This window comes from Acidobacteriota bacterium, from assembly GCA_018268895.1.
Taxonomy (GTDB): Bacteria; Acidobacteriota; Terriglobia; order Terriglobales; family Acidobacteriaceae; genus Edaphobacter.
This window is the reverse complement of the sequence record JAFDVP010000007.1, coordinates 747660-863002: the sequence shown is the minus strand read 5'-3', so window position 1 is coordinate 863002 and position 115343 is coordinate 747660. Positions and strand designations below refer to the sequence as shown.

Here is a 115343-nt window from a genome sequence, read left to right as displayed (position 1 = left end):
CGGTCCGTTGCGCTGGTTTATCACTGCGGCGGGCAGGGTGGCGTTCCCTACTCCGGGCACGAGGGTGATCAGTTGCAGCGTATTGCGGGTATTGAGGGGAAGCTCTTTGATCTGGGTGTTATCAATCTCAGTACGGATAGTCGCCGAGCTGGTATCCACTTGCACCGTCGACTCTGAGACCTGAATGGTTTCATTGGCGCTTCCTATTTGCAGGGTTGCATCCAGGCGAGCACTCTGTCCGGCTTCAAGAATGATCCCGGACCGGGTGTAGTTCTTGAACCCTGGTGCCACAACCGTCAGCTTGTAGGTTCCCACTGGCAGGGAAGGAATGACGTATTCACCGGTCGCTGCAGTGATGACGGTGCGGTCTAAACCGGTTCCAGTATTTTGGATCTCAATGGATGCATTGGGAATGACAGCTCCAGTTGGGTCGACAACCCTGCCAGATATCTGGGCATTCGTCGCCTGGGCGTTTGCTGAACTTACCCAAAGCATTGCAGTCAACGTAAACATCAATGACCATCCGGCCAGCCGGAGTTGTAGATATCGCCGATGACTAATAGCTTTCCTGTTCATGATTCAGCCTCCATTTCCATTCATCGAGAGATCGGAGATCTGCGTCTCCGAAAATACAAGAAGTTTGAAACTTTCAAAATGCCGTGATCGAGCACCCTTTGTTCCCTAAGAGGGACACCAAGAAAGCGGAGCATAAACAGGCCATACCGACTGCCAGAAAGACATAGGCAGGAGCTCAACTGGAAAGCAATGTTCATATTATTTTGAAAGGTTTCAAAATTACAGACAAAAAATAACTGGAATCTAGCATTGTTGTCAAGGCTTTTGTTTTTCCCATCCTCACGCGTACGCCAAGATGCTGAGAACACAACTGCACTCGGTCTATCGAGCAAAATGGAAGGGTTCCATTCATGAATTGAATTGTTTCAAATAAGAGGTTAGATTGGTTCCTGGGTCTCAGTCACTTTGCGACCAGGCTCCTAAAGCCTGATGGAGAAGGCGTTATGGCCAACATGCATGATATCGCCAGAATGGCAGGGGTATCTCTGGGCACGGTCTCCCATGTGCTCAACAATACCGCTAAAGTTCGAGAACCGAAGCGAACCCGTGTGCTTGAGGCTGTTCAATCGGTTGGATATCAGCCTAGCCAACTGGCACGCGGTCTACGACGCGATACAACCAACACGATCGGGATGATCATTCCCGACATCACGAATCCCTTCTTCCCCGCCGTCGTTCGAGGCGCGGAAGATGTGGCCTTCTCGAACGGATATCGTCTGATCCTCTGCAACACGGACAACGATCACTCCAAAGAGATAATTCACCTGAACGAGTTGCGAACCTACCTGCCAGCAGGCCTCATCGTAATTCCGTCGAATTTCAGTGAACTTGCGAAACAGGCGGAGTCATACCGGCAAGCCGGCACGGGAGTGGTGTGTGTCGACCGGCTTCCCAAAAACTGGAGCGGTGATAGCGTCACCGCAAATAACGAGGTAGGAGCTTACAACGCAACTCGGCATTTGCTTCAACTGGGGCACACCAGGCTAGCAACTATCACAGGGCCTCTACACCTTACCAATTCAAAGGAGCGGCTTGTAGGTTTCAAGCGCGCAATAAAGGAAGCAAAACTTCACTTGTCTCCTGAATACTCTCAGGAGACAAGTTTCGATAAGCAAGGAGGACATGCTAAAACTCTTATTTTGTTGCGTCTGATTCCGAGACCGACGGCAATCTTCGCGGGCAACGACATGATTGCATTGGGAGCCTTGCTGGCTGTCCGCGAGGCAGGCCTTCGTTGTCCCGAGGATGTATCCATCATTGGCTTCGATGACCTTGACCTGGCCGAAACCACAAATCCTTCCCTCTCGTCTGTTTCCCAGTCAGGCTACCAACTTGGTACGACTGCCGCTCGCTTATTGCTTGATCGTAGACAAGGCGACGATAGTCCTGCAAAACACGTTGTTCTTGAGACATTGCTAAAACTGAGGCACTCGGTGGCGCCTCCACCTCACATTGCTGGAAAGTTCGTCGACAATGAGGCGCCGCGGAAGTAAACGAAAGCGAACCTGAGCATGACGTGAAGAGTTTTGCCATTTGCAGTTTTAAACTCAGCATTGCCGACACCTCATAGGGTTCGGAAAGGAGTTAGCATTGGCCCTCGCGCCTGAGCAGTACGTTGCCGGGCTTACGGACTTCGGGCCGGGCCGGGCGAAGTTGTTCGGCAACAGCGCCGACGAGTATCTTCAGGTGCATCAGTTGGACAGCACGTAGGCTGATGTGACGGAAGGCTCTGGCGGAATCTGGGAGCGGCTGCACTACGACTGGTTCGATCTTCACCATGTCGTCCTTACGACGACAGACTCCAACGTGTGGGGAGGCGGCTCCGGCCATACCTACACCTTCACGCGTGGAAGAAGGGGAGAGAAAGCGATGCGCAAGATGAAATGGCGGAGGGAGAGGGATTCGAACCCCCGTTACCCGTTAAGGTAAAGCGGTTTTCAAGACCGCCTGTTTCAACCGCTCACACATCCCTCCGCATGAGCGCTGTCAATAGTTTACCTCAGGGATATTCCAAAGCTCCCGCCGGGCCCCGTTCTTCAAGCATTGACACTCGACCCTCTCCAAGGCACTTATAAAGCTACGCAGGAGAGCATATGATGTGCAGTTAGTTCATTTACTTCAATCTCATGGCCGACGACCAGCGAACCCGGCGTGCGGATAAGCCCAGTACAGGCGCTGGCGGAGTTCGCACATCTCCATCCGGCGAAACCTCCTCCTCCGAGCTGCCGACCCTCTTCAACATCGATCCCGGCAATCTCTACTCGCCGCCGCCTCGCAGTTCTTCTGTATCGTCTTCTCCACACTCAGCGCGCCTCGCCCCCGACACCATCATCGGCAACCGCTACACCATCATCGAGATGGTCGGTGTTGGAGGAATGGGCGAGGTCTACAAAGCTCGCGATCTCGCCCTGGGCCGCCTCGTCGCCTTCAAAGTCATCCGCCCTGAACTCGCCCGCGACCCCGACATCATCGAGCGCTTCAAGCAGGAGATCCTGCTCTCGAGCAACGTCACCCACCGCAACGTCATCCGCATCTACGACCTCGGCGAGGCCGACGGTCTCAAGTTCATTACGATGGAGTACATCGAGGGATGCGACCTTCGCGCCGATCTCCTCGATCGCGGCCGCTTTCCGCCTGCCGAGGCCATCACCATCGTTCGGCAGGTCGCCAAGGCGCTCGAGGCAGCGCATGCCGTCGGCGTCATCCACCGTGACCTCAAGCCGCAGAACATCATGTGCGAATCCGGCGGCCGCGTCCTTGTCATGGACTTCGGCCTCGCCCGCACCGTCGATGACAATGGCCTCACCCAGTCCGGCAATATCGTCGGGACCATGGAGTACATGTCGCCCGAGCAGGCACTCGCCTCAGAGATCGACCAGCGCTCAGACATTTTCTCGCTCGGAATCATCTTCTACGAGCTGCTCTCCGGACACTCGCCCTTCCAGGCGCAGAGCGGTATCGCAAGCCTGGTCTTGCGCACCCAGCAGGATGTCGCGCCCCTCGCCGACAGCGACCAATCCATTCCTCGACCGCTCTCAAACATCGTCTGCCGATGCCTTGCGCGCGATGTCGCTCTCCGTTACCAGAACGCGACAGGGCTTATCGCCGATCTCGACGCCTACGAAGCCGGGCAATCTCTCGCTCGTATTCCTGCTGAACCCCCATCGAAGCTCACCATCATTGGCTCCGAGCTTCGTAAATCCTGGAAGACCCTTACCGCTCTCGTCATCGTCGCGCTTCTGCTTACAGGTTATCTCTCCTACGACAAGTTTCACAACCGCTCTGCGCAGATACAGACTGCATCCGCAGGCCCTGCTCTTTCGCTCGCCGTCTTTCCACTTCGCAATGCCTCCAATATCTCCGGCATCGACTGGATGAGCGTCAGCCTCGCCGACATGATTGCAACTGCAATCGGCCAGTCCACGCAACTCCACTCTGTCTCGCCTGAACGAATCCGTCAGGTCTACGCCGACCTGCGCCTGTCGCCTCAGTCCATCATCGACGAACCCATGCTGCGGCGGCTCGCCCAGTTCACCTCTGCCGACACCGTCGTCTCCGGCCAGTACAACCGCATCGGCGACCAGATATCCATCGACGTCACAATTGAAGACCTAAAGAACAGCCATACCACGTCACTCAAAGCGCAATCGCTTGAAAAAGACCTTCCCGCTGCGATCAACACGCTTGCCGAATCCATAAGACAAAACCTCTCGCTGTCATCATCCGATCAGAAGGCTGCCGCTGCGCAATCCATCCAGCCAACCTCGACCTCTGTCGCCGCACTGCGCGACTATAACGAGGCTGTGGCGATGACGCGCGCGGGCAGGAACATCGACGCACAAGCCCTGCTTTCAGCCGCCATTGATTCCGATACCCGCTTCGCGCTCGCCTACGCTCTTCTTGCGCACGTCAAGGACGAACTCGGTTACGAGGCAGAAGCGGTGCAGGTCTCCCGCCGCGCGATGGAGCTAGCCGACTCGCAAAAACTTCCGCCGCTCGCACGGCGTCTCATCCAGGCCAACAATTTTCGCGTCACGCAGCAGAACGACAAAGCCATCGAGACCTACGAAAGCCTCGCCCGCAATCTCCCCGGCGATGAAGACCTCAAATATGTCCTCGGCTCGCTCTATATAGAGACCAGCGACTACGGCAAGGCACGCGCCCAGACCGCGAGCCTTCTCAAAGAAGATCCAAAGAGCATCCGCGGTCTCTGGCAGATGGGCGTTATCGAAATCACCAGCAACAACCCGCAGGCAGCGCTCGACCCGCTCAACCAGGCCCTTTCGCTCGCCATTCAAACCGACAATCAGGAATCCAAAGCGCTCGTCCTTCTCGCCATCGGCATCTCTTACCGGCTCCTCAACAAGCCCGCCGATGCTCTCCACAACTACGAAGACTCCATCGCCATCAACGAGCGCATCGGCCAAAAACGTGGCGTAGCGGCTGCGCTCGCTGAAATGGCGCAGGTTCAGGCATCCTCCGGTAACAATGATGGCGCCCTCGCAAGTTATCGAAAAGCTTTGGGTCTTCTGCGCGAGATCGGCATGAACAAAGAAGTCGGCGACACCCTGATGGACATGGGCTCGCTCCTCTCCGACCTCGGCCAAAGCGACCAGGCGCTACAGGCCTTTCAGGAGGCCTTGCGCGTACAGCGCGAGAGCGGCGACGAAAACTTCGAGGCCCTCTCGCTCTCCAACATCGCTTCCGTCTATGAATCGCGCGGCGACACCGGCAGCGCACTCACTTACTACCAGCAGGCGCTTCAGCTTCGCGAGAAGCTCGCCGTGCCCGGCTTCCTCGCCGACGCCCTCGCCGGCCTTGGCCGCACCTATGCCTACGATGGTCAGTACGACGATGCGCTCAAGTCCTTCGTTCGCGCCCTCGACCTCACGCGCAAGGCCAACGATCCACGCGAAGGAGCATTCGTCTCGCGCTACATGGGTCTCATCTTCGCCGACGAAGGACGCTATGGCGCCGCAGTCAAATCGATACAGGACTCCCTCAAAGCACTCAAGGATCTGGGTGACCAGAAGAGCCGCGACTACGCCTCCATACAGAATGAACTTGCCGTCACTCTCGCACGCGCCGGCAAATTTGACGAGGCGGCAACTGCGCTGGAACCCGCCCAGGCTGCTGCCCGCGACTTGAAAAACGAAGCGCTCGCCGCGCAGATTCTCAACACACAGGGCGAGATCGCCTTCTACCGCGGCAATTTTCCTGAAGCCCGCCAAATCTTCCAACGTGCTCTTCAGGCCCTTGGCCGTCGTGACGATAAACCCACCGCAGCGCGCCTGCGACTCAATCTTTCGCGCACTTCTCTCATGCAAGGCAATCGAAAGGAAGCCGACAGCGCGCTCGCTCCCTATGCCGGCAAAGCGATCTCCCTTCCCCGCACGCTTGGAATTCAGATCTCAATGACTCACGCTGAGATACTCATCGGTAGTGGCGACAATGCACGGGCACGCCAGATTCTCCTCGCCAATCTCAGCGACACCGAGAAGGCAAGCATGAAGCTGCAAGCAGCCCGCATCTACTACCTGATGAGCCTTACTTCGAAGAGCAATCTCGAAGAAGCATCCAGCTTTTGCAGCCACGCTCTCAAAGGGCTCGACGACGTCCGCATCATTGCCGGCAGCGACAAGCTTCTGCAGCGCGCCGACCTGAATGCGATCTACAGGGACTGCACCCAGACAATTACCACCAGACGCTAAATCCAGCAGCATCCAGAACCTTCACTTCACCGTTGTCTTCCAAGTCGAAGTGTTGTTTCCAGGATTTGGATCGCTGTTCGAGCTTCCCACCGTTGCCGTATTCACCAGCACTGCCCCTGCCGCAGCATTCACCCTGACCACAACCTGCACACCTATGCCATCTAACGAGAAACGCGACAGCGGCTTCAACTGGCCCGCGTTGCACACCACCGTACTCCCCGAAGCCGAGCACGACGACGCCCGCGGCGGCTCGCTGCATCCGCCAAACAGCGCGCACGAGATGCTCTCAAACCCCGCGCTGACAAAAGTCGTTCCCCTCGGGATGGCATCTTTAATCACAACGCTATCCGCGGTCTTCGGCCCAAGATTCAGCACCAGCATGTCGTAAGAAAGCTTCGCGCCGCTCTTTACGCTTCGCCTGGCAATCTGAGCAATTGCAAGATCGGCCTGCCCGGTCGCGACCACGTTATACGTCACCGAAACCGGGGTGCCCGCATTGCCCGCGGCATCCGTCACCACCACCGTCAGCGTCTTCCTGCCGGCGGATGATGTATCCAGCGGATACGTCAGCGTCCCCGTATTCAACGTGCCTGGCGCGCCATAGCTCTTCGCTCCGCACACCGCCACACCAGCGCGATCGTCCGTGCAACTGTAACTCACATTCACCTGCTGATTCAGAGTGAAGGAATCTGGCGCCCCATTGATCGTCACCGGAGCCACCGAAAAGGCCGGCCCGCTTGCCACTACCGGAGCCACCGTATCCACATTCAACGGCACGGTGTAAAAGCTCGTTGACCATCCTCCCGATCCTACGGAGGTAAACTGCAACTCCTCTGTTCCTGCGCAGTCCTGTGCGAAGTAGTGCAGCGCGTACATTCCATCCGCCGCAGCCGTCAGCGTCTGCGAGGCCGGCGCAAATACACTCGCCTGTATCGCAGGCGTCGGACAGCCCGCAGGATTCGCCAGCGTCACATCTCCCGGCACCGCAAACTTTGTAGGCGGAACCATGTTCGCCGGCGAAAGGCCATAGGTGATGCTCTTGATCGGCGAAGCCACAAAGTTCTGGTAGTTCGGCACCGTGTTCGGCAGCACAGGCGGTTCGCTGACCAGGCCTACCTTCACCGTGCGCGAGTTCACCCATCCCCCGGGATGCGCTCCCTGCACCATCACCGTCGTCAGATCTTCAGGCACCTGCGCGACCGAGATGAACGTCGAGTTCGGATGCGTTCCCGTTCCATCGAAGTCGTCTACAAAGTCGTCTGCGGCCGCTGCAAGGGCAGTAACCATCCTCAAGGCTGTTGTCTTCACCGCCGGTGCCGCACTGGCCGAACTCACCGACGTCAGGTTCGTCAGCAGGTTCTGCGGACAGCTATCCGTCAACCCGGAGGCTGGATCGAACACGCAGGGTCCACCCGTCCAGCCCTCGCCCGCCATCAGGAAACCAACGCCCTGGTGATATGTCCTGCCGTTCGGCCCTGTGATATCCGGCAGCGTAAAGGCAGGTCCCGTAAATGTATCGGAGAAGACCTCATTCTTCAGCTCCGACAAGGGACACAACGCTCCCGCCGCAGCCGATCCGGTTCCCACCTGGCAGGTCAGCGTGTACAGCTTGCAGGCAGGGCTTCCATTCAGCAATTCTCCCGTATGCACCACGCAACTCGACGTAGCAAACGAAGTCCCTGCCGCATACTGGTTCTGCCACAACAGCGGGTCCAGCGGGGAGTCGCTCGTGCTTGGAATCGTCCCCTCCGCAATCGTCAGCTTCCCGTCCGTCTGGGCCTGCGTCAGGTCATAGGTAAACCCTACCGTCTGCCCCGGCGTTGAATTGAAGTCGTAGTCCTGATTCAACTGACCTGGCGCCGGATTGTTGCTCGATATAGGATTACCCGAGATCTTCGCCGGCCCTGTCACGCCGCCCTGCGTGCAGCTCGTGACCAGGTACAACGACGCATTCGCCAGCAGAACTCCGGCATCCACCAGGTCGATCCTGATCTTCTGGTCTCCCGAGACCAGAAACCCACTCACATCCAGCGGAGCGACCCCGCCCGTCGCGGTATATCCGTCCATGTCCGCGCCAACCATTCCCGGCGCAGCATTCTGATACGTCTGGTTGAAGCAGTTCTGCGCTCCCTGCGCCGGGTCCTGCGTTCCACCCTTGCACACATTCACCGCACTAGTCGTCGCTGTACCCACGGTCACCGACACATTCATGAAGTTATCGACGAGAACCTTGCCCATACCATCGGGCGTTGACGACAGCACCGCCGTCGGGGGCCCGCTCGTCGTATTGCAGCTTAGGCTCACCGTCGCACTGTTGAACGTCGCCGGCGCAGCCCACGACGCTCCCTGCGTCGACGGGCGAACCACTGTCGATCCGAACAACTTGACGGCATTCTGACCAAAAGCGTTCTCTCCCAAACCTGCAAGGAGTGACGTAACAACCGTAGCAATCAGAACTGCCTTCTTCGCCATGATGAGCACCTGGAATCTCTTCCAAAGACCGCCGTCGAACGCCCACGCGAAGCGGACGTAGAAACGCGTAAGTTACAGCAGGGCCGGAATACTGACAACAGGGAGGGACTTCGATATTCCGCCCATAAAATCGCAGTGTCAAGTGCAATCATTTGCCTGTTTCTTTGAAAAATGGCACCCCGGTTCCCTTCAAACTCGCTGAACAGACCCAGACAATAGCGAAAACACGTGCATCGCTGCGATACTGAAAGCGTCTAATTTTCAGGACTTCGGCGCATGGCTTCCACCGCTCATCCTCCCAAACCCGCGGCCCCCCCCAAGACAAGGCTCTCCTCGTTTGAGAAGACACTCGCCAGCGCGCGTTCCACCATGATGTTCAGCGAGGTCGTCCGCCTCGCCGTCGACAGCTTCAAAGCCAGCAAGGTGCGCTTCGTGCTCACCATGGTCGGCATGATCATCGGTTCGGCCTCCATCATCCTCGTCGTCACGCTCGGCCTTACCGGCAAGCAGTACGCCCTCAACCTGCTCGCCTCCATCGGCCCCACCATGATCGAGATGCAGTACAACGGCGGCGACCGTGTAGGCCCCGACAACACCTCCACGCCCGACTTTATGACGCGCGAAGACGAAGCTGCCGTCCGTGAACAAGTCCCTGGCATCATCGCCTCCTCACCCATGCTCGAGCTTCACGACATCGTCTCCATGGGCGGAGGCATCACTAAGAACACCATGATCCTCGGCGTCTCGCCGCAGTACCGCATCGTGCGCAACCTCGCTCAGATCTCCGGCCGCTTCTTCGACGACCAGGACACCGTCACTCATGCAAAAGTCGCCGTCATGGTCGAGCCTCTGGCCCGCGCGCTCTATGGTTCCAGCTCTGCCGCCGTCGGACACACCATCAACATCACCGGCATACCCTTCACCATCATCGGCGTATTCAACATGCGCATCGACACCTTTGGCCAGTCCGAGGTCTCCGATCAAACTATCCTGATCCCCTACCCGGTCGCACGCTACTTCACCGGAACCGACACCGTGAAAGAGATCTTCTTCAGCATGGCCAACGCCGCCGACGTCACACCGGCCTCGAAGGAGATCCTCTCTGTTATCAAGAGCCGTCACCGCTCCACGTCGCAGTACACCGCCTTCACCATGCAGCAGGTGCTCCACGTCATGGCGCAGATCGCCGACATGCTCACGCTCGTGCTGACGCTCGCCGCTGCCATCACCCTCGTCGTCTCAGGTGTCGGCATTATGAACTCCATGCTTGCCAACGTGCAGGCGCGTATTCGCGAGATCGGCATCCGCAAGGCCCTCGGCGCTACCAGTCACGAGATCCGTTTGCAGTTCCTTACAGAAGCTGTCTTCTTGTCGCTCTCCGGCGGAGTCATCGGCACACTCCTCGGCCTCGCGATCCCTCTCGGCGTGCGCCTGCTCACCCCATTCCAGATTCCTGTCTCCGCCTGGTCAGCCGTCATCGCTCTTGGAACTTCCATGCTCGTCGGCATCCTCTTCGGAACGCTTCCCGCCAACCGCGCCGCCCGCCTCGACCCCGTCCAGACCCTCAAGTACGAGTAACGCTTCCAAAGCAGTCACAACGCGGGTGTATCCTGAAGCACCTCAGCGATGCGTGCCTCCGAATGGATCCAACTCGGCTCGGCTTTCATCTTCGCAGTCGCATCGTGGCTGGCTCCTCTCGTCTCACACCCGCTTCCACTACGCCGTCGATGGGCCGTAACGGGGCTCGCCGCAGTCACTGCTACAGCGATCGCTCTCGCACACCTCGCATCTTCAGCACTCGCACCCAATCAATTTGAGGTCGTTCTCGACTGCCTCACCGTCGTTCTCTTTCTTATTCCGTACTGGCAGACGGGCCAGTTCTTCCGCGAGCCAAACCATGCCATCGAGAATCGGCTGCTCGCCTTCGACCGCAGACTGCTCCCGCACATCGCCCACACCTCGGGCACCAGTCGCAACCTCATCGGCTTCATTCTGGAGATGGCCTACCTCTCCTGCTATCCCCTCGTGCCTCTCGGCGTCACCGCCATCTACGCTGCAGGACTGCGCGAGAGAATCAACGGCTTCTGGCTCGTCCTGCTCCTCGCAACGTATATCTGCTATGCCGTCACACCGTTCGTCCCCGCATACCCACCCCGCTCACTCGTCAACAACCAGCCTGCCACCGTGGCACCCGCCAACAAAGGCCGAATCTTCAATCGCTGGCTGCTGAAACACGGAAGCATTCACGCCATCTCATTCCCCAGCGCACATGTCGCTTCGGCGTTCGCCATCGCCCTCGTGCTCCTTCATTACGCTCCATATCTGGGCGCGACCTTTCTCATCATTGCCATCATGATCTCGCTGGGAGCGGTGATCGGCCGCTATCACTACGCGCTCGACGTCATCCTCGGAGCCGTCACCGCCCTCATCGTCTTCCTCGCCTGCTACCGCCATCTCTAGAGCATTTTCCTCGCAGGTGTAGTCTTCAGGGCCGAAGGCCCGTCACATAACAGCCCAGGCCGACAGGCCTGGGTACTCTAGCAGCGCAGCTACGGCTTGATCCCCACCACCATCGAATCGGGGCCCACCAGGTGTTCGACATACGTCTCACCGAACCCTGCCTCCTTCATCCATCCCTGGCAATCTGCACCCGTATAGTCGAAACCGCCCTCCGTCTCGATCAGCATGTTCAGGCTCATCATCAGCCCAAACGCATTCTTCGAGCGATCGTCGTCGATGATCGAGTCATACACCACCAGCGCCCCGCCTGAGGGCAGCGCCTCGAACGCCTTCTTAACCAGCATCTTCTTCTCTTCGAGGTTCCAGTCGTGAAGAATATGCCCCATCGTAATCACGTCAGCCTTCGGCATCGGTTCGCTGAAGAAGCTCCCCAGCTGAAACCGCACACGATCGCTTACACCATTCGCCGCAACATACTCTTCGAAGATCGGCCCGACCTCGGCCAGGTCGAACCCGATGCCCTTCAGATGCGGGTTCGCTAGCGCGATCTGTGTCGCCAGATCGCCCTGTGCCGCACCCATATCGGCGAACGTCTTGTACTTCGACCACGGAAACTTCCGCGCAATCTCCATGTTCGCTCCGTGGCTGATGCTCGACATCGCCTCCAGAAAGCCTCGCAGCCGTGCCGGATCGGCATACAGCGCCTCAAAGGTCGCCGGACCGTCCTTCCCCTCGTTCTGCTGCTGCCCCGTACGCAAGGCCTCGGTCAGGTTGTTCCAGAACCCGAACACCCGCACACTCGCCATCTCCAGGATGCCGCCCACATAGCCCGGCTTCCGCTTATCCAGAAACAGGTCGGTTTCAGCCGTATTCGAGTACGTCTCTCCGTCGCGCTTGAGAAAGCCAAGCGCAACCAGCGTATCCAGAAAATCCTTCGCCGACCGCTCATGCAGTCCGAGCCTTCCCGCCAACATGGCAAAGGGTTGTGGGCCATGGGCCAGTTCTGTAAATACGCCCATCTCAACCGCGCTCAAAAGCGTCTTCGACGCCCAGAACGCGAAGCCAGTCTGAAGAATGTTGTCTGGCGTGGGAACTTCCGCTGCCGGTACCATCTCTGCACTCATCTCGTTCTCCATTCATGGCCGTTATCTCGGTTTGTACAGAAACTGCGGGCGAATCGAAGGCGTCGCTTGATTGAAGTAAAAGCTTGTCCATTCGTTCAGTGGAACGATGCGTTCCTGTTTTGGGTAGGCGGCTGCGGCGGCATCGGCGATTGGCTTCAGCGAATCGACTTCCCAGGGATCCAGCTCATTGGGCACATCTTCCGAAAGCACCCCTGCGTATTCCTTTTGCTTAAACGAGTCGATGAGTTCCGCTCGCAGTCCCTGCCCGGCAGGTCCGCGATCGGCCCGCAACACGTCCCATATTGCCATCCAGTTTGCCAACTGCCGCTCTCCGCTCGAACCGGAGTCTGCCACATTGTGAAAGACGAATATCTCGCCGCGCATCGCATGAAGGCTCTGATCGACTTCATGCGCATAAGCGAACTGAGCTTGTGTAGGAATGAACTCTCGGGGAGCATGAAACAACTGGATCATTTGCAATCCGCACGCAACCATAAGCGTCGCCTGCAACGCATCGGACGCAGGCGACTGCAACGTGGAACCCCATGCGAGGATCGTTGAGATGCTCAATCCGAACAAGACGCAGACTCCAGCATAAAGAGGTAGATCGACGTTCGTTGAACCTCCGAGGTGCAAGCGCGACGACAGCGTCGAGATAAGAATTCCAGCCGCCGAAAATACATAAAAATACAGTTGCCTGCGATCGGGCGTCCTGTGCAGCAGTACCGGTATCGACGCTGCCATGATCAACAACAAAGCGATGCCGAGTGGAGCGATCAGATCGTGCAATATGTAGGTCGCGCCCTTCGACATCATCCATGAGTGATGCGACGGAAGGAACACAGTGTAGTAGCGGTACCACCCCAGGCTCTCCCGGTTGAACCACCATGAAGAAAGCCCTGCCGTCAGAGCGAATGTCCCAAGTCCCGCAATCATCTTCCTTGGACGGCGGAGCTCATGCGCCAATACAAAGAGAGCGATGATGGCCGCGCTTTGTTTCGTCTGGAAGGCCAGCGCAAACGCAATCGCCGACCAAATCGACAGGCCCCGTTGAGATGCATCCAGCGCGAGAAGAAGGAACAAGAGATATAGCATGTCCACGCGCCCCAGGTCGTACCATGCCCCGCTCTGGGCATAGAGCGCAGCAAACAACCCGCAGGCGAGTAGCGCGGAAAAGTTATCGCGAGTGATGCGTTTCACATAAGAGAAGATCGCGATAAGGCATCCCGTCGTTGCCAGTATGCTTACTACTCTCAGCGTGATGAGATTGACTCCCATCAAACGGCTCAGCCATGCGCTCACGTAGATGTAAACAGGCGTGTAGATCAGGGCGACATACATCCTGCCCGGCGCTGCATAAACAGGCTGATGGTTCGCTGCGCGCCGGACCATATCGAGCACCGCGCCTTCAATCCACTCCAGTTGCAATGGAAAGCGAAATCGATGGATCGCTATGTAATAAAAAAGCGCTATAAACGCCGCAGCCAGAAGTGCGACCGCCAGACGCGAAAAACGAAGTATCGTATGCGCCCACTGCCCGGCGTCGATCGGCCTCATGGAGGCACTCTACCGGACTACTCGGCTCGATACTACTAAAATCTCACGGAACTTCCCCTCTTCAGGGAAGCGCCGAAGACACAACAAAACGGCTCCGGCCTCCCGGAGTACCGGGAGGCCGGAAACATTTGCGGCACTTCTGCTACTCTGCCGAAGCAGCACCTGCGGCAACCGCTTCCTGGACCTGGTCGCCCTTGACGGTCACCTTTACGTGCGCCGTCACCTCGCGGTGCAGCTTCACGGGAACGTGGTACTCGCCCAGCGACTTCAGCGGCTCGTCCAGCGAGATCTTACGGCGGTCCACCGTGTAGCCCTTCGCCTCAAGCTCGTGTGCGATGTCGCTCGACGTGACCGAACCGAACAGGTGGTCGTTCTCACCGACCTTGCGCTCGAACACCAGTTCGACAGCCGAGAGCTGCGTCGACAGCTCTTCCGCCGTGACCTTCTCCTTGGCCGACTTGCGAATCGCCGAGCCTTTCATCTGCTCGATCACAGCCTTGTTGGCCGCCGTCGCCTCGATCGCGAGCTTCTCCGGCAGCAGGTAGTTGCGCCCGTAGCCGTCGGCGACCTTCACCACATCGCCGCGATGTCCGAGCTTATTGACGTCTTCCTTCAGAATAACTTCCATGGAACTCTCCAATTTCTTTCAAGCCGTTCGCATTCCGCGACGGCAATAAGTTAGAAGCGGGTTGCGAATGCAAGCAGGGCGATGTTGCGCGACTGCTTGATTGCCAGGCTTAGGCGGCGCTGATGGCGCGTGCACACGCCCGTCAGGCGGCGCGGAACGATCTTGCCGCGCTCGGCGACGAAGCCCTGTAGCAGGCGAACGTCGCGGTACGAGATCGCGTCGATCTTCTCCGTGCAGAACTTGCAGACCTTCTTGCGGCGAAAGAATTTGCGTCCGCCAGGGCCGCCGCCGGGACCACCCGCGGGACGCGGGGGGCGCGGGCCGCCAGGGCCTGCGGGGCGCGATGTGGGAGCAGAGTGTTGCTGCGGCTGCTGCTCAGTGGATTGCGTGCTGTTCGTCTCGTCAGCCATTGTCGATTTCCTCTCTCGTTCGTTGGTGCCGTCGTCCGCTCCAGACACGCCGTGGAGTCTCTGGACATGCTCCTCGTAAGAGGAAGCACGGAAGCGGATTCCGGCGATTGGTCCTGCGTTGTGCGGTGCCCTTTCAGCGCCGCAGAATCCTCAAGCCTTCGCGCGATGCACTTAGACCGCTGCGGCGGCTTCGTGAGCGGGAGCCTCGGCAACCGGTGCTGCGGCGCTCTCGCTGGCAACGGGCAGCGCGCTGCGCTTCACCTTGGTGTCGCGGATCGCCTTCACCTTCGCCAGACGCTTCTCTTCTTCGTCCATGCGAACGGTGATGAACTTGATCACCTGCTCGGAGACGCGCAGACGGCGCTCGATCTCGCCGACCAGCGAACCCTCGGCTGCGATCGTCATCAGAACGTAAAAGCCATCATTGAACTTGCGGACCGTGTACGCCAGCCGACGGCGTCCCATCTTTTCGGTCGACTTCACCTCACCGCCGCCGTCGGTCACGTTCTTCTCGAAGCCTTCGATCAGCTTGTCGAGGTCTGCCTCTTCCACGTCCGGACGGACGATGTACATCACTTCATAAGTACGGCTCATACAGTTCACTTCTTTCTGCGAAGTTCCGCTTCGCACCGCCCGGCCTCTTCCGCCGATTCGGTATGGAATCTACTGCGTTGTGACATCTAAAATGCCGTCATTCTGAGCGTAGCGAAGAATCCCGGTATTTCGTCTTTGCCCTTTGCTGCCGCTAGCCCGTCGATCTTCTCCACTCCAAAACCACTCAACCTTCCGGCTCCGGCCTCCGGTTGAACTCGTTCATCGCGGCGCCGACACCCTTCGTCAACACCACCTCGACCGCAACCTTCACCCGGTCGAGTACCTCATCCAGCACCGCAAGCTCCTGCTTGCGCATCGGCGTCAGCAGATAGTCCCTGCCTCCCGCCTTAATCTCTCTGCCGTCCTCCAGAGCAGGTTTCCCGACTCCGATGCGAACGCGCATCCACTCTTCCGTCCCAAGCGCACCGGAGACCGACTTCACTCCGTTGTGCCCGTTGGCCGAACCGCGCTGCGCGATCCGGAACTGGCCCAGCGGAAATGCCAGCTCGTCGTAGAGAACGATCACGTCCTCTGAGACTTGCTCGATCCCAAGCTCATCGATCAAAGCGGCCACAGAAAGCCCGCTGAGATTCATAAACGTCTCCGGCTTCGCCAGCAGAGCCTCATGTCCTGCCAACCTCGCCTTCGCCGTCATAGCCCTGCCCCGCCGGTTGCTCACCACCACACCGCAGTCGTCCGCGATGCGATCGATCGCAAGAAACCCGGCGTTGTGCGGTGTGAACTGATACTCGATCCCAGGGTTCCCAAGTCCGACGATCAGCTTCACGCGCACATTCTCCAAACCAGCAGGCGAAGAGGAGAGGAAGCCTTCTACTTCCCACTCCCTCTTCCCTGCTCCCTGCCTTACTACTTCTTCTTCGCGTCAGCCGCAGGAGCCTCGGCGGTCTCAGTCTTGCCCTTCTTCGCAACTTCAGGCTCTGCCGGAGCAGCCTCGGCCTCAGCCGGAGCCTCTTCCTTGATGATCGTGACGTGAGCAACCGTCGCATCTTCGTCGCCCAGGAACTTGATCGAACCGGAGTGGGGAAGATCGGCGATGCGAACCACGCCATGCAACTCAAGACCAGTCACGTCAACATCGATGTGGCTTGGGATGTCGCCCGGAAGGCACTCGATCTCGACTTCGCGCAGTACATGCTCAATGATTCCGCCCTGCGTCTTCACGCCCACAGGAACGCCGACGAGCTGAACGGGGACCGAGACACGCATGACCTTGTCCATCGCGATGCGCTTCAGGTCGATGTGCAGCAGCTTGCCCTTGATGGGCTCGTTCTGCCAGTCGACAATCATCGCCTTGGTCGCCTTGCCGCCCTCGATGTTGAGGTCGAAGATCGAGTTATGGCCCGACTCCGAGTGAAGGATCTTCGTGATCACCTTCGGGTCGACCGTCACGGCCACTGCATCCTGCCCCGCGCCATAGACCACCGCGGGAATCTTGCCGGCCACGCGTACGCGGCGCGCCGCATTCTTGTTGAACTTGCCCTCACGAGGAGTCGCGACTACTGCTTCAATCGTTGCTGCCATCTCACTTCATCCTTTCGGGCACGAGGTTGAGCCTCGCTCCCTTTGTTGAAAACGGTGAGCTCGCCACCGCTGATATCTATTCCCTACTACCCATTCCCTGCTTCTAGTTGAAGAGCGAGCTCACGCTCGTCTCCATATGAATGCTCTCGATCGCCCTGCCCAAAAGGCCCGCAATCGAAAGCACCTTGATCTTGTCCACCTTCTGCGCCTCGTCGGTCAGAGGGATGGTGTTCGTCACGACCACTTGCTTCAGCCGCGAGTCCCGGATGCGCTCGATCGCCGGGCCCGAGAGCACGGCGTGCGTGGCGCACGCGTAAACCTCTTTCGCGCCCTGGTCCAGCAACGCATCCGCCGTCTTCACCAGCGTCCCCGCCGTGTCGATAATGTCGTCGAGGATCAGGCACGTCCGGCCACGCACATCGCCGATCACGTTCATCACCTCGGTGACATTGATGTCCGTACGGCGCTTATCGACAATCGCCAACGGCACATCCAGCTTCTTGGCGAAGAATCTCGCCCTCTCCACACCGCCGGCATCGGGTGATACCACCGTCAGGTCCGGCAGGTTCATATCCCGGAAGTGGCTGACGAGCACCGGGCTCGCGAACAGGTGATCCACCGGGATATTGAAAAACCCTTGTATCTGTGCCGCATGCAGATCCACCAGCAACGCCCGGTTCGCACCGGCCGTAGTGAGCAGATCGGCAACCAGCTTCGACGTGATCGCAACGCGGGGCCGGTCCTTGCGGTCCTGCCTGGCATAGCCGTAGTACGGAATCACCACCGTAATCCGCCCGGCCGAGGCGCGCTTCAGCGCGTCCATCATGATCAGCAGCTCCACGAGATGCTGATCCACCGGGTAGCACGTCGGCTGCACGAGAAAGACGTCCGCACCGCGAACGTTCTCGAGCAACTGAAAGTGAACCTCTCCGTCGGAGAAGCGCTGCAAACGGCTTTCGCCCAGCGGCACTCCGACGAACTTGCAGATCTCCTCGGCCAACGCACGATTGGATGATCCGCAAAAAATCTTGAAACGCTTCGGCTCCGGCGTCTTCCCGGAGCGCTTCCGCTCCGGACTCGCCTTGCCGGCCTGTCCTGACGGCTCGCCAGAGTGACCGTGCGCCGAGTTCGTAGGCTCAGGCTGGGAGTTTTGTTCCGGCTCCTCAACCTGACCCTGAATAGGGGAAAGAACTGCAGTCGTGTCTTGTTCGCTCACGTGTGAAACCTCCAGAGGCTGGTTGACCTTGAATAGTTCCTGCTGCTTTACGTCTTACCGGAGTCTTGTTGCGACCCCGTACCGCTCAAAATCCTTGTTGCGAATCCTGAAACTGCTCTTACTAAGACTGTCCTTCCAAACTGCTCTGCTTCCCGTTCACCGGCCGCATCTTTGTTTCTTTCCGCAGGCCGCGGGATTCAAATCCAATCACCTCGCGGCATTTTTGTTGCTGCCGCTAAACCCTAAACTTCTACTCTTCGCACAAGCGAACGACTCATGGCTGGGCGACTAGGATTCGAACCTAGACAAAGTGCGTCAAAGGCACTTGACCTACCATTAGTCGATCGCCCAGTAATCGGTGGGAAGCCTCATTCGGCTGCCCGCCCAGGTCACCCTGCGAACATTCTCGTCCAGTACTCACTCCGAGGCAAGGTCTTCGTAATCAGAGCCTTGGTCCCAGCCTCCTGGACGCGATGTTGAGCCGCTCGTGCGTCCCGCTCGGACCGGTAAAGTCCAAACAGAGCCGAACCCGAACCCGAGAGCGCCGCATAAAGCGCAGCCCCGGAACCGGTACCCATCAGTTGACGCTTGATTTCACGCAAGGAGGGATAAGCAGGAAAGACGACCCGTTCAAAGTCGTTTTCAACCCCGGTGCGGACAAGCGCGAGAAGGGTATTCTCCGCCAGATCATCCACTTGACCGCCCTGAGCCTGCTCAGAGCCTCCCTGCTTGTCGGCCGTTTTTTGACCGGCAGGGTTCGAGCCACGGATGATACCGGAAGTGCCTGGCTCCGCATACAACGATGCGAAAGCGAGACTCAACTCCTTTAGTCTATCGGGATTGTTCAAGTCAGTCAATGAACCGGGCACCGCAGTCAACAAATGCCCGGGTGCCCCATCCTTCGCACCGCGAAGGGTGGGATAAACACTCCCCGACTCACCCACGGACTCGGGTGCCCCATCTTCGACGCCGGAGGCTGCTAAGGTGGGTTCGCAGGATACCTCCCGACCCTCTGTATCTCCTTGATCTTGCTCCATTAAGGACACGGCTTCAGTCGTGCCGTAAGGCTCCCCCCGAGAGGAAGGGGCTTCAGCCCCTGGGGTACCCCCCACCAACGCATCCCAGTGCCGAAACGCCTGCGGCGTGCTCACTCCCACCTCAGGAACCGCTATCACACAGAAAACAGAAGACATATCCGGCAGCGGAATCACCTGCTCCCCGCGCCCAAGCCCCAGCACCGCCCCGCCCAGCAGAAACAGCGGCACATCCGACCCCACCTCACCAGCCAGCCGTAACCGCTCACTCCCCGGCAGCGCTACCTCCAGCTCCCGCTCCAACCCGATCAACGCCGCTGCCGCATTCGCCGAACCCGCCCCCATGCCCCCCTGCACCGGCAGCCGCTTCTCTATATGGATGGCCACCTCAGCCGCCACACCCATCCGCGCAAGCGCCTTCTCGACCATCTTCCAGCAGGTGTTCTTCGCATCGGTCGGGACACGCTCGTCGTTCGTCGTCAGCGTGATCTTCGTCCCCGCCGCGCGAGCCGCCGAGACCGTCACCAGATCATGCAGATCCAGCGTCTGGTAAAGCGTAGCCAACCCATGAAAGCCATCCGGCCGAGTGGGGCCGATAGCGAGGCCGAGGTTGATCTTTGAGTAGGAGCGAACGAGCGTCGACATGCGACTTCCATTCTATTCGTCGGCCTTCCGCTATTGCTTCTTCTTCAGCGGCAGAAACTCGATCCGCACGTCCTTCTGCGCTGGCTTCGCATCAAAGTCCGCCGTCACCAGAATATGTTCCGGCGAATCCTCCGCCAGATCGATCCCAAACGCATCAGCGTAAGGAATCTTACGTAGGTTCTTTATCGTGGCGCTGCGCACAGCCCGATCCGCCGTCACCGAAACGACCTCGAACCCAAACGCCGATAACCGCGATAGTGCAGCACGCATACCGGCCTCGCCATGACGTTTCATCACGATCCCGGCAATCTCACCCCAGTGGATCGTTGAGATCGCTACACGGGCCTTTCCCGCAACATGCTTTTTGACGATCTGCTCGACTCTCTCTGCTCCGGCTTCATCGTCCAGATAACGCAAAACAGCGCTGGCATCTAGAACATATGTCACCATCGTTCGGCTCGCCGTTCCCGCTGAAGCTCAGCAGCCATCGAAGACCCGCCAGCAAACATTCCGCGAGTCTCTTCGACCAGACGCTCCGTAACAGGGCGCAGCAGAATAGCGCCATCTTCAATCGTCAACGCAACTTGGTCCCCGGGCTCAAGGCCAAGGGCATCACGCATCTTCGCCGGAATGACCAGCTGGCCTTTTGTGCTGACAGTAGTAATCAATCCATTCATGACTTACTACTATATCAAACGTAAGACGTTGGTGTATGAAGTAGGTAATTTTCAGAAGATCTGGAAGTTCACGATCACATACATCTCCACCGTCACCGGCTTGCCGTTGTCCATCGCAGGCTTGAACCGATACTGCTTCACTGCTTCGAGCGCCTTTTCGTCCAGTCCCATTCCGATCCCCTGAATCACACGAGCATGCGTCGGGTTGCCGCGCTCATCCACCCATATATAGACAGTTACGTCACCCGATACCTTCGCCTTCCGCGCCTCCTCGGAGAACTCCGGCTCAGGCTTATAAATTACAACCGGCATACTCACCGAGCCTCCCACATGCCGCAGACCACCGCCTCGATTGCCTCCGCTGCCCGGCCCCACCCCGGGCCCATCGCCCGGTCCGATCCCCGTGCCCCGGCCATCGCCCATCGACACCCCCGCCAACGGCGAGTTCGGCATTCCCACATTCGGCATCACGTTGTCCGCCAGCTTCACCTGCTGCATCACGATCGTCGGCTCCATCGCTATCTTTGGCTCAATCTTCGGCGGCTGCGACGGCGGCACGATCTGCTGGTCCGCCAGCTTTGGAAGATGTCCTTTACTCACCGGCATCTCTCCCGGCTGCCCTCCGCCACCGCCAGAACGCTCCATACTCTTCGCCGTAATCTGCAACACGGGCTCGATCAGCGGAGTCACTGTCCCGCGGACAGGATCGACATCGCGAATCTGCGCCCGCACCACAAAGCCGATCAGGAAGATCGCCATCGCATGAACCGCAACCGCATATGCCGTCGACGAATAGCTGCCGTCCACCGCCATTCGATCCGTCACAGCAACCGGACGTGACTCCAGCACCAGCGGAGGAAGCCTGCGAGGAAACAACGCCTCCCGCAGACCATTCCACAACGAAGCGAAGATGCTCTCGCTCGAAAGCCCACCCGCCAGTACAAGAACATCCGTTACCGGCGACACTGAAACACGCGCAGCCGACATCACCCTCCGCTCCAAACCCTCGGCTGGCTCAGGATTCGCGGCTTCATGCAGCACGGAGCCCAGCAACATCTCGAACTCGATCTCGTCTCTCATCGCCGCACCCCCTTCATGGCCTCGAACCTCTTCTTCAACTCCGCCTTCGCGCGCATCACCCGCGTCCTTACTGTACCCTCGGGGATTCCCATCACGGCGGCTACCTCTACCGAGGTCATCTCCTCGATCGCCGACAACACCAGAGGCCTTCGCAGATCCTCCGGCAGTGCATCGATCATCTGCCGCAGGAGCTCGCGCTCATCACCCCCTGCAGCCAGCGCCTCAGGAGACTCCCTCTTCTCCGCCACATCAAGTTCACTAACGTCCGGAACACTGCCCGTCGCCTTCAGGCGATCGAGCGCCACTCTCCAGACCGTCTTCGCGAGAAACGCCCGCTCATTCTCCATGCGCACCCAGCCGCCGGTGCGGTAGAGCTTCAGAAACGCCTCCTGCACGGCATCCTCGGCGTCATGTGCGTTTCCCAGCAGGCCGCGCGCAACGCGAAACATCGTTCGCGAATGCCGCTCCACCAGCGCCGCGAACTCCTGCTCGGAGGCAACCTCATCTTCAGTCGCCGCTGGCCGCTCGCCCTGCTCACGCTCCGTCCACTCTGCTGCCAGGTCCATGCGCTCTATCCGCTCTCACCCTCTAAGACCGGCCGCGCGGCAAAACCGTTCATTTTTTCCGTGAGAAAAATCTGATGAGAAACTGGGTGCCCGATCTTCGCGACGCGCTTCATCATCGTTAAGGCAGGTTTGCGGGGTGCCAACCAGCCCAATCCAAGCTATCCTTATCGAAATCCAACGCCTTCAACCGGCCACGAAGTCCGCTCCAGGAGCAAAGCCTTGCGCCCCACCGCCGTCCGCCTCTCCGCCTCCATCGTTGCCCTCTCCCTTGCCGCTGTCTCGGCCGTCGCTCAGCAGACCGGCCTTGAGCCAACGCGCGCCGCGCACGCGATGGTCGTCTCGATTCACCACGACGCCTCCGACGCCGGCGTTGAGGTCCTCAAGAAGGGCGGCAACGCCGTCGACGCAGCCGTGGCAGTCGGCTTTGCGCTCGCCGTCGTCTATCCCGCCGCAGGCAACATCGGCGGAGGCGGATTCATGCTCATCCGCGACAACCGCGGCAAGACGCACTTCCTCGACTACCGCGAGAAGGCCCCCGCCGCCGCCTCGCGCGACATGTACCTCGACGCCGAGGGCAATGTCGTCCCCGGCATGTCGCTGGTCGGCTTCAAGGCCTCGGGCGTCCCCGGCTCCGTCGCAGGACTTACCTATGCGCAGCAGCACTTCGGCAAACTCTCGCTCGCTGAAGACATGGCACCCGCCATCCGTCTCGCCAGCGAAGGCTTCATCCTCACCGAAGAAGAAGCCCGCAACCTGCACAGCAAGAACCTCACGCGCTTCCCCGTATCCGCAAAAATCTTCCAGCGCGACGGCGACTTCTATAACGCGGGCGACACCTTCAAGCAGCCCGAGCTGGCCGAGACGCTGCGGCGCATCGCCAAAGACCCTGCTGATTTCTACAAGGGAGCCATGGCACAGCAGATCGCCGCCTTCGAGAAGGAGAACGGCGGCAACATCACCGCCGAAGACCTTGCCGCCTACCAGGTGAAGGAGCGCAAGCCCATCACGGGCAAGTACCGCGGCTACGACCTCGTCACCGCGCCGCCGCCCTCCTCCGGCGGCATCGTGCTCGTCGAGATCCTCAACATCCTTTCCGGCTACAACCTCGCGAAGCTCGGTCCCGACCGCAGCGCGCCGCAGGTGCACATCATCGCCGAGGCCTTTCGCCGCGCCTACATGGACCGAGCCGACTATCTGGGCGATCCCGACTTCAACCAGCTTCCCTTGAAACAGATGGCGAACCCGAAGTACGCCAAGGCGTGGCGCGCGTCGATCCATCGCAACCGGCCGACGCCCAGCAAAGATCTCGTCCGCCCCGCCGGCTTCCTGCCTCCGCCTCCGCAGGCTACTCCCGTGAAGGAGTCCACGCAGACCACGCACTACTCCGTCGTCGATGCCGACGGCATGGCCGTCGCGACTACCACCACGCTCAACGGCGGCTTCGGCTCCGGAGTCACCGTCGAAGGCCTCGGCTTCCTGCTCAACAACGAGATGGACGACTTCACCTCGAAGGTCGGCGTGCCCAACGTCTACGGCCTCATTCAGAGCCCGGCCAACTCCATCGCCCCCGGCAAGCGTCCGCTCTCGGCCATGACGCCCACCATCATCACGCGCAAGGGCAAGCTCGCCTATGTGATGGGAACGCCAGGCGGCTCGACCATCATCACCACCGTCGCCAACGACATCATCAGCTCCATCGACAACGGTCTCAACATCCAGGCTGTCGCCGACGCCCCGCGCTTCCACCACCAGTACCTTCCCGATCGCCTCGACTTTGAAAAGAAGTTCAACCGCGAGGTCGTCGAACAGATGAAGGCCATGGGCTACGAGACCAACCTCAACCAGATGGCCGACGAAAAGACCTCCGGCGTCTGGGGCGACAGCGAGCTGATCGCCGTCGATCCAAAGACCGGCGAACTGCTGGGCGGACATGACTCCCGCCGCAACTACGGCAAGGCCGCAGGTTATTAATTCCTGTAGCTTTTACAGTTGGTTGCGCTATGATGCGGCGTGCTCGAATAACTCGAGTGGAGGTCTTCATGCAAGATCAGGGCCGCCGTAAATTTCTCTATACCGCAAGCGCATCGTTGGCTATACCGGCACTTACCAGGCTAAACGCCTTCGCCGCTCCCACAGCCAAACCCGCCCCGCCTGCCGACGACGTTCTCAAGCAGATGCTCGAGGGCAACAAGCGATTCGCTTCAGGAGCCTCCACACATCCTCGCCGCACGCCCGCCGACTTCAAGCCGCTCGCAGCCGGGCAAAGTCCCGTTGCCTGCGTCGTCGCCTGCGCCGACTCGCGCGTCACTCCCGAGATCCTCTTCGACCTCGGCATCGGAGAGCTCTTTATTGTGCGCGTCGCTGGCAACTACGTCGACGGCGCCGGCCCTTCCGTCAAAGGCTCCGTGGAGTACGCCGTCGCCGAGCTTGGCGTCTCGCTGGTGATGATCCTCGGGCACAGCCAGTGCGGTGCCGTGAAGGCCGCCATCCAGCACCTGCACGACAAGGATGCCCTTCCCGGCGCGATCAACGACCTCGTCAACGCCATCAAGCCCGCCGTGCTGGACTCGCAGCATCAGTCAGGCGATCCACTGGGGAATGCCATCCGCGCCAACGTGGCACGCGGCGTCGATCGGCTCAAAGGGCTCGGTCCGATCGTTGCGCCCGCGGTAGCCTCCGGCAAGATCAAGATCGCGGGCGCCGTCTACGACCTCGCCACCGGCAAAGTGAACATGGTCTGAAGCGGCAAGTATTCTTCCGTTATCGCATCTCGAACGATGACCAGAGTGAGGTTCTGGAGAATACCGGTGATGCGCGCAAATGCCCTTCAAACCTTCACCCTCGCAATCGCCGCTCATAGCCTTGCTCTGGCCTCGTTCGCGCAGAAGCCCGATCTCCGCGCCGGCGGCCCCAATCCTTCCTCCATCCCCAACCACCAGACGGCGAAGGTCGTTCTGCCCGGCTACTATCTGGCGGGCGCGCAGTTCACCGTCGACGGCTCATGCACTCTCGTCTCCTACACGGCGAGCGATCGGCAGATCGTCATGATGCTCACTGGAAACCGGCCGATCGCCGACGGCGAAGGCTACTGCAATCTTCACGTCAAGACCGCCGCCGGACATGCCGACGCGTGGATGATCGTCGACTTCACCGGCCGCGAGCAGGAGCTGATCAAGAAAAACGCCCGCGCCGCCGAGCGCGAACACACGCGGGCCTTTCTCGCCCGCAGCGGGAGCCGCTGGACCCTCCACTTCCAGGACGGATCTACCGACACTTACACATCCAAACCGGACTCCGAACCCGGCCTCGCTGCCTTCTCCGACGGCGCAGGCAACGAGGTAAAAATAGCCGTCGGCAACGACAATACCGTCACCATTCTCAGCGCTCAATGTTGGCGCACCGGCACATTATCCAGTGGGCGCGTGGCCAACGGCAGATCGAATGGAGCGTGCGCTCCGCCTGGACCCTGGACCGCGACCATGCAGTGACGCAGATCTGTAATTGCGGGTGGCTTTTGGCTCCATCCTGTATGCTTGTCCAGACAATTTCCCCAGGAGAGCACCTGCCTTGAAACGAGCCCTCACTCTCGCCTGCACCCTGCTTATGTCCTCCCTGCTTCCATCCCAGACCTTCACCAACACCCTGATGCCGCAGCCCGCGCATCTTACCGCCGCCACTGGTGCGTTCCCATGGACCACCTCCGTCACCGTCGGCGTCACGCACTTCAGCGACCAGCGCCTCGACGACGCCGTCCAGCGCGCTCTGCTCGATCTCGAGCGCAAGACCGGCGTCCCGCGCCAGCGCTCCATCACCACCAGCGCCGCCTCCACGCTCGCCATCGACGTCGACGGCGCAGGCGAAGCAGTTCAGTCCATCGACGAGGACGAATCCTACGCGCTTGCGGTCACACCTGCGGGCATCAAGCTCCACGCCGCCACCGTCGTCGGAGCCATGCGCGGCCTCACCACGCTTGAGCAACTCATTCAGTCCAACGGCAACGGCTTCATCGTCCCCGCCGTCCAGATCGAAGACTCGCCGCGCTTCCGCTGGCGCGGCCTGATGATCGACTCCGGCCGCCACTTCGAGCCCGTCGAAGTCATCAAGCGCAACCTCGATGCGATGGCCGCCGTGAAACTCAACGTCTTCCACTGGCACCTCACAGAAGACCAGGGCTTCCGCATCGAGAGCAAGCTCTACCCCAAACTGTCCGGCATGGGCTCCGACGGCCTCTTCTATACGCAGGACCAGGCGCGCGAGATCGTCGCCTACGCCCGCGCGCGCGGCATCCGCGTCGTACCTGAGTTCGACATGCCCGGCCACACACGTAGCTGGCTGGTCGGCTATCCCGAGCTCTCCAGCGACCCCGGCCCCTACACCATCCGCCGCGAGTTCGGCGTCGAAGGTGTCGCCATGGACCCGACCAAGGAGAGCACGTACCAGTTCATCGATGGCTTCCTCGGTGAGATGGCCACCATCTTCCCCGATCCCTACCTCCACCTCGGAGGCGACGAGACACCCGGCACACAGTGGAAGGCCAACCCCCGCGTCGTCGCCTTCATGAAGGAGCACAACTTCAAGAACACCGAGGAGCTCCAGACCTATTTCAGCCAGAAGGTGCTCGAGCTTGCGAAGAAGCACGGCAAGCACATGGTCGGCTGGGATGAGATCCTCAACCCCGCGCTTCCCACCGACGCCATCATCCACTCCTGGCGCGGAGCCAAGTCGCTCTACGACGCGGCAGGGCGCGGCTACCAGGGCATCCTGTCGCAGCCGTACTACCTCGACCACATGAAATCTGCCGAAGAATATTACCTCGCAGACCCGCTGCCAGCCGGCAACGGCCTCACGCCGGAGCAGGCGAGGCTCGTCCTTGGCGGCGAAGCCTGCATGTGGGGAGAGCACGTCAATGAGCTCTCCATCGACTCGCGCATCTGGCCCCGCACCGCGGCGGTAGCCGAGCGTCTCTGGTCGCCCGCTGCCACCCGCGACGTCGACGACATGTACCGCCGCCTCGGGGTCGAGTCGCTGCGCATCGAAGCCCTCGCCGGAACCACACACCTGACCCATGAAGGCGCGGCGCTGCGCGAGCTCGCCGGAACGGAAGACATCAACGCCCTCCGCGTCTTCTCCTCCGTCCTGCAACCCGTTCCCTTCGGTGACCGCTACCGCGGCCAACACACCTCGCAGCTCACGCCGCTCGACCTGCTCGTCGACGCCGTGCGCCCCGACCCGCCCTCGCGTCAACAGATAGCCGTCCTCGTCCGCGACCTGCTCAAGTCGCCGAAGGCGAACAGCGACGCGCGCAACCAACTCATCCGCGCCTTTGAGAGCTGGACTGCCGCCGCCCCTGCCGTCGAGGCACAGATGGACCGCTCACCCCTGCTCGCCGCTGCTCGCCCACGCGCCCAGCAACTTGCGCAACTAGGTAAAGCTGGCCAGCAGGCGCTCGAATACCTCGCCGGCAAGAAGGCCCCCGCAGGATGGAAGCAGTCAAGCCTCGCTGCAATCGAAGCCGCGCGTAAGCCGCAGTCGCTCGTGCGCTTCACCGTGCTCGATCCGCTGCACGACCTCGTCAACGCCGTGCAGTAACAACCTGAGCAGCTCCGGCGTCGTAGGACAACTACGGCGCCGGAACCACGCCGAGCTGCTGCATCATCCCCAGGCTGTCCATCAGGATGCGGCTGTCGGTCATCAAACCGCCTACGACCCGGTCGATCACCACGCCCTTCACCTTCACGCTCCTGCCAGTAGCCGGGACACCGAGAAAGACTCCGCGATGCGTCCCGGTCCACGTAAAGCGGCTCGCCACCTTTTCTCCCTCTTCGATCACCTCGTCGATGACCCAGTGAATATCGGGAAACGCAGAGCGCATCATGGCGATGACCTCCTTCAACCCTTCACGGCCTTGCCTTTGCCCCGGCAACGGATCCAACTCTACAAAGTCCAGCGCGACGATCTCGTCGGCAACTTCGAGCCGTCCCCGGTTAATGACCTCTTCCACAAAGCGTGCGACCACCGTATGATTCCCAGCCATCCATCCTCCAGAGCATCCCACCGTCACAACTCTACTTGAGAAAGTCCACCAGCAGCGGATTCACCTTGTCCGCATGAGTCGTCAGCAGGCCGTGCGGAGCGCCTTCGATCACCGCCAGCCTGCTGCCGCGGATCGCCTGACGCAGCGGCCGCGCCGTCCCGTCGATCGGCAGCGTCCTGTCGGCGTCGCCGTGAATGATCAGCGTCGGCACATTGATCTTCGCCACGTCCTCGCGGAAGTCTGTCCACCACGTCCTGATGCAGTTCAGCGTTCCCATCGGCGAGGCCATCGAAGCAATCTGCCAGCTATAGCGAAGGTCTTCCTCCGTCAGCCGCGAACCGAGCAGGTCGTCGGCGTTGTAGAAGTTCTCCAGGAACGACGTCAGGAAACCCAGCCGGTTCTTCTTCGCCGCGGCCTCAAGCTCGAGCCTTACACTCGCATCCACTCCTCCGGGATTCGCCTCCGACTTCAGCAGAAACGGAGGCACTGCCGAGATGAACACCGCCCGTTCAACATGCGTAGCCCCAAACCTTCCCATAAAACGAGCCACCTCGCCCCCGCCCATCGAAAAGCCCACCAGCGAAAAGCGGTTCAGGCTGAGATGCTTCGTCAGCTTGCACAGATCTTCGGCGAAGACATCGTAGTTGTAGCCCAGCAGCGTCTGACTCGACTGCCCAAAGCCGCGCCGGTCATACGTAATCACACGAAGCCCCGCATCCAGCAGCGCCGCCGTCTGCTTCTCCCACGACCGCCCGCTCAGCGGAAACCCATGGATCAGGATCACCGGCTTCCCGGTGCCATGGTCCTCAAAGTAAATATCGATGTCGCCCGCATCCCGTCCTACCGTAAGGTATGGCATCTGTTCCTCCACGCACCGCTGTCTGCTGTAACGATTGCGCAAACATACTAAGACCGGAGACGCGATGTTCCCAATAAAAATTGGGCTATAGCCCCAATTCGCTCAGGCTGGGATGGTCGTCAGGCCGACGGCCTGTGGGCCAGCGATAAAGGCGCTGCTCCTCTGTGATGGCAAGGTCGTTGATGCTGGCGTGCCTGCGTTTCATCAAGCCGTGGTCGTCAAACTCCCAGTTTTCGTTCCCGTAGCTGCGCCACCACTGCCCACTGACGTCATGGCACTCGTAAGCAAACCGCACCGCGATCCTCGCATCATCGAACGCCCACAGCTCCTTGATCAGCCGGTAGTCCAGCTCGTGCGCCCACTTGCGCGTAAGGAATGCGACGATCTCCACGCGGCCGTTCACAAACTCCGAACGGTTCCTCCATCTGCTGTCCACCGTATACGCCAGCGAGACGCGCTCGGGATCGCGCGTGTTTCACGCATCCTCCGCCATGCGAACCTTCCTGACTGCGCTCTCATGGGTAAACGGCGGAATGATCGGGGCCTGCACTACATGTGTCATCGCGAATCTCCTTACTTCGCCAGCGCTTGCGCAATCGCCTTCTCCGCCAGCGGCGACATCATCGCGTACCCCTTCGCCGTCGGGTGCACGCCATCAAGCGCAAGCTCCGCGTCGAGTCCGCCATTCGCGTTCGCCATCGCCGTATAGTAGTCCAGATACACCAGCCCCTCGCGCTGGCACATCGCCTTCAGGCGCGCATTCATGTCGCGAATCTTCTCCGCCGGCTGCACCGCGGGCTGCCACTTGTAGTGGTCCGCCGGGAGGATCGACGACACCACCATCTTTATATTGTTCGCGCGCGCCACTGCCAACATCGACATAAAGTTGTCCTCGATCATCTCCGGCGACGACGGCCCTGTATTCCCCGCAATGTCGTTCGTACCCGCAAGAACCACCACGACGGCTGGCTTCAGATGCACCACGTCCTGCTCAAACCGCACCAGCATCTGCGGTGTCGTCTGTCCGCTGATGCCGCGGCCGATATAGCCCTTGCCCGGAAAGAACTCGTCCGCGTGCTGCGCCCACGCGTCCGTAATCGAGTCGCCATAGAACACAACGCGCTTCTCTCCGTTCGCCGGAGCAGCCAGAGTGGCATTGGCCGCGCGATAGCGATCCAGTTGCGCCCAGTCGGCCAGCTTCTTTTTCATCGTGTCGATCTGCTTCTGCGCATCGGGTTGAACTGCCGCAGCGGGAGCTGCCGTCTGCGCCCACATCCCCATGCTCCCACACGCCAACGATCCCAACAAAGCCACCCGCATCCAGCTCATCCGCTATCTCCTCTTCTTCGCAAAACCGTGCAAGCCAGCATAACTCCCCAAAAGCCTACCTCGCTCGCACGTTGACGTATTTGTCATCCTGAGCGAAGCGCAGCGAAGTCGAAGGACCTGCATTTTCTATGGGTACCTCACCTTCGACGCGGTCTCACTGCGCCTAAGGTGAGTTTGCACAATGAAAAATCTCCACACGCCGCCTTGATGTACCCTTTGTTCACCATGCAGCCCGGAATCTCGACGCACGTCTTCCTTTCCCAGCGCCTCCACCCGGGCCTCCTCGACGCGCTCAAGAACAGTGGCGCAAAGACCATCGAACTCTTCGCCGCGCGTCACCACTTCGACTACACCGACCGTGCCCAGCTTCGTGAGGTCGCCCTCTGGTTCCGCGACAACGGCATCAACGCCACGCTGCATCAGCCCATTCACAACCGCGAACAATCCGAGAACTGGTCGCGCCACGTCTCCGCCACGCTCTCGCTCATCTCCCCCGAGAAGACGCGCCGCATCGACGCCATGGACGAGGTCAAACGCGCGCTCGAGTCCGCCGAGATGGTCCCCATCTCCGCCGCCACCCTTCACCTCGGCCTTAAGGACGACCCCTGGGACACCCGCGCCATTGAGAACTCGCTCACCGCCATCGAGCACCTCAAAGCCTTCGCGCATCCTCTGGGCATCAAAATTCTGCTCGAGAACCTGCAAAACGAAGTCACCACCCCCGAACACTTACTGGAGATCCTGCACATCGGCCACTTCGACAACGTCGGCATCACGCTCGACATCGGCCACGCACATCTCAGCGACACAGGCATCGACCATGCCTTCGAGCTGCTGAAGCCACGCATCCACCAACTCAATCTGCACGACAACAAGGGTATGCGCGACGAACACCTGTGGCCCGGAGCAGGCGAGATCGACTTCGCCAGCGTCTACAAGCTCGCATCAGCGCTCCCCGCTGAAGTCCCCGGCATCCTCGAGATCGCCCACGACCTCAACGAGACCGCAGAGAGTGCGACAGCCAAAGCCACCGCCGCCTTCGACCAGACCGCCCGCTCCGCTGAAGACCTTCTTCTGCCCAACCCCAGCTGAGAACCGTTAGAGCGGTCGTTTTCTCCGGTACTCTTAAATCCGGAAGGTAAAACCGCGCCATGCCCGAACTCGCCACCATCGCCTCACTCGCCGCACACGAAGGCCAGACCGTCACGCTCCGCGGATGGCTCTACAACATCCGCTCCTCGGGCAAGCTACTCTTCCCCACCTTCCGCGACGGCACCGGCACCATCCAGGGCATCGTCCCCAAAGCCGCCGTCCCCGAGCACGTCTTCGAGACCCTCAAGAACCTCCAGCTCGAATCCTCCCTCACCGTCACCGGCAAAGTCCGTGCCGACTCCCGCGCTCCCTCCGGCTACGAGCTCGACGTCGAAGACATCCACATCATCTCCCCCGTCTCCGCCGACGACCCCTTCCCCATCACCCTCAAAGAACACGGCGTCGACTTCCTCATGGAGCATCGCCACCTCTGGCTCCGCACCCCGCGCCAGTCCGCCATCCTCCGCGTCCGCGCCACCATCATGCGCGCCGCCGCCGAGTACTTCGACACCAACGGCTTCATCCGCACCGACCCACCCATCCTCACGCCCAACGCCTGCGAAGGCACCTCCGAGCTCTTCGAGATGGACTACTTCGACGACGACAAGGCCTACCTCACCCAGTCCGGCCAGCTCTACATCGAAGCCACCGCGCTCGCCCTCGGCAAGGTCTACAGCTTCGGCCCCACCTTCCGCGCCGAAAAATCCAAGACCCGCCGCCACCTCACCGAGTTCTGGATGATCGAGCCCGAAGTCGCCTATCTCGAACTCAACGGCCTGATGGACCTCGCCGAGGGCTTCATCACGCACATCGTCACCCGCGTGCTCGAGCAGCACCGCGCCGATCTCAAGGTCATCGGCCGCGACGTCGCCAAGCTCGAAGCCGTCATCGCACCCGGCACCGACGGCGAGCGCGTGCCATTTCCGCGCGTCAGCTATGAAGAGGCGCACGCCATGCTGGAGAAGGCCTTTGCCGAGTGCAAGATCGAGAATCCGCACAAGGACGGCGACGACTTCGGCAGCCCCGACGAGACCTACATCAGCTCACAATTCGACAAACCCGTGCTCGTCCACCGCTACCCCGCGGCCATCAAGGCCTTCTACATGCAGCCCGACCCGCACGACCCCACCAAGGCTCTCTGCCTCGACGTCCTCGCCCCCGAAGGCTACGGCGAGATCATCGGCGGCTCCCAACGCGTCGACAACTACGACCTCCTGAAGTCCCGCATCGAAGAACACAACCTCCCACTAGCCGCCTTCCAGTGGTACCTCGACCTGCGCAAATACGGCTCCGTCCCCCACGCCGGCTTCGGCATGGGAATCGAACGAGCCGTAGCTTGGATCTGCGGCCTCGACCACGTAAGAGAGACGATTCCGTTCGCTAGAACACTGAACCGGATTTATCCGTAATTAGGTAGTATTCTCATCAAAAATATAGTCGATAGTTTCACGAATTTCGGGAGTGGCATTCGTTATCTTGATTCGTTTATATGCGACCATGCCAATTTTCTTTACGGGTGTGGCGATAAGTGCACTCAGAAAGCTGTGTGGAGCAGTTTCGACATTCGAAAAATCGAGCAGTAAGTCCTTGCCTGATTCAAGAGCAGGAAGGAGTTTTCTGTCTCGTATGTTGATAGCTCCCTCTTTATTTTCTGCAAACTTTCCGAAGAAGTTCTCCACACTTAGTACGTAACGTTCAGCCAGTTCCTTACCTTCCCGACTTGCGATCTCTTTTGTCGCCGTCTCACGTGCCTGCGACAACATTTGATGAAGGTTGACTGGCATCTTTTTATGACTAAGTTTCAAGGTCACGAGTACAAACGTTCCTGGCCATTTCGAGCTCATCTGTCTTCCCGTAATATCACGTGGCGAGATATGCAACAGACCGTTCCCGGATACAAGATGCATGTCTGCATGCAGCTTTTGTACGATATTTGTTGACAGGTAAAGCCCAACGCCAGCGTTATTTTTCCCTGTGTAAGGATTGAGCTTTCCAAACGTGCCAGAAACTTGAGGCTTGATCGCCATTCTTAGGGCTTCCAGATCGTCTTCCATCGCTGGGTAAGCAAGCTCCAAATGGCGCTTTATACCAATGCCTAGATCTGCAATTATGAAACTAATCTCATTACGCTTTTCTACCATGTAAATTGAATGACTGACGGAAGTTGCTTTTTATTGCTATTGAACCAACGTTGACCATGTTCCATCGTGTTGTAAAGCAATTCCGATAAGACATATTGGAGAGTCTTCTCATATTCGACATTAAAGCCGCCTGCAAACTGCTCAGCCTTAGACAGTGCTTTGGCTGCATCTTCACGTTGTCGAATAGCAATGAGTGGCTTTACATTGCTTCCTTTGAATTGGGCCTTATTGTCACCTAGAACTTGCGACCACCCTACGGCACCCATCTTGCGCCACATATCACTAGGAGATGATTCCCTCGGATTCGGAGAAGGATCATTAAGTCTTATCCTAACTTGGTGACCTTTTGCTTTGAGATCCCAAACATAGAGAAGAAGCAAGCTTAGAGCTTGATAATTTGCGTATTTGCAGTGTCGTATATCAATTACGACGTCAGGATCAGTTATGTTCCAGTTAAACCAATTGAGAACTCCTGCAAAATTGTCTATATCTTTGCCTTTGAAAGTGAAAGCTGTGGGCAGCTCTAAAACTTGCATGGATGTCCTCTAGTTGCTCTTCTCAAGTTCTAAGAATACTTGAACGCCAACTCTATTCGAGCGCCGATTTGGACAGCAGCCCGTGACTATTCAACCAGTTCCGCTCGGCATACCATTACATAACCATGCGCCGGGTGCCCCATTCATGCGGTCTCATCGCATGATTGGGTCATTCGCGCATCGCGCGAACCCGAGGGAGTCTCTAGTGCCTCCGCCTCCCACTCGGCCCTAAGCTGCTCCTGATAACGCAATCCATCAACAGCCTTCTTCTTCCAAATCCCAGGAGAGCTCTCGAATCCAGCATCGTTGCTGCCGGTTTGCGTCCGCATGCAATAACCTCACATTGAGTATCAACGCTCTAACGCCATTCCACATGCTCCGCCGGAGTCATTTGTTAGAACCCAACGAACTCCTCTCCCACCGCAGAAATCCCTTGACCGCTCTCCCCGCGTAACAGCAAACTGTCCGCGGTATCTCTTCGGCTCCTCGCGCAAGAAATGAGGACTCCATGAAGTCACGACTCTCCCGCAGATTCACCGCTCTCCTGCTCTGCGCCGCACTCCTCCTCGCCCCCAAACCAGCAAAGGCCGAGATCCCCAGCGGAGGCCAGGTCGCCGGGATCGCCATCGCTCTCGTCGCCGTCGGAGCTGCCCTCGGCGTCGGTATCTACTTCCTCGTTCGCAAACCGCCACACATCACTGGTTGCGTCACTTCCGGCGCCGATGGACTCACCCTCCACAAAGAGAGCGACGCCACCACTTACCTGCTCACCGGAGACACCGCCTCCATTAAACCGGGCAACCGTATCCGCCTCTCCGGCAAAAAACACACCGGCCCATCCAGCCAGCGCACCTTCGTCGTCGAGCAGGTCGCCAAAGACTACGGTCCCTGCGCAGCCGCCGCTACGCCCTGACGAAAAATCCTGCCAAGCCCCCACGACCAGCAACCATCACAAATAGAGTGGCTTAAGCTCCAAAAACGATGCTCCACAAGGCACCGTTTACCCTCTTCGACTCAATAATTCAATAAAACGGTAGAAAATCACCGGCACCCTTCGCCGAGATCGGGGAAGGTGTCATCTTCCGCTACGAGCCGTTTGCAGGTCCTGATCCAGCATCCCTGCAAGGTCGCGGGCCAGGTCAGCTCCCTTCGGGTCGGTGTACGTTCCTAGCTGCCCCTTCAATTCGGCGTCCGCCTTGCGCGACTGGTCGACGCACGGCGTCGATGTCATATACGAGGCGGTGTAGCCGATGGTCCTCTTGCCCAGGGTCTGCTCCTGGATCACGACATGCAGCGCGCGGTCTGCATTCGTCGCCGCGTCTACCACGTCGACTCCGCTCAGCCCGCGGATCGCCTGCCGGATCTCGGCCAGCCGCAGCCCCTGCGCGTCATCGCCTGCAACCGTCACCCACACGCGAACCCGCCCGGGCTGCGCTGGAGTCGCCGGGCCGCAGAGCAGTACGTGCTTCTTCGGATCGCCGGCAACATTGTTCTTTGCTGCAGCCACCAGAGCGTCGATCTGCGCCTTCGACAGCCTGTTCAATCCGACGAGCGCGAAGCTGCTCTGTGAGACGCCAAGATACTGCTGCACGTCAGGCGTCCACGCCGAAGCCGTCGACGCGGTCTTCGTCGTAGCGCTCTTTGACCGGTGCGTCGTCTGCGCCAGCAGGAACTGGCCGCTAACAGATGCGACTGCAACAACGGAAACCAGGATGCGGTTCTTCATCAACTGACTCTCCTGCCGGGGATTCATTCACTTAGATGCTAAGGCAGCGGGAGGATTACAGTCGAAGCGCAGGAATCAAGGCTTGAAACCCACCGACTCCCACAACGGGGCCGGATCGTAGACCGCACCAGCGGATATTGTCTTAAGAATACGCCTGGTATTGCGGATATCGGCCAGTGGATCGGCGTCCAGCAGCACCAGGTCGGCTCTCTTGCCAACCTCAATCGTTCCCGCTGTTTTGTCGAGTCCCATGACCTCGGCGGGAACGCTGGTTGCAGCCTCGATCGCCTCCATCGGCGAGAACCCCGCCTGAACATACAGCTCCAGCTCGCGGTGCAGTGAGTAGCCGGGGATGTTCTGGTCCGTCCCGGCCACGATCCGCAGGCCGTCCCGATGCAGCTCGCGGACCGTCGCCAGCATGGCATCGAAGCTGGCCTTGGCCGGAGCGGCGCGCTCGCCTGAAGCTCCCGGCGAACTCAGTGCCTCCGCCAGTTGCGGCGCCACCTTCAGCACATCGGGCTCCAGCGAAGAGTAAGCAACCCATGCCGGGTGGTAGAAGTTCTCGTAGAGCGAGATCGTGTCGTCGAAGACAGTACGATGCTGCATGAACAAGGCTATCTGCTTCCGGGCATCGTCCGTGTCGAAGCTGGGCACTGCGATCGGCTTGCCCCGCTCGACATGCAGCAGGTCGCGCGCCGGATACTGAATGTGGTTGATCTGGTCGTACCCGGCCTCAACCGCCTGCGCCGTCGTCATGCCGTTGGGCACGTGACCGGTAACGGTCATGCCGAGCCTGTGTGCTTCGTTCGCAATCACCGGAACCAGCTCCGGCTTGAGACTTGAATAGATCTTGATCTGCAACGCGCCCGCAGCCTTGTATCTTCTGACCACTGCAATGGCCTGCTCTGGAGTATCGGCGACCACGGCCCCCAGCGAGATCGGCCCGCTGCCATCGACGATGCCTGCCATCAATATCTCTGGACCGATCCCTTTGCCTGACGCCACCGCATCGCGCACCGTGGTGATGAAGTCGAACTCGTTGCCGCAGTCACGCGCCGTCGTCACACCTGCCGCAAGATAGATCGGCCCCCACTCGACCTGTTCATAGTGGGCGTGCATGTCCCACAGACCGGGGATGAGGAACTTTCCTGTGCCATCAATGATGGTTGCCCCAACGGGGATAACAGGTCTAGTTGCTGTCGAAATACCGGCGATCGTTGCGCCTTCGACGAAGACCGATGCATCCTTGATCGGGGCCGCGCCTGTGCCGTCGATCAGCGTGACGTTCTGGACTACCAGATTTTTCGCGACGGGCTGCTTCGCACTCGCGGCCAGCTGAGCCAGCGCCGCCAGATTGTCCTTCGCCGCTGTCTGAATGAAGGCGCCAAGCGCAGGCTCGAACTCCTCGCGAACAGCCTCGAAGTGGTCGAACTCGGCATCGGTTGACACCAGCGCGGCGAGATTCTGGTTCTCGTCCATCCACAACGTCTCGCCGCCCCAGATAAGGCCGGAGACGACATAGCCTTCGAGCTTTGTCTTTTTACCTCCAACGGTGACCGTCAGCGCGCCCGCCGGCACAATCGATACGCTGCCCGCCGGAGGCGTAGGGATAATCGTCGGCCTGTCGCGTGCCAGCCAGAAGCGCACCAGCATCTGTTGCATCGCCACCGGCGAGTAGCCGTCGATAAGAAACGTTCCGGCGGGAGCTGCGATCTCCGCCGTCTTGTCCCCGCGAACCAGCGTGAGGCTCTGCTTCTCGGGACGGTACTCCATCGTGTCCTTCAGCACGGACAGGCGGGAGGATCGCCCGTCGAGCTTCAGCGTCAGCGGCTCCAGCGCCTCTGTCGCCGTAAACGTCGTCTTCAGCGGCACCTTTGTCCCCCGGTCGGTGAACAGGAAGTCCGACTTGAGAGTCAGCTTTCCACGGCCGCGCTCGATGCTGTAGGTCTCCTGGCCGTTGGCGTGGGCGAACTTGTGCAGAATGAACCTTCCGCTCTCCGGAGCAGTCTCGGCCGAAAGCGCAACCGAGGCGAACGACAGCAGGAGGCAGCAGAGAATGGCGCGCTTCATAGATGCTCTTGAGTATGCCAGCGAAGCCTCCATCCTGGGTATGCCCGCTTGCCTCAATTACGCGGCTTCGGAGATGATCGCATCGACGGCAATCATCGATGACGGCATCTGAGACAGCCTATCCGGTCCGTACGCTTCGCGAGCATGTCTCCGCTCTGGAGGCCGCAATGATGATCTGCCTTGCCCGCCCCAAACCGCGAGCCGTGCACCGGCTGCGCACGACGACAAGACGCATCGAGGGCCAGTTCGCCTTGCTCGGCATCGTCCGGGACGTGCCGCTGTACGACGAGCATCTCGCGAAGACGCGTCGCAGCCTCGGGAAGATTCGCCGCGCTGCAGGAAGCGTTCGCGACCTCGACGTGCAGCAGGAGTTGATCGGCAGCGTTGCATCAACCTCCCGCAGTGAATCTCTCCAACACGACGCGGCACGGCTTCGCACAGATATTGGAGAGATGCGAAAGGACCACGCCGCACGTTTGCAGAAACTCCTGCACCGGCGCGCGGCCGGGCTTACCGCACGACTGGAAAATCTGCTGGAGACGCTCGAACCCGTTGAATCCTCGGCTCTGGCCCCCGCAGAACTCGCCACACTGGCGCGCGGCTGGTTTCAGCGAAATGCGCCGGCCGCGCCCACGGGCAGCAGCGGCGACGACCCCGAGTACCTTCATGCCGTCAGAAAGACGGCGAAGCTGGCGCGGTACATCGCAGAAAACGCTCCCAGGGGAGCAGCGGTTGCGCGCGAGCTTGCCCGTTCCTTTGAGGAGCTTCAGCAGGCCGGCGGCGAATGGCACGACTGGCTGGTGCTTGCCGCACTGGCAGACAAGCGGTTGGGCACGGCGTCGCCGCTGACGAAGATCTTCGCGCAACGCTGCCGCCTTTCGCTCGCGGCCTACAAGAAGCGTGTGAGCAGGGGCGTCGCCTAGACCCTTTCCACGCTCTTTTTCGCAGTATCTCCGGTAGCGGTTGCCTTACTCGCAGCGCGTTTTGCGCGAGCCTTACGTCGCACATGGACTGCCCAGCGCTTGGTCTTATGCAGAGCGCTCTTCGCCCACAGGTAGTCCTGGGCCAGAATCAGAAGACCGGCCAGGACCAGCGGAATTCCAGGAAGAATGGGCAAAATGCAGCCCGCGACGCCCGCCATGAGCAGGAACCATCCCGTTGCCTTCCGCAGCCACCCGCCTCGCTCTGAACGTACCGGCTCCATAGCGCATTAGACGCGGCAGTCGCCCCTGTGACGCTTCAAAAAGATAGCTTCATGTGGACCCTCACTTCACCGGAGGATCGGGCGGCATCAGCGCGCCCGCCTGTACCCAACGCTCCACCGTCGCAATGTCCGCGTCGGCAAGCTTGGCCGACTTCGACGGCATGGGGCCAGGGACCTTCTTGGTTCCCTCGTGACGGATCAGCTTTACCAGCAGGCTGTTGGCGGGATCTCCCGGCACGACAACCTGCCCGCTTTCGCCTCCATGAAAGAGCCCTGCGCGCGTGGAGAGAGTGAGCCCTCCCCGGTGGTTGAGGCCGCCGTGGCAGCGATAGCAGTACTTCTTAAAGATGGGCTGGACATGGCCCGTGTAGAACTCAGGGGTTGCAGGATCGTTCGTGCTTCCGGCGATGGGCGGCGTGGGTTGATTGATTGTGTTGCATCCGAGGACAGCCACTGCCACAATGGCAGCCGCAAGGCCGCCGACAAGACTCCGCATACCTCATATTAACCGATGAGTACACGGAACCCTCTTCGCCACTTACCTCGCCCGCTGGCGGACGATAGGGTTGAAGGTGCTCTGGCGGTTCCGCGCCTCTGTTATTCAGGATGCGTCTGACTGCCCTCATCTCGGCCACACTGGCTGTCGCGCTGTTGTCTTCCGGACATACGTTGCTGGCAGGCACGCCCCACCGGGCGCATCGCGCTTCTGCGCGCAAAGCCTCCTCTTCGTCCGCGGCCCACGCCGTAAAGAAACACGCGGCGCCTGCAACGGTGCGCGTCTCCGGCAAGAAGACAAAGAAGCGTACGGGCAACGACACCGCACGTTTGCGATCGGCCTCGCGGAAGGGCCGCCATCACAACGCCGCAATGCTTGAGGCCTCCGCCCGCTCCGACCGCGGAACAAAGAATACCGAAAGGCGCAAAGCCACTTCCGACGACTTCATGAAGGCCACCGGAACTCGCGGAACAGACGCTGCGCAGACGGAGACACAGCTGGCTGCCGCGCCGCGAACGCCCTCGCCCAAGCCGCACATCGATGCCGTGGAAGAGGAAGCCGCCACACCCGTCATTCTTCCTGCGCTGTACAACAAGCGCGGCCGGTTGATCGTTCCTCCCCCGCTGCGCGGCTCGCGAGAGATTCTTGTACGGCAGAACGTCGTCGCCGATCGCGACGGTCTCGACCGCATCCAGGACGACGCCGACCTGGCACGGATGCGCGAGGCCAGGATGCTGGTTCCCATCCCGGCAAGCAACGCTCTCGATGTCGATGAGCGGCTGCCAGCCAATCGTCGCTATGCGCGTCCGTGGACGGCACAGTTTCTGGCAACGCTGGCCCGCGCCCACTATGCGCGGTTCCATACATCGCTACAGGTCAACTCCGCCGTTCGCACCGTCGAGTTTCAGCAAAAGCTGCAACGCATCAACGGAAACGCCGCTCCGGCCGAGGGCGAGACCGCATCGCCGCACCTGACCGGGCAGGCGATCGATATCGCCAAGCACGGGCTCTCGCTGACTGAGATCGCGTGGTTGCGCGGCTATCTGCTGCCGCTGTCGCAGCAGGGCAGAATCGACGTGGAAGAGGAGTTTCAGCAGGCCTGCTTCCATATCAGCGTGTATAAGAAGTACGCGCCATCGACACCGAAGCGCGAGATCGCCGGAACACGTCATGGCAGTACAACTGCTCTGGCAGCCGCGATCAACTAGACCACGGAACATTCAGCCATAAACGCAAACCAGGTGCCCTATCTTCGCCGCGCGGCGGCTAAGATAGGCAATTTTCGCGGCAGCGAAAATCCCGGCGCGCTCCGCACGATTGCCCACCTTAGGCGCGATAAAACTGCGCCGAAGATGGGGCACCCGGTTCTTGCTGGCTTTCTAAACAGTCTCGCGCGCGCCGGTCCGCCAGCTCTTGAACGCAGCATCGAGCGCGGCCATGTTGCGCACGGCATCTTCGCCGGTTGCGGCAAACGGCTCGCCGCCGCGCAGCGCCTGTGCAAAGGCCTCAAGCATCCGCGTGTAGCCGTCGCTGTTGTCGAGCGTCACCGTCTCGATGATCTCTCCCGCACGACGATGCACGATCTCCACAGGACGGTCGACCGAGAATCCGCTCTCTGCCACCAATACGCCGTCGCTCCCAGTAATCGAGATCAACGTGCGATAGGGGGCCCTGGCGTTTACTGTGACATTGGCCAGGACACCGCCTGACATCTCCATCTGCAACGAAGCGATGGCTTCCACGCCGTCCGTATCGCGGCCCTTGATCGCGAGCGTATTGACACTCAGCACGTCTGCTCCCAGCACATAACGCAGAGCGTCGATGCAGTGCACGCCGACGTCGGCAATGGGGCCGCCAGCCGCGAGTGTGGGGTCCATGATCCACTTGCGCGGCGCGCGATCGCCGGGGTAGGCGAACTCGGAGTGGACGATCTGAGGTTTGCCGATCTTGCCCGCACGAATCTGTTCCTTGATCCAGTCCAGGCTGCGGTTGTAACGGAAGTTCTGTGCGACGCCGTACAGCACGCCGGCTGCCTTCGCGGCCTCGTGCATCTCGCGCGCCTCCGCGACATTCATCGAGACGGGCTTTTCGCAAAGAACGGCCTTGCCTGCGCGGATGACCTTGAGGGTATCGTCGCGGTGCATGGCATCGGGTGACGTGATGAAGACGACATCGACCTCGGGAGAGTTGCACAGGTCCTCCGGCAAGGCGAAGCAGTGCTCGATGTGGTGGTCGGCGCAGTTCTGCCGCGCGGCGTTCTGGTCGCGCCGCCACATGCCGGTCAGTTTGACGCGGCTGGAACGCGAGAAGGCGGGAAGAAGGCGTCTTACAGCGTGGTTGCCAAAGCCGAGGATGCCAAAACGTACAGGCGCAGTCATGCGCAATCTCCTTTGTATGCAGTTTTGTGGGCTGGCCGCATACAACTCAGCGGGGCGATTGTCAGCCTGAGCGAGGGTCTCCGGAGACCTCGCCGGTCTCCGGTACATCTGCATTGCCTGGGAGAGTGTTGCAGGTCAGTGCGCTTCGTTCTTGAATATCTGTTCGGCTAAGAAGTTTTCGACCTTCGACTGATCGCGCAGCATCTCGAAGTAAGCGCTCTTGAGCAACTGCGAGCGCGCCTCACGAAGCTGCTGGCGGATGGCCTGCTGCACACGAGGATCGCTGAGTTCGCGCTGCCCCGCGGGCTCGCGCGAGATGAGCTTGTAGATGGCGTAGCCGACGGGCTTCTTTGACTGCCCATCCAGCAGGGGAAGAATGTCGGTGATCTGACCGTTCTTCAACTTGATAACCGCGTTGTAGATCGCAGGGTCTGCCTTCATCTGCGACTCGGAGACGAACCCGATGTCTCCACCGCTGGAAGCTGTCTCCGGACGCTCGGAGAAGTTCATCGCCAATGCGCCGAAGTCCTCCCCGCTGTCCAGCCGGTTTTTGAGCGCTTGAATCTTCTTCTTCGCTTCTGTGTCGTTGGTAGCCTTGCTGTTCTGAAGGTTTCCGGGCTGCTCGGAGGGAACGCTGGTCACCTGGATCTGCGCAAGGTGATACTGCGTCTCGATCAGGTTGAACTCGGCCTTGTGCGCGTTGTAGTAGTTCGCAACGTCGGCGTCCGTGACCGTGATCTTCGAGTCGATCTCCTTGGAGAGCAGCTTGTTGATCGTGAGCGAGCGGCGGATGTCGTGCTTCACGTCGTCGAGGGTGTGGTTGCTGGCCTTCAGCTTCTCGTTGAACTGGTCCTCGGTGTAGGGGGCCTTCATCTCGGCGACCTTTGCGTCCACCTCTTCGTTGGTGGCGGTCAGGTTCATTTTGGCCGCGCGCTGCTCGATGATCTCTTCGTCGATCAGGTTTCTGAGCACACTCAGGCGCAGGGAGTCGGACTGCTCTTTCGTCAGTTGCTGTTGCTGCTGTTGCTGCTGTTCGCCCAACTGCGACTGGTAGGCCTTGTCCATCTCCGCCTTCATGATCGCCTTGCCGTTTACCGTGGCGACGACGTCGGCGTTGCGGGCGTGGTTGCAGCCGGCCAAAGCGGCCGCCACAACCAGCAACGCCGCAGGGCGCGAGGCGCGGCGCACCTGAAGCGAACTCTTTCTCGCGGTCAATTCCATGGTCACTCGAATGTTCTCCTTCATCAACGACTGCCGACCACTCATTACTGCTGGCCGCCCGCAGGTTTCGCCGGCGGATTTGCCCCGCCAGGCGCAGGAGCGGCTTGAGGTTCAGCAGGCGGGGCCACCGGCGGTGGCGGCGTCTGACCGGCTGCTACAAGCGCCCTGTCGATCATACGGTACACATACTCGATCGGGATCGCGCCGTCGATCCGTTCTCCATTAATAAAGAGCGCCGGGGTAGCATCCACCCCAAGTTGCGATCCCTCTTTGATAGACGCCTTCACCGCGGTATCGTCCTGCTTCTCAATGCAGAGGTTCAGTGCCTGCTCGTTCACCTTCTGCCGTTTGCCCTCCTCTTTGGCAAAAAGGTCGAGGTTCTCATTGGCTTTGGCCAGGCTCTTCTCCGTTCCACCGATGTCGGCCAGGTGATCGTGCACGTGATCGACAAAATTCCAATAGCCGGGGGCACTCTGCGCCGCCAGACAGTTGGCGTCGATCGCCGCGCGTACCGCCCACGGGTGTTGATCCAGAGGAAAGTCGCGGTAGACGATGCGGACCTGGTCCTTGTACCGGTCAAGCAGCGCCGGGAAGAGCTGGGCGTGCATCTTGGCACAGAACGGGCACTCAAGATCGTCGAAGCCGACGATGACCACAGGCGCATTGGGCGGGCCGCCGCGCGAAGGACGTCCAGCGTCGCTCACCAGCGTCCTGGGGTCCTTGCTGATATCGAACTTCGAGAACTGTGCCAGCGTCTTGCCGTCGGTGGACAGCAGAAACGTCATCGGCTTCGAGGTCTTGCCTTCGGCCGAGAAGAGCACCGTGATCTCGTCGTAACCCGGTACGTCGCTGTGCGTCCTCTGCCCGATGACGATGTCGTAGCTGGGAGGGAGGCTGGTCTTGGAGCGGATAAGTATCTCTACCCGGCGCTCCAGTTCAGGAGACAGCTTGCCTCCGGCGGGCGGCTGAGCATGGCAGCCGGCCGCAGCCAGCATCAGGACAAAGACAAGGGGACGGAACGAACGGACAGCATTCAGCACAATACTGGATTATCTCATGCAAAGGGCATGAGAGAAGGCCGGTTGGGCTTTGCCGAAGGAGCTTGCGGCCGGGGACTGGGAGGTGGAAGCGCCTCATTCGGAGATCGTCGCCGCATCGAAAAACTACTGAGATTCTTCGCTACGCTCGGATGCGATGAAGAGGGCGTACCTTCCTGGTACGTGCTCGAAGCACAGCACACTGCATCTTGATACGTCTCCAGCTTCTTGCCATTACGCTCAAATCCTGTTCAGCGTCTCCGGATCCATCTGGCCGGAAAAATATTCGCTCAACACGATCTCAAAGATCGACTCCTTCTCCGCGACCCTCGCGAACAGCGTCATGCTCGAGTGAAACTTCAGGTCATCGGGATAGCCGAAGACCTGCTCCGCCGTCTTCCCCGCAAGCGCGGCGACGATCCCTGCCGCCTCGCGCAGCCGCCGCCCCAGCACCTCGTGCGCAAGATACTCCCGCGCCTCCTCGAGCGACGAGATGGCGAACCGCACCGACATCTCGCTCGCGCCCAGCCCGCGAATCTGCGGAAAGATGAACCACATCCAGTGGCTCCGCTTGCGTCCTGCGCGAAGCTCCGCGCACGCCTGCTCGTAGACATCCTCCTGCGCGCTGAGGAATCGCGCAAGATCGTACTGGTCTTCCTTGCCTTGCTTGCCTTCAGTCGAAGCCATCGCCCGGCTCCTTCCCCGCTCCGCTACTTCTCGCTCGACGGCGGCGCGATGCCCTTCAAACGCAGGTACAGCGCCAGCGTCGCGTACTGCTCATTGTCGTGCGAGACCGTCCCCCACAGCAGGCCCACGCGCGAACGCTTGCCCTGGCCCAGCGTAAACAGGTCCTGAAGATTGCCCGGAACGGCTGTCGCGAAGGCCTTGTCGCACTCGGCGAACGATGCCTTCAGCGCGGCGACGATCGCCGCCCTGTCCGCAGTCTCGGCGGGCACCTTCGTCAGCTTGTCGGCCGGAGTGCCGTTCACCGCGCCGCAGCTCCGCAGCTGCGCCTCGCTGATGTGGTTGACGACGCGCGCATACGTGCGAACATCCGCGACCGGCTTATAGCTGTAGTCGGATGCAGGCATCTTATCGGCCGACTTCAGGATGTTCTCCTTCACGCCAGCGTAGCTGTGCTGCACCTCCGCCACAGCGCCCACCGGAGCCTGGGCCACGGCAACACCCGAGATCATCAGACCAGCCACCGCACACACCATCTTCATCCGCATCGTCTCTCCTCAGATACAACGAAACCAGACTACCGCACGGGACCCGCCTCATGCGCAGCCATCATGCCGCCGTGGCTTCCTTCGCCAGCCTGCGTGGCTTGCGAAGGATGAGGTAGACGCTCACCAGCACCAGCGCGGCCCCGGCAAACATTCGCGGCGTAATCGCCTCGCCCGCAACGAAGTAGCCCAGCGCCACCGCCACCACGGGGTTCACATACGCGTAGCTCGCGACCGTGCTCGCCGGCATCCTGCCCAGCAGAAACACATACGCCGTAAACGCCAGCACCGAGCCGCACGAGATCAGGTATCCGATCGCCAACCCCGCGCGCAGCGACACATGCGGCCACGGATGCATCTCGCCAAAAACCGCCGACAGCACCAGCAGCACCGCGCCGCCGATCATCATCGCGCCGCCCGACGTCACCGCGCGCGATTCCGGCAGATCCATCCGTCTGCTGAGCACTGTTCCCAGACACCACCCCGCCGTACCCACCAGGATCGCGACCGACGGCACGATCGCCAGCCGCTGGTGCGCGTCCGGCAACAGCAGCACGCCCACGCCGCAGAAGCCCAGCACCACCGCGCCCACCTGGCTCCAGCGGAACGGCAGCATACGGAACACGAATATCTCGAACGCAATCGTCATAAGCGGGACCGTCGCGGACAACACAGCCGCTATGCCCGACGGAACGAACTTCTCCGCCCAGAACAGCAATCCATAGTCCACCACAAACATCAGCACGCCCATCCACGCCATGCTGCGCCACTGCCGCGCCGTGGGACGCGCCGCGCCCCGGAACCACTGCCAGCCCAGCACCACCGCGCCCGCGATCAGCATCCGCGTCCCCGCCGCAAACAGCGGAGGCACCTCGTGCACCGCGATCCGTATCGCAAAAAACGTCGTTCCCCATAAAAGGTAGATCGCGGCAAATGCCAGCAAGACGCGGAGATCGACCCCTGTACGCATCTGTGCACTTTCGTTGCTGATCTGGGTCTCTGTCATAGATGGTTGCCACTTTTGGATGACTGCCGGTCCCCCGTCGACGCGATAAAAGACGACACCGGGGAGCCGTCGCACGATCGGCTATCCTATAAGAGACAAGTCTCCGGGAAGCGGCGTTCAAAATCCAGCCGCGCCCGAACGAAGGATCTTCCCTTGCCATTGAACTGCGGAATCGTCGGCCTGCCCAACGTGGGCAAGTCCACCATCTTCAACGCCCTCACCTCGGCCAAGGCCCAGGCGGCGAACTATCCCTTCTGCACCATCGAGCCCAACACCGGCACCGTCGTCGTTCCCGACGCCCGGCTCGACCAGATCACAAAGCTCGTCGTGCCCAATCGCACCGTGCCCACCACGATGGAGTTCATTGACATCGCCGGTCTCGTCGAAGGCGCCAGCAAGGGCGAAGGACTCGGCAACCAGTTCCTCGGCCACATCCGCGCCACCGACGCCATCTGCCACGTCGTCCGCTGCTTCGACGACCCCGAGGTCGTCCACGTCGCAGGCGGAGTCAACCCGCTGCACGACATCGACATCATCAACACCGAGCTTCTGCTCGCCGACCTCGACACCGTCGACAAGCGCGCCCAGCGCGTCGAAAAGCTGGCGCGCAACACGCAGGACGCAAAGATCAAGTCCGAAGCCTCCGCCGTTGCCAAGCTCAAGGCCGTGCTCGAGGCAGGCAAGCCCGCCCGCACCGCCGACCTGACCGACGACGAGCGCATCGCCGCGCGCGAGCTCTTCCTCATCACCATGAAGCCGCAGCTCTACGTCGCCAACGTCGACGAAGCCGGCCTCACTACAGGCAACGCCTACACCGAGGCCGTCGAGAAACGCGCTGCCGAAGAGGGCGCACAGGTCGTGCGCATCTGTGGCGCGCTCGAGAGCGAGATCGCCCAGCTCGACCCCGCCGAGCGCACCGAGTTCCTCGAATCCGTCGGCCTCCACGAGCCAGGCCTCAACCGCCTGATCCACTCCGCCTACCGCCTGCTCGACCTCATCACCTACTTCACCTCAGGCGTGCAGGAGGTCCGCGCATGGACCATCAAGCGCGGCACCAAAGCCCCCGGCGCAGCAGGCGTCATCCACTCCGACTTCGAGCGCGGCTTCATCAAGGCCGACTGCTACGCTTGCGACGACCTCTTCAAGTACGGCAGCGAACAAGCCGTCAAAGAAAAGGGCCTCCTGCGCTCAGAAGGCAAGGAGTACATCGTCAAAGACGGCGATATTCTCTTCTTCAAGTTCAACGTCTGAGCGGCACCCGTAGCCGCCTGATACTACGGCGCGGCGCTCTCTTACTTATGGCTTCCCGCAGATCCTGAACTCGATCCGCCACTGCTGCCACCACCGCCCGTACTCGCCGGAGCGCCACCTCCGCCACTCCAATGGCCACCGCCACCGGCGTTCGTGCCACCACCACCGGCGTTGCCGCCACCACCGCTCCATGTATGACCACCACCGCCTGCGGAGGCGCCTGCATTACCGCCGCCGTTCCAGGTGTGCCCACCCGTCGACGCAGCTCCGCCCGCATTGGAACCGTTCCATGTATGGCCGCTTGCACCAGCACCAGCCCCTGCATTGTTCCAGCTATGCGAACCATTCGCGCCTGCCGGTGCAGCGTTTGTTCCGCCCTGCTTCCAGGCAAGGCCATTCGCGGTGCTGAGTTGCGCGGGCTGGCCCTGGCGTCCCTGCCATCCCGAGGACGCACCGTTCTGTCCCGGGGTATGGTCGCTGCGGAGTGAACCTGCCGCAAACTGTCCCTGACTGTGCTGAGGCTGCATCGCTCCCGTAGCAGCCTGCTGCCGTGCCCACATCGCCTGCCGCGCTTCATCCGGCATCGATCCACGATGGAAGGCCAGCGGGCCGTGATACACCTGGCCATCGTTCCAGCGCGACGGCGAGCCAGCCGGCGCTACATACACATCCCGGTTCGAGAACCCATGATGCGCGACATCCTGCGAGATCCCGCCAAGTTTGCCCATCGACCCGCGAGGTACTCCCAGCCCGGCTGAATCGTTGCGGAAGACAAACTTCCCTCCGGCCTCAGGCCTGGAGATCACCAGCGGCTGCTGGTTCACTGCTACTAACGAGTCTCTTGCGACCAAAGGCGGTCGCGGAAGCAGACCACCCGGCAGACGCCCCGGGCCCCGAACCGGTAGATGCCCGCTGCCCACATTGTTGACGCCTACAAACGTTCCTCCCGGTTGCCAACCCCAGCCGAACGAAGGGATATACGTCCACGTGCCCGAATGGAACGGCAGCCAGCCCCAGGGATACGGCGACACCCATGAGTAGATACCGCCGGGATAGAGTGCCCACAGGCCATTGCCGTAAGGGCTCCAACCCGCGCCTACAAAGTACGGCTGCCAGAAGAGTCCACCGCCGACATTCACAAACGAGCCGTAGTAGTTCAGGTCACCGACGCCATACCCATTCCCCAGCAGCGAGTTCGCCTTCGCGTAGCGCTCGTGGTATTTCTGGGCGTCCTGGTCCCAGCCGTCAAACGGCCCCTCTTCCACCTTCTTAGCCAACTCAACCTGCACGCTATTGCCGGCAATGTCGAAAGAGAGCGTCTGCTTCTTCCCCACCATCAAAGGAGATCCGCTCTCTCCCTCCACGGCAGCGTTTCCGGAGAAGACCGCGATCGCCGCCTTCGTTCCATCCAACTCCATGCGAAGGTGCGTGGAAGGCGAAACATCGATCTTCCTGGTTCCACCAATCACCAGTGCGAACTCGTCGCTCTTTGCATTGTCGCGGCTCACGTATACGGTTCCGCGATCGACACGAACGATGGTTGCCCGAGCGCCCGAGGCCCGCAATACCAGTTGAGGAAAGGCCACCGCGGTGTCTGGTCCCAGCCGCAGGGTGCTGCCGTCCTCAAACTCCACCTCGGCATAGCTGTCGTCCTTTGAGGTGCCCAGCGCCATATTTTCGGCGATCGGCATGTTCTGCATGGAAATCTCTACGCCATGCCCGGTGCCGCGGTCCATCCCCACTTTGCCCTGGACCTGGCTCAACCGCACGATCCTTACGTGCGTATCTCCGGGCAGCCGCGTCACCAGGGTATCTGCAACAGCCTTTACCGGCATGGCCTGAGCGGGCGAAGCGGCCTGTGCAACCGCCTTGTCTGCCACCGGAGATAGCTGTGTTTGTGCAACGGAATCAGCGTTCTGGGCAGCAACGCTTCCTGCCGCCGCCAAAGCCACAGCCAACAGACTCAACTCAGCCAGCTTTTTCATGATGTTTGCCTTCTGAGCGCCACATCTTCTCTAAGATGCCGTCCCCAGCAAAACAGAGCGGAATGTCGACGGATAAAAGTATTCGAGGTCGATGATCTCGTGGACCAGCTCTTCGGCATGTTCCCTGTCGCCGCCCCGAAGCACCGCCGCCACCCTGGCCTGCTTGTCGTAAAGCTGCGAGAGATCGACATCGCTCACGGCATAGAGCAACGCTGTGCGCAGCCGCACCAGCTTCTCCTCCGAGGTATTCGCTTTCTTTTCATACCCCGCGCGCTCATCGGGCCCGACGGGGGCATGGCTCAGCTTCGTATATCCCGCATTCGTTGCCAGCAGGTACGGAACCGCCTGCAGAATGCCGCCATAGTAGATATCCAGCGCCATCTCGGGATGCCCTTCAGGGTATGCTCCCTTCCGCGCCTCCTCCACCACCTGCTCTCCGCGCCGCCGCAGGGTGTCGAGCGCAGCCGTTATCCTGTCGCCCAACCCGCGATACCAGCAGTCGTCGATCATCATCGCAGCCATCTCGGCGGTGGCGCATGCCGGACGCGCGGCAGCCTTGGCCAGCACCGCCCGGCAGACGGCTTCGTTGTTCAGCAGCTGCTCTGCAATTGCCTCCACCATCAGTACGCCTGCAACGTCGTATCCGGTGGCTCTGCCTTCCAGAAGCTCCGTGCCTGCCATCTGCTGCGCGGCACGTAGCAGGAAGCCCGCTCTCTCCTCGGCCACATCGGGAACCTGCGCCAGTCCCTGCTGAAAGCCCTGTACCAGCCAGTTCGCCCACTCTTCGGTGCCGACGTCGGCGACCTGCGATTTCAGTTCCTCGACTGTTGCCTGGTTGCTCCCATTCACCGGGATAGCGTGCAGCAACTCCAGTATCTGGTTCAGAAGCGTCACCGACTGGCCCCCGGGAACATCGACGACGAGCCTGGGATCCACGCCGGTGGGCAGAGCTCCGTCGGGATGCCATTGACCGCTGCGGTCCGGCGTCACCTCAATCAGATCCTTCGATCCGGCAAAGCGATACCAGTGTCCCGGCTCCTTCAACTCGGCAGGCAGCGTCTCCATCAACACCTGCCGCCTCCACGAGAGCTCAGCCTCTTCCGTGGCTGTCGCCACATATAGACGCAGCAACGTCTGATACCTGTGCGCTGGAGACTCCTCGTAGGCGCCCACGGTTACTGTGCTCCCCCGGCGATCACCTTCAGCCCCTCGGTCTTTACCCTCTGCGCCACACGGTCGCTCACCCCGGCGTCAGCTTCCTTGGAGAGCACAGCCGCCATCGACAGCGCCACGGCCTGCGCGATCTGGTTGATCTGCTCCTGGGTCAACGCGCTCTGTTTCAGGGCTGCGGCTGCGCCCTGCTGCGCGGATTCCAGGTCCTGGTCCGACACAGCTTTTTCCTTCTTCCCCAGCCCCTTAAAGACTCCGCTGAAGAACGACGCCAGTGCCGTGCCCAGTGGCTCCCCGGCCTTCTTGCCAAGCACCTCTCCCGTCTTCTCCACCACACCCTTGAAGAAGGCGTACAGGAACGTCCCGCTCATGGCCAGCAGCGCGGCTTCCGCGACAAAGTGCTTTTCACCGGCAGGGGTAAACTCGGCCACGTCAGGGCCAATCTCCCTCGCAACTGCGGCACGGGCGCGTTCGAGGTCGCTTGTCATGGCGGGAAGTCTACCACCGCGCTGCGTGACCTCTCAGGAATTCTTTTCAATCACCGCTTCAGGGCGCTGCGCATACTCCGCCCAGGAGCCGTCGTACAGCCGCACCTTCTGCGCGCCTGCGATCTCCAGCCCCAGGGCGACGACCGCAGCCGTGACTCCCGACCCGCAGGTGGTTGTGACCGGCTCGTCCAACCGCACGCCCTTCGCGGTAAAGATATGCTTCAGCTCGCCGGAAGGCTTCAGGCGCCCATCGCTCACAAGCTCTGTAAACGGCACGCTCGTCGCTCCCGGCATGTGGCCGGAGCTTAGCCCAGCCCGCGGCTCGGGAGCCGTTCCGGCAAACCGCCCCGCCGAGCGCGCGTCCAGAACCTGCCCATGTCCCGCGATCGTCTGCTGCACCTCGGCAAAGTCCTTCACCATGGCGCGGTCCAGCTTCGCTGTAAAACGCGACGCCGCGCGCTTTACCTCGCCGGACTCCACTGGCTGCCCCGCCTCCTCCCACGCCTTCAGACCGCCGTCCAGCAGATAGACCTCCTTCGCTCCGTACGCCTTCAACATCCACCGTGCCCGTGGAGCGGAAAAGACCCCCTCCTGCTCGTAGACGACGATCGTCGTCCCGTCACCCACTCCCAGCCGGGACATGTTGCGGGAGAACTCCTCATCGCCCTGCAACATATGCGGCAGCGCCGTCGCATGGTCCGACAGCTCGTCGATATCGAAGAACACCGCGCCGGGAATATGCCGCTCGACATACCTTCCATATGTATCGACCACGGGAGTCACGCCCACCGGTGGGAGTGTCGCATCCAGAACAACAACATTCGCGTCGTTCAAACGCTCGGCAAGCCACGAGACGGTGACAAGAGGATTCATGAATTCAGCATACTAACGTGCCGCCGCCTGAGCCAAAAACGAAGGCCATCCATTTAAGGATGGCCCTTCGTCGAGATAACCAAGGAAGTTTACTGACAACCAGTAAATGCCAGCGTCGAAGCCGTTGCCGTTGCTCCAGCCACCGGAGTCACCGCGTTCGACTTCAGTTCGCTGACGGAGCAATCCAGCGTACCTCCCGACGACGGCACAAACGCAAACCCGTCGACGACATACGACGCTGGAAGCGCAACCTGTGTCACCGTAATCCCGCCAGCGGCAAACGCCCCGGCAAAGACCGGCCCTGCACTCGTCGCCAGGCTATAGGTCGCGCAGTCCGTTCCAGTCGGGCAGCTATTGCCCGCCGCGGTCGAAAGCGCCAGCGTATCGCTCGACTGGCCTGCGGTTGGAAGCAGAGGCACTGTCACCGTCAGCGTGCTCGAAACCGGTTCCAGCAGGCTCAGTTGCGCATCGATGACCGTTCCAGCGGCAGGGGTCGCAGTGTTCTGCGAGGTCACCGTCCCCTGGATCGTTGCAGGTCCCACTGAGACGACCGGCAGCGCATGCAGCGCCACAGCCGACATCGCCGAACCTGTCTGAACCCCCGTAACCACCGTCGGCGAGTACACCACACCCGTGCTGCTAACTCCTACGATCACAACGTCATACGTCCCCGAAGGCAGTGGGCAGAAGACGAACTGACCGCTCGCATTCGTCAGCGTGCTCATAAAGATCCTGTCCACACCGGTCGCGTCCTTCTGCTCCAGGGCCACAACCACCTGCCCGTTAATCTGCTTTCCGGTAGCAGAATCAACCACCGTCCCGTTGATCGACGAAGAGGTCGTGCTGACCTCGCCGGCATGAAGCACCGGCTTCAGCCGATACTTCCCGTTCCCCTGCCTCACGATCGAGACACAGGTGTTGAAGTCGATATCCAGGTCTTTCGTCTGTCCGGCGGCGATATTAAAGCCTCCGTTGGCGATCTGGCCCGAAGGAATCTTGAGTCCGGTCTTGGCCTCGCTCGAAAGCTCCAGCGTGCTCACCACGCCATCGTTCGTCACCACGCAGTTCGCCGAGCCCTGGCAAGCATTGTTCATCAACTGGGAACCGGTCGAGTTGTCCGCCAGTATCACGCGGATCTGTTGATAGTTTCCCGCCTGTAACTGCTGCGCATCGCCCAGCGTCGCCAGAAAGCACTGGTTGTTCGCCAGCCCAAGAAGGTCCACCTGCTGCGGGGCCTTCGCCAGTGCAGGAGTCAGATCGACCCATCCCGCATCGTTGTCCCCGGCCGAAGCGCTCACATGCGCTTTGACATCCGTAATCGTGACATACACATGAGAGAACGGTCCGCTCGGGGCCATGCACGTCGCCGGATCGCTTATCCTCACTGTCACGTTCGCCATCGACGTGCCGGTAGAAGAAGTCGTTCCCTTGCCGCAGCCAATAAAAATGGCGCCCGTCAGCGCCAGCATCAAAAACATCCCTGAAAGAAAAACATTCAAACCGAACCGTTTCTTCGGCTCGCAACAATTCTCTCTACTGCTTCCGTCATTCAACATGGCCCTTATTTCCTTATGGGGGGAGGTACCTGCCCAGTGATCGGGCAGGGGTCAAACCACCATACTTAGATGTCAGCATTCCATGGGGAAGTTGTTCTGGGGAGTGGGTTAGAGAAATCCAGCTTCACGAGAAATGGCCTGACACTTGCTGCCGACATCAGGGCTTCAACTTTCCTGGAGAGCCGCGGAAAATCTTTTCTCACGCCAGAGAACCCTCTAAGACTTCCTGGCGTCCCATAAGCATCAGGTCTCGCTCAGGGCATTGAATCCAGACGCGATCTGATCTCTCCTCGGTCTGGCACGGCGCTTGCAACGAACTGCATATGCCCGCCCGCTGGCGAGGATAGGAGGCAGCTTATGGCAGCCATCACAACATTTACCTGTGTTTGCGGGGTTGAGAAGAGGACCTCGAACCACTGGATTCTAGCCCGGGTCACTTCCGACTCAGTCACCTTTCTGCCCTGGGACTGGAACCTTGCACTCACTGACGACATCATCGTCCTCTGCGGAGAAGGCTGCGCCGCCGCTCTCCTCAGCCGCTCACTCGGCGAGTGGAAGCACCTTCCAGCCAACGTTCCTCTGGCGATGGCAAACATGACCATGCCGCAGCATCAGCATTAGCAGGCGGTTCTACGCCTCCTATGGATAGCTCGTCACCTTCGGCGTAACGCGGCCCGGAGCGACATGCGTCGGCCCGCCCTTGTCGTTGATCACGTTGTCGATCGAGCCGAGGTTGTCGAGCGCCACCGTAATCATGTGCTCGAACCGTACCCCAGGCGTCTTCGGAACCTCGATCGCCCGCGTCAGCCTCACATCCGGATGCCGGAAGACGCTGTACACCCCCAGCCCATACGCCGCATGGCCGGTCACGTTGTCCGCCACCTTGTATGACGCAAAGCCGTCCGCGCCTGGAGCGCTCTTCCACCCCGCCTGGTCGGGGACGTCGTACGGTATCTCCGACTGGTAGAAGTACGTCCTTCCGCCGTTGCCCTTCCACAGGACCTGGTACTGCTGGTAGTGCTCGACGAACAGCCCATACGCCGTCACATCGTCGCCCGCGACGACAATGCCATTCGCGCCCGTGTTGCTTGTCCAGCCGACTCCCTTGCCATGATCGGCGCGCCATATCCACGTGTGGTCGACGATCATGTCGCTCGAGTTCACCGCGAGCGACACCTTCGCCTTGCCCACGTCCGCCCCGCCCACGCGGAAGAACACATCCGCCAGCAGCGTTGGGTTCTTCCCGTGCCGCGCCTTCGAGCCTTCAGCCCCAACCTCCAGCAGCACCGGCGACTCCGTCTCGCCCGCGTCGAAGAGCAGACTCTCCACCGTCACGCCGTCGACGTCGGCCACCGTCATCGCAGCCGTTCCCTTCACCGGCTTCAGCGTCGCAAACCCCAGACCCATCACGATCGTCCCCGGCTTCGTCACCTTGATCGCATCCGTCAGCTCGTAGATCCCCGGCGTCAGCAGCAGGTTCTTGCCCTTCGCCAGTTGCGCGTTGATCGCCTCTGCTGAATCGCTCGGCTTTGCAACGTAGAACTTTGCCAGCGAGATGGTCTTTCCTGGCGTCTCGCCCCCACGCCACGTCACGCCAACGCTATTCGTTCGCAGGGAAGGCACGCGCACGCCGTAACCGCCCTTCGCATCGACCACAAGGAACGGCTTCTCCCGCACCACCGGCGTCGTGGCCACCTTCGTATAAGGAGGCTGCGGCCACTCGCCCTCCGGCATCTTCGGCACGCCGACGAAGACCATGTTCCAGTTCGAGCCCTTCCAGCTTCCCCACTCGCTGTTGCGCGAGATCCACTGCTGCTGCGTACCCGAGTTCACATTGCCGTCCACCACCGTGTCCGACATCCAGCCGCCGCTCGACCAGCCGTGCTTCTGGTTCAGCACAATGTCGCCCTTCACATGCATGCGCCGGAACGGGGCCGCCTGTGAGACCGCCCACTGCATCAGGCCCTCCGCCGGGCCGCCAACCGGGGTCACCGAGAACCCCTCCATCGCCCGCCAGAACGTCGTCGTCGCATTGTCGTTCTTAAACGCGGCATCGCTGTGCACGTTGCCCGTAATGTGAACAGCATCGGGAGTCGCACCCAACCCCAGCACCTGCGTGTAGAAACCTACCGGAACATCGACCTTGTACTCACCCGGCAGAAACAGCAGCGCATAACGTTCGTTGCCGAACTCGGCACGATGCTCCGCCTCGTACACCTTGTCGATCGCAGCCTGCATCTCCGCCGCAGGCGTCTTCGGCGTAAACACCAGGACATTCGGCCCCAGGCCGGGCTTGCTTTGGGCCGCAGCAAAGCCGCAGCACGCCACGACAAATACTCCACCAAGCAGGGCGGCAACCCGTCGCCGCCCGCACAAGGACTCTTTCATCAACGAACTCTTCCGATCTTTCACAGTGACAACCACAATACCTCAATGCGCTCTTAATGGATAAGTAAAACGTTTGTCTTCATTTGACGAACATGACGCTTCCACGAAAACAAATCGACACGATGGACATCCTGCATTCAGACCATCGTCGCGCCTGCCTTGGTATGATCGGTGAGATTTGAGGATGCGATGAGACCTTGCTGCCGCTTTCTTTCGCTGCTCCTGTTGTTGCTCCTGTCCGCGTCTGCATGGGATCGCGCACAGGAGCCGGCGTCATCCGCAGCGAACACCTTTCACAATCCTCTGCTGGAGACAGGACCCGACCCGTGGGTGATTGCCTACAAAGGCGATTACTTCTTCATGAGCACGACGGGCCGCAACCTGACCGTGTGGAAGACGCGCGACATCACCGATCTTGCTCACGCGGAGAAGAAGGTGGTCTGGACACCTCCCGCCGACGGCCCTTACTCCAAGGAGATATGGGCGCCGGAGCTGCACCGGCTGGACGGCAAGTGGTACATCTACTTTGCGGCGGATGCGGGCAGGAACGATTCGCACCGCATCTACGTTGTCGAGAACAGCGCGGACGATCCGCTTGAAGGCGCGTGGACCTTCAAGGGGAAGATCGGCGATGCGACGGACAAGTGGGCCATCGACGCCTCGGTCTTTGAGGACGGCGGCCAGAGGTACATGGTGTGGTCGGGCTGGGAGGGCGACGCCGATGGCGAGCAGCGCATCTATCTCGCGCACATGAAGAACCCATGGACCATCGATTCGAAACGCGTTGAGCTGTCACACCCGCAGTATCCGTGGGAGGAGGTTGGCGACCTGCTGAACCGTCCCGCGATGCCGCATCTGAACGTCAACGAAGGGCCGGAGATATTGAAGCACGCGGGAGACATCTTTCTGGTGTACTCGGCCTCGGCGTGCTGGACGGACTATTATGCGCTTGGCCTTGTGCGGGCGAAGTCTGGCGCGAACCTGATGGACCCGGCCTCGTGGAAAAAATACGATCACGCCTTCTTCAAGCAGAACCGCACGGGAGGCGTCTTCGGTCCGGGCCACAACGGGTTCTTCAAATCGCCCGACGGCAAACAGGACTGGATCATCTATCACGCCAATGCGCAGACAGGACAGGGGTGCGGCAAATTCCGCTCGCCACGCATTCAGCCGTTCACCTGGAACGCCGACGGGACGCCGGACTTCGGAGAGCCGGTTCCGGCGGGGACGGCAATGCAAAAACCTTCGGGGCAGTAAGGCGCTCCGGCTCGCTGCTGTTGTAAGGTTATGCGCCGCGGCGGACTACGAGCCCGATTCCCTCGGTAAGGCGGCTGTTGATCTCTTCGAGCCGTTGATGCGGCACGCCAAGCTGCAGCAGGGTGCGCCGGGCCTGAAGCCAGGTCTCGCACCGTACAGGCGACTGGTCGGTGCTTGTGTAGAGGTCGTAGCCGCGCCGTGTCTGGCGCACCACAAGTTTGGCATTGCGGTCGAGCGTGGAGGTGGCGGCCGCCATCCGTATCCGTGAGTATTCTCCGCTGGTTGTCAAAAAGCCCTCCTTTTGAAGGCTGCAAAGGTTCAGGCTAAAGAGGCCATTCGAGCTTTCAAATCCCTCTCTTGGGTGAGGGAATTTCCTTTCCTAACTTTGCACATCTCTTGCATATGGATACGGCGTACATTGGCTTGGTTAACAAATACATCCACGCACCATAACCCTGGGAGGAGATATGAAGATCCCGTCGGCCAATCGAGTTGTTGCTTCGGCCTTTGTACTTGCAGTGGCTCTTGTTGTTACGCCTGCCGCGAAGGCAGACCAATTTGCTTTTTCGTTCAGCGGAGGCGGCCTTAGCGGATCCGGCCTCTTCAATGTGTCGTCGACCCCGGTTCCGGGCGTGGCGGGCGCTTACCAGATCACCAGCATTACGGGCACCTTCTCCGATGCAAATGCCGGTATCTCGAACGCCGCAATCACCGGATTGCAGACGACATCGCTGCCCAGCGGCATCGATGCAAACGGTAAGTTTGTACCTCCGGGCGCACAGTCTGACGGGTTCCCTTTCTCGTTCGACAACCTGTTCTACACGGGCGGCAACTCGCCTGCGGTCTGCCCTCCTCCGGGACCGGGTGACCCTAACCCCCCGTACCCGTTCGGCGGCGGCTATCTCGATATCTACGGCCTGTACTTCAACGTCGCGGGCGGCTACAGCGTCGACCTGTGGAGTAACGGCGTGATCCCGGACATCGGCCTGACCTACGGTGTGGGCGATGCGAAGGACGGAAAGACGCTGAACACCTTCGGCGAACCGTTCTCCGGCACCAGCGTCACATTAGCGGTAGCTCCGACTCCTGAGCCGAGTTCGTTGTTGCTGCTGGGTACGGGCGCTCTTGGTTTTGCAGGCTCGCTTGCACGGAAACTCCGGCGGCGGTAGACGGAGGCGGGGAGTCCAGGACCTCCCCGCCGCGTCTTTTTCGTAAATCAACGATTCATATTGGCTTGTAAAGGTCAGGAGGCCTGCGCCGCCGCATTCATGGCGGCCTTCGCCTTCACCATCTCCCGGTCGAGCCTGGTTGCGTTGCCCTCCGGGTCGAAGGGGTGGGCGAAGTCGAAGCTGACGGCGGTGGGGCCGTTGACGCGGAGATGCTCGAGCCGGGCGTTGCCTTCCTTCCAATCGATGGAGTGGTCCGCCGCGACCCACCAGGCGACGTAGATGGGGAGGTCGTGCTTTTCGAACCAATCTCGACGCTTGGTCAGTGCCTCTCCGTGAGGCCCGTGGTAGGTGAAGGCGGCCACCGACTCGAGGTCGTGCCAGAGGCTGAGGGTCGTCGCGATGTAGTCGTTCGATGGAGGAGCAGGGTAGCAGGCGGGAAGCTCGATCTCGCCCCAGGAGTGGAGCCACGTTCCCACGTCGCGAATGGAGCGGGCGTGAAATCCGTCGCTGGTGTCGGCCGCTCGATAGACGTTCGGGACGCGGTCGACGAATCCCTGAACCTGCGCGTGACCAGCCGGCTCACGCATAACTCCCACGGTCATAAATGCCAACTTGAAAGGCATGGCGAGGAATGTAACAAGGTGCCACGGCGTTGTCACGGCATTTTGCGATGGAGCGAGTTCCGTTGATTGAACCGGTATAGACTGGGACTCAATAGTGATTGTCAGCAAACATAGGCTGACGGACCGAGACGCTTGCAGCTCATCCGCGCTTCAGAGACAACTGGAACCATCTGATCCGCCGTACCGAAGTATCGGAGGCATCCATGCGTTCTGAAGCTATTTTTCGTGCAAAGAAGACTCTCTCGAACAGCTATCAACTCTGCCAGACGGCGGCGAAGGCCACCCGCCGGATGCACGTCGCGTCGCAAAATCCTCAGGACACCATTAATAGCGCGTTCGAGAAGATCGCTGCCGATTCGCCGGTGGCGCCGGTCAAGCGTGCTGTTGTGTCGTAGCGAAGTTCGAGCCTTCTCGAACGATCCGAACCTGCGCGGTGAGGTACGATATCCAGTAGGAATAAGTCGTACCGCGCTGGAGGGACATTGCCTACGATTGAAAAGATCAGCATTGCGCTGCCTGCTGAGATGCTTTCACTGGTGCACGATGCTGTTGAGGCCGGCGAGTATGCCTCGACCAGCGAGGTGATGAGGGATGCTCTGCGCGAGTGGACGCTTCGCCGGACGACGAAGAAGCAGGGCATCGCCGACCTGCGCAAGCTGTGGGCAGAGGCAGTCAAAGAGAAACGACCCGGAGTCTCAGCCGATGCAGTTCTCGACCGGCTGGAGCGCAAGTACGCAGTAAAGCCCAGGAAGAAACGCCAGGGCAAAGGAATATAGATGCGGTTGGAGTTCTCGCCCTGGGTCGAAGGCGACCTCGACGCCATTGCAGGTTACATCGCGCTGGATAGTCCAAGACATGCCGCTGCATTTTTGCAGGAGATTCGCGCCGAGTTGCGCGTGGTCGCGAGGAATCCGCTGTTCTACCGGCTGCGGCCGGAGATCGGCAAAGATGCCCGCGTCGCTGTTGTGGGGCAGTATGTCATTCTGTTCCGCGTGATGGAGAAGACCGTGCGCGTGGAGCGGATTGTGTATGGCGGAAGGGATTTGCCGGAGTTGTTGAAGGAGTAGGGTTCGAGCTTCGCTCGAATAATCCCATATCTGGCGATGAGACCGCCAGATACGGGGCACCCGGCACCCATCATTTATGATGCGGCAATGCGAGTCAGAGTGATTGTGTTTCTGTTTCTGGTGGGGCTGCTGCCGCTACACGCACAGTTTTCAAACTTTCCTCAAGTGCAAGGCGAACGCGTCGATGCAGAGACGGCGTTAAGCCGCGCGCTTAAGACGTCTTCGGTGACGGAAGGAGGCAAGCCGTTCCATGCGGTGTTAGTGATCGGAGCTCCGGAATCGTCCTACTCAGGCAGATTGGAGGTGTGGTGGGCGGCGGCAAAGAAGTATAAGACCATCGTTACATCGCCTGCGTTCAGTCAGACCCGAATCGTCAATGGCGGCCAGGTGATGGAAACCAACTCAGGTGATTATTACCCGCGGTGGCTCGAGAATTTCGTCGACGCAATCATCGATCCGGTTCCGATGCTTGCGAACTTTCAGGGGCGCGGCGGTGCGGTAATGCTCGGTCCACAGATTACGAATAGTTGTCTGCGGCGCGACGACCGGCCCGGCGGAATCACAGATCAGATGACATGGGGAATGCTCTGTTTTACAGGGTCGGAGCCTCGCCTGGAGTCGGTGTTGACGATGAACTATTCCGTTCGCTTTGAAGATTGGAAGTCTTTCGGCAAGCAGAAGATCGCTCGTACTTACAAGACCTCTGTGCTGGACTACAAAGAGATCGTTGCTCACCTGACGACACTGGAAGAGTTGCGAGATGTTTCGGAGGAGATGTTTGCGGTTACGGCTCCCACTCCTCAGGAGCAGCAGATCAGGACGGCCTTCGTTTCGACGCTGAAGGAGGAGAGTCTGATTGAAGATGCTCCAAAGATCGATTGGCCGCCGGTGCGCGAAGGCAAGACCGAAGGGTACATGATCGTGTATGCGCGTACCGATCGCACTGGCCAGGTGCGTGAGACGGCAAAGCATAACTCGGATCAGCCCGGGCTTGAGAGCTTCGGAATGGAGCAGGCGCTGCGCTATAAATTCAAGCCGCTGCTCGTGGGCGGTGTTGCGGTTCAGATGGAGATGCCGCTGGTGCTGCACTTTACCTCTAAGATCGCAGACCCGCTCCCCACACTCCGTGGTCAGGAGTTGGTGAAACAGATTAGCGGCTGTGAGGCGATACTGGTGACGAAGCTTCCTCCTGAAGGCAGCGCTACACCGACGCACATCTCAGTGAATGAGGAAGGAAAACTTACAGGAGAAGGTTACGGCCCCAAAGTTGATCCCGGTCTTCCGGCGGTCCTAGTTACGGGGTCGCTTTTTTACTGCCACTTCGCCCCGTTAGTGCGGAATGGTGCCGTGACTTACTATCACGGTGACCTGCTGGTTAACCACTGATCATCGTGGCAACACGAGCAAAAAGCAGATTCCTCCGCTTCGGTCGGAATGACAACTTTTTTACGCCAACGAAAGAGGCCGCGATTGCTCGCGGCCTCTTCTTACTGCAGTTGAATTGTTCCAGCCCTTAGACCTCTTTCACTCCATCGACAAACGCCTTCAGCTTGCGGCTGCGGCTGGGGTGGCGGAGTTTGCGTAGGGCTTTGGCTTCGATCTGGCGGATGCGTTCGCGGGTGACCTGGAAGGACTGGCCAACCTCTTCGAGCGTGTGTTCGCTGCCGTCTTCGAGGCCGAAGCGCATCTTGATGACGCGCTCTTCGCGCGGCGTCAGGGTGCGGAGGACCTGCGAGGTGTACTCCTTGAGGTTGACGCTGATGACCGCGTCGCTGGGCGAGACGGCCATGCGGTCTTCGATGAAGTCTCCGAGGTGCGAGTCTTCCTCTTCTCCGATGGGGGTCTCGAGCGAGATGGGCTCCTGCGCGATCTTGAGGACCTTGCGGACCTTCGCGACGGGGATGTCCATGCGTCGGGCGATCTCTTCGGACGACGCTTCGCGGCCAAGCTCCTGCACCAGTTGACGCGAGGTGCGGATGAGCTTGTTGATGGTCTCGATCATGTGCACCGGGATGCGGATGGTGCGTGCCTGGTCGGCGATGGCGCGGGTGATGGCCTGGCGGATCCACCACGTCGCGTAGGTCGAGAATTTGTAACCGCGACGGTACTCGAACTTGTCGACCGCCTTCATCAGGCCGATGTTGCCCTCCTGGATGAGGTCGAGGAACTGGAGGCCGCGGTTGGTGTACTTCTTGGCGATGGAGACGACGAGGCGCAGGTTGGCTTCGATCAGCTCGCGCTTGGCCTTCTCGGCGTCCATGTCGCCCTGGATCATCTCGCGCTGTGTGCGCTTGAGGTCGGCGATGGAGATGCCGGCGTCCTTTTCGAGGTGCTCGAGGTCGGTGCGGCAGTTCTTCTGCTGGCGCCGGTACTCCTTGCGCAGCTCCTCGGACTTGGAGGCCTCGTGCTTGGTCTCGAGCGTCTTGATCTGGCGCTCGAGGGTGCGCATGGAGTCGACGGTCTTGTTGACCTTGTCGAGCAGGCGCTTCTTCTCGGAGTTGGTGTACTTCAACTCGCGGACGATGCGGTTGATGTAGACGTGCTCGCGGCCAATCAGCCAGCGGTGCTTGCGCGCGTCCTTTGCCTTGGCCTTGGCGTCCTTGCCCTGCGGCGCGGCGAGCTTCTCTTCGAGCGCAACAATCTTCTTCTGGTGCTTGATGATGACGTCGATGCGGCCGACGGTCTGCTTGACGCGCGCCTGCAGGATCTCTTCGGTCAGCTCCTCTTCGTCGAAGGTGACGACTTCCTTGATGTTGCGGACGCCACGGCGAAGGTCTTCGCCGAGGCCGGTGATCTCACGGATGACGATCGGCGAGCGGCTGATGGCCTTCATCACGCGGAGCTGGCCGCGTTCTATTCTTTTCGCAATTTCGACTTCGCCCTCGCGGGTGAGCAGAGGCACGGTTCCCATCTCGCGCAGGTACATGCGGACGGGGTCGTTGGTCTTCTCGAGGGTGCCGGGGGAGAGGTCGAGCTCTACGTCCTCGGACTCTTCGCCGGACTCGGAGTCGTACTTGTCGCGGTCGCGGTCAAACTTATCTCCCGAGAGCACATCGATGCCCTGGGTGTTGATGGTGGTGAGCAGGTCGTCGAGATCGTCGGGAGATGTGATATCGCCAGGCAGAAGGTCGTTGACCTCGCCGTAAGTCAGATATCCCTTTTCCTTCCCTGCCTCAATGAGCTTGTCTTCATTATCGTCTTCGTAATTATCTAGTTGTTCGGCCACGAGGGTGCGCACTCCTGCTAATAATCTTTTGGTGGGATGCCGCTCAGGCGAAGACGCGTGGTCTACGGGCGGAGCTCTCCCGGGGTTGTTTCCGTGGTGTCAGGGAGCAGGTAGCGGTTTAGACCGCTTTGGCCAGCCGGATGACCTATCTCATGAGGTCAGGGCATTCAAGGGCACACTTCCCCGGTTCACAGGATACCACGGAATTTAGACGGTTTTAGTGACCAAAAAGATTCGGCGGAGGAGTGCGGAGAGATTCTCCTTTTGCGCCGTTCTGGTGGCTGGGACAGCGCCGAAGGTGGATGTCGGTGCCATTGGCGCCGTAGTCGTGGCCGCAGTGGGTGCAGCGCAGGTGATAGATGGTCTGGCCGGGAAAGGTCTCGGAGGGGAAACCGGTGCGGCGGATGACGGTCTGGCCGTGGGGATTGGTGTATCCGGGGTCTGTTGTTCGGTGGCGAGGCATGACTAACGAGATTGTAAATGCTTATGAAAATGGGAGTTATCAGCACGCCAAGCCAAAGAAACCAACAGTCTTTGCGATTCTGCGCATAAAGGGGTTTATGAATCGGCGAGTCTCTTCAAAACGTCCCGATTTTTGTACATGACGCGATTCATGGCCTCGAGCGTTTTGGGTTCGATTGCTGAGAGATGGATGCCATTCGGTTTTACGGTTACGTAGAGGGTGTCTCCGACTTCGACGTTGGGGTGCTTCAGGCTTTCAGGCGGGAGAATGATTCCCAGTCCGTCGCCTACGCCTATTACTTCGACTGTTGTCATCTTCACTCTCCGCTGAAACGAACAAACCGCATATCCTTCGACTGCACCTCTCGCGGTGAGACCGCGAGAGGCTTCGCTCAGGATGGCACATTTTTATCCTCTAGCGTTGTTCGTGGAGAGCTGGGGGTTTGGGTGCGAGCGGTTATTTCCGGCAGGCCGGGTTGTTGGCTTTGGCGACTCCCAGAAAGGTGATGGTGGCAGGGGCCAGGATTATGGTGCCTGCGGGGGTTGGGGTTCCGGCGATGGCGGGAAGGTCGCCCTTGCTGTCGAGCGTGAGGTCGACTCCATTGAGTGAGACCTGCGTGCTCAAGAGGTTGTCGGACGAGAGGACGTAGCGCTCGGAGGCCTGGGGCAGAGTGATCTCGTGCGCGGCGTTGCGGTCGGCGTTGATGGCGAGGATGGCGACTCCGCCGGACTGGTTTCGCAGGCAGTGGGCATAGATATAGACGGGCGGCGATGCGGGGTTGGCGGCTGAGTCCGGGCTGAGGACGGTGGCGCCCATGAGTTTGTGCCAGAGCAGGGCGGACCAGTAGTTGGGGCGTGGATTGAGGGTGTCTTCGTCGAGCAGGCCGTAGTCGCTGGAGGCCAGCGTGTTGTGCATGACGACCTGGACACTGCGGCGGGCGAGCAGTCCGAGCTGGTTGAGGTAGCGGAAGCTATCGATGAAGGTCGAAGCCCAGGGGTCGCCTCCGCAGGCGGTCTCGGCGGTCTCGGTGAGCCAGAGGGGCCTGCCGGGGAGGTATTGATCGCGGAGTTTGGAGTAGAACTCCTCGTCGCGGAGGGTGCGGGAGAGCCAGTCGTCGGTGAGGGCGGTCTCGGGGGTGTTTTTGGCGATACCCCCCTCGGCTCCCATGCGGGCACAGCGCTGGGAGACTGCGCCGTAGAAGTGGTAGGAGAACGCATTGAGGCCCGGGCCGGAGGCTGCGAGCATGTCGGCGGAGTGGATCATCGTCTTTGCCATGGGGCCAACGAACAGTCCAGCCTCACCGATGGAGCCCGGGCCGAGGAGGGTCATGTGCGGCGCGGCCTTCGAGATATAGGCGTGGAAGGCTTTGAAGTCGCGCCCATAAGCCTGGGCGTCGTAGCCCTTGGGTGCGCCGCCGATGGAGGCGAAGGTGGGCTCGTTGAACATTTCGGCGGCGGCGATGGAGCCGCCGTTGGCTCTGGTGTAGCTGAGCACCTTCTTCGCTTCGACGGGAGTCCAGACGCCGCTGGCGTCGCGGACGCCGGTGCTGACGGCGAAGGAGGTGACGATCTTTGCATCCACGGCCCTGGAGAAGTCGAGGACGCCCTTCCACTGCTTGCGGGTGAGAACGCTGTTGAAGCCGGCTGGCGGCTTCTCAGGCACGGGCGAGGAGGAGTCGTGGAAGTAGGTGGAGTTGGCCCAGGTTCCCGAGACGCGGACATACGACGGCCCGAGCGCTGCGGCGAGCCTGCGCAGCTTCGCGTTGTAGAGGTCGATGGGCGGGCGGTAGCGGTAGAGCGACGGATCCATGCCTGCGGGGACGGATGCCTTTGAGGCGTCGTCTGCCTGCGGCTTGCCCTGCTGCTTGTATGGCGCCCAGAAGCGGCCGCCGGTGACCTCGACCATCTCGATGTTGTAGGCCTGAAAGCGCGGATCGACGGCGCCTGCGCGCGGCATGGTAGCAGGCGAGACGGTTGGGGATTGAGCGCACAGGTGGCGCGGGGCAGGGCCAAAGAGGAGTGGAGTGAGCATGGCCGCGGCAATGCCCTTGATCTCGATGGAGGATTTCATTCAAACTCCGTATTTTATGACCGGCGAACCGCATCTCGAATTGGTGGCAGCCAAATTAGCCGATCGGCGGGAGATTGCGCAAGCGGGAAAACATGCAGCTCAGCTTTCGAGGTCGGGCTTTGAACGCGCGATGCGGGCCAGCAATGCCGCCGGCCTAAGCGATGCCGGATAGTGGAGCAAGCTGGCCAGAAAGTTTTTGAAGGTGTCGTGGGAGATACGAAGCGACGCGGGAAGAACGTAAAAGTTCATGATCGTCTCGGAGATGAGCAGCGAAGCGGCGGCGCCGTAGAGTCCGTAGACCTTTGCGAACAGATAGGTGAAGGCGATGGTGATGCTGGTCCCGGCGATATAGTAAGCCGCGAGCTTCTGGTGCTGGTTGGTTGCCGAGAGCAGCACCGAGCTGGTGGACCAGAGGGAATAGAAGACGACGACCACCAGCAGCACGGCGAGCAACGGGCGGCTGGGAGGGACGTGCCCGCGCGTCCAGTGCGTGAGAAACCAGGGCCCGACCGTGATCATCGTCAGGACGATGGCGATGGCGATGGCAAGCGCCATCTGGCAGGCGCGGCGGTGCAGGGCCCGCGTGAGGGGAATGTTGTGCTGGCCGAAGGAAGCGGAGAGCTCTGGCGAGAAGGTGTTGTTGACCATCTGCACCATCTGCAGCGCAACGCGGGAGACGGTGCGCGCCGTGCCGAAGACGACGACGGCGACAGGGCCGAGAGCGTATCCGACGGCCATCAGCGTTCCCTGCAGGTTGATGGCGTTGCCGACGGGAAAGGCCATGAAGGCGAAGGCGGGAGCGGCGAGGCGGCGTATCTCGGCGAAGCTGGCATGACTCCAGCCGAAACGTATCCAGGGGATATCGCGGCGCACCATGAAGCAGAGCAGGATGGTGAAGAAGGCATTGGCCAGGGCATAGGCCAGCGCAGCCGCGCGGGGTCCGCCATGAAAGAAGACGGGCAGGATCATGAAGCCGAAGGCCACCAGCGAGTACGCGTTCTTCATGAAGGTGCCGTAGGAGTAGCGTCCGATGCTGCGGTAGGAGGCCTGCAACAGCGTCTCAAGCTGGCCAAGCAGGACGGAGCAGCCGAGGTAAAAGATGATCCACTTGGTGTCGGTAGCGTCGATCTCGTGCAGACGAAGCAGCTTCGCGGCCGGGAAGAAGTAGAGCGCCGCCGCGAGCAGCGCGATACCGGCGGCGCAGATGATGGTGATCAACCACCAGCAGCTTTGAAAGGCACGCAGGGCGCCGTCGCGGTCGTCGCGCGCCATCATCATGGTCATCTCGTTACCGGCCACGTCGCCGAAGCCCATGCTGGAGACGTTGAGGTAGGCGGGCACGGCGGTGACGATCATCCACTCTCCGTAGAGAGGCACGCTCCAGTATTTAAGGAAGACGGGGACCTGGATGAGCTGGATGATGACAGTGGCGAGCTTGCCGGTCCAGTTGACGAGGAAGCCGACGGCGAGCCGGCGCTTGGTGGAGGAGTCCATCAGTTGTCCTGTGCCCCCGGATGTGAGGGTGAGGAGTCTGCCCGCATGGGTTGATTGTAACAACGCGGGGAGAGGTTCGAGCTTCGCTCGAATGCCCACACATGCCGCGATAAGGCCGCGTCATGTATGGGGCACCCGGCGGTTCAGGTTGACAAAATCCGGGTGCCCCCGACGGTTTTATCGTCGCTAAGGTGGGTTTGCAGGGACATTCGGTGAGTCGAAACGGATCGCGCGTCGCGCGATTGCCCACCTTAGCCGCTGCGCGGCGAAGATGGGGCACCCGGCTTTAATGGTGGTATATGGCTGCGATCAGTGTTCGCGGAGTCTGCGGTCGAGCTGCATGCGTTCGTGGATGAGTGTGGCGACCATGGTGTTGTCGCCGCGACGTTCGGCCTCGGCGATCTGTGCGCGGAGCTCGCGCTGGCGGCGCTGCATGTGGCGATGCTCGAGGGTGTGCAGCGCGTCTTCGACCTGGTCTGGGAGCGAGGCTGTGCCGGTGTCGTCGGGACCGTGGGAGTGCTCGAGAGCGCGGGCCAACATGACACGCGTGGGTTGGTCGGGCGCGGCGTCGAGAGGATTTTCGGGCGCGGGCGCGTTGGCCAGCGTTTCGATGACCGAGGCCGAGGGCAGGCCGTCGTAGAACTCCGGGTGCTCGGCGAGGCGTGATGCGGCGAGTTGGCGCGCGGGATCATATTCGCCGAGGACGAGGGCGCGCAGGAGGATGCGCTCAGTCTCGCTGGCGGGATCGTGCTGGTGCGAGCGCACGCTCTCGCTACGCTGGGCGGCGGCCTGGCGCAGCTCCTGGCGCAGAATGGCGGAGTCGATGCCGAGCTTCTGCGCGGCATCGGCGGCGAACTCGTCGCGCTGGAGCGCGTTGGGCATGCGACGGATGTGCGGCAGGAGGAAGTTCATCGCCTTCACCTTGGCATCGGCGGTGCGCGCAGGGTGCAGCGTGCGGGCACGGTCGATGAGGTAGTCGGGGTGACGCTTCGCTGTCCGCAACGCGGCCATGTAGGCCTCGAGGCCGTGTTCGCGTACGAAGCGGTCGGGATCGAGGCCGCCTTCGAGCGTGACGATCTTCACCTCGAAGCCCTCTTCGGTGAGCAGCGCGATGGACTTTTCCGCGGCGTTCGCGCCTGCGGTGTCGGGGTCGAAGTTCACCACAACGCGCTTCGTGAAGCGCGAGAGCAGGCGCACCTGGGCCTCGGTAAATGCTGTGCCCGACGTCGCGAGCACGTTGCGGATGCCGGCCATGTAGACGGAGATGCAGTCCATCTGTCCCTCGACGAGCAGTGCGAAGTCGTGCGCGCGCATGTCGGCCTTGGCCTTGTCGAGATTGAAGAGGACCTGTCCTTTCGTATAGAGCGCGGTCTCGGGCGAGTTGAGGTACTTGGCGATGTCGCGGCCCTTCTCGTCCTGCGAGTCGAGCGCGCGGGCGGTGAAGGCGATGGTCTTGCCCTGCTCGTTGGCGATGGGGAAGGTGACGCGCTTGCGAAAGCGGGCGTACATCTGCCCCTGCGAGCCGTCGGCCTGCTCCCTGGATGAGAAAAGCCCGCTGGCGCGGAGGACGTCTTCGGGGAAGTGCTGCGCGAGGGCGTTGCGCATGTGGTTGAAGTCGTCGGGCGCATAGCCGATGCGGAACTTTGCCACTGTCTCGGTGGTGATGCCGCGGCCGGTCATGTACTCGCGGGCGCGCGCGGCCTCGGGTGTCTTGAGTGCGGCTTCAAAGTATTGTGTCGCGGCCTCGTGGATGTCGATGAGCTGACGCCGCAGGCCCGCGTCGCGCGCCTCCTCGGGCGAGTTGAACTCGCGCTTGGGCAGAGGAATGCCGGCCTTCTGCGCGACGGCGCGAACGGCCTCGGGGAAGCTGAGGTTCTCGAGCTTCTGGACGAAGGTGAAGACGTCGCCTTTTTCGTGGCAGCCGAAGCAGTAGAAGTAGCCGTGCGTGGCATTGACGGAGAAGGAGCCGGTCTTTTCTTTGTGAAAAGGACAAAGCCCGGTGTAGTTCTGCGCACCGGTCTTGCGCAGCTTGACGTACTCGCCGACGATGCGGACGATGTCGGCCTGCTGCTTTACGAGTTGGGCGAAGTTGTCGGACACGGCGAGTGCTGGGTTGAGTTTAAATGATGCGCGGGATTTGATCGTACATCCCACCTTCGCGATGAAACCGCGAAAGATGGGGCACCCGGTGCCGATAGGCGCTGCTCTATCCCGGCCGGGGAATGACGGCGTCCGGTGACGGCGGCGCAATTGCAGGCACCGATTGGGAAGGCCTTAAAACAGTCTCTCCGCTCGTCTCAGATTTCCAGCAGTGCCGATATTGGCCAGGGTGAAGTTGAAGCGGTACGCATTTTCGTTACGGGCTGAGCCAAGCTCGTACTTGCGATACTCCACGCTGAAGCCGCAGCAGTCCCAGTTGTATTGCACCTGCAAGGCCCCGTACTGCACCTCGCCGCGGTTCAGGTCGAGGCCGGTATTGGCAGCTATCCCCAGACCGCGCTTGGCGGGGCCGCCATAACCGAGAAGGACTCTCAACTGCGTGAAATCCGAAACGTTGGACGAAAAGCCCGCCGTATTGAAGCGGCCCGGGGCGTTCAATCTTGCATAGCTGAGGCCGGAGAAGACATTGCCCTCGTGGAAGTTCACCAGCACATTGTTCGACGTGAACTTCTTTGCGCCCGTATCGAGGTCGAAGTCCCATTCGACATCGAACTTGTCCGACGTCTTCCAGCGCAGCCGTGAGACGAGGGGAGAGATTTCCCGCGGCTCGGTGAGAAAGGCGATTCCCGACAGCGCCAGCGTGGTCTCAAAGATATTGCGGCGGCCCGTCACGACGGCATGGCCGAAGTTCTGGTCGAGGAAGTACTTCTGCGTGAGCCGCCAACTGAGCAGTTCGCGGCTGCCGCAGGGCGCCGGCGCAGCCGTGTAACCGGCATCGGCAGCAGCGCTGCCGGGCGCGCCTCCCATCACTCCCGCGGCGGCGGCCCCGGTCCACGCATCGCTTCCCGCGGCATTGCCGGAGAGCTTCTCATCGCATGGCTGGTCCTTCTTTTGCCGCAGAAAGAACCGTTGGGTAACGCCGTAGCGGACCTCGTTGGTATTGCTGACGATGTCGGTGTCGTCGAAGCGCAGGATCCGCTGGAAGTTGTCCACCCCGCGCACCAGCCTGTAGGTGGCCGCAGGCTCAATGGTGTGCCTTACCTCGGAGCCGAAGAGGCGCTTCACCAGCGGCGACGAGAAGGTCCGCTCAAGAACAGGGGTACGTCCCTCCACCTCGACCTCGACATCGGCGCGATTGACAGCCTCGCCCTCCTCGACAGGGGGCAGCAGGGGGGTGTTTGCCTTGCTGCGACTGTAAATCGTCTCGCGCACTGCGACGGCCGAGCGCAGATGCCAACCCCAGCCGCTGAGCGGAAGCGAGAGCTGGGGATGCAGGTCAAAACGGTGAGTAAGGCCCGAGGTCGAAAAGTTCGGCTGAACGCGCTTCAAGCCCGTCAACGAACTATCGACGTTCCAGCGGAGCCACGTGTTGCCGAGCTGGTGTTCCGTCGAGAACAGATCGAGGGCCGGCGCATGAAAGATGCGCACCTGCTGCTCGGAGACGGTCGGCGTTCCCGCACGTTTCAGGCCCTGGTAGCGGTCGGAGCGCAGGTCCCAGGCAAACCCGTTGGACTCATGGACGGCATAGCCGATCGAGAGAATGTCGCTCGATACGGCCTGGTTGAAGTTCTCGGTAAACGCCTCGCGGTAGGGGTAGGAGCTGAGATACTCCATGTCGGCGACGAAGCGCGTCTTGCCGTTGAGGTCGTATCGGCCCGAGAAGACGACGTCCTGCCCGCCCTGGTTCACCATCTGGCCGCCCGAAAGGAAGCCGCGGTCGAGCAGCCCGCTGTAGTGGGCGAGGGCAAAGTTGTTCCCCAGCCCGCGATAACGGAACGTCGCCGACTGCGCCCACCCGCGTTTGGAGAAATACTCCGCGCCCGCTGTCATGTCGGCGCTGCGGCCGAGCACCAGGTAGTACTGCTCGCCCAGCACCAGGCCCTTGGTCGAGGACTGGCCGATGACCGGAACCATAAACCCGCTCTGCCGGTTGTCGCCGCCTACGGGATGCGTGACATACGGCAGGTAGACCAGTGGAATATCGAGCACGCGGAAGACGCTGTTGCGCGCCGTGGCCTGCGTGCTGGTAACGCTGAACTTGCCGGCAAAGAGCTGCCAGTCAGGGTGCGGAAGCTCGCACGAGGTGACCGAGCCGCCATAGACGTCGTACTCCTGCGGGCCGGTCTTGACGACGATCTTGCCCTCGAAGAGAAACGGCTGGCCGTTATCGTAGACCGGCCTTCTGCCCGCCCTCAGGCCGACGGAGCCGGTGACGTCGAAGAAGCGGCCCGTCTGCGTCTTCAGGTTCATGGAGCCGTGACTGGCGGAGATCATCTCGCTGTTCTCGCCCCCGGTCACCTTCAGATGGCCGCTGGCGTTCAGCTCGCCGCTCTCGCTGTCGTAGTCGATATGGTCGGCCTCGACACGGCGGTCTTTATAGGTAATGACGACGTCGCGGTCGAGCGTGTAGCGGCTTCCCGTCTTCGCCTGCGGCCCGGAGCTTTCGATGACGACGGTGGTTCCATCATCGGCGGCCGGCAGCATGATGGCGTCGGGATAGCTTTGCGGCACATTGGCCTCGGGTGCCGGAGGAATGGTCTGCGATACTGAAGAGGCAGGTGCCTGATTTGACACCTCCTGGGCCGCTAACTGTGGATGAATTGCCGCGCCCAGCGTGATAGTTATCAGAAGATAAACCATGCGTCGATTCAGCCTTCGTCTGGCTTTGCGAACGCTGGATTCTTCAGCATTTTTCAAGACGCAACCGCCTGAGCGGTACACCCCCCGGGCCCTTGCGTCGAGACTTGTAGAACTTGCCGCCACTCTTTGAGGCTAACTGAATTTGACCCACAGCGGGTTCGAGGTTTTCCAGGGGAACCATGAGCGCAGAGCGAAAGTTACAGCCGCAGGATGCACCCTCCGGAGAGCCGTCTCCGCTGGAGCCCTTTGCGCTGAAACAGCAGGTTGCAGAACGGCTGGCCGCGCACCGCAACCGCAAAGGCCATCACACTGCGGCAGACCTCGCGCAACCCACCGCTACGCCTGCGCGCGAACGGACGGCGCGCATCGCCGCCGCCGTCGCCGAGCGTTACGCGCACTCCAAGAGCTACCGCGCTTTCCTTGCCGAAGAGGCTGAGCGCGCGATTCGTCAGGCCGAGGCCGCAGCGGAGATAGCCGCGCTGAACGCGCAGGCCGTGGCCCAGGCGCAGTACGATCTGCTGGAAGAGCTCAGCCAATATGCCGCCGAGCCGCAGTCCACACCGGCGCTTGCTCCCACCCCAGCCGAACCCCGGCAAGAGGCCATCAAAGCGCGCCCCGTACCGGCCACCCAGCTCGACCTGCCCCCTGTTCAGCAGGCCGCATCGTTGACGGTCCGGCTGGCGGAGGACATTCGCAGGCCCGAGATCGACCCCTCGGCCATCCATCGGTCGCTAAGAACATCGGCCCGCGAAGCCATCGACGCCGTGGCCGACGCCGTTGAGCCGATCGACCCCGAAGAGACTTTGTCGCTGGACGAAGAGATCGCCTTCCGTCAGCACCCTGTCTTCGACCCGGTCGAGCCGACGGTCGACATCCCGGCCAACCTGATCGAATTTCCGCGCCAGCTCGTCGCTCCCCGCAAAGCCCGGCCGCGTCTGGCCGAAGGCCCCTTGCGCGAGGAGAGCGAGGCGCACCCCGACCCCTCGCAGCTTCGCATCTTCGAGGTCGAGGCCGAGCAGATCTCTCCTGACCTTGCAGCCGAATCCGAGGCCCCGGAGTGGAGCTCGATCCTGCTGGACGCGCAGCCTCGCGGAGGAGTTGAAGAGGGTCTGGCCCACTACGAGCCGGCGCAGCAGAGCTATGCGGAACCTCACATCGCGCAACACCTGCATCGTGCAACCGGCTCGGAGCACCTCTACGCGGCCCCATTCCAGGCAGCCCCGCTGAACCTGCGCGTCATGTCGGCCGCGGTGGATGCCTGCGCCATACTGGCTGCCTCGATGATCTTCCTCGCAGGACTCGTCCTGACGGCCTCGCACCTCTCGCCCGGCGGGCTGCATATGAGTCTGACGCAGGCAGCCCTGTGCGCGTTTGTCACAGTAACTGCACTTAGCTTTGGGTATCAGTACCTCTTCTTCACCTTCTCGGACGCAACGCCTGGAATGCGGTACGCGCGCATCGGACTGTGCAGCTTCTCCGACGAGAACCCCACCCGCGCGGCGATGCGGAAACGTATCCTTGCTCTTGCCCTGTCGACGGCCCCGCTGGGGCTTGGCCTGTGGTGGTCGCTGCTGGATAATGACGGCCTGGCCTGGCACGACCGCATGTCGCGCATGTATCAGCGCAGCTACTGAACGATGGTTGGGATCGATGGGACGGGCTTTCAGAGGGTGCTGAAAAAGTGCCTCAATGAGCAGAATGCGTACCTCAAGGGGCTAAAGCCCCTTTGATATGCGGCCGTATCGGCACGGCTGAAGCCGTGCCCATAAGCAAAGCCTAATTTTCAGCACCATCTTCAACCCTGACCATTCCCGAGATTTGCTCACCCGGCGCGAAGCCCCAGGTTTGAGCACGAGAAAGCCCGGCCAGACATCGGTCTGACCGGGCCTGTTGCGTTCTCGCCTGAAGGCTAGAACGTCGTGCTGACCGTCAAGCGAAGCGTCTTTCTCGGCTCGCGCAGCGTGTAGTCCGACCCATAGAACTGGATCGCCTGGAGATAGCTGTACTGGCCTGCTCCGGAGTTCGGAAAGAAGCTGCGGAAGGTTGCGCTGTCCGTCGCCAGGGCCTGCGGTACGTCCTTGTAGAGACGGAGCGGGTTGTAGGCGTAGTAGATACGGAACGGTGCGTTGACGATCGGCAGGATGACCTGCAACTCCGCGCCGTTCGACATACGCGGTACGTAGTTTGTTCCCGGAACGGTGCGAAGCGGGTTGGGGAACGCGATCTGCTTGCCGCCGTAGCAGGCGCCGTTGATGAACGTCGGGCAGCCATAGAGCGGGCTCGAGATCTCCTGCTGTCCGGAGACGCTCTGCCGAAGCTGGTCGGGATGCACGTCGAAGGTCATGTTGAAGTCGGTGAAGAAGGCAAACGTGACCTGGTTGATGATCGGGATACGGTACTCGAGGTTCGCCGTAACGCTGGTGTCGCCGCCGATCGAGACCAAGCGGTAGACCGGCAGCGGAATCTGCACGTTGCCGAGCAACGGGTTCGAGGGATCGCGCGGGACTGTCGTGCCGTCGGGGTTGGTGAGGTTGAACAGCAACCGATTCGGGATGAAGGTATACGGCGACGACGAACGCACGTCGAAGCCGCGGATTTCAGACTCGCCGCCCGCGTAGATACGGTTCGTCGGGGGGGCCACCTCGCCCGCGAATCCGGTGATGTGCGAGACCTGCGCGCGGTAAGCCAGGACGTTGTGACCGTCGCGGTTCACCTTCAGACCCTTCATCGGGTAGAACTGGCGATAGGTCACGACCGGCTGGATGTACTTGATGTTGCCGCCGGCGCCGGCGATCTGCAAGGCAGCGTTCAGGTCGCGCCCCGAGTGCGGGCCCACGGCACGGTCGATGCTCGAGTAGCTGAAGCTCGGAGTAATGGTCGAGGAGATGATGCCGTTGAGCTGGTTCTGTCCCTGCACGCCCGAGCGGAAGGCCAGCGTCTGGAAGACGTTGCGCGTGTTGTCGTTGAACGTGGTCACCGACGAGCGCGACAGCGCATACGAGACGCCCACGCGGGTGACGCCCGTGCGAGCAAAGAGGTGGCGCAGCGGCGAGCTGACCGAGAGGGTGAAACCCGTCGATGCCTGGTTGTAGTTCGTCAGCAGCGACTGCTGCGCCGTCGTCAGGTTCTGGCTGGCGCCCTGCGCAATCTGATAGCTCTTGGCCGGGTTGAAGTCGTACTTGGTGGTGAAGACCTGAAGGCCCAGCGAGATCGGCTTGTTCCGAAGGTAGGGCTCCGTGAAGCCGAAGCTGAGGTTGCGCGACAGGTCGCCGATGTTGGCCTGCACGGAGAGCGTCTCACCGAGACCGAGGAAGTTGTTGGTCTCATAGTTGAGGCCGATGAACGTACCGGAAAGTCCGCTGATACCGCCGTTCAGGCCGATTGAGTTCTTGCCCTTTTCCTTGAGCTTAAGAAGGAGGTCGACCGTGTTGTCTTCGGCGTTCTGGCGGCTCTCGGAGTCCTGCTCGGCCTTGAGAGGCTCGAAGTAGTTCAACTGGTTGAGCCGCATGATCGACAGGTCCCAGAGCTGGGAGTTGTAGACCTGGCCTTCGTCGAGCAGAAGCTCGCGGCGGATGACCTTGTCGCGGGTGATCGAGTTGCCCGAGAACTCGATACGCGACACATAGAAGGGCTTGCCTTCGTCAATGTCGATGTCGAGATAGATCAGCTTCTTGGCCTCGTCGATGCGGGGCACCGGGGTGCCGACCATGTTGATAAAACCGCCCTGCCCGTAGGCCTTGCGGAGCTGCTCAATGCCCTTGCCGAACTGCGTGGCATTGAACCACTCACCGTCCTTCTCGGCGAACTGGGCGCGGAGTGCCTTGGTGTTGGGGTAGGCCTTGTTGCCGGTAAAGGTGATCCCGCCCAGACGGTAACGGGCACCTTCTTCCACCGGCATCAGGATGTCGATGCGCTTGCCGGTCGATGGCCGCAGGGTGAACGGGTTCAGGCCGCCCGCGTCGCGGACCCGCGTCGAGGGTTCGCTGGTGAGCGCCTTGAAGTAACCGCGATCGCGATAGGCCTGGCGGACGCGCTCGGTGTCCTCATCGAGCTTGGTGGCGTCGAAGGTGCGGGCAAACAGGTTCTCAAGAATGATGGAGTGCGGGATGCCGATCGGCTTCAGGTTCTTCATCGCCGCTCGCAGCGTGCGGTCGGGAACTTCCACGTTGCCGTCGAACTGGATATGGCCGACCTTCACGGTCGGGCCTTCCTTAACGTTGAAGGTCAACGCAACGGCGGCCGGGGGAATGGTTTTCACCTCAACCCTGATCGTCGCAAACTGGTGGCCGTGCGCCGCCAGCAGCTCCTTCAGGACATTCTGGGCGCGGGCGATCTTGGTGGGATCGTACTGGCTCTCGACCGAGAGGCCGACCTTGGCCTTCTTGAGCGCGTCCATAATGTCGGACTGCGAGACGGCGTTGATGCCCTTGTAGTTGATCTCGCGGATGGTCGGCTTCTCGCGGACATAGACGACAAGCTGGACGCACTTGTCGCCGTCGACACGCTCGATACGGACGTCGTCGAAGTAGCCGGTGTTCCACAGCGAATTGAAGTCGCGCTCGACGACCTGGGCATCGTACAGGTCGCCCTGGTGCGAGAACAGGCGCGCCAGCACAGACTCCTTTGGAATCCTGCGGTTGCCGACAACCTGGGGCTGGCAAAGCGTCTGTGATCCACCAGCTTGCTGGGCATGGAGCGACGGAACCATCGCCGCAGCGAATGCCAGAAACGACACGGCGGAGACGATGCGGGAGCAACTGGAGCGAGTGCACACAGGCCTGGTCCTGCACTTCAGGGAGCTTCCGCTCTCTCGATCTACGGTAAAGATACGCACACCCTCACTGCTTGAAAAATCACGCCCCGCCGGTTCCTGAAGGGGAGTCTTGATTATATGGGAGCGCACGGGCGGTTAGCGAGTTCGCCCGCAGGATACGTCACACAAAAGACAAGTTATCGGACGCTGCGACTTCTGAAACGTTTGGGAGATCGGCTGCATTTCCACCCATTGCCCTCGAAATGCAATGCTTCCCCATGGCGGTACTCAGACCCCGCCACCCAGGACCCTGGCGAAGACAGGGCTGTCGACATTGCCACCCCCAAGAAAGGTCCCCACACGCTGCCCCCCGTGCAGCCGGTCTTTTAATAACCCAGCCAGCCCCACGGCCCCCGCCCCTTCAGCGACGTTATGGGTGTCAGCAAACAGGATGCGCATTGCCTGCTCCACCTCGTCATCATCCACTTCAAGGATGCGGTCGGCCCCTCCACGCACCACTTCGAGCGCGGCGTTGGTGGGTTTGCGGCAGGCGACGCCGTCAGCGATGCGCGTCGAAACCGCATGTTCGACGACGTGACCGGCGGCAAACGAGAGCGCGAAGGCAGGGGCGGAACGTGAGACAACCCCAACTACCCTCGTCCGCAGCCCAAGCGCATTGCGCACCGCAATCGTCCCTGCGATGCCCGACCCCATACCGATGGCGACGTAGACTGTGTCGAGCGTGGGGACGGCAGTGAGGAATTCCAGCGCTGAGGTGGCCACTCCCGTCACCAGCAGAGGGTGGTAGCTCGGCACCCAGTGCCATCCATTCTCGCGCTCCAGCTTCACAGCATGTTCGAGCGCCGCCTGAAAATCGTCTCCGGCCTCGACCAGCTCCGCTCCCAGCTCCCGCATGGCGCGGTTCTTCTCTCTGCTGTTGCCGCGAGGCACAACGATCACGGCGCGAATCCCCATGCGCGTCGCCGCCAGGGCGACCGACTGGCCGTGATTGCCGCGCGTCGCGGTGACGACGGTCTTCACCTCGGCCTGTTCGCGCCTGAGCCAATCCATATAGACAAGCCCGCCGCGAATCTTGAACGCTCCTACCGGCGAATGGTTCTCATGCTTCACCCATACCTCAGCCCCGGCGCGCGCGCTGAGCAGCGGCCAGGTGTACTGCGGGGTTGCGGGCATCGTCTTATAGATCAAATCGGCGGCTCTGCGAATCGCATCGAGGCCTGGCAGACCGGTCTCCATTGCACGGCTCCATTAGTATTTCGTTGGTTACAGGAATCCGATGACGCGAAGCAGCCCGAGGCTTCGGAAACTCTCCTCAGGCTTTGCGCACTTCGACCAGAACGGAGTAGAAGGTCGCTCCGCCTCCCATGTCCGTCAGTCGCTCACTGGTCAGCGCGTTGATGTTCGCGCCGCCCTGGGTGAGCTTGTTCCACTCCAGCCGCGCGGAGACGACACCCTGACCGACCTGGCCGTTGACGTGGGCGCGCAGCCTGATCCTTCCCCGGCCGTTGAAGATCTCCACCTCATCGCCGCTCGCAATGCCACGCGGTGCGGCGTCGGAGGCGTGCATCTCGAGGATGCCCGCGGTCTTCGCTTCCATCCGCTGGTGCACGGGGATGTTCGCGAAGGTCGAGTTCATGTAGTTGTCGGCCTTGCGCCCCAGAAATTCGAGAGGGTACTCAGCCGCATGGGCGCGCGATTCTGTCGGCGCTTTGAAGACCGGCACGGGCACCAGCTCGCCCCGGCCGCTGGGCGTGCGGAACCAGTCGGCGGTCGAGAACGGCAGCGTGTCGCCGTTGGCATCTTCAGGCATCGCAATGCGGATGCGCCCCTCGCGCTCGAGCGTCTCGCGTGTGATGCCCTTGAACCACGGCGAGCCTTCGCCAAGGGTCTGGTCGATCAGATCGTCCTCGCGGTCGTCGAAGCAGCTTTCCGAGAAGCCCATCCTGCGGCCAAGCTCGCCGAAGAGGCGGACGTTGTTGCGCGCCTCGCCCAGCGGCTCGATGGCCTGCTGCGAGAGCTGAGCATACTGATGCCCATAGGCCCCCTGCACGTCCTTCGTCTCCAGAAAGGTGGTCGCCGGAAGGACGATGTCCGCGTAGTCGGCCGTGTCGGTGAAGAACTGCTCGTGCACGACGGTGAACAGGTCGTCGCGTCGCATCCCGCGCAGAACATCGTTCTGGTTGGGAGCGACAGCCGCCGGATTGGAGTTGTAGACGAAGAGCGCCTTCACCGGAGGCCCGCCGACACCTGCATCGGGCGTAGTCAGAGCTTCGCCCAACTGGTTCATGTTCACCATACGCGCTGCGCGGCCAAGCGGACTTGCCTGCATCAGCTCTGGCATCTGCAATGCGGCAGAGCGGAAGGGAAACGCCCCGGAGGTGGAGAGCTGCACCCCGCCGCCCTTGTACTGCCATGCGCCTGTCAGCAACGGAAGCATCGCGACGGCGCGGACTGAGCCGCCGCCGTTCTCGCTGCGCTGGATGCCATAGTTCAGGCGGATCGCCGCCGGCCTTCTGCCGTTCCGGCCAGCCGTAGCATACTCCCGCGCCAGCCGCTCGATCGCCGCCGCGTCGATACCGGTGACCTTCGCGACCGCCGCGGGCGAGTGCTCCGACTTCAGCGCATGGGTCTTCAGTTCTTCAAAGCCGTGAACGCAGCGCGCGATGTACTCGCTGTCCTCCAGGCCATCGCGCACGATGACGTGCATCATGCCGAGCGCAAGCGCCGCGTCGGTGCCCGGGTTGATGACGAGGTGCTCATCAGCGAGCGCTGCTGTGCGCGTCTTGTATGGGTCAATGACGACCAGCCGCGCGCCGTGTCTGCGGGCCTCTTCGATAAAGGGCCACAGGTGAATATTGTTGCCGTGAATGTTTGCGCCCCAGGCGATGATGAGGCCTGCGTGCACGAAGTCCTCAGGAGCCGGGCCCAGGCGGATGCCGTAGACGCTGGTCAGCGCCGCGCCACCCGCCGAGGAGCAGATCGTCCGGTCGAGCTGCGAGGCCCCCAGCCGGTGGAAGAACCGGCGGTCCATCGAGCCGTAACCGAGCTGCCCGATGGTGCCGGCGTAGCTGTAAGGCAGGATGCTCTCCGGCCCATGCTCGGCGGCGATCCGCTTGAGACGCGCCGCGATCTCGTCCAGCGCCTCGTCCCAGGTGATGCGCTCGAAGGCCTCAGCCTCCTTCCCCTTTGGAAGCGGCCCCTTGGCAACTCCCGCTCTGCGCCGCATGGGATAGAGCAGGCGATCGGGCGAGTACACGCGGTCGAGATACTTCGCCACCTTGCCGCACAGAAAACCGCGCGTCACCGGGTGCGAGGGATCGCCCTGCATCCTGATGGCGCGGCCCGTAAGGTTTTCGACCGTGACCAGCACACCGCAGGAGTCCGGGCAGTCGTGCGAGCAGACCGCGCGGACAACATGAGTCGATCGAGAGTTCTCGCCCATGCCTCCATTCTAGTCCCGCGCCTCAACCTGCGATATCCTCGCCCCATGAACGAAACGACGTTCCCCACGACGAGGCTCGAGGCCTTCTCCGACGGCGTTCTGGCGGTCATCATCACCATCATGGTGCTGGAGCTGAAGGTCCCGCACGAGAATGGCCTCGCCGGCCTGCTCTCGCTCGCGCCCATTCTCTTCGTCTATCTGCTCTCCTTCTCTTTCACCGGGATTTACTGGGTGAACCACCATCACCTCATCCGCCGCGTCGAAGAGTGCGACCACCGCGTGCTCTACGCGAACCTGGGATTTCTCTTTGCGGCGTCGCTGCTCCCCTTCTTCACTGCATACGTGATCGAGAAGCACTCCGACTCCTTCTCCGTGGCCATCTACGCCGCGTCGATGATCTTCACGGGATTCATGTTCTTCCTGCTGCGGATCTCCGTTGCGCGGCTGCTGAAGAAGAGCGAAACACTTTCGCCGGAAGACGTAGCAACCAAGCGCAAACATATCGTCAGTCTCGCTCTCTACATAGCCGCTGTTCCGCTGGCGCACTTCCACCCTTATGTCGCCCTCGGCGCCATCACGCTGGTCACCGTCATCTGGATCATTCCCACCGCAAGACCCACCTGCGACCGGAGCGCCTGAACCTCCAGCCATGCGATCGGCATTTGCTACAGTGGACGCAGTTGCTCCGAGGTGACCCCGTGTCCTTTCGTCTTCGCATCGCTCTGCCGCTGATCGCGCTGGCTCTCGCTACTCTTCCCATGGCCGCGCAGCAGGGACTGACGACCGTGCCGCAACAGCAGCTCGACGTCATCAAGGTGCTGCTCGCGCAGGAGGCCGCCTGGAACCGCGGCGACATCGAGACTTTCTCCGAGAGCTACAAGAACTCGCCCGACACGCTCTTCATCACCAACACCGTCAACCGCGGGTTCGCCGGAATGGTGGAGGCCTACAAGCGCGACTACCCCAACAAGGCCATCATGGGAACGCTCGGCTTCTCGGAGCTTGAGGTGCATCCGCTCGACGAGCGCTTCGCAGTCGTCATCGGCAAATACCACCTGGAACGCGGAAAGAAGGAGGGCGGCAACGCCGACGGCATCTTCTCGCTCGTGCTCGAGAAGACCGACAAGGGATGGAAGATCATCGTCGACCACACTACGGGGTAAACGCTCTGCCACGGCAAATAAGGATATGTGCCGTCATAAGCAAATACAGGGATTCTTCGCTGTTGGCTGTACCTTCCAAACAAAAGGGCCGCTCGAAGCCTACCTTCGAGCGGCCCTTTCCATAATTTAAAGCCTCAGACCGTCATCACTTCTTTTTCCTTCGCTTTGAACAGGTCTTCGACGCGCTTGATCTCGGCGTCTGTCAACTGCTGCACCTCTTCGCTGGCGCGCTTCTCGTCATCGGCGGAGATCAGCTTGTCCTTTGCGGCCTTTTTGATCTGATCGTTGCCATCGCGGCGGATGTTGCGGATCGCCGTCTTGTGGTCCTCGAGCGTCTTCTGAAGCTGCTTGACGACCTCTTTGCGGCGCTCCTCGGTCATCGGGGGCACAGGCACACGCACCACCGTTCCGTCAGACATGGGATTCAATCCCGTGCCCGAGGTACGGATCGCCTTCTCGATGACCGAGACCATCGCCTTGTCGTAGGGCTGCACCAGGATCAGCGTCGGCTCCGGTGTGCTCACCTGACCGAGCTGGGCCACGGGCGTGTCGGTGCCGTAGTAGTCGACCTTCACCTGGTCGAGCATGTGCACGTTGGCGCGGCCGGTGCGCGCCGCGGCGAGATGCGCGCGAAAGTCCTCCACCGACTTCTCCATCTTCGACTTCAACTCCTGGTGGGTTCCCTTCAACGCTGCTATGCCTGCCATCGCCGATGCCATAATGCCGTCCTCGTGCGCGGTTGCGCCAACGACGATTCTATCGAAAAACTGCGGCGAAGTGAGTCGCGGGGCATGAGCTTATGGCTTCTTCGGCTCCGGCGCAGGAGGATTCCCCCCAAGCCGCAGGTTCACGGCCTTCTGCAGCATGTCGAACCAGAACGGCGCTCCCTGCGAGATCGCCAGCACGGTCGCCACAATGCCGAGGAGCTTCCACAGCCACCAGCTCCAGTCGCCCAGGTCAACCAGGCGCGGATCGGTGTTCGAGAGCGCGACCCGGTACGGCGACGCCGTGGGATGCACCAGGTCCGGCCAGCACCGCGCATCGAGCCCCGCGGCCTGCACCGTCGTCTGTACCGCCGCACTCTGGCCTGGCGGATGTGCCACCTTCGTATCGACGAAGCACCACCCCAGCGGCACCCCGGGCAACTGCTCGCGCAGCAGGTTCATACGGCGGATCGACTGGTCCAGCTCCGCCTGGTCGTCGCCCGTCGCCTGGTCTTTCGGCGTCGACTTGACGTACTCGGTCGCCTCCGCCGCCACCGCGTCGCGCAGCGCCTGGTCGTTCCAGAACCGCTTGCTCAGCGAGATGGAGTCGGCGTTCAGCATCAGGCACAGCAGAATGCCGAAGACCCAGATCCACGCATGAGACTTGCGCTTGTACCAGCCGGAGACACGGTCCATGGAGTCGTTGAACCAGCTCTCGATGCGCTGCCGCTGTTCGGTCGCGTTCGTCGAACCGCGCAAAAGCGACGCCAGGAGCTTCTCCGTCTGCGCAAACTTGTTCGTCTGCGCGTTCGCCGAAGCGCTGCCATCGAGCCTCATGCCGTGATCGTCGGCCACCTGCAGGATCGCCAGCGCCAACGTGGTGGATGGGATGTACGCCGGCCGCTCGAGCCTGCCCATGAAGTTGGGGCTGCACAGTCCCTTGATGAGCGGCAGGTTGTAGAGCTCGTCCCGGAAGCCATCGCTCAGCAACAGCCCCGCCAGGCCGCGCTCCAGCGTGGTAGCCCGCCAGCGCAAAAGGTTCGCCACGATCTCCTGAATCGCCGAGCAGGCCGCGCTCAGCATCAGAAACAGGAACGCCATGCTGATGGCAAAGCCCACAATGGTCGTAATCATTGGCCACGCTCCACGAAGAGATCAGGGCCCGGCTACCGCGTAAACGACACGATCACTCTACTCGATCTTCAGACGCAGACCAAAATCGCCCGCCCCAGCGCTCCCGTCACCTGATCCTGCGCCGCCAGCGCCACGACGCGCTGCACACCGCCGATCTGCTGAAGGTGTCTCGAAAAATCCCATGCCAGGTCCCGCGCCTTGCAGATGTTCCAGAAGGCAAGCAGACGCCCGATCTTTCCCGTGTCCTGCGCAATCTGGCCGAGCACTCCTGTGGCAAGTACGTTGAGAGCGTGCGGCATCACCGTCGCCAGCAACTGGTTTACCGACTCATAGTCGTCATGTTGCGGGCTGGAGTCGCCGGGGTTGACTCCACGCTGCTTGTCGATCGCAATCAAAGCCAGCGCCAGATCGTGATTGATGTGCGCATTCATTCCCGCCAGCGCGAACTGAATGCGGTCGATGCCGCCGCGAAAGCGCGCCTGCATCAGCGCATCCCACGCATGAGGAGCGCCGGATGCGCCGCTGATCCATGCCGCCACCGCATCGAAGTAGAGCCCCGCGAAGACCACATCGAGGCCATCGAGCCACGCTGCATCCTTCCATCCTCCTGCTGGTGGACGAAGATCGACTTCCTCGGTGACCATCATGTAAAGACGGTTGAACCACTTCAGCCCATCGTTGTCCGGAAGGCAGGCATCGATCTGCTGCATCTTCTCGAGAACATCGGAGACGCTCCCCGGCTTTGCTCCGGTCACGATCCCATACAAGGCCTTGTCCGCCTGCGCAACCCCCATCCCACCCTCCAGGTATCGCGAAAGTATAGACCATCGACTTCCTGCCGCTGCTCTAACGGCGTTAGCATCGAAGGTGTGCGTGTGGCTCAGACGGCCGAGTCTCCGAAGTTTTCTTTGAAACGACGCCTATGCCGATACCCGCTTTCCATCGCCTGCTTCGCGCCGCGAGCCTCGCGCTGACCGTTACGCTCTCGCCGCTCTCATCGGCGCAGACGCTCGCCCGCCCCGGCTGGGCCGGCTCCGGCATGAGCGCGGCCCCGTGGTGGAAGCACGCCGTCATCTATCGCGCCGACCCGCGTGGGTTCGGCGGGCTGCACAGCCTCGCATCTCACCTCGACTACATCCACTCCATCGGAGTCGACGCGCTTCTGCTGACTCCTCTCGGCACCGACGCAAAGCAGCCGATCGACCCCGCGCTCGGCACCCTCGACGATCTCGATGCGATCGTTCGGCGCGCAAGCGAGTACAACATTCGCGTCCTCGTCGAACTCGACGCTCACACGCCCGACCTTGCCGCGACCACGCGGCTGTGGCTCACGCATGGCATCGCAGGCTTTCACGCCACCGGAGCCTCCGCAGAGCAGCTCGCCGAGATCAGAAGATCGTTCGGCAGCTTCGCCGGACAGCGCATCCTCATTGGCGACTCCACACCCGACGACGCCCCGCCGCCGCGCGGAGCCGATGCTCCGCAACTGATCGCCGATGGCCGCGCCGGAACGCAGCCGCAGTTCACCGCCGCAGCCGTGCGCGCCGCGCTCGAAGCCACGGAGCAGTTGCTGGACAAGGGATCGAGCGTCCCCCTGCTCTTCTCCGACGGCCCATCTCTCAAGCGCAGCATCGACCGCTACAGCGACGGCACACACCCCGTCGAGATCGCCCGCGCCGTGGCGACCATGCTGTTGACGACACGCGCGGGCGCGATGCTCTACTACGGCCAGGAGCTCGGCCTCACGGATGGCGCGTCACCAGCCATCTCCTTCGACCAGATGAAGAAGGGTGAGCAGCCCGCGGCGATGAGCGTTGCCGCCGGGAACGCCGATCCCTCCTCGCTGCTGAACTGGTACCGCCAGCTCAGCGCGCTTGCTCACAGCAACCGCACCATCGGCGCCGGCGCAACCATCATGCTCAACCACGACGACCAGAACGTCCTCGCCTGGGTGCGCAAACCACCGACCGTCTCGCTCGCAACACCGGCAATCGTCGTCATCGAAAACCTCTCGGCGCAGCCAGTCACCGTCTCGCTCAAGGCCGACATGCAGCGGCTGCATCTCAAAGGCAGCTTCCTGCGCACAGTGATGCGCTCCGACAACGCCATGGGAGGCATGCACCTCGACGGCATGACGCTGCCGCCCTTCGGCGTCTTCATCGGCGAGCTGCGCTACTAGCGCCGTTTCGGTAAAACAAATGAGGTGTCATCCTGAGCGAGCGTAGCGAGTCGAAGGATCTGCGGTTTGCTTGGGCAGGCAGCATCTTCCATCAGACATCCTACGAAGAAACGCAGGTCCTTCGACTCCATTTGCCGCAAAAACGCGGCAAACTCCGCTCAGGATGACACTTTAAAGACGGACGCGCTTTCAGGGCAGGACTGACACCGAAGTGCGGTCGCTGATCACAACCGCTCCGCCTCAGCCAGAACCTCAGCCAGGTGCTTCGGCCGCGCGCTGGTGTTCTGCGTAATCTGTTCGCAGCAACTGAAGCCGTCGGAGACGATGATGGCCTCGCGGTTGTTGCGCACCGCCGGCAGCAGTACGCGCTCGCCCAGCTTCTGCGAGACCTCGTACTTGTCTTCCTCGAAGCCGAACGGCCCCGCCATGCCGCAGCAGCCGGAGTCCAGCAGCTCCACCTCCGCGCCGGTCGCGCGCAGCACCTTCACTTCGTCCGCCATGCCCGGCCCCGCCTTGTGGTGACAGTGCCCATGCACGACGATCTTGCCGTCGATCTTCGGCGGCTCGTACTCCGGCGCATAGCGGACAAGAAACTCGCTCAGCAGAAAGATCTGCGAACGCAGCTTCTGCGCGCGAGGATCGCTGGGGAAGAGATTGACCAGCTCATCGCGAAAGACCGACGCGCAGCTCGGCTCCAGCACAACCACCGGCGTTCCCGCCTCGATCTCCGCCGTCAGCGCGTCAAGCACCGTCGCCAAGTACTGCTTCGCCTTGTCCAGCAGGCCGAAGTCGTACAACGGCCGCCCGCAGCACAGGTGGCGGTTTGGCACCGTAACGCGGAAGCCCGCCGACGTCAGCACCTGGTGCGCCGCCCGCATCGTCGCCGGATGAAAATAGTTGTTGAAGGTGTCCGCCCACAGAAACACCTTCGGCGCATCGGCGGCAAGCGGTTCGCGACGATCGCCACGTCGGCGCCGCGCATCGCGCGCCATCCTGCGGTCGGGCGTAAACGGCTTTGCGAACTTTGGAAACGTGCGGCTGGGATGAATGTGCAGCACCTTCTTCATCAGGTGCGAGATCCCCGGCGTGCTGTTGAGCGCATTCACCAGCCCCGGCGCAAACGAGGCCAGCCGCGCCCAGCGGTCGATCATCCCGAACGCATAGTGCGCCAGCGGTCGCGAATGGTGCTCATAGTGGTGCGACAGAAACTCCGACTTGTACGTCGCCATATCCACCGAGACCGGGCACTCGCTCTTGCACGCCTTGCACGAGAGACACAGATCGAGCGACTCGCGCACCTGCTCGTTGGCCCAGTCGTCCGGCAGCACCTCGCGCTGCATCAGCTCCCACAGCAGGTGCGCCCGCCCGCGCGTGGAGTGCTGTTCCTCGCCCGTCGCCATGTAGCTCGGGCACATCGTTCCCGCATCGGCCTTGCGACACGCTCCCACGCCCACGCAGCGCAGCGTCGCCTTCGCAAACGATCCCTGGTCCTCGGCAAAGCTGAAGTGCGTCTTCGGCTCCCACGGTTTGTAGTCCGCGCCCAGCCGCAGGTCTTCGTGGATCTCGTGCGGATCGATCAGCTTGTTCGGGTTCATGCGGTTGGCGGGATCGAACAGCCGCTTGAACTCGCGCAGACCTTCCATCAGATCGGGGCCCAACATCTTCGGCAGCAGCGCGCCGCGCGCCTGTCCGTCGCCGTGCTCGCCCGAGAGCGACCCGCCGTGCGCCAGCGCAATGTCGGCCGCCTTGTCCATGAACTCGCGAAAGGCGAGGATGCCCTTCTCCGTCTCGAGATCAAAGCTCAGCCGCATGTGCACGCAGCCCTGACCGAAGTGCCCATACATCGGGCTGTGATAGTCGTACTCCTGCATCAGCGCGTAGATCGAGCGCAGGTACGAGGCGAGCTGCGTCGGGTCGACCGCCGCATCCTCCCAGCCCTCCCAGCCCGTGCGCTTGCCCGGAACGAACGCCGTTGCGCCAAGCCCGGATTCGCGGATCGCCCACACGCGGTGCGCTTCATCGTTGTTGTAAATCCGCGCCGTCGTAATGCCTGCGAGCGCCTGTGCAGCCGTGCGGGCGCGATCGTCCGCCTCCTGCTGCGTCGCTCCACCGAACTCCGTAAGCAGGAAGCCACGCCCCTCGGGCAGGAGCGGAATATCGTTCAGCGCCTTCTGCTTGCTGCGCAGCGAATCGAGCAGCAGCCCATCCATGCCCTCAAGGCCAATCGGTTTGAACGTTAGTACCAGGGGCACATGGTCGGCGGCGATAAAGACATCTTCAAAGCCAATGCCCACCAGCGTGCGGAACTGCGGACTCTCGACAAGGTTCAGCGTCGCGCCAAGGATGATGACGCACGTTCCCTCGCTCCCCACCAAAGCTCGCGCAACGTTGAAGCGGTTCTCCGGCAGCAGTTCATCGAGGTTGTAACCCGACACGCGCCGCGGAATATTCGGGAACTTCTCGCGCACCAGATCGGCGTAGCTATCGCGGATCTTCTTCAACCCTGCATGAAGCTCGCCCTCTCGCCCGCCCGCAGCAATCTTCCGCGCAAGATCTTCATCGCTGTTCGCGCCCACCGTCAGGCGCGTTCCGTCGTACAGCAGAATGTCGAGCGAGTGGATGTTGTCCACCGTCTTGCCGCCCATCAGCGCATGAACGCCGCAGGAGTTGTTGCCGATCATGCCGCCGATCGTGCACCGGCTGTGCGTCGCCGGATCGGGAGCATAGGTCAGCGCGAACTTCTCCGCCGCCTCCCGCACACGGTCGAGCACGATGCCTGGTTGGACGTGCACCGTGCGCGTCACCGGGTCCACCGCGCCCATCCTGTTCATGTATTTGGAAAAGTCGAAGACCACCGCCGCGTTGGTCCCCTGGCCCGCCAGCGACGTTCCGCCGCCGCGCGAGAGCACCGGCGCGCCGAACTCGCGGCACACCGCCACCGCCGCAATCACGTCGTCTTCGTCCAGCGGAATGACCAGCCCAATGGGAATATGCCGGTAGTTCGAGGCGTCGGTCGCATACAACGCGCGCGAGGCGGCGTCGAAGCGGACCTCGCCGCGCACCTTCTGGCGCAGAGCCTGTTCAAGCGACGAGGCGGAAGGAAAACTTTCGTGGGCACGTGCATGCGAGCTGGGAAGCAGCACAAACGGAGACGATGCGGAGACAGTGGTCGTAGACAACGGTGCGTTCTCTTTCCTTTTACTCCATGCTACTTCGCATTGGCCGTCTTCGCACCCGCTGTCATCCCGGCGCCGGCAGCCATCTTGAAGATCGCGTGCGCGTTCGAGCTGTCAAAGCTCAGGTCCAGCGACTGCCGGCCTCCCTTCTCCGGCATCCGCAGCCGCGTGATGAACTCGTAGAACGATCCCGGCACCTCGCGTTCAATCGTGGTGCCATCGGCGCATTTGAAACGCCGCATCACCCGCGCAGCCTGAAACGCCGTCTGCCGCACCCGCCCCGACTGCGATGTCTCCACCGCCTCCTTGACCGGCTGCTTCAACTCCTTCAGCTCCGCCGAGAGCTTATCGACGTCGGCCACGCGGTCCGTCGCATGGTTGAGGGCATTGCCCTCCGTCGCGATCCACGCCATCTCCGGCGACTCCGCCAATAGCTTCTGGTAATCCGCCAGCGCAGGCTCGGCGTGCTGGCGGTCGAAGACCGCGACCAGCACCGGGAGCAGCTTCGTCGCCTCCTTCAGCGAGAGCGACCGCTCCGTCTCCATCGTCTTCAACAGCTCCGCGGCCTCCGGCGTCACCGGGTCGGTCGAAGTGGAGGTCACTCGCCCAACCGCAATCTGGAACCCCGGCGAAAACCTCTCCGGATGCAGCTCGCTAATGAAGAACTGCGCAATGTCCTCCGGGTAGTCCGCCTGCGCGTGCGAGCGGCCTGTCATGCGCAAACGCTCCAGCGGATACACGCCATTCAACGCATAGCCCAGCGGCCGCAGCACGCGCGTGATCGCCTCCTGCCCAGCCGGCAGTGTGCCCATCTTCCTGAACGCAACCGTGCGCACGGCCCCATGGTCGTGCATGATGGTCCGTCCCTGCGCCACGCAGCGGTCCACATACAACGCCGCCGCGGGAACACGCTCCAGCAGATCTTCAAACAGCAACATGTTCAAGGCCTGCGCCAGCACAGCGCGCGAGACACACGGCCCGCCATCGGCCTTGAGATCGGGGTGGATGACCAGCACGCGGAAGAGACGGCTGCTCCGCTCAGGCCCCGATACAGTCTCCAGAAGATGCCGCAAGATCCCGGTATCCGATCTCATCCGCCGACTCCTTGACGTGAAAGCGCCGCGCCCGCGCCACACCGGCGAGGCGGGCATACATCATCGTCAAAGAGATGCGCTTCTGTAAATGGTATTAATGCGAAGGCGTGGGCGGAATCGCACCTGCTCTACGCAGAACCCACGTATCGCGTAGCAGATAGCAAGCACGGGCCCGTCTTCTCGACGCGGACCACACGCCGCAGGCCGCGCACCGAGTTGCCCAGAAAAACGGCATCCGCCCCATCGAGGTCCTTCGGCAATAGAACACGCTCCTCAGCCGTAGGATCGGTCGCCAGAATATGCCGCCGCAGCACCCCCGGCAGCACTCCGCAAGCCAGCGGCGGAGTCAGCAACCGGCCTCCGCTGCGCACAAACAACGTGCTGATCGCGCCCTCGGTCAGCTCGCCGCGCTCGTTCACGAACAGCACCTCGTCGAAGCCCGCCTCACGCGCCCGCGCCAGCTCCCGGTCATACATCTCTCGCCTTGTCGTCTTGTGACGAACAAAGACATCGCCGGAGTTCACCCTCGACGATGAGAGACGGACAACAATCTCCGCCGGACCTTCTTCCAGCGGCGAATGCGACAACGTCAACCCGCCCGGCGCGCCCAGCAGCAGACGCACACGCGAGCGAACGCCGCGCAGCAGGTCCTTCACCATCGCCGCCAGCCGCGCCTCGACCTCTTGCCGCTCGAAGACAAAGTCGAAGTACGCCGCCGACGCCGCAAGCCTGTCCAGATGCAGCGTGAGCCGCACGATACCGCCGCCATCGAAGAGCATCGTCTCGATCAGCTCGAACGCCACACTCCGCGACTGAAGAAAGCTCGCCTTGAGCTGACACTCGCGATACTCCGCCTCCGGCGCGGAGTCCGCGACGATGCCGCCACCAACTCCCATACGCGCCACGCCGTCCTCAACCACCAGCGTCCGAATCGCCACGCTGAACGCGGCCTCGCCCGTCGGCGCTATGTGCCCGATTGCCCCCGTGTAGACGCCACGCGGCCCGCGTTCCAGCTCGCGGATGATCTCCATCGTGCGAATCTTCGGCGCCCCGGTAATCGACCCCGAAGGAAACAACGCGCCGAATATCTCATGCCAGCCAGGACCAACCCGCATCCGCCCGGAGATCGTCGACGTCATCTGCAGCAGTGTGCGATAGCGCTCCACCGCGAACAGCTCCTCAACCTGCACCGACCCCATGCGGCAGATGCGCCCCAGGTCGTTGCGCAGCAGGTCGACGATCATGATGTGCTCGGCGCGGTTCTTCTCGTCCGCCGCAAGCCGCGCCGCCTGCCGCGCGTCGCCGTCGCTGTCGAGCCCGCGCGGCATCGTCCCCTTCATCGGTCTGGCCACAATGCGCCCGCCCGCCGCCACACGAAAGAACAGCTCCGGCGAGTGCGAAAGAATGTGCCGCTCCCCAACATGCAGCAACGCGCTGTACGCCACAGGCTGCGCCGCTGCCAGAGCCGCAAACGTCGTCGCCGGCGAGTGCGGCAGCCGCACCGTCACCGCATCGGTGAAATTCACCTGGTACGTATCGCCCGCTTCGATATAGCGCTTGATGCGTTCGATCGTGCGCGTGTACTCGGCCTCTGCAATATCGAGCCGCAGATCGCGCGGAGCAGCATCGCCGAGCGCACTCGCCGAAGCCTGCTCCACGGTAACCTCAGCAGGCGCATCCCCCGCAAACGCGCCAGCAGCATGATCGAAGACAAACGGTTTCCTGTAGACACCAAACCACGCCAGCGGCAGCGAATCCTCTCCACGAGCGGCAGCGACACGACCACATCTCATCACAAAGTGCTCGCCACACTCATAGCCGATGTAACCTGCAACGTGCATTCCATCGGCAAGCGCACACTCTATCCGCTCGAACATCGCCGGAATCTCATCCAGCGCATTTGCAACGATCGTCTCAACGGGGTCGAGAAAAAGATAGCTATGTGCGTTGTCCGCATCGAACCGCGAGGTCTCCAGCAGCACGACGTCGCGCGAGCTTGCCGCCAGCGCGCGAAGGTACTCAGGAAGTTTGGTCCATGCTGACAAGGCGAACTCCGGTGAGTTCGATTCTATTGGACGCCAAATAGAATCGGGTGCCGGCAGGCGAATGGAATCGGGTGCCCCATCTTCGACGCCCGAAGGGCGGCTAAGGTGGGACATTCTAGCAAAGCTCGAACCGCTTTTATCAGGCTGCGGGTTCGCTGTGCTCGAAGTAAAGATACTTGCGCCACGCCGCGTCGGCGCTGCCGATCATGCGCATAATATGCCGCGACGTATGCAGCGAGAACGGCCGCGGCTCGCGTTTCAGCTTCATGTCGGTCAGCTCATGAAGCATCTGGTTGCCCTTCCTGCGGTTGCAGTTGTGGCAGCAGGCAACAAGATTCTCCCACGTTGAAAGGCCACCGCGTGAGCGCGGAATAACGTGGTCCAGCGTCAGCTCTGCCGCCGTCAAAACCACCTCGCAGTATTGGCAGCAGTTGCGGTCGCGCAGCAGAATGTTCTTCCTCGAAAGCGCCCGCGTCTGGTGCGGTATCCTGCGATACTCCAGCAGCCGGATCACGCTAGGCATCGCCATCTGTATCCTGGCCGCGTGCAACTGCTGCCCCTGCTCCTCTTCCGTCCTCGCGACGCCCTTCAACACCAGCACCAGCGCGCGGCGAGCGCCGCAGATATTGATCGGCTCATACGATGCGTTCAGCACCAGCACGGGAGTCTGCATCACCGGCTGCCGAAAGACCCCGGCCCGCACCTCCACTTCGGTCAGCGCCACACGCGAGGCATGGCCCGGCAGATGCCCGGCGTGCCGCTTCCCGCTCAATCCCTGCTTCCGCATCTTGCCCGATTGCATCTCGACTCGTCCTCCGTCCAAATACGTTCAGCACTGCGCTCAGCTCTCGATCTCTGCACTCATCCTGCGTCCCAGACTGCGACGTTCGCAGCCTGTGCATCCCAACTCGCCACCATCTCCCGCTGCGCGCGAGCGACTGTAGCAACCCAGACCTTCTCCGCTCCCGCCTGGCGCAACATGCGAGCGCACTCGCGAGCCGTCGCACCGGTGGTATAGATGTCGTCGACCAGCAGGACTTCACACCCCGCTACCGCCGCCGGATCGGCAACCAAAAACGCGCCGCGAAGATTCCTCCGCCGCCCACTGGCCGTCAGTCCAAACTGGCTCTCCGTATCGCGCACACGCCGCAGCGCGCTATGCGCCGTCCGCGTCTTCACCGTACTGTCACGCCGCAACTCGGCCAGGGCCTCATCGGCGATCAGCACCGACTGGTTATAGCCCCGCTGTCTCTGCTTGGCCGGGAACAGCGGCACTGCAATCACAACCAGCTCGCGCCCCATCGTAGCGCTATCGTCCATCGAAGCAATCACGCGCGCCAGCAGCTTGCCCAGCGGCTTTGCGGCCGAACGAACGCCTTCATACTTCAGCAGATGAATCAGCTCCCTCATGCGGTCTTCATAAAGACCCCACGCCGCGGCGCGTTCAAACTGCGGGGGAGCCAGCCTGCACGGCGAACACAAAAGGGCCCGGGCGCCAAACTGCCGCTCATAGTGCAGGCCGTCGATATCCAATGCCTCGCCGCAGCGAACGCACAGCGCCGCCGACTGTGCTTGCAGCCCATCGATACATTCATCACATAACGGGGAAGCCCCGGTCCTGAGCAATGGCCCCCCACAGGCACTGCAATCACCGGGAAAGAAAGCTGTTACCAGATCGTCGAATACTGCACGAGCCACGCGGCCCGGACTCTTCAGCACGCGGGAGACAGCGCGCCATTCCTCCACCCCGCCAGGCGGGCCACCGGGAGGAGCCCCGGTTCCACTCTCGAGCGAATTGTCATTCCAGCGTTGGCTGAAGACTCACCTCACTCGTGGTGCAGGCCATTTTCCGCACCATTGCAGGCAGTATAGTCCTTCGCCTCGGCCCCAAGTCAAGATTGACCGCACCACGCAAGGTGCATCGCGCCTCCACCTTGTGCTACACCTGAAGCCATGCTCCGTGTGCTCACCTGGTGCGCCAAGTGCCTCTTCCTCTACATCATCGTGGCCGTGCTCGCCATCAAGCTCGCCTGGATCTTCGTGCTCCCCGTCTGGGCCGTCGCCACCAAGATGCACTGGACCACGCAGACCCGTTTCGTCTACCTGCTCAACTACTTCCTTCCCATCTTCGCCGCCTCGGGATTCATCCTCGGCCTCGTCCCCTTCGGCAGACTTCGCAATGCCGTCACCGAGCTTGCTCCCGGCGCCTCCCGCTTCGTTGAACCTGACGCCGTACCCGCCATCCTCTGGGCCTGGGTACCCGTCACCGTTGCCTTCCTCATCCGTTTTTTCACCTGGCAGTCACGGAACTCGAGTGTACTCGGCAGTAACAATACCGCAGGTCGTTTCGACCGCTTCTTCGGTACGTTCAACACGCAGGCCCCGGCCCTGCTCGACCCGAAGTGGGCGCAGGACCGCTTCCTCTTCACCGGCCCCATGCTCTTCCTGATGGCGTGTGCCGTCGGCGTCCTTCTCCGCCACACGCTCTTCGGCTCGTCCCGGCGGCCATCGCTACCCTCTACCGATTCTGTTTCTGTCGAGTAAACCGACAAGTCTCGCGCTGTTACACTCATGCAGCCGAAGCGCGAAACATTTTGCGGAGACACGTCATGGCAACAACATCCAAGCCTACCTTCACCCCCTTCGTCCCGGCCACAGAGTCGCGCCCCGAGTTCACCGCCCGCGCCCTCATCCTCGGAGCTCTCTTCGGCATCCTCTTCGGAGCGGTCACCGTCTACGTCGGTCTCCGCGCCGGACTCACCGTCGCCGCCTCGATCCCGATCTCTGTCCTCTCCATCTCGATCCTCCGCGCCTTCGGCCGCGCCTCGATCCTCGAGAACAACATCGTTCAGACTACCGGCAACGCCGGTCAGTCCATCGCATCGGGAGTCATCTTCACGCTTCCCGCGCTGATCTTCCTCGGCTTCGACCTCGAGTCCACGCGCATCTTCGCCCTCGCTCTCTTCGGCGGCTGGCTCGGTGTCCTCTTCATGATCCCGCTGCGCCGCCAGCTCATCGTCGAAGAACACGGCACTCTCACCTATCCCGAAGGCACCGCCTGCGCCGACGTCCTGATGGCAGGCGAGCGCGGCGGCAGCTTCGCCTCGCGCGTCTTCCTCGGCCTCGGACTCGGCGGCCTCTACACCCTCTTCCAGAACGAGAACCTCTTCGGCCTCTTCCCCGGCACGCCCGACCGCTCCTTCGACATCGGCGAGCAGCACCTGCTCAAAGGCGGAGCCATCCGCGCCGACGTCACCGCCGAGTACCTCGGCGTCGGCTACATCATCGGCATGCGCGTCGCCGCCGTCATGCTCGCCGGCGGAGTCTTCTCCTGGCTCGTGCTGATGCCTGCCATCTACTTCTTCGGCTCGCACCTCACCACGCCGCTCTATCCCGGCACCACGCTCATCAAAGACATGTCACCCTCCGACCTCTGGCGCACCTACGTCCGCCCCATGGGTGCAGGAGCGGTGGCGTGCAGCGGACTCATCACCCTCCTCCGCACCGCGCCGACGATCTTCGCCGCGCTCGCGGAGGGCTTCCGATCTATTGGCAAGAAAAATAGCACCACCAATAATTTGTCATCCCGAGCGGAGCGCAGCGAAGCCGAGGGACCTGCATTAAGTGCCGCAGCAGACATCTCAGGACAACCACCCCGCACCGAACACGACCTCCCATGGTCCGTCGTCATCGGAGGCTCCGTCCTCCTCGTCATCCTGCTCTGGTTCTTCCTCCAGTTCAAACCCGTCCCCGGAGCACAGGTCGGAGCGCTCGCCAACTTCGCCGCAGCCATCCTCGTCGTCATCTTCGGCTTCCTCTTCGTCACCGTCTCGGCGAGGATCGTCGGCATCGTCGGCTCCAGCGCATCGCCTGTCTCCGGCATGACCATCGCGACACTGATGGCGACAGCCGCTATCTTCCTCGTCAAGGGTTGGACGGCTCCTGCCTTCGGCGCTCTCGCCATCACCATCGGAGGCATCGTCTGCATCGCCGCCTCGAACGCAGGCGACACCGCGCAAGACCTCAAGACCGGCTACCTCATCGGCGCGACCCCATGGAAACAACAGCTCGCCATCATGATCGGCGTCATCATCTCGGTCTTCTCCATCGGCACCACGCTCAACCTGATGAATAAGGGGTTGGAATCGTTCCAACGTATGCCTCACCCAATCTCAATGTCGCTCTCGGCACTCCCCGACGGTGTGCAGAACCAAGGCAACTTTACTCGCGAGCGTGTCAGCATCATGGATAGTTCCTCATCACATACGGAACTCGATAACGCCAGAAGCTACATCCTATTGAATGCCATCGGCTCAAATACGCTGGCTGATGGCAAATACCTCTACAACCCTGTCACCAGCCAAATCGAGGTGCAATGGACGCAGGGCATCGGCAGCGAAAAAGCCGCAGCACCACAGGGCCGCCTGATGGCCACCGTCATCAATGGCATCCTCAGCCGTAAGCTGCCATGGTCGCTCGTGCTGCTCGGCGTAGCACTCGTCATCATGGTCGAGCTGCTCGGCATCCGCTCACTTACTCTAGCCGTGGGAGCGTATCTCTCCATAGGCACCACGCTGGCCATCTTCGTCGGCGGAGTGATGCGCTGGATGGTCGACCGCGCCATGGAAAAACAGCGGGAAAAGGAAGCCGCAGCAGAACACGCCGTCTTCATCGAACGATGGATCGCTACCCGTGACGAATGGCTAAAAAATCTGCCCGGCGAACGGATCGTCATCGCTCGAACCACAAATGGCCCTCTGGTGTTTGGGGTTCCACACGATTTCCTCGAGGCACATCCCGAAATGATCCCTTTCCCCGGCTTTGACCCCGAGAACCCTGAGCATTTCAACAAATCCACCGGCTTGCCCAACAACATCACTCTACGCAGTCCTGAGGTCGAATCCGAGATCTCCTCCGGCTCGCTCTTCGCCTCCGGCCTCATCGCCGCCGGAGGAATTGTCGGCCTCATTGGCGTGGCCATCAAAGCCATTGAGGGAATTTCGGAGCAACGAGGTGGTCACTGGCAGTTCAACCGCTTCCCCGAGACCAATTTCCTCCACCACGACTGGGTCTCGGTCGTCATGTTCGCTCTGCTTGCCTACTCGCTCTACTACTTCGCCCGCAAGCCGCTGGACACCGAAAAATAGCGCTAGCCCTTCACCGGCAGCGTCTTCACGAACTCCAGTGCCGCCTTCAACAGCCGCTTGCGCATGGCATCGCTTGCATAAACTTCGGCGGACGCTCTCACCCATCCGCTCATCGGCCTTCCGTTCATGACCATCGGCACGACGCCTTCGATCGCAAGCGCCCATGCGTCGTTGCCCTTGCCCAGCCGCACCAGCATCCCGCCGCCCTTGCGCGCCGCGCAGAGCAGGTTGCCGTTCCACAACCACGCCAGGCCGCCAAACATCGCCTTCTGTGTAATCTCCAGACGGCCACCCAACTCGTCATCCAACAATGCTTCAAGCGCCTTGTCTCTTGCCATCGTCTCCCTCTCGTTGAAACGCGTTGCTAAAGAATGGCCTTCTGCAACGGCAGGCAAAACGTAAACACCGAGCCCTGCTCCGGCTGGCTCGTCACCTCAATCGTACCGCCATGCGCTTCGACAATCGCCTTTGCGATTGCAAGCCCCATTCCCGTTCCCTTGACACGGTAACGCTGACCCTGGCCGCGATAGAACTTGTCGAAGATCATCATCCGCTCGAAGTCGTCGACACCAACGCCGCGGTCCGCCACGCTCGTACAGAGTCTGTTCTTCGATATCTCCGCGCTCACAAAAACTGGGCTGCCCTCGGGCGAATACTTCGCCGCATTCTCCAGCAAATGTTGCAGCACCTTCACGATGCGGTCGAGGTCCATCTCAACGACTGGCAGCGAATCCGCGATCCTCACGTCGACAGGGTGCGTCTTCAGCGCAGCGCCGACGGCCTCCATCGCAATATCCACCGCCTCGCGCATCGTATGCGGCCGCAGGTCAAGGGCAAACTCGTGGGCATCCAGCTCGGCCATCTCCATCGCCTGACCTACCAGACGGTCCAGCCGCGCCGCCTCCTCTTCAATCACCTCCATCATCTCGTCGCGCTGCGCTTCGTTGAGCGGGTCCGACTGAAGACTCGTAATCGCCGCCGTAATCGAGGTCAGCGGCGTGCGCAGCTCATGCGCGACAGAGTCCAGCAGCGCGTTGCGCAGCCGTTCGCTTTCGCGCGCGGCCTCGAGCTTCGTCAGCGTCTCCACCGCGCCCGCGCGCTCAATCGCAACCGCAGCCAGGCCGCACACCGCGTCCAGCGCCTCGGAGGACACGCGCGCACCGGTCACTCCAATGGCGCCGATGGGCCGCGTGCCCAGAAGGATCGGCACCAGCGTCACGTCGCGTGCCTCTTCTCGGCGATGGTCACGCGAGAAGGCAGTGTCCCGCAGCTCCGCGGCCGAGACATCCATGTAGTTCGGGCTCGACCGGTACACCCTGTCCCTTTCGCGCAGATAGACCGCCGCACCCGCAAGGCTGAGCGCGCCCGCGATCATCGCTGGCAGCGCACCTACCAGGTCGATCACATTTCCCGTCACCATCATCTGCTGGCTGAACTCGTACAGCCGCTCAGCCTCGCGCTGCCGCCGCTGGGCGATCTTCGCCTGACGTCGCGCGCGCTCCGCAAGCTGGCTGGCGACGATGCCCGTGACCAGGAACGTTCCCAGCGCCACCCAGTTGCGTCCATCGCGGATCGTAAACGTCAGCACCGGAGGCAGAAAGAAGAAATTGAATGCTGCCGAGCACAGGAACGACAGATACACCGCATGTCGCAGACCCCAGTTCGCCGAGACCAGAAGAATCACGATCAGCAGCGTGAAGGCCACCGTCAACTCGTTGACGTGCGGCCAGCGAAAGTACACGGCTACAATGACAGCGACGGCCGCCGTCGAAACGCTATACCGCATCAGGGACCACTGAACCGATCGACGCACGAAGACCATCTTATGCCAACACGTGAAAACATCACCGCCCCAGCAAAGACTCCCGAGGAGTGGCTCGAGTCGGTTGCGCCGGAAAAAACTCGCGGGACCTTCAAGCTCTTCCTCGGCTACGCGCCCGGCGTGGGCAAGACGTACAACATGCTCTCAGAGGCGATCCGCCGCCACGAACGCGGCGAAGACATCGTCATCGGCGTCGTCGAAAGCCACGGCCGCCCGCGCACCGCCGAGCTTGCCGCGCAGCTCGAAACCGTGCCCCGAAAGAAGATCGACTACAAGGGTGTCGTCTTCGAGGAGATGGACCTCGACTCCATCCTCGCCCGCAAGCCGCAGATCGTCCTCATCGATGAACTCGCGCACACCAACATCGAAGGCTCCAGGCACCACAAGCGTTACGAGGACGTCCTCGGCATCCTCGCCGCCAACATCGACGTGCTGGCCACCATGAACGTGCAGCACATCGAAAGCGTCGCCCCGACGGTGCAGAGCGTCACCGGCATCGCCATCCGCGAGACCGTGCCTGACTGGTTCCTTCAGCGCGCCGACGAGATCGTGATGGCCGACCTCACACCTGAGGCGCTGCAAACCCGTATGCGCCGCGGCGACATCTACGGCACCGACCGCGCCGAAAAGGCGCTCGCCAACTTCTTCCGCCGCGGCAACCTCATCGCGCTTCGGGAACTGGCATTGCAGCACGTCACCCGCGCCGTCGACCGCACGCTGACCGCGTACATGGATGCCAAGCGCATCCGCGAGAATTGGGCCGTGCGCGAGCGCGTGCTCGTCTGCATCAGCTCCAACTCCACCTCGCAGTCGCTCATCGCCCGAGGAGCGCGAGTCGCCGAAGGTGTAGGCGGCGAGCTGTTCGTTCTGCACGTCGAGACCGAGAACGAGCCGGACGAGCAGAACACGCTGCAAACGAATCTGCAATTCGCCCGCAACCTCGATGCGCAGGTCTTCGTCGTCAAAGGCAAAAACATCGCCCGCACCGCCGCCGCATTCGTGCGCAAAAAACGCATCACCCACGTCATCTTCGGACGCACCGCCGTTAGCGGTCTGCGCAAGTATCTTTACTACTGGGCCATCCAGCACTTCCTCAGCGAGTCGCCCAACGTCGACGTCCACATCGTCACCCAGCACACGGAGCGTGAATGACGGAAGCAAAGGTTCTCATCGTCGACGACGAGCAGCAGATCACCCGCGTCCTTCGTACCGCGCTCTCGACGCAAGGCTACGATCTTCGCATCGCGCACAACGGCGTCCAGGCGCTGGAGATCGCGCACCAATGGAAGCCCGACCTCGTCATCACCGACCTCGCCATGCCCGAGATGGATGGCGTGGAGCTGTGCCGCGAGCTGCGCTCCGTCTCGCAGGTCCCCATCATCGTGCTCTCCGTGCGCAACCAGGACCGCATGAAGATCGAGGCACTCGACGCCGGCGCCGACGACTACGTCACCAAGCCCTTCTCCATCCAGGAGCTTCAGGCCCGTGCGCGCGCGCAGCTTCGCCGCTCCACCGCAGCCTCCTCCGGCGAAAAGCCTGTCATCGCGCTCGGAGACTTCACCATCGACCTGCCACAACACCGCGTCGTCGTTCGCGGACAGGAGGTCCACCTCACGCCTAAGCAGTTCGACCTCCTCCTCGTTCTCGCGCGCCATCCAGGTCAGGTGCTCACGCACCGAGCGCTGCTGCACGCCGTTTGGGGAACCAACGCCGACCAGCCCGAGTATCTTCGCGTCAACATCGGCCAGCTCCGCAAGAAGATCGAGGCCACCGACGAGCCGCGCTACATCCTCACCGAACCGTGGATCGGCTACCGCTTCCGCCCGACAGGCGACAACGAACTTTGACGCAAGGCTTCCGAGAAAAATCCCATGACAAAAGATGACATCCTGCTGATCTACGAATACGACCGATGGGCCAATAGCAGAACGTTTGCGGCGGCTGCAAAGCTCAGCCACGAACAGTTCACACGCGACCTGGGTGGCAGCTTTCGTTCCGTGCGCGACACGCTCGTCCACATTCTCGGCGGCGAATGGATCTGGCTGACGTATTGGAGCAGCTCACCTGAAAACTCCGCGGACCTGATGGATATCCGAACACGCCGCGATGCTCTTTTTCTGCCGGAGACCATGGCCACATTTGCCGCCGTTGAGGCGAAGTGGAGAGAGGTCGAGCAACAGCAACTCGATTTCCTCGACCGGCTGACCGGGAACGAGCTTACGAAACTTCTTCCATTTCGCTCGACCAGCATTCCTCTGGTTCACCTGATGCAACACATGGCAAACCATTCGACGTATCACCGCGGACAGATCGCGCTGATGATGCGGCAGCTTGGCGCGGAACCACTCGCGACAGACTTTCATCTCTTCTGTACCGAAACGCACACCTAGCGTTTTGCCGGAGACTGGGCTCCCCCGTCCGCAGTCTTTATGACTTCTTTACGAAATCCCTACCCACTCTTTACGCCGCCGGAATTCACATAGACCCTGGCGCACGAGATCGTGCGACAGACAGGAGTGGAAACATGTGGGACATCGGATGCCTGTGCGCAACCGTAGCGTTCTTCCTTATCGCGATAACGTACGTCGCAGGCTGCCATCGTCTGACAGGAAAGGAAGTCCGCTGATGGGTCAGATCCTTCTTCTCGCCGCCATCGTCACGGCTCTTCTGGGCTATCTCGTCTACGCGCTCCTGCGCCCGGAAAAGTTCTAGAACCTCCAACCCACGGAAAGCCCTCACACACGAACATGACCGCCAACGGCTGGTTTCAAATCTGTCTCTTCTTCCTTCTCATCCTTGCCTGCGCGAAACCGCTCGGCACGTACATGGCGCGTGTCTTCGAGCGGCAGCGCACCTTCGCCGATCCCATCTTCCGCCCCATCGAGCGACTCCTTTACCGCATCGCCAGCATCGACGAGAACCGTGAGATGCGGTGGACTGAGTACGGCATCGCGATGCTCGTCTTCTCGCTCGTCACCATGCTCGTCACCTATGCGGTCGAGAGGCTGCAGCACATCCTGCCGCTCAACCCGCAGCACCTGGCGGCGGTCGCACCCGATCTCGCGCTCAATACCGCGGCGTCGTTCACCACCAACACCAACTGGCAGTCTTACGTGCCCGAAACGACGATGAGCTATCTCACGCAGATGCTCACGCTCGCGTATCACAACTTCTTCTCCGCTGCGGTCGGCATCGCGCTGGCCATCGCGCTGGTACGCGGCATCTCGCGCCGCGAGTCGAAGACGCTCGGCAACTTCTGGGTCGACACCACGCGCGCCTCCTTGTGGGTTCTGCTGCCCACCTGCCTCATCTACGCTCTTCTGCTGGTCTCGCAGGGCGTCATCCAGAACCTTCGCCCCTACGACACCGCGACCCTCGTTCAGCCGCAATCTGTAACCTCTACCGGCACAGATGGTAAAACGACGACAACGCAGACCATCACCACGCAGACGATCGCCCAGGGGCCAGTCGCTTCGCAGGAAGCCATCAAGATGCTCGGCACCAATGGCGGCGGCTTTTTCAATACCAACTCGGCGCACCCCTTTGAAAACCCCACGCCATTCTCGAATCTGCTGGAGATGCTCTCCATCTTCGTCATCCCCGCCGCACTTACCGTCACACTCGGACGCATGACGCGCTCTCCGGCACACGGCTGGGCTGTCTTCGCTGCCATGTCCGTGCTCTTCGCCGCAGGAGTAGGCGTTGCTTACTACGCGGAGGCGCAGCCCAATCCGCTGCTGCACTCCGCCGCGCTGCACATCGACCAACATGCTTCGCCACTACAGGCAGGCGGAAACATGGAAGGCAAAGAGGTCCGCTTCGGCATCGCCAACTCCGCGCTCTTCGCCACGGTCACAACGGACGCCAGCTGCGGCGCAGTCAACGGCATGCACGACTCCTTTATGCCCCTCGGCGGCCTGGTGCCGATGGTCAACATCATGCTCGGCGAAGTGATCTTCGGCGGTGTCGGAGCCGGACTTTATGGCATGTTGATCTTCGTCATCCTCGCCGTCTTCATCGCCGGACTCATGGTGGGCCGCACGCCCGAGTACCTCGGGAAAAAGATCGAGGCCTACGACGTGAAGATGGCCATGCTCTACGTGCTCATCTTCCCACTGTCGATCCTCGGGCTCTCCGCCGCCGCGCTGATGATGCCGAACCTCGGCCTCTCGTCGCTCGCCAACGCAGGCCCGCACGGACTCTCGGAGATCCTCTACGCCTACACCTCGGCCACCGGAAACAACGGCTCCGCCTTCGCGGGCCTCAACGCGAACACGCGCTGGTACAACCTGTCTCTGGCTACGGCCATGCTCGTCGGCCGCTTTCTGATGATCGTTCCCATGCTAGCCGTCGCCGGTTCGCTCGCGCAGAAGAAGCTCATTCCGCCCTCACCTGGAACATTTCCCGTGCACACGCCGCTCTTCACCGTGCTGCTCGTCGGAGTTGTCCTCATCGTCGGCGCGCTCACCTTCTTCCCTGCGCTCTCGCTTGGTCCCATCCTCGAGCACCTGCTGATGAACGCAGGCAAAACCTTCTAGCCAACGAAAGAAAATCATCATGGCACATACGCAAAAACGTTCCCTCTGGGACAGCAAGATCGTTCGCCGCGCCTTTATCGACGCCTTCGTCAAGCTCGACCCGCGCAAGATGATGAAGAACCCCGTCATGTTCGTGGTCGAGATCGGCAGCGTCGTCACGACGGCCTATCTACTGCGCGACGCGCTCGCACACAACAACACCCTCGGCTTCGATCTGCAGATTACGCTCTGGCTCTGGTTCACGGTGCTCTTCGCCAACTTCGCCGAGGCCATGGCCGAAGGCCGCGGCAAGGCCCAGGCCGACGCTCTGCGCCGCGCAAAGTCAGAGACCACCGCCGTGCGTCTCCGCCTCGATGGAGGCACAGAGAACGTCCCCAGTTCCGACCTCCGCTCCGGCGACTGCTGCATCGTCGTCGCTGGCCACATGATCCCCGGCGACGGCGAGATCATCGAAGGCGTTGCCTCTGTCGATGAGTCCGCCATCACCGGAGAGTCCGCGCCCGTCATCCGCGAGGCAGGCGGCGACCGCTCCGCCGTCACGGGAGGCACGCGCGTTCTCTCCGACCAGATCAAGCTCCGCATCACCTCGAACCCCGGCGAGACCTTCCTCGACCGCATGATCGCCCTGGTCGAAGGAGCCGAGCGGCAGAAGACGCCGAACGAGATCGCGCTCAACATCCTTCTCGCGGGACTCACCATCATCTTTCTGCTCGCCGTCGTCACCTTGCAGCCCATCGCCATCTACTCGACCGCGCCGCAGACCGTCTTCGTTCTCATCTCGCTGCTCGTCTGCCTCATTCCTACGACCATCGGCGGTCTGCTCTCGGCCATCGGCATCGCAGGCATGGACCGCCTCGTGCAGCACAACGTCCTCGCCATGTCGGGCCGCGCGGTCGAGGCCGCGGGCGACGTCAACACGCTGCTGCTCGACAAGACCGGCACCATCACACTCGGCAACCGCCAGGCTGCGGAGTTCATCCCCGCTCCCGGCGTCAGCAAAGACCAACTCGCCGACGCCGCGCAGCTCTCCTCGCTCCCCGACGAGACCCCCGAGGGCCGCAGCATCGTCGTCCTTGCCAAGGAACTCTACGGTCTGCGCGGGCGCGAGCTCCACGAGCTCAACGCCGAGTTCGTTCCCTTCTCCGCCACCACGCGCATGTCGGGGGTCAACTTCGATGGCCGCGTCATCCGCAAAGGCTCGACCGACGCCATCGCAAGGTTCCTTCAGGAGAACGGCGGCAAGCTCCCCGGCGAAGTCCGCACTGCCGTCGAGCTGGTCGCGCGCTCCGGTGGAACTCCGCTCGTCGTCGCCGAGAACCGCCAGGCACTCGGCGTCATTCATCTCAAAGACGTCGTCAAGGGCGGCATGAAGGAGCGCTTCGCGCAGCTTCGCGCCATGGGCATCAAGACCATCATGATCACCGGCGACAACCCGCTCACCGCCGCCGCCATCGCGCGCGAGGCCGGTGTCGACGACTTCCTCGCCGAAGCCAAGCCCAAGGACAAGATGGACCTCATCAAGCGCGAGCAGGCCGAAGGCAAGCTCGTCGCCATGACCGGGGACGGTACCAACGACGCACCTGCGCTCGCACAGGCCGACGTAGGCGTCGCCATGAACACCGGCACGCAGGCAGCGAAGGAGGCCGGCAACATGGTCGACCTCGACTCCAACCCAACCAAGCTGATCGAGATCGTTGAGATCGGCAAGCAACTGCTGATGACGCGCGGCGCGCTCACTACATTTTCAATCGCCAACGACGTGGCGAAGTACTTCGCCATCATTCCGGCCATGTTCGCGGCGACCTTCCCCGTGCTCGGCGCGCTCAACATCATGCACCTCCGGACGCCGCAGTCGGCCATCCTCTCGGCGGTCATCTTCAACGCAATCGTCATCATCGGCCTCATCCCGCTCGCGCTGCGCGGCGTCGGCTACAAGGCCATGTCTGCCGAAGCGCTGTTGCGCCGCAACCTTATCCTCTACGGCCTGGGCGGAATCGTCGCACCGTTCGTTGGAATCAAGCTCATCGACATGCTCATCACCGCAGTCCACCTGGCGTAAGGAAGTTCATCATGATCAATTCGCGTCAATCCTTCTCTCAAATCGCCCGCCATTCTGGGCGCAGCGAAGAATCTCAGTATTTCGCCGCCACCGCTTCAGAACCCCTTGCACAATCGCAGACCAGCCGTCTTGCGACAGACACAACCGAAAGAACCCCCATGCGCCGCCACATCGCCACCGCCGTCCTCTACACCATCGCAACGACGGTTCTCTTCGGCCTCATCTACCCACTCGCCGTCACCGGGGCTGCGCAACTTCTCTTCCACAACAAAGCCAACGGCCAGCTCCTCTACAAAGACGGGCGGCTCATTGGCTCGCGCCTCATCGGCCAGACGTTCTCCGGGCCCGCGTACTTCCACTCGCGCCCATCTTCCGCAGGCAATGGCTACGACGCCGCGAACTCCTCCGGCTCGAACTATGCGCCGACGAACAAGAAGCTGATCGACCGCGTCACCGCCGATGCCACCGCACTCCAGCAGGACAATCCCGGCACGCCAGTTCCCATTGATCTGGTCACGGCATCCGGCTCCGGGCTCGATCCGCACATCACGCCCGCGGCGGCCGAGTTCCAGGTCGCCCGCATCGCCCGCGAGCGTCACCTCACCGAAGACGCTGTGCGCCAGCTTGTTGCCCGCCACACCGAAGGCCGCCAGTTCGGCGTCCTCGGCGAGCCGCGCGTCAATGTGCTGGAGCTGAACCTCGACCTGGATCGAACAGCGCCCCCGGCGAAATAGGGTCTTCTGGCGTCACGCCGTCTTTATCGGCGGGCCGACGAGCGTCATGTCGTAGCGTTGAAAGAGCGCCGGATCCATCATGTTGACCTTGCCGTGAGCGATCTCCTGGAAGAACTGCTCCATCTTACCCGCGGGAGTAAAGGCGATGAGCATCTTCCCCGGCGTCGCCCCTGCTCCGGTGAAGGCGTGTGGAATCTTACGCGGAGCGAGCACAGAGTCGCCCGCTTTGAGCTGCACCCGTTTCTCCCCGACCTGAAAGAGGACCTCTCCCTCCATGACATAGAACCATTCATCCTGCGAGTGATGAAAGTGCAACGGAGGACCCCCTGCCAGAAGATTGGAGTGCTCGATCATGAAGAGATTCCCGCTCGTCTCCCGTGGTGAAGTTTTGAAACTGAACCGGCTGTAGCCAAGCGTGTAAGATTTGCCTGCGATGTCCTGCCCAGCCGGAACAACATGGGCCTCTTTGAGCGGTGCGCCCGATGGCTCCGTCGCCAATGCGAAGGGCTGTGAAAGCGTAAGGGGAAATGCCGAGGCAGCAGACTTGAGAAAGTTGCGACGCTTCATGAGTAGGGTCTCCTGACGTGCTGGCCCGATTCCGCGCAAGTATACACAAACGCTACTGGCTCGACGTCACTGGCTCTGATTGCCCGTCCGCATCAGGGCGATCCCGGCGGATAATGATTTTCTCTGACGATTCAATATTGTCATAAATGAAAATTTATTTTGGTCCGACCAATTTTCTGCTAGCATTTCGTCCCTATGGACAACATCAACCCCGCCCGTCGCGAACTCCTCAAGTTTGGCAGCATGGGACTGGCCGCCGCTGCGGTCACCGCCGCGCCATCTGCCTTTGCCACCACGCCCAAAGCATCTGCTGCATTCCCTTCCGGTGCCATCTTCGACATCCGCACCTATGGCGCGGTTGGCGACGGCAAAACCGTCTGTTCCCCCGCAATCAACAAGGCAATCGAGGCCGCGGCAGCCGTCGGTGGAGGCACCGTCTACTTCCCCGCAGGCACCTGGATCACCTTCTCCATCCGCCTCAAAAGTCACGTCAACCTGCATCTTTCGCAGGGCGCGACCATCCTCGCTGCCGACTCGCCCAAGCCTGGCGAGACAACCGGCTACAACGGCGGAACCTACGACGCCGCCGAGCCTAACGACCCCTGGACACCCTACCAGGACTACGGCCACAATCACTGGCACAACTCCCTCATCTGGGGCGAGAGCATCAACGATGTCTCCATCACCGGCCCCGGTCTCATCTGGGGCAAGGGCCTCAGCCGCGGGACCCGAAGCAGCGCCGTCGCCGGTGCTCCAGGTTTTCTCGCCGAGCAGGCTGGCGTAGGCAACAAAGCCATTGCGCTTAAGAACTGCCGCAACGTCCTCTTCCGCGACTTCTCCCTTTTGAAGGGCGGACACTTCGGCTTTCTGCTCACCGGCGTCGACAACCTGACCATCGACAACATCACCATCGACACCGACCGCGACGGCATCGACATCGACTGCTGCCGCAACGTCCGCGTCTCCAACTGCTTCGTCAACTCGCCATGGGACGACGGCATCTGCCCGAAGTCCAGCTACGCTCTCGGCTACGCCCGCGCCACCGAGAACCTGACCATCACCAACTGCTACGTCTCCGGCTGCTACGAACTGGGCGCCTTCCTCGACGGCACCTTCAAGAAGTTCGCGCCCGGCTTCCGCGTCCCACGCAACGGACGCATCAAATGTGGAACCGAGTCCAACGGCGGCTTCAAGAACATCACCATCTCCAACTGCGTCGTGGAAGGCTGCCGCGGCCTCGCGCTCGAAAGCGTGGACGGCGCGCTCTGCGAAGACATCGCCATCTCCAACATCACCATGCGCGATGTCGTCAGCGCACCCTTCTTCTTTCGCCTCGGAGCGCGTCTCCGCGGGCCGAAGGAGACCACTAAAACCGGGACCCTGCGTCGCGTTCTCGTCGACAACGTCTCGAGCTTCAACACGGTCTCGCACATCTCATCCATCATCAGCGGCATTCCGGACTACCCCATTCAGGACCTCAAACTCTCCAACATCTACATCCAGCACCAGGGCGGAGGCACGGCCGAGCATGCGAAGATCGTCATCCCCGAAGCCATCGACGCCTACCCCGACCCCCAGAGGTTTGGCACCGACACTCCCTCCCAGGGCTTCTTCCTGCGGCACATCGACAATCTCGAGATGAGTCACGTCGAAGTCGCTCCGGCCACCGTCGACGCGCGACCCAGCTTCTACCTCGATGGGATCAACCGCGTCGACTTCATCGCCGTCACCGCGCCCACAACACCGCCGGCCTTCGCTCTACACAAAGTGACCGACCTGCGCATCGCCATCAGCCGCGCTGCGAAGGACACACAGTTGGCCACAGCCGATAACCAGTCTCTTTAGAAGGTATGTGTCGCGCCTTCAGCGCTCTGGTTGATCGTCGGCCTATAAACCTGGGCCTTCGGCCTAGACTGGTATGTTGGCAGGCCTTCGGCCCTGAAAGCAAGAACTACACCTATAAGGGAAATGCCCTAGAAGTGCCACCCTGTTACTTAGCATTTTTCACTCATGTGTAGTCCAAAGGCCAAAGGCTCGACAGATATCAGCCTGGGCCGAAGGCCCAGGTAAGCGATGCCAATCAAAGCTCCGAGCGCTGAAGGCGCGACATAAATCCACGCCGAATGAACCATGCCTCAAGGAAAATTGCCCTAACGCAAAGCAGGGGAGGATATCTTCCGCAGCACGAAGTACATCATCTCCTGCACAGCCCCGGCAGGCGTGTGATGGCTGACCCTATGCGACTCGACCAGCTCAAGCCTCGCTCCGGTTGCCTTCTTCAGCGCGGCCTCGTCATACCGGACAACCTCAAGACCGCTGCATCGCAGCGGGCCATCGGGAGCAAACGTCGCCAGCACCAGCACGCCATCGGGTCGTAGAATCCGCGCAACCTGCCTGAAGTACGCCGCCTGCTCTCCAGCGCCCGTCAAAAAGTGAAAGACCGCGCGATCGTGGCACAGGCCGTACCGGTTTTCTTCCAGCGCCGCGTCGAGAAAGTCCGCTGCGATCCACTTCACCTTCTGCGCAGCGTCTCCCAGGCGAAGCCGCGACACGGCCAGCGCGTCCCCGGCGATGTCCAGCACGGAGACGTCGTTGTATCCGGCAGCCAGCAGGTCATCTGCCAGCGTAGAGGCCCCGCCGCCAATATCCAGAATCGCCGCATGCTTCGACGCCGCAAAGCGCGCAATCAGGTCGAGCGACGCCTCCAGGTGAGCGCGATACCAGCTCACCTGTGTCGCCTGTTTTTCGCGGTAGATCTTCTCCCAGTGCGCGTGGCGGTCCATCGAATGGGCCCTCGTCTCTGCCGTATATCCTATCTTGCGAACATTTATCCGATAAACACGTAAACATGCTTGTGCTGAAGTACGCTCCATGTTTTCATCTGTCTACGACCCTCAGGAGTTCCCGATGCCCTATCACGTCACACGCGAAGGCCAGACCTATGGCCCTTACTCTCTTGAAGACCTGCAACGCTATGTCGCCAGCGGCAATGTTTTGCTCACCGACCTTGCGAAGGCAGACGACGCTGCGGAGTGGGTCCCGGTCGCGCAGATACTCGGCGTCACAACTCCGCCTGCCACCCCACCCGCGGCACCCGGATACGTACCCGCGCCAGTCAATCCCTACCTGAACCCGGGGGCCTCAACCTACCCCGATCCGCCCAATCTGCACTGGGCGCTCGTACTCGTCATTGCCATCTGCACCTGCGGCGTCTTCGCCATCATCTGGGACTTCGTTCAGGTGTTGTGGGTGCGCCGCATCGAACCGCAGACCAGAGCATTCACCTACTTCCTCTTCTACGTGGTGCTCTCATTCATCAACGGAGGCCTCTCCGCCGGAGCCAGCGCCGCAGTCATGTCGGGACACACACCCCACCGCCACCCGGCTTCATTCGTCATCGCGCTTGGGGTCTTCGTGCTGGTCATCCTCTATCGCTTCAGCATGAAGAACTCGATCGAGCAGTTCTATAATACCGTCGAACCCCTCGGCCTGCGCCTTGGCCCGGTCATGACCTTCTTCTTCGGCGGACTCTACTTCCAGTACCACTTCAACCGCATCAACCAGATCAAGCAGGCAGCACGCTACCGCGGAATCTAGCCATGACGCACCCGCCACGCAGCCGCCTCGTTCTGTTCTCACAAGCGGCTGCTCCTTTAGCGCTGCTGGCGCTCGCGGCTGTCATCCTGCTGCGCTTCCCGCCGGAACAGTACGGCTTCTATCCACAGTGTCCCATCCATCGCTTCGCTGGAGTTCTCTGTCCCGGCTGCGGAACCACACGCGCACTCGCAGCTCTTCTTCACGGCGAGCTCGGCGATGCTCTCCGCCTGAACGCGCTTACGGTACTGCTGCTTCCCGTCGCTGGCGGCTATGCCGCCACATGCTACGCGCGCATGATCGCGAACAAACCGTTCCGCCTCCCGCAGCCACCACCGTCTGCGATCTACGGGACACTGGCGGCAGCAACCATCTTCACCATCGTCCGCAACCTTTGATTCCGCAAAGCGGGCGCCCCATCTTCGGCGCGGCTTTATCGCGACTAAGGTGGGCATTCGAGCGAAAGCTCGAACTTGCAAAAACAAAACGGCCCCGGCAAAAGCCGAGGCCGTTCGCACATCTGTTTGTCTTACGCTTCCACGGCGACTGGCTCGGACGCAGGCTGGGCGGAACCGCCCTTGAGGTCCGTGCCGCCCGGCTTGCGAATGTCGATGCCACCCTTGAAGAATGCGCCATCTTCGATCGAGATGCGCGCTGCAATCACATCGCCCGTCAGCGAACCTTCGCTGCGGATGTCGACGCGATCGCTCGCCTGGCAGTTGCCGCGAACCTTACCCAGCACAACAACCTCGCGTGCCACGATGTTGGCAGCCACCTGGCCATTGCGGCCAACGGTGACGCGGTTCCCTGGAAGGTTGATCGCGCCTTCCACCTTGCCGTCGATATACAACGACTCTGATCCAGTCACCTCGCCCTTGACGACCAGCGACTTTCCAATCGTCGCCTGCTCGCCCGAGCTCGGTGCTGCGGTTCCCGTGCCCACCGGCGAAGCAGCGCGCGGAGCTTCATAGCTCGGCGCCGGGGGAGTCGGCCGCGACGGTTCTGGAGTTGAGGGGCTATTGCTTCCCGGCTGATTCGGTTTCCACATATTCGTAAATATCCTTTCCTTCACTCACTGGAGATGACCCCTCGTGCGGGCTCCATCAACGTACTGCCACACTTTGGCTGAACGCTTGTTTTCACGATACTACTCCGCGGCACATCACGGATTACGCAAGATTCACAATCTATTCCACAGCCCTTGAACCTACTTCAACACTCCCGGAATCTCTTTCCCACATCCCTGAACTTTCTTCCACACGTAACCCCTTTTGTTCCATTCCACGAAAGTGACAGCCTGGGTCTCCCTTTATTCGCCGGCTCTCGGATAGCATGGCAGCACTTGGTTCCTCTGGTTGCGGAAACCTTCGCAACTACCGATCAACAACGGCCGGCCTTCGCAGAGAAACAACTACGGGCCGGCCTTTCCATTCCTCATCCTGAGCTGGCCCCACGTGAGATCCCGCACCCTCCTCCTTCTGCTGAGCATCTTCGTCTCCAACGCTGCAACCACATTCGCCGCCGCACCCAAAGTCCACACCGTCTCGCTCGGGGCCGTCCGCCGCGTACCCTACACCCAGCCCGACGCTACCGCTGAAGCGAAGTACGACGAGACCTCCACCATCAAAGTGCGTCCGCTCTTCGTCGACGACCGCCAGAAAGACTGGACCACCGGCGAGGCCCACGACATCACCGACCGCACCTTCGCCATCCGCCGCGCCCTGCGTATCAACGACGCTCTGCCGACTGATCCCGCGCCGCGCTGGATCTGGCAGCCCGGCCCCTGGATTACCGTCGACCGCATCACTGGACACATCACCGCGCTGCATCTTCCCTCATTCGACCCCGTCGTCTCCAACGCCGTCTGGTTCCGCGACTACGCCGCCTACTGCGGCACCGGCAGCACCGCCAAAGGTGGAGGCAGCCTTTACGTCATCGTCGCGCAACTGGGAGCGCGACGCCCCGTCGTGCAAAAAATCATCGGAAGGTGGCCCGAGCCCAACCACTTCATTCCCGTCTGCCAGCCCGCAACGTGGGAGCGCCTTCCGCTGCGCGTCACCATCCAACCCACCGGCGGCGAGGCCACGACCTACAGCGTCGTCGGAACCTCCTCCATCGTCGAAGAAGGCGACAACGACGACAACAATTAGCTGTCGTCATAAATTCTTTATCTCCCCGGTGTAGCATCGAATTCAAATCACCCAGGAGAAGACAAACACGATGAAGGTCATGCGTCTGGCAGACACGCAGCCCACGCAGTTGGTCGAAGCCTCTCTCCCGCAACCTCAACCCAGCCCCGGCGAGGTTCTTGTCCGTGTCTCGGCGGCTGGCATCATACGCACCGAACTCCAGTGGTATCCCACGACGCATACCAAAACCGGCGACAAGCGCGCAGGTGCGGTTCCCGCGCACGAGTTCTCCGGCACCGTCGCCGCCGTGGGCGAAAGTGTGACCGACTTCACCATCGGCCAGGCCGTCTTCGGCATGAACGACTGGTTCGAAGAGGGCGCGCTCGCCGAATACTGCCTCGCACTCGCCACCTCCATCGCCCCCGCCCCCACCACGCTCTCTCCCGTCGAAGCGGCCACCGTTCCCATCAGCGCTCTCACGGCATGGCAGGGGCTCTTCCACCGCGGACATCTTCATCCCGGCGACCGTGTCCTCATCCACGGCGGCGCGGGCGGCGTCGGACTCTTCGCGGTGCAGATCGCGCACCTTTACGGAGCGCACGTCATCGCCACCGCTTCGCCGCGCAACTTCGACTTCATCCGCCAGCTCGGCGCCGACGAGATCATCGACTCGCGCGCAACCCCATTCGAAGAAGCCATCACGCAGCCCGTCGAGATCGTCTTCGACACCGTCGGCGGCGACACGCTGCTGCGCTCGCTTCCGTTCCTCAGCCCCGGTCACTATGCCGTCACGATTACATCCGACCACGAGGCCGCCGAAGATCCCCGCATCAAGGAAGCCTTCTTCATCGTCGAACCCAACCAGCGTCAGCTAATGGAGATCGCCGGCCTCATCGACACCAGCAAGCTGAAGACATACGTCGATGCCGTCGTCCCCTTCTCCGACGCCAACATCGCTTATACCGGAACTCCGGCGGACCGGCGCGGGCACGGAAAGCTCGTCGTCGCCGTCGAGCCAGGCGTTCGCTAGGATGCGCCACCTTCAGCTAAGGCGCAACAAATTCCGGGTGCCCCATCCTTCGCGCTTTTGCGAAGGGTGGGAATAATCGCTACTTCCCAAGCAAAGGCTTCAGCAAAGCCTCCAGCCCATTCCATGCGATCTGCACTCCAATGCACAACAGGATGAACGCAATCACGCGCAGGATTCCATGCGTCGTCGACGGCGAGATCTTTCCTGTAATCTGCGGTGCATACGCATAGCATACGTAGACCAGCAGGCTCAGCAGCACGACCGCCAGCATCAACCCTGCACGGGCAAGCACCGTCTGCGGCAGCGTCGTGCCCTCCATCGTATGCGCGCTCAGCGTCAGCATGACGACCAGGCATCCCGGCCCCGCCGTAATCGGAAACATCAGCGGATAAAACGTCTTCCCCGACCACCTGTCCTGACCGTCGCCGCGCACCGCCGTCTTGACCTCGCTCTCCTTGTCCTTGTCCGCGTCCGGCTTGTTCAGCACTCCCCAGCCAATCGCGGCCACCACCACGCCTCCCGATAGTTGAACGATCGGCAACGAAATCCCAAAGAACGACAGCAGGAACGACCCGACCAGCTCAATCACCGCGAAGAACAACACCATATTGATGGCGATCTGCCGGGCCAGCGACTTGTAAACCGCAGGCGGCTGCAATCCCACCAGGCCCAGGAACACCAGCGCCGAGCCCAGCGGATTGACCACAGGCAGCAACGCGCTGAACCCCAGGGCAAAGTGCCTCCATAAATCGCCCACATCGCCTCCACGAGCAGCCGGCCTCACCTGCAAACGGCCCTCTGCAACAATATCGCACTGCGCCGTATCATCAAGCCATGGAGCCCCTCGACGACCTCCTTCGCCAGGCAGAGATTGCGCACGGCCACCTCTGCGCCGGGCAGATTCTGGGCGTGCGCCTCGCCATGCTCGGCTGCCAGCGCCTCGGCATCGCCGAGCCCCGCACCACCGGCCGCAAGCGCCTCGTCACCTTCGTCGAGATCGACCGCTGTGCAACAGACGCGATTGCGGTCGTCACCGGCTGCCGTCTCGGCAAGCGCGCGCTCAAGTTCCGCGACTGGGGAAAGATGGCCGCCACCTTCGTCGACCTGAACGCTCCGCTCGATGCTCTCGAAGACGGCACGCCCACCTATAAAGCCATCCGTGTCGCCGCGCTCGAAAGCTCCAAACAGCGCGCCCGCGAGCTCTACCCCCACATCGAAAATAAGAACCAGCAGCAGATGCTCGCCTACCGCGAGCTGCCCGACGCCGAACTTTTCAGCGAGCAGTGGGTCCGCGTGCCGCTCCACCCCCGTGAGATGCCAGGCTACAAGTCCCCGCGCATCGTCTGCGAGCAGTGCGGCGAAGGCATCAACTACGACCGCGAGCGCCAATTACAAGCCGGTGTCACACGAACGCTGTGTCAAGCCTGCGCCTCGCCCGAAACCCGCTACTACCAGACTCTGTAGACACCCTCAGCCATTACA

At 61.4% G+C, this 115343-nt stretch carries 102 protein-coding genes, 2 tRNA genes and 2 pseudogenes (1 of these 106 only partly in view); 41 read left to right on the top strand and 65 right to left on the bottom strand.

Features of this window, described 5'->3' with window-relative positions:
- On the bottom strand, positions 1–576 hold the 5' end (the start) of the coding sequence (locus JSS95_11315; GenBank protein MBS1800404.1) for a TonB-dependent receptor. It extends 2787 nt beyond the left edge of the window; only the first 576 of its 3363 coding nucleotides appear in the window; its start codon is at positions 574–576; its stop codon lies beyond the left edge, outside the window.
- A gap of 452 nt (positions 577–1028) precedes the next feature.
- On the opposite strand from JSS95_11315, the gene JSS95_11310 reads away from it, so the two are divergent.
- Together JSS95_11310 and JSS95_11305 are read left to right on the top strand one after the other, a co-directional pair.
- Positions 1029–2069: a LacI family DNA-binding transcriptional regulator gene (locus JSS95_11310; protein MBS1800403.1), complete on the top strand. Its 1041-nt coding sequence runs from the start codon at positions 1029–1031 to the stop codon at positions 2067–2069.
- Between the two features lie 73 nt (positions 2070–2142).
- Positions 2143–2424 (top strand): annotated as a pseudogene (locus tag JSS95_11305) (hypothetical protein).
- A gap of 36 nt (positions 2425–2460) precedes the next feature.
- On the opposite strand, the gene JSS95_11300 reads toward JSS95_11305, so the two are convergent.
- Positions 2461–2550, bottom strand: a tRNA-Ser gene (locus tag JSS95_11300).
- A gap of 152 nt (positions 2551–2702) precedes the next feature.
- Between JSS95_11300 and JSS95_11295 the strand changes: the two genes are divergently transcribed.
- Positions 2703–6287, top strand: coding sequence for a tetratricopeptide repeat protein (locus JSS95_11295; protein ID MBS1800402.1), 3585 nt, complete (start codon positions 2703–2705; stop codon positions 6285–6287).
- Between the two features lie 21 nt (positions 6288–6308).
- On the opposite strand, the gene JSS95_11290 is transcribed toward JSS95_11295, so the two are convergent.
- Positions 6309–8759, bottom strand: a complete 2451-nt coding sequence (locus JSS95_11290) for a hypothetical protein (GenBank protein MBS1800401.1) — start codon at positions 8757–8759, stop codon at positions 6309–6311.
- 276 nt (positions 8760–9035) lie between these two features.
- Here JSS95_11290 and JSS95_11285 point away from each other — a divergent pair, with 276 nt between their 5' ends.
- A complete protein-coding gene (locus JSS95_11285; protein MBS1800400.1) occupies positions 9036–10337 on the top strand; it encodes an ABC transporter permease in 1302 nt (433 codons plus the stop codon).
- Between the two features lie 48 nt (positions 10338–10385).
- Positions 10386–11219: a phosphatase PAP2 family protein gene (locus JSS95_11280; protein ID MBS1800399.1), complete on the top strand. Its 834-nt coding sequence runs from the start codon at positions 10386–10388 to the stop codon at positions 11217–11219.
- Between the two features lie 89 nt (positions 11220–11308).
- Here JSS95_11280 and JSS95_11275 read toward each other — a convergent pair whose 3' ends face one another.
- From JSS95_11275 to JSS95_11210, 14 genes are all read right to left on the bottom strand, one after another.
- The gene (locus tag JSS95_11275; protein ID MBS1800398.1) at positions 11309–12331 is read right to left on the bottom strand and encodes a methyltransferase; all 1023 of its coding nucleotides are present in this window, start codon (positions 12329–12331) and stop codon (positions 11309–11311) included.
- Between the two features lie 33 nt (positions 12332–12364).
- Positions 12365–13900, bottom strand: coding sequence for a DUF2029 domain-containing protein (locus JSS95_11270; protein MBS1800397.1), 1536 nt, complete (start codon positions 13898–13900; stop codon positions 12365–12367).
- Positions 13901–14042: 142 nt separating this feature from the next.
- Positions 14043–14528 (bottom strand): 50S ribosomal protein L9, encoded by a 486-nt coding sequence (locus tag JSS95_11265; protein ID MBS1800396.1) that lies wholly within the window; start codon positions 14526–14528, stop codon positions 14043–14045.
- A gap of 50 nt (positions 14529–14578) precedes the next feature.
- Positions 14579–14938 carry a 30S ribosomal protein S18 gene (locus JSS95_11260; GenBank protein MBS1800395.1) on the bottom strand — a complete coding sequence of 120 codons (360 nt, stop codon included), beginning with the start codon at positions 14936–14938 and terminating at the stop codon, positions 14579–14581.
- Between the two features lie 171 nt (positions 14939–15109).
- Positions 15110–15532, bottom strand: coding sequence for a 30S ribosomal protein S6 (gene rpsF, locus JSS95_11255; GenBank protein ID MBS1800394.1), 423 nt, complete (start codon positions 15530–15532; stop codon positions 15110–15112).
- A gap of 184 nt (positions 15533–15716) precedes the next feature.
- The gene (locus tag JSS95_11250) at positions 15717–16319 is read right to left on the bottom strand and encodes an aminoacyl-tRNA hydrolase (protein MBS1800393.1); all 603 of its coding nucleotides are present in this window, start codon (positions 16317–16319) and stop codon (positions 15717–15719) included.
- Between the two features lie 80 nt (positions 16320–16399).
- A complete protein-coding gene (locus JSS95_11245; GenBank protein MBS1800392.1) occupies positions 16400–17074 on the bottom strand; it encodes a 50S ribosomal protein L25 in 675 nt (224 codons plus the stop codon).
- 103 nt (positions 17075–17177) lie between these two features.
- Positions 17178–18254, bottom strand: coding sequence for a ribose-phosphate pyrophosphokinase (locus JSS95_11240; protein ID MBS1800391.1), 1077 nt, complete (start codon positions 18252–18254; stop codon positions 17178–17180).
- Positions 18255–18567: 313 nt separating this feature from the next.
- Positions 18568–18641, bottom strand: a tRNA-Gln gene (locus tag JSS95_11235).
- 38 nt (positions 18642–18679) lie between these two features.
- Entirely contained in the window at positions 18680–19483 is an 804-nt protein-coding gene (locus JSS95_11230) for a hypothetical protein (protein MBS1800390.1), read from the bottom strand.
- Between the two features lie 516 nt (positions 19484–19999).
- Positions 20000–20419, bottom strand: a complete 420-nt coding sequence (locus JSS95_11225; GenBank protein ID MBS1800389.1) for a PIN domain-containing protein — start codon at positions 20417–20419, stop codon at positions 20000–20002.
- Positions 20413–20646, bottom strand: coding sequence for an AbrB/MazE/SpoVT family DNA-binding domain-containing protein (locus JSS95_11220; GenBank protein ID MBS1800388.1), 234 nt, complete (start codon positions 20644–20646; stop codon positions 20413–20415). The genes JSS95_11225 and JSS95_11220 overlap by 7 nt, the downstream gene beginning before the upstream one ends.
- Positions 20647–20697: 51 nt before the next feature.
- A complete protein-coding gene (locus JSS95_11215) occupies positions 20698–21726 on the bottom strand; it encodes a TonB family protein (GenBank protein MBS1800387.1) in 1029 nt (342 codons plus the stop codon).
- Positions 21723–22292, bottom strand: a complete 570-nt coding sequence (locus JSS95_11210) for an RNA polymerase sigma factor (protein MBS1800386.1) — start codon at positions 22290–22292, stop codon at positions 21723–21725. The genes JSS95_11215 and JSS95_11210 overlap by 4 nt, the downstream gene beginning before the upstream one ends.
- A gap of 330 nt (positions 22293–22622) precedes the next feature.
- Between JSS95_11210 and ggt the strand changes: the two genes are divergently transcribed.
- The 4 genes from ggt to JSS95_11190 all read left to right on the top strand — a co-directional run bounded on the left by ggt (position 22623) and on the right by JSS95_11190 (position 27881).
- A complete protein-coding gene (gene ggt / locus JSS95_11205) occupies positions 22623–24263 on the top strand; it encodes a gamma-glutamyltransferase (protein ID MBS1800385.1) in 1641 nt (546 codons plus the stop codon).
- A gap of 68 nt (positions 24264–24331) precedes the next feature.
- Entirely contained in the window at positions 24332–25033 is a 702-nt protein-coding gene (locus JSS95_11200) for a carbonic anhydrase (GenBank protein ID MBS1800384.1), read from the top strand.
- Between the two features lie 69 nt (positions 25034–25102).
- A complete protein-coding gene (locus tag JSS95_11195; protein ID MBS1800383.1) occupies positions 25103–25780 on the top strand; it encodes a hypothetical protein in 678 nt (225 codons plus the stop codon).
- A gap of 115 nt (positions 25781–25895) precedes the next feature.
- Complete coding sequence (locus tag JSS95_11190; GenBank protein ID MBS1800382.1) at positions 25896–27881, top strand: family 20 glycosylhydrolase; 1986 nt, start codon at positions 25896–25898, stop codon at positions 27879–27881.
- 31 nt (positions 27882–27912) lie between these two features.
- Here the strand turns inward: JSS95_11190 and JSS95_11185 are convergent, their stop codons facing one another.
- From JSS95_11185 to JSS95_11170, 4 genes and pseudogenes are all read right to left on the bottom strand, one after another.
- Complete coding sequence (locus JSS95_11185) at positions 27913–28326, bottom strand: ester cyclase (protein MBS1800381.1); 414 nt, start codon at positions 28324–28326, stop codon at positions 27913–27915.
- A gap of 31 nt (positions 28327–28357) precedes the next feature.
- Complete coding sequence (locus tag JSS95_11180; protein ID MBS1800380.1) at positions 28358–29185, bottom strand: alpha/beta hydrolase; 828 nt, start codon at positions 29183–29185, stop codon at positions 28358–28360.
- An 85-nt stretch (positions 29186–29270) separates the two neighbouring features.
- Positions 29271–29747: pseudogene (locus JSS95_11175) on the bottom strand (nuclear transport factor 2 family protein).
- Positions 29748–29758: 11 nt separating this feature from the next.
- On the bottom strand, positions 29759–30505 hold the full coding sequence (locus JSS95_11170) for an SGNH/GDSL hydrolase family protein (protein MBS1800379.1): 747 nt from the start codon (positions 30503–30505) through the stop codon (positions 29759–29761).
- A gap of 234 nt (positions 30506–30739) precedes the next feature.
- Between JSS95_11170 and JSS95_11165 the strand changes: the two genes are divergently transcribed.
- Together JSS95_11165 and asnS are read left to right on the top strand one after the other, a co-directional pair.
- Positions 30740–31606, top strand: a complete 867-nt coding sequence (locus tag JSS95_11165) for a sugar phosphate isomerase/epimerase (protein ID MBS1800378.1) — start codon at positions 30740–30742, stop codon at positions 31604–31606.
- A 59-nt stretch (positions 31607–31665) separates the two neighbouring features.
- On the top strand, positions 31666–33015 hold the full coding sequence (gene asnS / locus JSS95_11160; GenBank protein MBS1800377.1) for an asparagine--tRNA ligase: 1350 nt from the start codon (positions 31666–31668) through the stop codon (positions 33013–33015).
- Here the strand turns inward: asnS and JSS95_11155 are convergent, their stop codons facing one another.
- Both JSS95_11155 and JSS95_11150 read right to left on the bottom strand, forming a co-directional pair.
- Positions 33016–33660, bottom strand: a complete 645-nt coding sequence (locus tag JSS95_11155; protein MBS1800376.1) for an STAS-like domain-containing protein — start codon at positions 33658–33660, stop codon at positions 33016–33018.
- An 80-nt stretch (positions 33661–33740) separates the two neighbouring features.
- Entirely contained in the window at positions 33741–34283 is a 543-nt protein-coding gene (locus tag JSS95_11150; GenBank protein ID MBS1800375.1) for a hypothetical protein, read from the bottom strand.
- A 508-nt stretch (positions 34284–34791) separates the two neighbouring features.
- On the opposite strand from JSS95_11150, the gene JSS95_11145 reads away from it, so the two are divergent.
- Positions 34792–35196, top strand: a complete 405-nt coding sequence (locus JSS95_11145; protein ID MBS1800374.1) for a hypothetical protein — start codon at positions 34792–34794, stop codon at positions 35194–35196.
- Between the two features lie 162 nt (positions 35197–35358).
- Here the strand turns inward: JSS95_11145 and JSS95_11140 are convergent, their stop codons facing one another.
- The gene (locus tag JSS95_11140; protein MBS1800373.1) at positions 35359–36009 is read right to left on the bottom strand and encodes a hypothetical protein; all 651 of its coding nucleotides are present in this window, start codon (positions 36007–36009) and stop codon (positions 35359–35361) included.
- A 75-nt stretch (positions 36010–36084) separates the two neighbouring features.
- Positions 36085–38079, bottom strand: a complete 1995-nt coding sequence (locus tag JSS95_11135) for an amidohydrolase family protein (GenBank protein MBS1800372.1) — start codon at positions 38077–38079, stop codon at positions 36085–36087.
- Positions 38080–38177: 98 nt separating this feature from the next.
- On the opposite strand from JSS95_11135, the gene JSS95_11130 reads away from it, so the two are divergent.
- On the top strand, positions 38178–39002 hold the full coding sequence (locus JSS95_11130; protein MBS1800371.1) for a CHAD domain-containing protein: 825 nt from the start codon (positions 38178–38180) through the stop codon (positions 39000–39002).
- Here the strand turns inward: JSS95_11130 and JSS95_11125 are convergent.
- Both JSS95_11125 and JSS95_11120 read right to left on the bottom strand, forming a co-directional pair.
- On the bottom strand, positions 38999–39220 hold the full coding sequence (locus JSS95_11125; GenBank protein MBS1800370.1) for a hypothetical protein: 222 nt from the start codon (positions 39218–39220) through the stop codon (positions 38999–39001). The genes JSS95_11130 and JSS95_11125 overlap by 4 nt on opposite strands.
- Before the next feature lie 124 nt (positions 39221–39344).
- On the bottom strand, positions 39345–39779 hold the full coding sequence (locus tag JSS95_11120) for a cytochrome C (GenBank protein MBS1800369.1): 435 nt from the start codon (positions 39777–39779) through the stop codon (positions 39345–39347).
- A gap of 110 nt (positions 39780–39889) precedes the next feature.
- Between JSS95_11120 and JSS95_11115 the strand changes: the two genes are divergently transcribed.
- Entirely contained in the window at positions 39890–40987 is a 1098-nt protein-coding gene (locus tag JSS95_11115; GenBank protein ID MBS1800368.1) for a hypothetical protein, read from the top strand.
- 171 nt (positions 40988–41158) lie between these two features.
- Here the strand turns inward: JSS95_11115 and JSS95_11110 are convergent, their stop codons facing one another.
- The 6 genes from JSS95_11110 to JSS95_11085 form a co-directional block, all read right to left on the bottom strand.
- Positions 41159–42157, bottom strand: coding sequence for a Gfo/Idh/MocA family oxidoreductase (locus JSS95_11110; GenBank protein MBS1800367.1), 999 nt, complete (start codon positions 42155–42157; stop codon positions 41159–41161).
- 135 nt (positions 42158–42292) lie between these two features.
- Positions 42293–43378, bottom strand: a complete 1086-nt coding sequence (locus JSS95_11105; GenBank protein MBS1800366.1) for a SurA N-terminal domain-containing protein — start codon at positions 43376–43378, stop codon at positions 42293–42295.
- Between the two features lie 44 nt (positions 43379–43422).
- Entirely contained in the window at positions 43423–44373 is a 951-nt protein-coding gene (locus JSS95_11100; protein MBS1800365.1) for a thioredoxin domain-containing protein, read from the bottom strand.
- A gap of 282 nt (positions 44374–44655) precedes the next feature.
- Positions 44656–45102 (bottom strand): DUF1810 domain-containing protein, encoded by a 447-nt coding sequence (locus JSS95_11095; protein MBS1800364.1) that lies wholly within the window; start codon positions 45100–45102, stop codon positions 44656–44658.
- Positions 45103–45125: 23 nt separating this feature from the next.
- Complete coding sequence (locus JSS95_11090) at positions 45126–45647, bottom strand: DinB family protein (GenBank protein MBS1800363.1); 522 nt, start codon at positions 45645–45647, stop codon at positions 45126–45128.
- Between the two features lie 61 nt (positions 45648–45708).
- On the bottom strand, positions 45709–46650 hold the full coding sequence (locus tag JSS95_11085) for an EamA family transporter (protein ID MBS1800362.1): 942 nt from the start codon (positions 46648–46650) through the stop codon (positions 45709–45711).
- A gap of 153 nt (positions 46651–46803) precedes the next feature.
- On the opposite strand from JSS95_11085, the gene ychF reads away from it, so the two are divergent.
- Complete coding sequence (gene ychF, locus JSS95_11080; protein MBS1800361.1) at positions 46804–47901, top strand: redox-regulated ATPase YchF; 1098 nt, start codon at positions 46804–46806, stop codon at positions 47899–47901.
- 41 nt (positions 47902–47942) lie between these two features.
- On the opposite strand, the gene JSS95_11075 is transcribed toward ychF, so the two are convergent.
- The 5 genes from JSS95_11075 to JSS95_11055 all read right to left on the bottom strand — a co-directional run bounded on the left by JSS95_11075 (position 47943) and on the right by JSS95_11055 (position 53817).
- Complete coding sequence (locus JSS95_11075) at positions 47943–49886, bottom strand: FecR domain-containing protein (GenBank protein ID MBS1800360.1); 1944 nt, start codon at positions 49884–49886, stop codon at positions 47943–47945.
- 30 nt (positions 49887–49916) lie between these two features.
- Positions 49917–51059, bottom strand: coding sequence for a hypothetical protein (locus JSS95_11070; protein ID MBS1800359.1), 1143 nt, complete (start codon positions 51057–51059; stop codon positions 49917–49919).
- 2 nt (positions 51060–51061) lie between these two features.
- The gene (locus JSS95_11065; GenBank protein MBS1800358.1) at positions 51062–51544 is read right to left on the bottom strand and encodes a hypothetical protein; all 483 of its coding nucleotides are present in this window, start codon (positions 51542–51544) and stop codon (positions 51062–51064) included.
- Positions 51545–51577: 33 nt separating this feature from the next.
- On the bottom strand, positions 51578–52417 hold the full coding sequence (gene sseA / locus JSS95_11060; protein MBS1800357.1) for a 3-mercaptopyruvate sulfurtransferase: 840 nt from the start codon (positions 52415–52417) through the stop codon (positions 51578–51580).
- A gap of 89 nt (positions 52418–52506) precedes the next feature.
- Positions 52507–53817, bottom strand: coding sequence for a DUF4382 domain-containing protein (locus tag JSS95_11055; protein ID MBS1800356.1), 1311 nt, complete (start codon positions 53815–53817; stop codon positions 52507–52509).
- 513 nt (positions 53818–54330) lie between these two features.
- On the opposite strand from JSS95_11055, the gene JSS95_11050 reads away from it, so the two are divergent.
- On the top strand, positions 54331–54594 hold the full coding sequence (locus JSS95_11050; protein ID MBS1800355.1) for a hypothetical protein: 264 nt from the start codon (positions 54331–54333) through the stop codon (positions 54592–54594).
- 18 nt (positions 54595–54612) lie between these two features.
- On the opposite strand, the gene JSS95_11045 is transcribed toward JSS95_11050, so the two are convergent.
- Positions 54613–56361, bottom strand: a complete 1749-nt coding sequence (locus JSS95_11045; protein MBS1800354.1) for a coagulation factor 5/8 type domain-containing protein — start codon at positions 56359–56361, stop codon at positions 54613–54615.
- 189 nt (positions 56362–56550) lie between these two features.
- Between JSS95_11045 and JSS95_11040 the strand changes: the two genes are divergently transcribed.
- Complete coding sequence (locus JSS95_11040; protein MBS1800353.1) at positions 56551–57618, top strand: glycoside hydrolase family 43 protein; 1068 nt, start codon at positions 56551–56553, stop codon at positions 57616–57618.
- Positions 57619–57646: 28 nt separating this feature from the next.
- Here the strand turns inward: JSS95_11040 and JSS95_11035 are convergent, their stop codons facing one another.
- Positions 57647–57907 (bottom strand): hypothetical protein, encoded by a 261-nt coding sequence (locus tag JSS95_11035; GenBank protein MBS1800352.1) that lies wholly within the window; start codon positions 57905–57907, stop codon positions 57647–57649.
- 178 nt (positions 57908–58085) lie between these two features.
- Between JSS95_11035 and JSS95_11030 the strand changes: the two genes are divergently transcribed.
- A complete protein-coding gene (locus tag JSS95_11030) occupies positions 58086–58787 on the top strand; it encodes a PEP-CTERM sorting domain-containing protein (protein MBS1800351.1) in 702 nt (233 codons plus the stop codon).
- A gap of 74 nt (positions 58788–58861) precedes the next feature.
- Here JSS95_11030 and JSS95_11025 read toward each other — a convergent pair whose 3' ends face one another.
- Positions 58862–59374 carry a DUF3291 domain-containing protein gene (locus JSS95_11025; GenBank protein MBS1800350.1) on the bottom strand — a complete coding sequence of 171 codons (513 nt, stop codon included), beginning with the start codon at positions 59372–59374 and terminating at the stop codon, positions 58862–58864.
- A gap of 239 nt (positions 59375–59613) precedes the next feature.
- Between JSS95_11025 and JSS95_11020 the strand changes: the two genes are divergently transcribed.
- From JSS95_11020 to JSS95_11005, 4 genes are all read left to right on the top strand, one after another.
- Positions 59614–59805, top strand: coding sequence for a hypothetical protein (locus JSS95_11020; GenBank protein MBS1800349.1), 192 nt, complete (start codon positions 59614–59616; stop codon positions 59803–59805).
- A gap of 87 nt (positions 59806–59892) precedes the next feature.
- The gene (locus tag JSS95_11015) at positions 59893–60186 is read left to right on the top strand and encodes a type II toxin-antitoxin system ParD family antitoxin (GenBank protein ID MBS1800348.1); all 294 of its coding nucleotides are present in this window, start codon (positions 59893–59895) and stop codon (positions 60184–60186) included.
- On the top strand, positions 60187–60477 hold the full coding sequence (locus JSS95_11010) for a type II toxin-antitoxin system RelE/ParE family toxin (GenBank protein MBS1800347.1): 291 nt from the start codon (positions 60187–60189) through the stop codon (positions 60475–60477).
- Between the two features lie 87 nt (positions 60478–60564).
- The gene (locus tag JSS95_11005) at positions 60565–61863 is read left to right on the top strand and encodes a hypothetical protein (protein MBS1800346.1); all 1299 of its coding nucleotides are present in this window, start codon (positions 60565–60567) and stop codon (positions 61861–61863) included.
- Positions 61864–61990: 127 nt separating this feature from the next.
- On the opposite strand, the gene rpoD is transcribed toward JSS95_11005, so the two are convergent.
- From rpoD to JSS95_10970, 7 genes are all read right to left on the bottom strand, one after another.
- On the bottom strand, positions 61991–63703 hold the full coding sequence (gene rpoD / locus JSS95_11000) for an RNA polymerase sigma factor RpoD (protein MBS1800345.1): 1713 nt from the start codon (positions 63701–63703) through the stop codon (positions 61991–61993).
- 217 nt (positions 63704–63920) lie between these two features.
- Positions 63921–64166: a hypothetical protein gene (locus tag JSS95_10995; protein ID MBS1800344.1), complete on the bottom strand. Its 246-nt coding sequence runs from the start codon at positions 64164–64166 to the stop codon at positions 63921–63923.
- A 95-nt stretch (positions 64167–64261) separates the two neighbouring features.
- Positions 64262–64480 carry an AbrB/MazE/SpoVT family DNA-binding domain-containing protein gene (locus JSS95_10990; protein ID MBS1800343.1) on the bottom strand — a complete coding sequence of 73 codons (219 nt, stop codon included), beginning with the start codon at positions 64478–64480 and terminating at the stop codon, positions 64262–64264.
- Between the two features lie 142 nt (positions 64481–64622).
- Complete coding sequence (locus tag JSS95_10985) at positions 64623–66197, bottom strand: hypothetical protein (protein ID MBS1800342.1); 1575 nt, start codon at positions 66195–66197, stop codon at positions 64623–64625.
- A 138-nt stretch (positions 66198–66335) separates the two neighbouring features.
- A complete protein-coding gene (locus tag JSS95_10980; protein MBS1800341.1) occupies positions 66336–67730 on the bottom strand; it encodes a lipopolysaccharide biosynthesis protein in 1395 nt (464 codons plus the stop codon).
- A gap of 309 nt (positions 67731–68039) precedes the next feature.
- Positions 68040–69830, bottom strand: a complete 1791-nt coding sequence (gene dnaG, locus JSS95_10975) for a DNA primase (protein MBS1800340.1) — start codon at positions 69828–69830, stop codon at positions 68040–68042.
- Positions 69831–70004: 174 nt separating this feature from the next.
- Entirely contained in the window at positions 70005–72530 is a 2526-nt protein-coding gene (locus JSS95_10970; protein MBS1800339.1) for an LPS-assembly protein LptD, read from the bottom strand.
- 179 nt (positions 72531–72709) lie between these two features.
- On the opposite strand from JSS95_10970, the gene JSS95_10965 reads away from it, so the two are divergent.
- On the top strand, positions 72710–74164 hold the full coding sequence (locus JSS95_10965) for an RDD family protein (GenBank protein MBS1800338.1): 1455 nt from the start codon (positions 72710–72712) through the stop codon (positions 74162–74164).
- Positions 74165–74439: 275 nt separating this feature from the next.
- On the opposite strand, the gene bamA is transcribed toward JSS95_10965, so the two are convergent.
- The 3 genes from bamA to JSS95_10950 form a co-directional block, all read right to left on the bottom strand.
- Positions 74440–77364, bottom strand: a complete 2925-nt coding sequence (gene bamA, locus JSS95_10960) for an outer membrane protein assembly factor BamA (GenBank protein ID MBS1800337.1) — start codon at positions 77362–77364, stop codon at positions 74440–74442.
- A 207-nt stretch (positions 77365–77571) separates the two neighbouring features.
- Complete coding sequence (locus JSS95_10955) at positions 77572–78540, bottom strand: threonine dehydratase (protein MBS1800336.1); 969 nt, start codon at positions 78538–78540, stop codon at positions 77572–77574.
- A gap of 76 nt (positions 78541–78616) precedes the next feature.
- Positions 78617–80746, bottom strand: coding sequence for a molybdopterin-dependent oxidoreductase (locus JSS95_10950; protein MBS1800335.1), 2130 nt, complete (start codon positions 80744–80746; stop codon positions 78617–78619).
- A 45-nt stretch (positions 80747–80791) separates the two neighbouring features.
- On the opposite strand from JSS95_10950, the gene JSS95_10945 reads away from it, so the two are divergent.
- Positions 80792–81385 (top strand): DUF1211 domain-containing protein, encoded by a 594-nt coding sequence (locus JSS95_10945; GenBank protein MBS1800334.1) that lies wholly within the window; start codon positions 80792–80794, stop codon positions 81383–81385.
- Between the two features lie 119 nt (positions 81386–81504).
- Positions 81505–81909, top strand: coding sequence for a nuclear transport factor 2 family protein (locus tag JSS95_10940; protein ID MBS1800333.1), 405 nt, complete (start codon positions 81505–81507; stop codon positions 81907–81909).
- A 134-nt stretch (positions 81910–82043) separates the two neighbouring features.
- On the opposite strand, the gene frr is transcribed toward JSS95_10940, so the two are convergent.
- From frr to JSS95_10925, 3 genes are all read right to left on the bottom strand, one after another.
- Positions 82044–82628: a ribosome recycling factor gene (frr, locus tag JSS95_10935; protein MBS1800332.1), complete on the bottom strand. Its 585-nt coding sequence runs from the start codon at positions 82626–82628 to the stop codon at positions 82044–82046.
- A 78-nt stretch (positions 82629–82706) separates the two neighbouring features.
- Positions 82707–83747 carry a hypothetical protein gene (locus JSS95_10930; GenBank protein ID MBS1800331.1) on the bottom strand — a complete coding sequence of 347 codons (1041 nt, stop codon included), beginning with the start codon at positions 83745–83747 and terminating at the stop codon, positions 82707–82709.
- Positions 83748–83815: 68 nt separating this feature from the next.
- Positions 83816–84541, bottom strand: coding sequence for a hypothetical protein (locus JSS95_10925; GenBank protein MBS1800330.1), 726 nt, complete (start codon positions 84539–84541; stop codon positions 83816–83818).
- A gap of 128 nt (positions 84542–84669) precedes the next feature.
- On the opposite strand from JSS95_10925, the gene JSS95_10920 reads away from it, so the two are divergent.
- Positions 84670–85926, top strand: coding sequence for a hypothetical protein (locus tag JSS95_10920; protein MBS1800329.1), 1257 nt, complete (start codon positions 84670–84672; stop codon positions 85924–85926).
- Positions 85927–86150: 224 nt separating this feature from the next.
- Here JSS95_10920 and JSS95_10915 read toward each other — a convergent pair whose 3' ends face one another.
- The 5 genes from JSS95_10915 to JSS95_10895 all read right to left on the bottom strand — a co-directional run bounded on the left by JSS95_10915 (position 86151) and on the right by JSS95_10895 (position 93939).
- Positions 86151–89105 (bottom strand): FAD-binding oxidoreductase, encoded by a 2955-nt coding sequence (locus tag JSS95_10915; GenBank protein ID MBS1800328.1) that lies wholly within the window; start codon positions 89103–89105, stop codon positions 86151–86153.
- A gap of 29 nt (positions 89106–89134) precedes the next feature.
- Positions 89135–90196, bottom strand: a complete 1062-nt coding sequence (locus tag JSS95_10910; protein ID MBS1800327.1) for a DUF1338 domain-containing protein — start codon at positions 90194–90196, stop codon at positions 89135–89137.
- 128 nt (positions 90197–90324) lie between these two features.
- The gene (gene pabB, locus JSS95_10905; GenBank protein MBS1800326.1) at positions 90325–92241 is read right to left on the bottom strand and encodes an aminodeoxychorismate synthase component I; all 1917 of its coding nucleotides are present in this window, start codon (positions 92239–92241) and stop codon (positions 90325–90327) included.
- Between the two features lie 139 nt (positions 92242–92380).
- A complete protein-coding gene (locus JSS95_10900; protein ID MBS1800325.1) occupies positions 92381–93043 on the bottom strand; it encodes an HNH endonuclease in 663 nt (220 codons plus the stop codon).
- Positions 93044–93102: 59 nt separating this feature from the next.
- The gene (locus JSS95_10895; protein ID MBS1800324.1) at positions 93103–93939 is read right to left on the bottom strand and encodes a ComF family protein; all 837 of its coding nucleotides are present in this window, start codon (positions 93937–93939) and stop codon (positions 93103–93105) included.
- 255 nt (positions 93940–94194) lie between these two features.
- Here JSS95_10895 and JSS95_10890 point away from each other — a divergent pair, with 255 nt between their 5' ends.
- Positions 94195–94785, top strand: a complete 591-nt coding sequence (locus JSS95_10890; GenBank protein MBS1800323.1) for a hypothetical protein — start codon at positions 94195–94197, stop codon at positions 94783–94785.
- 65 nt (positions 94786–94850) lie between these two features.
- Positions 94851–97388: an oligopeptide transporter, OPT family gene (locus JSS95_10885; protein ID MBS1800322.1), complete on the top strand. Its 2538-nt coding sequence runs from the start codon at positions 94851–94853 to the stop codon at positions 97386–97388.
- Positions 97389–97390: 2 nt separating this feature from the next.
- Here JSS95_10885 and JSS95_10880 read toward each other — a convergent pair whose 3' ends face one another.
- Both JSS95_10880 and JSS95_10875 read right to left on the bottom strand, forming a co-directional pair.
- Positions 97391–97726, bottom strand: a complete 336-nt coding sequence (locus tag JSS95_10880) for a TfoX/Sxy family protein (protein MBS1800321.1) — start codon at positions 97724–97726, stop codon at positions 97391–97393.
- A gap of 26 nt (positions 97727–97752) precedes the next feature.
- Positions 97753–99201 (bottom strand): DUF4118 domain-containing protein, encoded by a 1449-nt coding sequence (locus JSS95_10875; GenBank protein MBS1800320.1) that lies wholly within the window; start codon positions 99199–99201, stop codon positions 97753–97755.
- A 12-nt stretch (positions 99202–99213) separates the two neighbouring features.
- On the opposite strand from JSS95_10875, the gene JSS95_10870 reads away from it, so the two are divergent.
- The 7 genes from JSS95_10870 (at position 99214) to kdpC (ending at position 106541) form a co-directional block, all read left to right on the top strand.
- Positions 99214–100362 (top strand): histidine kinase, encoded by a 1149-nt coding sequence (locus tag JSS95_10870; GenBank protein ID MBS1800319.1) that lies wholly within the window; start codon positions 99214–99216, stop codon positions 100360–100362.
- Entirely contained in the window at positions 100359–101057 is a 699-nt protein-coding gene (locus JSS95_10865; GenBank protein ID MBS1800318.1) for a response regulator transcription factor, read from the top strand. The genes JSS95_10870 and JSS95_10865 overlap by 4 nt, the downstream gene beginning before the upstream one ends.
- A 24-nt stretch (positions 101058–101081) precedes the next feature.
- Positions 101082–101600: a DinB family protein gene (locus JSS95_10860; protein ID MBS1800317.1), complete on the top strand. Its 519-nt coding sequence runs from the start codon at positions 101082–101084 to the stop codon at positions 101598–101600.
- Between the two features lie 148 nt (positions 101601–101748).
- Positions 101749–101922, top strand: coding sequence for a K(+)-transporting ATPase subunit F (gene kdpF / locus JSS95_10855; protein MBS1800316.1), 174 nt, complete (start codon positions 101749–101751; stop codon positions 101920–101922).
- Between the two features lie 35 nt (positions 101923–101957).
- Positions 101958–103748, top strand: a complete 1791-nt coding sequence (kdpA, locus tag JSS95_10850; protein MBS1800315.1) for a potassium-transporting ATPase subunit KdpA — start codon at positions 101958–101960, stop codon at positions 103746–103748.
- Between the two features lie 19 nt (positions 103749–103767).
- Complete coding sequence (kdpB, locus tag JSS95_10845) at positions 103768–105807, top strand: potassium-transporting ATPase subunit KdpB (protein ID MBS1800314.1); 2040 nt, start codon at positions 103768–103770, stop codon at positions 105805–105807.
- A 158-nt stretch (positions 105808–105965) separates the two neighbouring features.
- Positions 105966–106541, top strand: a complete 576-nt coding sequence (gene kdpC / locus JSS95_10840; GenBank protein ID MBS1800313.1) for a potassium-transporting ATPase subunit KdpC — start codon at positions 105966–105968, stop codon at positions 106539–106541.
- Positions 106542–106553: 12 nt separating this feature from the next.
- On the opposite strand, the gene JSS95_10835 is transcribed toward kdpC, so the two are convergent.
- Positions 106554–107108 carry a cupin domain-containing protein gene (locus JSS95_10835; protein MBS1800312.1) on the bottom strand — a complete coding sequence of 185 codons (555 nt, stop codon included), beginning with the start codon at positions 107106–107108 and terminating at the stop codon, positions 106554–106556.
- A gap of 195 nt (positions 107109–107303) precedes the next feature.
- On the opposite strand from JSS95_10835, the gene JSS95_10830 reads away from it, so the two are divergent.
- The gene (locus JSS95_10830; protein ID MBS1800311.1) at positions 107304–108953 is read left to right on the top strand and encodes a glycoside hydrolase family 28 protein; all 1650 of its coding nucleotides are present in this window, start codon (positions 107304–107306) and stop codon (positions 108951–108953) included.
- Positions 108954–109258: 305 nt separating this feature from the next.
- On the opposite strand, the gene JSS95_10825 is transcribed toward JSS95_10830, so the two are convergent.
- Positions 109259–109891 (bottom strand): class I SAM-dependent methyltransferase, encoded by a 633-nt coding sequence (locus tag JSS95_10825; GenBank protein MBS1800310.1) that lies wholly within the window; start codon positions 109889–109891, stop codon positions 109259–109261.
- 124 nt (positions 109892–110015) lie between these two features.
- Between JSS95_10825 and JSS95_10820 the strand changes: the two genes are divergently transcribed.
- Together JSS95_10820 and JSS95_10815 are read left to right on the top strand one after the other, a co-directional pair.
- A complete protein-coding gene (locus JSS95_10820) occupies positions 110016–110705 on the top strand; it encodes a DUF4339 domain-containing protein (protein ID MBS1800309.1) in 690 nt (229 codons plus the stop codon).
- Positions 110706–110707: 2 nt separating this feature from the next.
- A complete protein-coding gene (locus tag JSS95_10815) occupies positions 110708–111100 on the top strand; it encodes a DUF2752 domain-containing protein (GenBank protein ID MBS1800308.1) in 393 nt (130 codons plus the stop codon).
- Positions 111101–111231: 131 nt separating this feature from the next.
- On the opposite strand, the gene JSS95_10810 is transcribed toward JSS95_10815, so the two are convergent.
- Positions 111232–111750 carry a polymer-forming cytoskeletal protein gene (locus JSS95_10810; GenBank protein ID MBS1800307.1) on the bottom strand — a complete coding sequence of 173 codons (519 nt, stop codon included), beginning with the start codon at positions 111748–111750 and terminating at the stop codon, positions 111232–111234.
- Positions 111751–112183: 433 nt separating this feature from the next.
- Here JSS95_10810 and JSS95_10805 point away from each other — a divergent pair, with 433 nt between their 5' ends.
- Positions 112184–112852, top strand: coding sequence for a hypothetical protein (locus JSS95_10805; protein MBS1800306.1), 669 nt, complete (start codon positions 112184–112186; stop codon positions 112850–112852).
- A 70-nt stretch (positions 112853–112922) separates the two neighbouring features.
- Positions 112923–113861, top strand: coding sequence for an NADP-dependent oxidoreductase (locus JSS95_10800; protein MBS1800305.1), 939 nt, complete (start codon positions 112923–112925; stop codon positions 113859–113861).
- Between the two features lie 79 nt (positions 113862–113940).
- On the opposite strand, the gene JSS95_10795 is transcribed toward JSS95_10800, so the two are convergent.
- Positions 113941–114618: a MarC family protein gene (locus tag JSS95_10795; protein ID MBS1800304.1), complete on the bottom strand. Its 678-nt coding sequence runs from the start codon at positions 114616–114618 to the stop codon at positions 113941–113943.
- A gap of 77 nt (positions 114619–114695) precedes the next feature.
- Here JSS95_10795 and JSS95_10790 point away from each other — a divergent pair, with 77 nt between their 5' ends.
- The gene (locus JSS95_10790) at positions 114696–115325 is read left to right on the top strand and encodes a formylmethanofuran dehydrogenase (protein ID MBS1800303.1); all 630 of its coding nucleotides are present in this window, start codon (positions 114696–114698) and stop codon (positions 115323–115325) included.
- Positions 115326–115343: the final 18 nt, after the last annotated feature.

Excerpts from the sequence above, each read along its gene's own strand:
- kdpB (MBS1800314.1), top strand. The coding sequence starts at position 103,768 with ATGGCACATACGCAAAAACGTTCCCTCTGGGACAGCAAGATCGTTCGC.
- JSS95_11095 (MBS1800364.1), bottom strand. The coding sequence starts at position 45,102 with ATGGCTTCGACTGAAGGCAAGCAAGGCAAGGAAGACCAGTACGATCTT.
- JSS95_10885 (MBS1800322.1), top strand. The coding sequence starts at position 94,851 with ATGGCAACAACATCCAAGCCTACCTTCACCCCCTTCGTCCCGGCCACA.
- JSS95_11290 (MBS1800401.1), bottom strand. The coding sequence starts at position 8,759 with ATGGCGAAGAAGGCAGTTCTGATTGCTACGGTTGTTACGTCACTCCTT.
- JSS95_11230 (MBS1800390.1), bottom strand. The coding sequence starts at position 19,483 with ATGTCTTCTGTTTTCTGTGTGATAGCGGTTCCTGAGGTGGGAGTGAGC.
- JSS95_10930 (MBS1800331.1), bottom strand. The coding sequence starts at position 83,747 with ATGATTACGACCATTGTGGGCTTTGCCATCAGCATGGCGTTCCTGTTT.
- JSS95_10980 (MBS1800341.1), bottom strand. The coding sequence starts at position 67,730 with ATGGACTCCTCCACCAAGCGCCGGCTCGCCGTCGGCTTCCTCGTCAAC.
- JSS95_11195 (MBS1800383.1), top strand. The coding sequence starts at position 25,103 with ATGCGCGCAAATGCCCTTCAAACCTTCACCCTCGCAATCGCCGCTCAT.
- JSS95_11275 (MBS1800398.1), bottom strand. The coding sequence starts at position 12,331 with ATGGTACCGGCAGCGGAAGTTCCCACGCCAGACAACATTCTTCAGACT.
- JSS95_11185 (MBS1800381.1), bottom strand. The coding sequence starts at position 28,326 with ATGGCTGGGAATCATACGGTGGTCGCACGCTTTGTGGAAGAGGTCATT.
- JSS95_10925 (MBS1800330.1), bottom strand. The coding sequence starts at position 84,541 with ATGGGGGTTGCGCAGGCGGACAAGGCCTTGTATGGGATCGTGACCGGA.
- JSS95_11310 (MBS1800403.1), top strand. The coding sequence starts at position 1,029 with ATGCATGATATCGCCAGAATGGCAGGGGTATCTCTGGGCACGGTCTCC.
- JSS95_11050 (MBS1800355.1), top strand. The coding sequence starts at position 54,331 with ATGGCAGCCATCACAACATTTACCTGTGTTTGCGGGGTTGAGAAGAGG.
- JSS95_11025 (MBS1800350.1), bottom strand. The coding sequence starts at position 59,374 with ATGCGTGAGCCGGCTGGTCACGCGCAGGTTCAGGGATTCGTCGACCGC.
- JSS95_10945 (MBS1800334.1), top strand. The coding sequence starts at position 80,792 with ATGAACGAAACGACGTTCCCCACGACGAGGCTCGAGGCCTTCTCCGAC.
- JSS95_11125 (MBS1800370.1), bottom strand. The coding sequence starts at position 39,220 with ATGGCGGGCGTCGCGGGCTGCATTTTGCCCATTCTTCCTGGAATTCCG.
- rpsF (MBS1800394.1), bottom strand. The coding sequence starts at position 15,532 with ATGAGCCGTACTTATGAAGTGATGTACATCGTCCGTCCGGACGTGGAA.
- JSS95_11085 (MBS1800362.1), bottom strand. The coding sequence starts at position 46,650 with ATGACAGAGACCCAGATCAGCAACGAAAGTGCACAGATGCGTACAGGG.
- JSS95_10865 (MBS1800318.1), top strand. The coding sequence starts at position 100,359 with ATGACGGAAGCAAAGGTTCTCATCGTCGACGACGAGCAGCAGATCACC.
- JSS95_11040 (MBS1800353.1), top strand. The coding sequence starts at position 56,551 with ATGAGACCTTGCTGCCGCTTTCTTTCGCTGCTCCTGTTGTTGCTCCTG.
- JSS95_10955 (MBS1800336.1), bottom strand. The coding sequence starts at position 78,540 with ATGGAGACCGGTCTGCCAGGCCTCGATGCGATTCGCAGAGCCGCCGAT.
- JSS95_11135 (MBS1800372.1), bottom strand. The coding sequence starts at position 38,079 with ATGAAGCGCGCCATTCTCTGCTGCCTCCTGCTGTCGTTCGCCTCGGTT.
- JSS95_10870 (MBS1800319.1), top strand. The coding sequence starts at position 99,214 with ATGCCAACACGTGAAAACATCACCGCCCCAGCAAAGACTCCCGAGGAG.
- JSS95_11190 (MBS1800382.1), top strand. The coding sequence starts at position 25,896 with ATGTCCTCCCTGCTTCCATCCCAGACCTTCACCAACACCCTGATGCCG.
- JSS95_11265 (MBS1800396.1), bottom strand. The coding sequence starts at position 14,528 with ATGGAAGTTATTCTGAAGGAAGACGTCAATAAGCTCGGACATCGCGGC.
- JSS95_11140 (MBS1800373.1), bottom strand. The coding sequence starts at position 36,009 with ATGAAGAACCGCATCCTGGTTTCCGTTGTTGCAGTCGCATCTGTTAGC.
- JSS95_11260 (MBS1800395.1), bottom strand. The coding sequence starts at position 14,938 with ATGGCTGACGAGACGAACAGCACGCAATCCACTGAGCAGCAGCCGCAG.
- JSS95_11065 (MBS1800358.1), bottom strand. The coding sequence starts at position 51,544 with ATGACAAGCGACCTCGAACGCGCCCGTGCCGCAGTTGCGAGGGAGATT.
- JSS95_10940 (MBS1800333.1), top strand. The coding sequence starts at position 81,505 with ATGGCCGCGCAGCAGGGACTGACGACCGTGCCGCAACAGCAGCTCGAC.
- JSS95_11245 (MBS1800392.1), bottom strand. The coding sequence starts at position 17,074 with ATGGCAGCAACGATTGAAGCAGTAGTCGCGACTCCTCGTGAGGGCAAG.
- JSS95_10825 (MBS1800310.1), bottom strand. The coding sequence starts at position 109,891 with ATGGACCGCCACGCGCACTGGGAGAAGATCTACCGCGAAAAACAGGCG.
- JSS95_10860 (MBS1800317.1), top strand. The coding sequence starts at position 101,082 with ATGACAAAAGATGACATCCTGCTGATCTACGAATACGACCGATGGGCC.
- JSS95_10790 (MBS1800303.1), top strand. The coding sequence starts at position 114,696 with ATGGAGCCCCTCGACGACCTCCTTCGCCAGGCAGAGATTGCGCACGGC.
- JSS95_10890 (MBS1800323.1), top strand. The coding sequence starts at position 94,195 with ATGCTCCGTGTGCTCACCTGGTGCGCCAAGTGCCTCTTCCTCTACATC.
- sseA (MBS1800357.1), bottom strand. The coding sequence starts at position 52,417 with ATGAATCCTCTTGTCACCGTCTCGTGGCTTGCCGAGCGTTTGAACGAC.
- JSS95_11295 (MBS1800402.1), top strand. The coding sequence starts at position 2,703 with ATGGCCGACGACCAGCGAACCCGGCGTGCGGATAAGCCCAGTACAGGC.
- asnS (MBS1800377.1), top strand. The coding sequence starts at position 31,666 with ATGCCCGAACTCGCCACCATCGCCTCACTCGCCGCACACGAAGGCCAG.
- JSS95_10920 (MBS1800329.1), top strand. The coding sequence starts at position 84,670 with ATGCCGATACCCGCTTTCCATCGCCTGCTTCGCGCCGCGAGCCTCGCG.
- JSS95_11150 (MBS1800375.1), bottom strand. The coding sequence starts at position 34,283 with ATGCAAGTTTTAGAGCTGCCCACAGCTTTCACTTTCAAAGGCAAAGAT.
- JSS95_11200 (MBS1800384.1), top strand. The coding sequence starts at position 24,332 with ATGCAAGATCAGGGCCGCCGTAAATTTCTCTATACCGCAAGCGCATCG.
- JSS95_11165 (MBS1800378.1), top strand. The coding sequence starts at position 30,740 with ATGCAGCCCGGAATCTCGACGCACGTCTTCCTTTCCCAGCGCCTCCAC.
- kdpF (MBS1800316.1), top strand. The coding sequence starts at position 101,749 with ATGCCTGTGCGCAACCGTAGCGTTCTTCCTTATCGCGATAACGTACGT.
- JSS95_10880 (MBS1800321.1), bottom strand. The coding sequence starts at position 97,726 with ATGGCAAGAGACAAGGCGCTTGAAGCATTGTTGGATGACGAGTTGGGT.
- JSS95_11270 (MBS1800397.1), bottom strand. The coding sequence starts at position 13,900 with ATGAGGCCGATCGACGCCGGGCAGTGGGCGCATACGATACTTCGTTTT.
- JSS95_11215 (MBS1800387.1), bottom strand. The coding sequence starts at position 21,726 with ATGAGAGACGAGATCGAGTTCGAGATGTTGCTGGGCTCCGTGCTGCAT.
- JSS95_11090 (MBS1800363.1), bottom strand. The coding sequence starts at position 45,647 with ATGCGGATGAAGATGGTGTGTGCGGTGGCTGGTCTGATGATCTCGGGT.
- JSS95_11180 (MBS1800380.1), bottom strand. The coding sequence starts at position 29,185 with ATGCCATACCTTACGGTAGGACGGGATGCGGGCGACATCGATATTTAC.
- frr (MBS1800332.1), bottom strand. The coding sequence starts at position 82,628 with ATGGCATCGGCGATGGCAGGCATAGCAGCGTTGAAGGGAACCCACCAG.
- kdpC (MBS1800313.1), top strand. The coding sequence starts at position 105,966 with ATGCGCCGCCACATCGCCACCGCCGTCCTCTACACCATCGCAACGACG.
- JSS95_10820 (MBS1800309.1), top strand. The coding sequence starts at position 110,016 with ATGCCCTATCACGTCACACGCGAAGGCCAGACCTATGGCCCTTACTCT.
- JSS95_11100 (MBS1800365.1), bottom strand. The coding sequence starts at position 44,373 with ATGCTGGCTGCGGCCGGCTGCCATGCTCAGCCGCCCGCCGGAGGCAAG.
- JSS95_10815 (MBS1800308.1), top strand. The coding sequence starts at position 110,708 with ATGACGCACCCGCCACGCAGCCGCCTCGTTCTGTTCTCACAAGCGGCT.
- JSS95_11210 (MBS1800386.1), bottom strand. The coding sequence starts at position 22,292 with ATGGACCTGGCAGCAGAGTGGACGGAGCGTGAGCAGGGCGAGCGGCCA.
- JSS95_10995 (MBS1800344.1), bottom strand. The coding sequence starts at position 64,166 with ATGCCTCGCCACCGAACAACAGACCCCGGATACACCAATCCCCACGGC.
- JSS95_11220 (MBS1800388.1), bottom strand. The coding sequence starts at position 20,646 with ATGAATGGATTGATTACTACTGTCAGCACAAAAGGCCAGCTGGTCATT.
- JSS95_11075 (MBS1800360.1), bottom strand. The coding sequence starts at position 49,886 with ATGAAAAAGCTGGCTGAGTTGAGTCTGTTGGCTGTGGCTTTGGCGGCG.
- JSS95_11045 (MBS1800354.1), bottom strand. The coding sequence starts at position 56,361 with ATGAAAGAGTCCTTGTGCGGGCGGCGACGGGTTGCCGCCCTGCTTGGT.
- JSS95_10910 (MBS1800327.1), bottom strand. The coding sequence starts at position 90,196 with ATGAGATCGGATACCGGGATCTTGCGGCATCTTCTGGAGACTGTATCG.
- JSS95_11105 (MBS1800366.1), bottom strand. The coding sequence starts at position 43,378 with ATGGAATTGACCGCGAGAAAGAGTTCGCTTCAGGTGCGCCGCGCCTCG.
- JSS95_11115 (MBS1800368.1), top strand. The coding sequence starts at position 39,890 with ATGCGTCTGACTGCCCTCATCTCGGCCACACTGGCTGTCGCGCTGTTG.
- JSS95_11110 (MBS1800367.1), bottom strand. The coding sequence starts at position 42,157 with ATGACTGCGCCTGTACGTTTTGGCATCCTCGGCTTTGGCAACCACGCT.
- JSS95_10810 (MBS1800307.1), bottom strand. The coding sequence starts at position 111,750 with ATGTGGAAACCGAATCAGCCGGGAAGCAATAGCCCCTCAACTCCAGAA.
- JSS95_11030 (MBS1800351.1), top strand. The coding sequence starts at position 58,086 with ATGAAGATCCCGTCGGCCAATCGAGTTGTTGCTTCGGCCTTTGTACTT.
- JSS95_10965 (MBS1800338.1), top strand. The coding sequence starts at position 72,710 with ATGAGCGCAGAGCGAAAGTTACAGCCGCAGGATGCACCCTCCGGAGAG.
- ggt (MBS1800385.1), top strand. The coding sequence starts at position 22,623 with ATGGTCGTCTCGATTCACCACGACGCCTCCGACGCCGGCGTTGAGGTC.
- JSS95_11055 (MBS1800356.1), bottom strand. The coding sequence starts at position 53,817 with ATGGCGAACGTGACAGTGAGGATAAGCGATCCGGCGACGTGCATGGCC.
- JSS95_10900 (MBS1800325.1), bottom strand. The coding sequence starts at position 93,043 with ATGCAATCGGGCAAGATGCGGAAGCAGGGATTGAGCGGGAAGCGGCAC.
- JSS95_11225 (MBS1800389.1), bottom strand. The coding sequence starts at position 20,419 with ATGGTGACATATGTTCTAGATGCCAGCGCTGTTTTGCGTTATCTGGAC.
- JSS95_11120 (MBS1800369.1), bottom strand. The coding sequence starts at position 39,779 with ATGCGGAGTCTTGTCGGCGGCCTTGCGGCTGCCATTGTGGCAGTGGCT.
- kdpA (MBS1800315.1), top strand. The coding sequence starts at position 101,958 with ATGACCGCCAACGGCTGGTTTCAAATCTGTCTCTTCTTCCTTCTCATC.
- JSS95_11020 (MBS1800349.1), top strand. The coding sequence starts at position 59,614 with ATGCGTTCTGAAGCTATTTTTCGTGCAAAGAAGACTCTCTCGAACAGC.
- JSS95_10835 (MBS1800312.1), bottom strand. The coding sequence starts at position 107,108 with ATGAAGCGTCGCAACTTTCTCAAGTCTGCTGCCTCGGCATTTCCCCTT.
- JSS95_10830 (MBS1800311.1), top strand. The coding sequence starts at position 107,304 with ATGGACAACATCAACCCCGCCCGTCGCGAACTCCTCAAGTTTGGCAGC.
- JSS95_10970 (MBS1800339.1), bottom strand. The coding sequence starts at position 72,530 with ATGGTTTATCTTCTGATAACTATCACGCTGGGCGCGGCAATTCATCCA.
- JSS95_10800 (MBS1800305.1), top strand. The coding sequence starts at position 112,923 with ATGAAGGTCATGCGTCTGGCAGACACGCAGCCCACGCAGTTGGTCGAA.
- JSS95_11170 (MBS1800379.1), bottom strand. The coding sequence starts at position 30,505 with ATGCGGGTGGCTTTGTTGGGATCGTTGGCGTGTGGGAGCATGGGGATG.
- JSS95_11145 (MBS1800374.1), top strand. The coding sequence starts at position 34,792 with ATGAAGTCACGACTCTCCCGCAGATTCACCGCTCTCCTGCTCTGCGCC.
- JSS95_10985 (MBS1800342.1), bottom strand. The coding sequence starts at position 66,197 with ATGCTCACTCCACTCCTCTTTGGCCCTGCCCCGCGCCACCTGTGCGCT.
- JSS95_11155 (MBS1800376.1), bottom strand. The coding sequence starts at position 33,660 with ATGGAAGACGATCTGGAAGCCCTAAGAATGGCGATCAAGCCTCAAGTT.
- JSS95_11010 (MBS1800347.1), top strand. The coding sequence starts at position 60,187 with ATGCGGTTGGAGTTCTCGCCCTGGGTCGAAGGCGACCTCGACGCCATT.
- JSS95_11130 (MBS1800371.1), top strand. The coding sequence starts at position 38,178 with ATGACGGCATCTGAGACAGCCTATCCGGTCCGTACGCTTCGCGAGCAT.
- JSS95_10950 (MBS1800335.1), bottom strand. The coding sequence starts at position 80,746 with ATGGGCGAGAACTCTCGATCGACTCATGTTGTCCGCGCGGTCTGCTCG.
- JSS95_11280 (MBS1800399.1), top strand. The coding sequence starts at position 10,386 with ATGCGTGCCTCCGAATGGATCCAACTCGGCTCGGCTTTCATCTTCGCA.
- JSS95_11005 (MBS1800346.1), top strand. The coding sequence starts at position 60,565 with ATGCGAGTCAGAGTGATTGTGTTTCTGTTTCTGGTGGGGCTGCTGCCG.
- JSS95_10990 (MBS1800343.1), bottom strand. The coding sequence starts at position 64,480 with ATGACAACAGTCGAAGTAATAGGCGTAGGCGACGGACTGGGAATCATT.
- JSS95_11285 (MBS1800400.1), top strand. The coding sequence starts at position 9,036 with ATGGCTTCCACCGCTCATCCTCCCAAACCCGCGGCCCCCCCCAAGACA.